Raw genomic sequence first — 114857 nt, 5'->3', positions numbered from 1 at the left:
CCAGGCTGTCTTGCGTCCCACTGTCAGTCCTTCTGCTGGGTGAACCGGCGGATCACGGCCACGAGGCCGAGCATGGTGGCGGCGCCCGCGGCGTACGGCGCGACCCAGGGGTGGTCGACCTCGTCGAGGCGCTCGGCCCGGGAGCGCACGGGCGGGGAGGGCGGCCCCTGCACGGGCGCGACCTCGGACTCGGGACGGGCGGCGCGGGCCGCCGGCGAGGTGTGCGCCCAGGCGGCGGCGTAGAGGACGACGCGGGAGAAGTAGTTGATCCAGACCAGGACGATCAGCGCGATCCCGAAGGCCTGGAAGGCCGGGTTGCCGGTGGTGGAGGAGATGAGCAGCCCGGACACCTGCTTGAGCACCTCGAAGGCGATGGCCCCGAGGAACGCACCCGACCACAGCGAGCGGCGCGGGGTGTACGGCGGCTCGGCGAGCAGCACGAACATCGCGAAGAAGAGCAGCATGTTGGCGCCGAATCCGAGCAGGACGCTCAGCAGCTTGACCAGCCACCCGAGCTCGGTGTCGAGCTCCAGCCAGCCGAGGAGCTGGTCGGCGAAGCCGCCGATCAGCCCGGCGGCCGCGACCGAGACCAGCAGGATCACGCCGATCAGCGCGAGGGTGACCAGGTCGCGGAGCTTGCCGAAGAGGAAGTTGGGCTGGTCCTTGGCGGGGACCTCGAAGACCACGATGAGCGCGTCGCGCATCGCGGCCAGCCAGCCGAGGCCGGAGTAGAGCAGGATGACCGCACCGATGATCCCGGCGGTCGCGGCGGCGGTCTCGATGTCGCTGATCTGGACCTGGTTGTCGCCGGTGCCGACCAGGCCGGGGATGACGGCGTTCAGGGCGTCGGAGAGGTCCCCGCGCGCCCCGGGGTAGATCTTGGCCACGATGCCGACCACGAAGAAGGCCAGCGCGAGGATCGGGAAGAAGGACAGGAACGCGAAGTAGGTGACCGCGCCCGCCTGCTGGCCGGCCTTGACCCCGCCGTAGTGCTCCTGCATCCGGACGACGTGGTCGACGAGCGGACGCCGCTCGCGGACCTCGGCGATCCGCTCCTTCAGCGACGGCACGTCAGCTCGCCGCCGGGGCCGCCTGGAGCGGGAAGTGCCGGGTGGGCTGCCACCCGGCGTCGGAGTCGTGGACGTAGAGGTCGAAGCCCGGGACGTCGAACTCGCACTCGAAGTCGGCGAGCTCCTCGAAGGCCCGGTCGAGCAGCGGGTCCTCGAGGTGGTGGGCGATCGTCACGTGCGGGTGGTAGGGGTACTGCAGGTCGACGTCGAGCGGGCCGCGGCGGCAGGCGCCGGCCAGCTGCTCGCACTGCGAGATCCCCTCGGCCAGGCTCACGAAGACCACCGGCGAGACGGGTCGGAAGGTGCCGGTGCCGCGCAGGTGCACGCAGAAGCCCTCGGCCTCGGCGGCGACCTCCTCCAGGTGCTTCTCGACCTCGGCGAGGTGCACGACGTCGACGTCGGTCGGCGGGACCAGCGTGATGTGCGTGGGGATCATGGTCGCAGTGGTATCCCCCACGGCAGTCCGGTAATCCTGGAGCTCGGTGGCCCAGGGTTCCGGGATCGCGACCGCCACGCCAATCGTCGGCATGCAGAGACCCTACTGTCCGGCCGCCGCGAAGCCGACCCGGTCGTACACGTCGCGCAGCGTCCCGGCCGCGACCGCACCCGCCTGCTCGGCGCCGCGGCGCAGCACCTCGGTTAGGTAGGTCCGGTCGTCGAGCAGCTCGAGGGTGCGCGCCCGGAAGGGGGTCACGAAGTCGACGACGACCTCCGCGAGGTCCTTCTTGAGGTCGCCGTAGCCGCGGCCGGCGTACTGCTCCTCGAGGTCGGGGATCTCCCGCCCGGTGAGCGCGGAGTAGATGGTGAGGAGGTTGCTCACCCCCGGCTTCTCCTCGGCGTCGAAGCGCACCTCGGACCCGGAGTCGGTCACGGCGGAGCGGATCTTCTTCGCCGAGACGTTCGGCTCGTCGAGCATCTCCACGATCCCGGACGGCGAGGACGCCGACTTGGACATCTTCGACGTCGGGTCCTGGAGGTCGGTGATCTTCGCGGTCGCCTTGAGGATGTAGGGCTCGGGCAGCCGGAAGGTCTTCTTGTAGCGGCTGTTGAACCGCTGGGCGAGGTCGCGGGTGAGCTCGAGGTGCTGGCGCTGGTCCTCGCCGACCGGCACGTACGCCGGGCGGTAGAGCAGGATGTCGGCGGCCTGGAGGATCGGGTAGGTGAAGAGGCCGACGCTGGCGGCGCCCTCACCGCCCTTGGCGGACTTGTCCTTGAACTGGGTCATCCGGCGCGCCTCGCCGAAGCCGGTGAGGCACTGGAGGACCCAGCCGAGCTGGGCGTGCTCGGGCACCTGGGACTGCACGAAGATCGCGGACCGGTCCGGGTCGATGCCCATCGCGAGCAGCTGCGCCGCGGCGCGCAGGGTGCGCTGGCGCAGTACCTTCGGGTCCTGCTCGACCGTGATCGCGTGCAGGTCGGCGATGAAGAAGAACGGCTGGTGCTCCTCCTGGAGGTCCACCCACTGCCGCAGCGCGCCGAGGTAGTTGCCGAAGTGGAAGGAGTCGGCAGTCGGCTGGATGCCGGAGAGCACGCGCGGCCGGGCTTCCCCCGTCGTGGTGGACATGGCCCTCATTCTTGCCGATCCTCGACGGGCCGGTCAGCCCGGGGTGAGGGTCAGGAGAGCTCCGTACGGCGCGCCGTGGCGGCCGACCAGAAGAGCACCACGATGCCGGCGACCGAGAGCGCCGCGCCGACCAGCGCGGGAGCGCGGTATCCGTAGCCCGCGGCGATGACGACGCCACCCAGCCAGGCACCGAGGGCGTTGGCGATGTTGAGCGAGGCGTGGTTCATCGCCGCGCCGAGCGTCTGGGCCTCGCCGGAGACGTTCATCAGGCGCAGCTGGAGGTTGACGACGAGCACCGAGCCGATCGCGGTGATGAGGAAGACCGCGGGCAGGAGCAGCCAGCCGTAGGGCGCGACCAGCCAGGTCAGCAGCATCACGAAGAAGGAGCCGATGCCCGACCAGATGAGGGAGCGGAAGACGTCCCAGTCGGCCAGCCGGCCGGCCAGCCAGGTGCCGGCGACCATGCCCAGGCCGAAGGCGGCGGTGAAGAGCGGCACCGTCGAGTCCGGCAGCCCGCCCACCTCGGTGACGGTCGGCGCGATGTAGGAGTAGACGGCGAACAGGCCGCCGAAGCCGACCGCGCCCGCCAGCAGCGTGAGCAGCGCCTGGCCGTTGCGGAAGAAGAGCATCTCCCGGCGGCCGGTCGCGTCGGGGTTGCCCGCCACCGACGGCACGAAGAGCAGCACGCCGACGACGGTGATCAGGGCCAGCCCGGCGGTGCTGAGGTAGGCGGCCCGCCAGCCGACGTTCTGGCCCAGCCACGTCGCCGCCGGGACGCCGATCACGTTGGCGACCGACAGGCCGAGCATCACGCTCGCGACCGCACGGCCACGGTGCTGGGGAGCCGCGAGGCCGGCGGCGACCAGGGACGCGACGCCGAAGTAGGCGCCGTGGGGCAGCCCGTCGGCGAACCGGGCCACCATGAGGAGCCCGTAGCTGCTCGCCACCGCGCTCAGCGCGTTGAAGACGGCGTACGTCGCCATCAGGCCGACGAGCAGTGCCCGCCGCGGCAGCCGGGCGCCGAAGATCGCGATCAGCGGAGCGCCGACGACGACGCCGAGCGCGTAGGCCGAGATGAAGTGGCCGGCCGTCGGGATCGAGACGCCGACGCCGTCGGCGATCTGCGGGAGCAGGCCCATGGTGACGAACTCGGTGGTGCCGATCGCGAAGCCGCCCACGGCCAGCGCGAGCACGGCGAGCGTGTAGTGGCTGGCGCGCGTCGTCTCGGCCGTCGTGGTCGAGGTGGGCGCGGTCGTCGTCACGGGTGAGGTCCTTCTCCGGTCGTCGGGGGGCGGTCACGGCTGACGGCGTACGCAGCACTGACAGTCTGCAACCACCGGCCGGACGGCACCTATTCCTTGACCGGTCCAGCAGCACCCGGTGCCAACTTCCTCAGGTGGGTCCCTCCGGGGCCGATCGGGCCGGGGAACGCTCCCCGACAGAAGACGCGAGGCTCACTCCCCCATGCGCACCCTCCTGCACCACCTGGCCATCGGCCGCCGGCTCGGCATCGCCTTCGGCGCCCTCGCCCTCCTGGTCGCGGTGGTGGCCGGCACCGGTCTCTACTCCGCCCAGCAGCAGATGAGCATCCGGGCCGACCAGACCCGTCTCGACCAGATGCGCGACGACGTCAAGGAGCTGCGCTACTACGACTCCGACATGAGCGGATGGCAGGGCTACATCTTCTCCGAGGCCACCCAGACCAACGGCGCCGCCGCCGTCCAGCCCGACGCCGACAACATGTCGGGACTGCTCGAGGACAAGGCAGCGGTGGAGAAGATCCTCGCGAACTTCGACGAGGGCGCCCTCACCTCGGACGAGAAGCGGGCCTTCAGCATCATCAAGACCCAGTGGTCCAACTACTTCGACGCCACCGACGAGTGGTCCCAGCAGCTCGGCAAGGCCACGAGCCCGGCCGAGATGCAGGCCGCCTTCACCTACATGAACTCCGGTCCGCTCGCCGGCACCTGGAACGATCTGCTCGACAGCTCCCAGCGGCTGGCCGACTCGGTGGAGCGGCGTACGACGGCGCTCGACGCGCACGCCGACGACGCCGCCAACCAGGCGAAGATCGCCATGCTCGCCGTGGGACTCGCGGCGCTCGCGATCGCGCTCCTGCTCGGCATCGTGATCACACGGTCGATCGTCCGGCCGCTGGGTCGCGTCGGTGGCGCCGTGAAGCGGGTCGCCGAGGGCGACCTCACCGCCTCCCCCGAGATCGAGCAGCGCGACGAGGTCGGCCGCCTGGCCGCCGACTTCGACGCCGCCATGGCCTCGCTGCGCCAGATCGTCTCCACGATGGCCGAGTCGGCGATCACCGTCGCCGCGACCGCCGAGGAGATCGAGGTCACCTCGGTCACCATCGCGACCTCGGCCAAGGAGGCCTCGGCCGAGGCGACCCTCGTCACCTCCTCCGCCGAGACGGTCTCCCAGAACGTGCAGACGGTGGCCGCCGGCTCCCAGGAGATGGGCGCGTCGATCCAGGAGATCGCCCGCGGTGCCCACGACGCCGCCGGCGTCGCCACCGAGGCCGTCCGGATCGCCGAGGAGACCGGCGAGACCGTCACCAAGCTCGGCACCTCCTCGGAGGAGATCGGCGCGGTCATCAAGACCATCACCTCGATCGCCGAGCAGACCAACCTGCTCGCCCTCAACGCGACCATCGAGGCCGCCCGTGCCGGCGAGGCCGGCAAGGGCTTCGCCGTCGTCGCCAACGAGGTCAAGGAGCTCGCCCAGGAGACCGCCCGCGCCACCGAGGACATCGCCCAGCGGGTCCAGGCCATCCAGGGCGACGCGAGCGGCGCGGTCGACGCGATCGCCCGGATCGGTGAGGTCGTCGCCCGGATCAGCGACTCGCAGCAGACCATCGCCGCCGCGGTCGAGGAGCAGACCCTCACCACCCAGGAGATGAACCGCAACGTCGGCGACGCCGCGACCGGGTCCGGGGAGATCGCCACCGGCATCGGCCGGGTCGCCTCGGCGACCCGCGCGACCACCGAGGGCGTCGACCACCTGCACGACGCCGCCGCCGAGCTCTCGCGGATGTCCAACCAGCTCCAGGACCTGGTCGGCACCTTCCGCTACCAGTGACCCGGCGCTGACTTCCGACCGGCCTGGGGGGCCGGACGGGACCGAGACGAGGATCTCGGCCGCCTCACGGGGGGCGACCGAGGTCCTCGTCGTCGTTGGTGGTGGTGCTCGCTGCCTAGCCGACCTTGGTGGCGTCGGACTGGACGACCGCGACCTGGCCGGTCGAGGGCACGCAGCCCTGTCCTTCGTACGGCGTGGGGTCGGTCAGCTGACCGCTCGCCTGGACCGTCTCGCCCTCACGGGCGACCAGGTGGTCGCCCCCGTCGTACAGGCTGACGCGACCGGACGCGTCGATCCGCGCGTAGTAGCCCGCGGGCCACACCGTCCAGACCTGCTGCCCGGCGACGTCGGCGAGGTAGACGCACTTCTGCGCGTCGAGCGAGAGCTGGCCGCGGATGGTCTGGCTGCCGCCGGTCTGGCCGGGCTTCCACGACGAGGTGGGCACCCGGGTGGTGGTCGCCTGCGTCTGGCTGCCCTCGGACACCCAGCTCACGACGCCGAACGCGGCGGCCGCGATCAGGACCGGCACCACGACCGCCAGGACCAAGCCCCGGCGACCGATGACCGGCTTCTGCTCCCAGTGGAGGTAGCTGCCCTCCTGGAGGTCCTCGTCAGGCAAGGGACGCCAGTGCCTCGTTGAGCGTCGCGGACGGGCGCATCACGGCGTCCGCCTTCGCGTCGTCGGGCCGGTAGTAGCCGCCGATGTCGGCCGGCGATCCCTGCACGGCGTTGAGCTCCTCGACGATCGTCTGCTCCTGGGCCGTCAGCGTGTCCGCGAGCGGCTTGAAGGCGGCGGCGAGGTCGGCGTCGTCGGTCTGCGCCGCGAGCTCCTGGGCCCAGTAGAGCGCCAGGTAGAAGTGCGAGCCGCGGTTGTCGATGCCGCCCACGCGACGGGTCGGCGACTTGTCCTCGTTGAGGAAGGTGCCGGTGGCGCGGTCGAGGGTGTCCGCGAGGACCCTGGCGCCCGGGAGACCCGCCTGCTCGGCGTAGAGCTCGAAGGACGGCACCAGCGCGAAGAACTCGCCCAGGCTGTCCCAGCGCAGGTAGTTCTCCTTCACCAGCTGCTGCACGTGCTTGGGGGCGGAGCCGCCGGCGCCGGTCTCGAAGAGGCCGCCGCCGTTCATCAGCGGGACCACCGAGAGCATCTTGGCCGAGGTGCCGAGCTCGAGGATCGGGAAGAGGTCGGTGTTGTAGTCGCGCAGCACGTTGCCGGTCACCGAGATGGTGTCCTCGCCCTTGCGGATCCGCTCGAGGGAGTACGTCGTCGCCTCGGCCGGCGCCATGATCTCGATGGTGAGGCCGTCGGTGTCGTGCTCGGGGAGGTACTCGTTGACCTTGGCGATCAGGTTGGCGTCGTGGGCACGGGTCTCGTCGAGCCAGAAGACGGCGGGGGTGCTCGAGGCGCGGGCCCGGGTCACGGCCAGCTTGACCCAGTCGCGGATCGGGGCGTCCTTGGTCTGGCAGGCGCGCCAGATGTCGCCCGGCTGGACGTCGTGCTCGATGAGCACCTCGCCGGCGGCGTTGACGACCTGAACGGTGCCCGCCGACGGGACCTCGAAGGTCTTGTCGTGCGAGCCGTACTCCTCGGCCGCCTGGGCCATCAGGCCGACGTTCGGCACCGAGCCCATGGTGGACGGGTCGAGCGCGCCGTGGGCGATGCAGTCGTCGATGACGGCCTGGTAGACGCCGGCGTAGGAGGAGTCCGGGATGACGGCGAGGGTGTCGGCCTCGTTGCCGTCGGGGCCCCACATGTGGCCGCCGATGCGGATCATCGCCGGCATCGAGGCGTCGATGATGACGTCGGAGGGGACGTGCAGGTTGGTGATGCCCTTGTCGGAGTCGACCATCGCCATGGCCGGGCCCTCGGCGAGACCGGCCTCGACGGCGGCCTTGATCGCGGCACCCTCGGGGAGCTTCTCCGCGGCGGACAGCAGGCCACCGAGACCGTCGTTGGGCGAGATGCCCGCGGCGGCGAGCTGCTCGCCGTACTGCTCGAAGAGCGTCGGGAAGAAGGCCTGCACGACGTGGCCGAAGATGATCGGGTCGGAGACCTTCATCATCGTGGCCTTGAGGTGGACCGAGAAGAGCACGTCGGAGGCCTTGGCCGCGGCGATCTGCTCGGTGAGGAAGCGGCGCAGCGCGGCGACGTCCATGAAGGTGCCGTCGACGACCTCGCCGGCCAGGACCTTGATGCCGTCCTTGAGCACGGTCTCGGTGCCGTCGGCGCCGAGGTGCTTGATGGTGAGGGTGTCGTCGGCGGGGATGACCACGGACTTCTCGTTGGAGAAGAAGTCGTCGTGGCCCATGGTCGCGACCGAGGTCTTCGAGTCGTTGCTCCACGCACCCATGCGGTGCGGGTGGGTCTTCGCGTAGTTCTTGACCGACAGCGGCGCGCGGCGGTCGGAGTTGCCCTCGCGGAGCACCGGGTTGACCGCGGAGCCCTTCACCTTGTCGTACTTCGCCCGCGTCGCCTTCTCCTCGTCGGACGAGGGGCTCTCCGGGTAGTCGGGGATCTCGTGGCCCTGCTCCTGCAGCTCCTTGATCGCGGCCTTGAGCTGCGGGACGGAGGCGGAGATGTTGGGCAGCTTGATGATGTTGGCCTCGGGCGTCTTCGCGAGCTCACCGAGCTCGGTCAGCGCGTCGTCGACGAGCCCGAACTGGGCGAGGATCCGGCCCGACAGCGAGATGTCGCGGGTCTCCATGTCGACGCCGGCCCTGGCGGCGTACGCGGAGACGATCGGGAGGAAGGAGTACGTCGCCAGCAGGGGCGCCTCGTCGGTGTGGGTGTAGATGATCTTGGCCATGTCCGGGCGACTCCTGGATCGGGAAGAGCGGGAAAGTTCCTTGACGTCAAGATACCTGACGCGCGGTCCGGCGCGGTCGGCGGTTCCACCCTCGCACCCGCCCGAGGTCCGGGCAACGGCGGTCCCCGGCTCAGGTGGCCTAGGCTGTCGGCCATGGCGGACTCCACCATCCAGCAGAAGCTGACCGCCGAGGTCATCGGGACGTTCGTCCTGGTGTTCTTCGGGTGCGGCTCGGTCATCTACGCCGGTCAGGCGAAGAACTTCCCCAGCACGGTGACGACCGTCGGTCTCACCTTCGGCCTCGCCGTGATGGTGATGGCCTACGCCTTCGGCCGGATCTCCGGCGCCCACTTCAACCCCGCCGTCTCCGTCGGCGCGGCCATGGGCGGCCGGATCTCGTGGCGCGAGGTCGGCCTCTACGTGGTCGCCCAGCTCGTCGGCGCGGTCCTCGGCGCACTCGCCCTCTTCATCCTGATGCAGGGCTGGGAGGGCTTCGACGCCACCAACGGGATGGGCCAGAACTCCTTCGGTGACGTCGGCAGCGGCTACGCCTGGTGGGCCGCCTTCCTGCTCGAGCTGGTGCTGACCGCGATGTTCGTGACCGTGATCCTCGCGGTCACCGACGAGCGCAACGAGCACCCCTCGCTGGCTCCGCTCGCCATCGGCTTCACCCTGGCCGCCATCCACTTCGTGGCGATCCCGGCGACCGGCACCTCGGTCAACCCGGCCCGCTCCATCGGTCCCGCGCTCTTCGCCGGCCCGGACGCGATCACCCAGCTGTGGCTCTTCATCCTGGCCCCGACCATCGGCGCCGCGATCGCCGGCCTCGCCTACCCGCTGCTCTTCGGCCGCGCCGGCGAGCCGGTCGCCGGCTCGGGCATCAGCTTCAGCCGCCCGCGCACCGCGGCGCACGTCCCGGGCTACGCCGCGCCCGACCAGTACCAGCAGCAGTGGAACCAGGACACCGCCGTCGCGGCCCCGGCCGCGTCAGCGGCCGCCCCGGTCGCGGAGCCGATCGTCCAGGACGGCTGGCAGTGGGACCCGGTCGGCCAGCAGTGGCACCCGGTCGGCCAGACGCCCGAGCAGTGGCGGGCCCAGCAGGCCGCCGAGGCGGCGGCCCAGCAGGGCGAGACCCCGGAGGACGGCGACGCCGGCACCCAGGTCAGGCCCCCGAGCTGATCGCCGTCCGCAGCCGGACCACGCGGTAGGCGCCGCTCGTGCTGCTCTCCTCGACCGGTCCGGTGCCGCGCTCGTAGGTGATCTCGGTCGACCCGGCGACGGGCTCGGGGTGCTGCACGTCGACGACGAGCCGGTCCTCGTCGAGGCTCATCACCGTGGCGTGGTCCTCGACGACGCCCTCGGCGTACGCCGTGCGGTAGCCGTCGCCCACGCGCGGCGTCGCGAGCATCGCGACGCCGGCCTCGGCGCCGTCGGCTCCGGCCCGCCAGACGCCCTCGCGGCCGAACCACCAGACGTTGCCGTCGGTGTCCTGGGCGTACCAGTCGGTGACGGTCCTCCCCTGCTCCGTCGAGACCCGGGCGGTGGTGGCGACGCCGTCGACCTCGGGACCGTCCGCGACGGTGACCGTCAGCCCGTGGCTGCCGGAGACGTCGGCGACGACGTAGGTCCAGGTGCGCCCCTGGGGCAGCGGGAACCACGGGTTGTCGACCCCGGCGACGAAGTCGCCGGGGTCCGGGCTCGGCGTCGGGATCACCAGCTCGTCGACGCCGGCGGGCGGGCTCGGGGCCGACGCCGTGCCGCAACCGGCCAGTGCACCGGGGAGGAAGGCGAGGAACGCGACGGCGGCGAGTGCGCGTCTCCTCATGGACCCCAGCATCGCAGGGCGCCTGAGCGCTGCTAGCGTCGGGAGCCGGAAACCCACCTTCCTCTTACGTGTGTCAAGGAGTCCCGTCGTGAGCTCTACCCCGTTGAAGGTCGCCGTCACCGGCGCCGCCGGCCAGATCGGCTACAGCCTGCTCTTCCGTCTCGCCAGCGGCTCGCTGCTCGGCGACCGGCCGATCGAGCTGCGGCTCCTCGAGATCACCCCGGCGCTCAAGGCGCTCGAGGGCGTCGTCATGGAGCTCGACGACTGCGCGTTCCCGAACCTCGCCGGCGTCGAGATCGGCGACGACGCGGAGACCATCTTCGACGGCGTCAACCTCGCCCTCCTGGTCGGCGCCCGTCCGCGCGGCCCGGGCATGGAGCGCGGCGACCTGCTCTCGGCCAACGGCGCGATCTTCACCGCCCAGGGCAAGGCCCTCAACAAGGTCGCCGCCGACGACGTCCGCGTCGGCGTGACCGGCAACCCGGCCAACACCAACGCGCTGATCGCGATGACCAACGCGCCCGACATCCCGCAGGAGCGCTTCTCCGCGCTGACCCGCCTCGACCACAACCGCGCGATCTCGCAGCTGGCCGCCAAGACCGGCGCCGCGGTCACCGACATCAAGAAGATGACGATCTGGGGCAACCACTCGGCCACCCAGTACCCCGACATCTTCCACGCCGAGGTCGGCGGCAAGAACGCCGCCGAGGTCGTCGGCGACCAGGCCTGGATCGCCGACACCTTCATCCCGACCGTCGCCAAGCGTGGCGCCGCGATCATCGACGCCCGTGGCTCGTCCTCGGCCGCGTCGGCCGCGTCGGCGACCGTCGACGCCGCCCGCGACTGGCTGCTCGGCTCCCCCGAGAACGACTGGGTCTCGATGGCGGTCGTCTCCGACGGCTCCTACGGCGTCCCGGAGGGCCTGATCTCGTCCTTCCCGGTCACCACGAAGGACGGCGACTGGTCCATCGTCCAGGGCCTGGAGATCGACGACTTCTCGCGCGGCAAGATCGACGCCTCGACCGCGGAGCTCGCCGACGAGCGCGACGCCGTCAAGGAGCTCGGCCTCATCTGAGCCGACCCGGCACCGACTGATCGCTGACCCGGCAGAAGGCTTCTGCCGGGTCAGCGTCGTCACATGGGTTGGTCGGGGATGGAGGCCGCGAGGAAGAGCAGTGCGGCCCCGGCCCCGGCCAGCAGGACGCAGTCCCACCAGCGCTTGCGTACGGCGAGCATGCCGGCGTCCTTGGCCGGCAGCACCGCGCGGAGCACGGAGGCCGCGATCAGCGCGCCGGCGTACCACCGGATCCCGAGCCGCCACGACCCGGTCGTGACGATGCCGATCCCGACCGCGACGACGGCGAGCACCGCGAGGTAGAAGGCGCCGCCGATGGTCGAGGGATAGCGACGCTGGCCGTCCTCCTCGACCAGGGGTTCGGCCGAGACCGGCTCCTCCTCGGGCTCCTCGCTCACGCCACCGACTGCTCGGCCGCGGCCACGATGTTGGAGAGCAGCATGGCCCGGGTCATCGGGCCGACGCCGCCGGGGTTGGGCGAGATCCAGCCGGCGACGTCCCAGACGTCGTCGGCCACGTCGCCGGCGATCTTGCCGTCGACCCGGGAGACGCCGACGTCGAGCACGGCGGCGCCGGGCTTGACCATGTCGCCGGTGATGATGCCGGGCACGCCCGCCGCCGCGACGATGACGTCGGCGGTGCGGGTGTGCGCGGCGAGGTCGCGGGTGCCCGTGTGGCAGAGCGTGACCGTGGAGTTCTCGCTGCGGCGGGTCAGCAGCAGGCCCATCGGCCGGCCGACGGTGATGCCGCGGCCGACCACGACGACCTCGGCGCCGTTGAGCTCGACGCCGTGCCGCCGGAGCAGCTCGATGCAGCCGATCGGCGTGCACGGCAGCGGGCCGGACTCGCCGAGGACCAGCTTGCCGAGGTTGGTCGGGTGCAGGCCGTCGACGTCCTTGTCCGGAGCGACCCGGGAGAGCAGCGCGAACTCGTCGAGCCCGGTCGGCTGCTGGACGATGAAGCCGGTGCACGCCGGGTCGTCGTTGAGGCGGTCGATCTCCGCCTCCACCTCGGCCTGGGTCGCGGTCGCCGGCAGGTCGACCCGGATCGACGCGATGCCGATCTCGGCGCAGTCCTTGTGCTTGGCGGAGACGTACCAGTGCGAGCCCGGGTCGTCGCCGACCAGGACGGTGCCGAGGCCCGGCACGACCCCCTGGGCGCGGAGCTTCGCCACCCGCTCGGTGAGGTCGGCCTTGATGGTCTTGAGCGTCGCGCTGCCGTCGAGCTTCTGTGCGGTCACGGGGTCATCCTGTCCTGCTCGTCGCCTCGGTCAGTGGAAGAAGTGCCGAGTGCCGGTGAAGTACATCGTGACCCCGGCCGCCTTGCAGGCCTCGATGGTGAGCTCGTCGCGCACGGAGCCGCCCGGCTGGACGATAGCGGCGACGCCGGCGTCGATCAGCACCTGCGGGCCGTCCTCGAAGGGGAAGAACGCGTCGGAGGCGGCCACGGCGCCGCGGGCACGCTCGGCACCCTCGACGAGCGTGTTGGCGCGCTCGACCGCGAGCTTGCAGGAGTCGACCCGGTTGACCTGGCCCATGCCGACGCCGACGGAGGCGCCGTCCTTGGCGAGCAGGATCGCGTTGGACTTCGCCGAGCGGCACGCCGTCCAGGCGAAGACCAGGTCGGCGAGCACCTCGGGCGAGGCGGCCTCGCCCGTCGCGAGGGTCCAGGTCGAGACGTCGTCGCCCTCGGCGTCGACGCCGTCCCGCTGCTGCATGAGCAGCCCGCCAGAGATCGGGCGGGTCTCGACGCCGCCGCGGGCGAGCGGCTCGCAGACGAGGATTCGGATGTTCTTCTTGCCCTGGAGCACCTCGACGGCGCCGTCCTCGTAGCCGGGCGCGACGATCACCTCGGTGAAGACCTCGGCCACCTGCCGGGCCATCTCGACGGTGACCGGCCGGTTGGCGGCGATCACGCCGCCGAACGCCGAGACCGGGTCGCAGGCGTGGGCCTTGCGGTGGGCGTCGGCCACGTCGCCGCCGACCGCGACGCCGCAGGGGTTGGCGTGCTTGATGATCGCCACCGCCGGCTCGTCGAAGTCGTACGCCGCCCGCCGGGCCGCGTCGGTGTCGACGTAGTTGTTGTAGGACATCTCCTTGCCGTGCAGCTGCTCGGCGCCCGCGAGCCCGGCCGGGCCGTAGCCGTGGCGGTAGAGCGCGGCCGACTGGTGCGGGTTCTCGCCGTAGCGCAGGGTCGCGGCCTTGTCCCAGGTCGCGCCGGCCCACGCCGGGTAGCCGGTGCCGTCGGAGGTGTCGGTGAGCACGTTGCCCATCCAGGACGCGACCGCGACGTCGTACGTCGCGGTGTGGACGAACGCCTCGGCGGCCAGCCGCTGCCGCTCGGCGATCGTGAAGCCGCCGGCGGCGACCGCGGCGAGCACGTCGGCGTAGCGGTCCGGGGAGGTGACGATCGCGACCGAGGGGTGGTTCTTGGCGGCCGCGCGGACCATCGACGGACCACCGATGTCGATCTGCTCGACGCACTCGTCGGGCGTCGCGCCGGACGCGACGGTCTGGACGAACGGGTAGAGGTTGGAGACCACGAGGTCGAACGGCTCGACGCCGAGGTCGGCGAGCTGCTGCACGTGGGAGTCGAGGCGTCGGTCGGCGAGGATGCCGGCGTGCACCCGCGGGTGCAGGGTCTTGACCCGCCCGTCGAGGCACTCGGGGAAGCCGGTGAGGTCCTCCACCTTGGTGACCGGCAGGCCGAGCCCCGCGATCAGGGCGGCGGAGCCGCCGGTGGAGACCAGCTCGACGCCGGCGTCGTGGAGGCCCTGGACGAGCTCCTCGAGGCCGGACTTGTCGTAGACGGAGACCAGCGCGCGCTTGATCGGGATGCGGTTGTCTGACACGGACTCTCCTGCTGAGGCTCTGGAAGGGGTGGCAGCACCCAGGCGGTCGATGCTCCCGGCGTCACTCCCTGGTGGTCGCCCACCTGCGCCAGTCGTGTGCCCTCACCCTATCCGGACGCGACGGCCGGCCACGACGAACCCCTCGCGGGCCATCCGGCCGACCGCGTCGACCAGCATCGCCCGCTCGGCGACCTTGATCCGCTCGTGCAGGGACTCCACGGTGTCGTCGTCCGCGACCGTCACCGCGCTCTGCGCGACGATCGGCCCGGTGTCCACGCCGCCGTCGACCACGAAGAGCGTGCAGCCGGTGACCTTGACGCCGTACTCCAGCGCGTCGGCCGGGCCGTGCATGCCCGGGAAGGACGGCGAGAGCGCGGGGTGGGTGTTGAGCATCCGACCGGCGAAGCGGTCGAGGAAGCTCGCGCCGACGAGCTTCATGAAGCCGGCCGAGACGACCAGGTCGGGGGTGTACGCCGCGCAGGCGTCGGTCAGCGCGGCGTCCCACGCCTCACGGCTGTCGAAGTCCTTCACCTTCAGCACGAAGGTCGGGATGCCGGCGCGCTCGGCGCGGGCGAGGCCCTCGATGCCGTCGCGGTCCGCGCCGACGGCGACCACGGTGGCGCCGTACGCCGGGTCGGCGGTCGCGTCGAGGAGTGCCTGGAGGTTGGTGCCGGACCCCGACACGAGGACGACGAGGCGAGCGGTCACCCGTCGGAGTCTAGGGGCGCCGGGTCGAGGGTGCGGCGCTGCCACCAGGTCATCGCGAGGCCGCCGATGACGCCGCCGATGCCGAAGGCGGTGACCGCGTGGACGAGCACGTCCATCGCCTCGGGGCCGATGTCGCGCATCCGGCCGGGGCCGACGGCGCCGGCCGACAGCGCGGCGAGGATCCCGAGCAGCACACCGGCGAGGACACCGCCGACGCAGCCGCGCAGCGCGCCCTCCTCCCAGCGCAGGGTCGGGACCCGTCGCTGGGCCCGGGCCGCGGCGACGGCGGCGACCAGCGGCGGCAGCACCATGAGGTAGGTCGTCCAGGCGGGGGTCGGACCGTTGTCGGGCAGCGCCGCGAGCAGCGGGAACATCGGGACCGGGCCGAGCGAGACCAGGCTGGGCGAGACGAGGGTGCCGGTGCCGACCGCGAAGCCGGGGCCGAGGAGGTACGACGCCGTGTAGACGACGGCGTTGGGGATCGTGGTCGCGGTGAGCCCGGTGTAGACGGTCGCCTCCCCCGCGCTGGTGTGGAGCCGGGACATCACGTTGGCGGCGGTGCCGATGTCGACGAGGAGCGCGACCGCGAAGACGGCCGTGGAGACCAGCAGCATCGTGGCCAGGATCCGCAGGCTGGCGCCGACGGCCGCACGCAGCCAGCCGCGGACGCCGGTCGCCCAGATCGCGGCGCGCCCGGAGCCGACGGCGATGCCGGTCAACCCGAAGGCGAGGCAGAGCAGGACCGACCAGCCGACGACCCGGCCGCCGGACGGGGCGGTCGCGGGGGTGCGGGCGAGCACGAGGGTGATGACCGCGACGGCGACGTACCCGACCGTGAAGGCGGCGCCGGCGATCGCGACCGTCCAGTCGCGCTCGCCGTCGGCGATCCGCTCGGCGTCGGGTCCGTGGCCGGAGATCGCGCTGCCGACCCGCTGCGCGACCCGCCACACCGACCACGCACAGAGCGCGCTCAGCCCCAGCGGCACGATCGTCACGGCGACCCCGTCGACCCGGACGCCGGAGCCGTGGGCCATCAGCCAGCCGAACGCGCCGACCCGGAGGCCGTCGCGCGGCGTGCCGTGGGCACCGGCGTCGGCGACGAACCAGCCGACGACCCCGAAGGCCAGGCAGACGACGAGGGTGCCGGCCGCGGCCGCCGCGCCGCCGATGAGGGACACCGGCACGAGCGGCGACCGGTGTCGTACGTCGGCGCCGATCCGGCCCGGAGCGGGGAGCAGCGAGGTCATGGTCCGGCCATCATCGCCCGCGCGAGGCCCCGGATCCGGGCGCACACGCCGTTTCGGCGCACCTGTCCGGCGCGGGCTACCGTGGACGCGCCATGACGGAGCCCGACGAGTTCGACCAGTTCTACCGGGACGTCCGCGCACGTGTGCTGCTGCTGACGTACGGCCTGACCGGCGACCTCCCGTCCTCGCGCGCCGCGGTGCGCGACGCCTTCGTCGTGGCCTGGCACCACTGGCGGAAGGTCTCCTGCGGTGACGACCCCGAGGCGTGGGTCCGCGAGCTCGCCTGCCGGCGGGCGCAGCGACGTCACACCGCGAAGCTCTGGCATCGGGAGAAGGGCCTCGAGCCCGAGACCAAGGCCACCCTCGACGCGCTCGCCAAGCTGAGCCTCCAGCAGCGCCGGGTGCTGCTGGTGACCGAGCTGTCCAGCGCGTCGCTCGCCGACATGGCCCGCGAGGTCGGGATCACCCGCACCGAGGCCGAGCGGGACCTCCAGACGGCGACCTCCCAGTTCTCGATCCACCGCGAGGTGCCGACCACCAGCGTCCGGGCGACGCTCGAGGCGATGGGCGCCCACATCGAGGCGGCCCGGCTGCCCCGCGCCACGATCATCCGGCGGGCCGGCTCGACGCGTCGCCGTACCCACACGGTCATCGGCGTCGCGGCCACGGCGGCCGCCCTGGTCGTCACCGGGACGCTCGTCACCGACGGCGACGGCGTCCGGCCGACGCTCGCCGGCGAACGCGTCGAGGCGGCGCCCTCGAACGACGACGCCGGCGGCAGCACCCAGAAGGCGCCGGTCGAGCTGCCCGAGACGACCCTCCTCGAGGCCACGGCGCTGTCCCCCGCCCTGCCGGGCAAGGACTGGGCCGTCGGCACGACCGGCGACAACACCACCGGCGACGGGCTCGCGATGACCTGCCAGGCGGACCGCTTCGCCGGCCACCGGCCCGAGGCCGCCCTGGTCCGCAGCTTCGACGCGCGTCCGCACGACGCCGGCTCCGCGACGTTCGTGCAGATGAGCGAGGCCGCGCGGTCCACCAAGGCCGCCGAGGGCGCCTTCGACACGGCGCTCGGCTGGTTCGCGGGCTGCGGCAGCGACCGGGCGCAGCTGCTGGGCACCTACCGCCTGCCCGGCGTCGGCGACGAGGCCACCGTGGTCGCGCTGCACACCTGGCAGCGCCCCGAGGCCACCGTGCTCGCCGCGGTGGGTCGCACCGGCCAGTACACGACGTCGGTGGTGAGTCGGACCCCCGGCGGCGACGGGCCGCGGCCGGCCGCGCTCGGGCGGCTCCTCGCCGACAGCATCGGCTCGCTCTGCGCGCTGCCCGAGGGCGGCGCCTGCGCGGACGGCCCCGTCAAGGCCGTGGCGACCCGGCCGGTCCCCGTCGCCGAAGTACCCGCCATGCTCGACGAGGTCGACCTGCCGCCGGTCGTCGGCGTCGTGAAGCCGTGGGTCGGCACCGAGCCGCGCAGGGCGCTCGACAACGTCGCGGCCACCGGCTGCGACGACACCGACTTCTCCGGCCCGGACTTCTCCACCAACCTGACCCGGACCTTCCTGGTGCCGGAGGCGAAGCTGGCCGACGAGTTCGGCCTCACGGAGACGGTCGGCGTGCTGCCGACGCGGAAGAAGGCCCAGGCCTTCGTCAACGGCGTCCGCGACCGGCTCGACCGCTGCTCCGACAAGAAGATCGGCACGGACGTGACCCGGCTGCGGACCCGCACCTCGGCCGGCGAGGACCTCACCGTGTGGCACGTGTCCACCGAGGTCAACACCAACCGCACCGTCGACTTCTACATGGGGATCCTGCGCACCGGGACCGCCGTCGCCCAGGTGGGCTTCGTCCCGGACGGCACGGCGACCCTCCCACAGGGGGCGTTCGAGGCCCTCGCCGAGCGCGCGCTCGCGCGGCTCCCGGAAATGCCCGACCCCGACGTGCAACCGTAGGCCCGGTCCCGGCGTATCCCCCTCGATCGGCGCTCCTGCCGGTCGGACGCCAGACGGGAAAGGTCGATGGAGGAAGCCGAGTTCGACGACTTCTACACCGCGTCGTTCCAGCGGATCACGGGCCAGGTCTACGCCATGATCGGCAACCGCGACGAGGCCCTGGAGTGCGTCCAGGAGGCGTTCGTGCGCGCCTGGGCCCACCGCCGCAAGCTCGACCGCGCCGAGCACCCCGAGGCGTGGGTGCGCACCACGGCGTACCGCCTCGCGGTGAGCCGGTGGCGCCGTACCGTCCGGGGCCGGAGGCCCGCCGACCGCGCGGTCGGCCCCGCGGTGGAGACGGCCGCGCCCAGCGAGGCCCACGTCGCCCTGGTCGCGGCGCTCAAGCAGCTGCCCGAGGCGCAGCGCCAGGCGCTGGTCCTCCACCACATCGCCGACCTGCCCGTGCACGACGTCGCCCGCGAGGTCGGCGTCCCCGAAGGCACCATCAAGGCCCGGCTCAGCCGTGGCCGCGCCGCGCTCGCCGCGCTGCTCACGGACGAGGAGGGACTCAGCCATGCGTGACCCGATCGACGAGCTCTCGAACTTCGACCCCGGACCGACCATGACCCCGCTCCCCGCCTCGGAGGTACGCCGCCGCGGCACCCGCCTGCGCCGCCGCAACACGGCCCTCACCGCCATCGCCGCGGCCGCCGCCGTCACCGTCGTCGCCGTCCCCGTCGCCGCGCTCGCCGGCCACGACTCGTCGTCGACGCCGCAGCCGGCTCCGCCGGTCCACTCGTGGGTGCAGCAGATCCCCGACGGATTCGACGTCACCGCCGTGCCGGCCGGCAGCCCGGTGCGGTTCGACGCGCGCGACGACTCCGTCGTCGACGACTTCACGCTCTGCGGCCGGCCCGCCTTCTCGACGCGGTCCGACGACCCGGTCGGACCCGCGACCGAGACCGCCGGCGCGACGGCCGGCGAGGCCGGCACCGACGGCTCGGACGGGCGCACCCTCGCCGTGTACGCCGACGACACGACCGCCGACCGGGCACTCGCCGCCCTTCGCGAAGGCGTCACGGCCTGCCCGCGCGACACCGGCTCGACGCCCTACCTCTGGGGCGCCGTCGAGGCCCCGGCCGTGGCCGACGGCTCGCTCGTGATCAGCCAGCAGGTCCGGCAGTCCGGGTACACCGGCGACCTCACGCTGACCGAGGTGGTCCGTGTCGGCAACGCGCTCCTGCTCGCGTCCACCCATACCGACGCCGGAGGCGATCAGGCAATCCAGGAGACGCTGCCGGCGCTGACCGCTCTGTCACAGCCGGTCGTCGACCAGATGTGCGTCTTCTCGGCCACCGGCTGCAGCACCGCGTCGAACGCGGTCGACCCGTCGCCGACCGGCGAGGTGACGACCGCGATCGCCGCCGACTTCCCGCTGCTCGACGGGCTGCCGACCACGGCGGCGACGAAGGACTTCGGTCGGTACGGCCCGAAGACCGACAAGGACCCGATGAGCTTCATGACCTGCGAGAACGACGTTGCCAACGGCTTCGGGGGCGCGGTGGAGCGGCTCGGTGGAGGGTGGACCGACCCCGCTGAGGCGCGGGTCCGACAGCTCTCGACGTTCGCCAGTGCCGCCGGGGCCTCGGCGTACCTCCGCCAGGTCGAGGAGGTCGGAACCTGCCAGCCTCAGGACACCGGCAGCGGCGTCACGGAGATCCACTCGGGCGCCGGCTCGGACCTGAGCCTCGGCGACGAGGCGTTCATCGAGGTCCGGTGGTACCGGCACAACGGCAACCCGGCCCCTGGCTTCCAGGTCACCGAGCTCGTGCGTGTGGGCAACGCGGTGCTCGCCCAGACGCGCACCGCTGACGGCTACGACGACAACGTCACCTCGGCCTACCTCGAGCAGATCATCACCGAGAGCGACCAGAGCCTCGCCGATGTCGTCGACTCGATGTGCGTCTACGCCGAGGGCGGGTGCTGACAGGCTCCGACGGGCGGCCCCGTCCGCTGGTTGAGGTGCGAGGCCCGCTAGGGCCGAGCCTCGAAAACCCGCAACTGTCCCTAACGTCCCTGTCCGCGTCATCCGGCGTGGGTGACGAAAGACAGTTACAGAGAAAGGGGTCACCGTCCGCTGTGGTCACCCGGGAGCGATTTCCAGCCGCTTCCCGGCTTCGACGTTGGCTCGGGTCGACCGCTGTGGCCCGGGCCCAAGAACCCAGAAAGAAGCTCGAATCGGACTAGAACACATGTTCGATTCGATGTAGAATCAGATATGGCCGCGACGCAGACTCCTACCGCACCGACCTCACCGTCGGTGCTGCTGGATGCCGCCGCGGAACAGACCCGGGTCGCTCTCATGGCTGAGGCCGAGCGGTTCTCCCTCGCACTGCGGTGGGCCCACGCCCACCCGGCGCCGGTCACCGACGCCGTCGTCGACGAGCTCGGCGACCTGGTCATGTACGCCGACCAGCCCGCCACCCTCGCGGGCGAAGGTGCGCCCGGGATGAGCGAGTTCGCGGTCGCGGAGTTCGCCACCGCCTGCGGCCTGTCCACCTACCAGGGCCGCGCCCTGATCGGCGCCGCCCTCGAAGCCCACCACCGCCTCCCGCGCCTCTGGTCGAAGGTGATGGCCGGGGACGTGGCGGTGTGGAAGGTCCGGCGGGTCACCGAACAGACCCACCGCCTCCCACCCGGCGCCGCCGCCGAGGTCGACACCGTGCTGGCGCCGGTGATCGGGACCTGCTCCTACGCCCAGATCGAGAAGACCGTCGCCGCAGCCGCCGCCCGCGTCGACGACGAACACACCGAGATGGAACGCCTCGACCGGTGGCAGCAACAACACCTCGAGGTCCGCCTCGACGCCGCCGCCCTCAACGGCGGCCTCGTGCCCGTCTCCGGGCTCCTGGACTACCCCGACGCCCTGGCGCTGGAAGCCCGGCTCAAGACCGGCGCCGCCCTCCTCGGCGACAAGCACCCCGAGCTGTCGCTCGACATCCGCCGCGCGATGGCCGCCGGCCGCCTCGGCGCCACCGGCGATGCCGTGTCACGTGAGGTCGTGGTCTACACCCACCACGAGCCCGACCAGACCCACGACATCCTCGACGTCGAAGGCACCCACGGCCGGCTCGGGCACACCACCATCGAACAGATCGCCCAGTGGTGCCAGCTCGCCGGCACCAAGGTCACCATCAAGCCCGTCCTCGAGCTCGACGCCGAACTCTCCGTCGACCGATACGAACCGTCCGCCCAGCAACGCGAGCAGGCGATCCTGACCTGCCCCACCTGCGTCTTCCCCGGCTGCTCGAAATCGGCCCGCGGCTGCGACCTCGACCACATCACCGCCTACGCACAGGGCGGCAAGACCACCTCCTGGAACCTCGCACCCCTGTGCAGGTACCACCACCGCCTCAAGACCTTCGGCCACTGGACCTACCGGAGACTCGGCCGCGCCCGGTTCGAATGGACCTCACCATCCGGCAAGCACTACCTCGCCGACCTCACCCACAAGCGACGACGAACCCGCTGACCCCACCCCACCGGCCCGAGCTGGTGGGGCAACTTCTGGTGGGCGCCCGCCGTCTCCCCCACGTGAGCGTGCCGTGGTGATCCTGGTCGGCCTGCTGGTCCTCAGCGGGTGCGACAGCCATGATGCGGCCGCCCGCTTCCAACCCGGCCGCCGGCCACCCACGAGCCCAGCCCGCCCGCGACCCACACGGCGAAGCCGGCCGGGGCACGGCCAGGCGCTCCGGAGCGTCGTGCGGCCGACGGACCTGACAAGGCACGCGGTGCGGGCGGCGTACCCGCTTCGAGCTCGGGGCCGGACGGCGTCGCCAGCCTGCTCCTGGTCGCCGACGACCAGCGCTGCGCCGGCTGAAATGACGCTGACCCGGCAGAGAGTTTCTGCCGGGTCAGCGGTGAGCTTCTGACGGATCAGAGGGTCTCGAGGATCTCTCGCATGAGAGCGGCGGTCTCGGACGGCGTCTTGCCGACCTTCACGCCGACGGCCTCGAGGGCCTCCTTCTTCGCCTGGGCGGTGCCCGAGGAGCCGGAGACGATGGCGCCGGCGTGGCCCATGGTCTTGCCCTCGGGGGCGGTGAAGCCCGCGACGTAGCCGACGACCGGCTTGGTCACGTTGTCCTTGATGTACGCCGCGGCCCGCTCCTCGGCGTCGCCGCCGATCTCGCCGATCATCACGATCGCCTTGGTGTCGGGGTCCGCCTCGAACGCCGCGAGGGCGTCGATGTGGGTGGTGCCGATGACCGGGTCGCCGCCGATGCCGATGGCGGTCGAGAAGCCGTAGTCACGCAGCTCGTACATCATCTGGTAGGTCAGCGTGCCGGACTTCGACACGAGGCCGATCGGGCCGGTCCCCGCGATGGTGTGCGGGGTGATGCCGGCCAGCGACTCGCCGGGGGTGATGATGCCCGGGCAGTTGGGGCCGATCATCCGGGTGCCGGCGTGGTTGGCCTCGGACTGCAGGTAGGACCAGACCTCGGCGGTGTCCTGCACCGGGACGCCCTCGGTGATGACCACGAGCAGGCCGATGCCGGCGTCGATGGCCTCGATGCAGGCGTCCTTGGTGAAGGCCGGCGGCACGAAGACGACCGACACGTCGGCACCGGTCTCCTTCATGGCCTCCTCGACGGTGCCGAAGACCGGCTGGGTGGTCCCGGCCAGCTCGACGGTGGTGCCGGCCTTGCGGGCGTTGACGCCGCCGACGATGTTGCTGCCGGACTCGATCATCAGGGTGGTGTGCTTGGAGCCCATGCCACCGGTGATGCCCTGGACGATGATCTTGCTGTCCTTGTTGAGGTAGATGCTCATCTGTCTTCTCCCCGGCCTCAGGCGTTCGCCAGCTCGGCGGCCTTGTCGGCCGCACCGTCCATGGTGTCCACCTGGGTGACGAGCGGGTGGTTCAGCTCGTCCAGGATCGCCCGGCCCTTCTCGACGTTGTTGCCGTCGAGGCGTACGACGAGCGGCTTGCTCGCCTCGTCGCCGAGGATCTCCAGGGCGCCCTTGATGCCGTTGGCGACCTCGTCGCAGGCGGTGATGCCGCCGAAGACGTTCACGAACACGCTCTTGACCTGCGGGTCGTTGAGGATGACGTCGAGGCCGTCGGCCATCACCTGGGCGTTGGCACCGCCGCCGATGTCGAGGAAGTTCGCCGGCTTGACGCCGCCGTGGGCCTCACCGGCGTACGCGACGACGTCGAGGGTCGACATGACCAGGCCCGCGCCGTTGCCGATGATGCCGACCTGGCCGTCGAGCTTGACGTAGTTGAGGCCCTTGTCCTTGGCCTTCGCCTCGAGCGGGTCGGCCTCCTCGCGGATCTCGAACTGCTCGTGGTCGGGGTGGCGGACCTCGGAGGCGTTGTCGTCCAGCGAGACCTTGCCGTCGAGCGCCTCGAGCTTGTCGCCGGCCAGCCGCGCGAGCGGGTTGACCTCGACGAGCGTGGCGTCCTCCTCGACGAAGGTCGCGTAGAGCGCCTGGATCATCACGACGGCCTGCTCGAAGACGGCCTCGGGGAACTTCGCCTCGGTGGCGATCTCGCGGGCCTTGGCCTCGTCGACGCCGGTGCCCGGGTCGACCGGGATCTGCTTGACAGCGTCCGGGTTGGTCTTGGCGACCTCCTCGATCTCGACGCCGCCCTCGACGGACGCGATGCAGAGGTACTGCCGGTTGGCCCGGTCGAGCAGGAAGGAGAAGTAGTACTCCTCCTCGGGCGGGGTCGCCGGCGTGACCAGCACGCGGTTGACCGTGAGGCCCTTGATCTCCATGCCCAGGATGTTGGACGCGTGCTCGAAGGCCTCGTCCGCCGTCTTGGCCAGCTTCACGCCGCCCGCCTTGCCGCGGCCGCCGGCCTTGACCTGCGCCTTGATGACGGTCACGCCGCCGATCTGCTCGGCAGCGGCCTTCGCGGCCTCCGCGGTCTCGACGACGACGCCCAGCGTCGTGGCCACACCGTGCTTGGCGAAGAGCTCCTTCGCCTGGTACTCCATCAGATCCACTGATCCACCAAGTCCTCTAGTAGGAGCGGGCGCGCCACAGCGCGCCTCGAGCTCAGGGGGTGTCCCAGGCACCATAGACCCGGCTCCTCCGCGGGCACGAGGCCGGGGCTACGTGACGTGGGGCACGGTCGCCGCCCGCCTGTCGCGACCCGATCCGCCCGGCACCACCCGGACGACCTACCCCGGACACGCCGATGGTCTAGACAGGATTGGGTATTGTTCGGTCGCCGTGAGCCTGACCACCCCGAAACGGGGGTGTCAGCAGGTCGGCAGGCGGGAATGTCGGGCCGCAGGGCTGCAGCGGAGCCCTCAAGACCACGACGGATCCTGCCGATGTTTTACATGGGCCGTGATCTGTCCGTTACAGTCGGGCCTCGCCGTCTGAACCCCCGAGCAGCGGAGAAGCAAACAGTCATGGGCAACCACCGAGCGGATCGTCGCGGCCCCAGCCGCCGACCCTCGGACCAGCCGACCCCCTCCGGCGGCAAGCGTCGCGCGGAGAAGCCGACCCGGTCCACCCGTCGCGAGAGCGTCGAGCCCACGCCGGCTCCGCTGTCGCTCGAGGACGAGTCGACCATCGTCATCCCGGTCACCAACGAGGCCCTCGAGCCGACCCCGACCGGGTCGTCCGCGACCTACCAGTCCTACCGCGTGGGCGGCGTCCGCAGCGCCCCCGCGCCGCGCACCGGCCTCTCGCAGCCGGGCGCCCGCCGCAGCGCCTCGCGCGCCCCGCTCTTCCGGGTGCTCCCCTCCGCTCCGATGGTGCTCGGCGTCGCCGCGCTCGCGGTCTCCGCGGGCGGCGCCCTGACCGTCGCCGGCGGCCTCGGGAGCAGCGACAGCCCGCGGATCAGCCAGGCCAGCGCCCTCAGCGGCGTCAGCAACGTCTCCCGCGTCAACCTGCTCGGACGCGAGGTCGTCAGCCGCGACTCGCGCCGCGACGCCCTCGACGACGCCGCCGACGCCCAGCTCCAGGACAAGGTCGAGGAGCAGAGCCGGCAGCGCGACGCGGCGATGGCCAAGCTCGCCCAGGAGACCCAGGCCTGGTCCGACAAGCTCGCGCTCAACCAGTGGATCCTCCCGGTCTCCGGCTACCACCTGACCGCCCGCTTCGGTGACTACAGCGGCCTGTGGTCCCACTTCCACACCGGCCTCGACTTCGCCGCCCCGAGCGGCACCCCGATCCACGCCATCGCCGACGGCGTGGTCACCTCCGTCGGGTACGACGGCTCCTACGGCAACAAGACCGTCATCACGCTCGATGACGGCACCGAGATCTGGTACTGCCACCAGACCTCGTACGTCGTCAGCGAGGGCGACACGATCTCCCAGGGCGAGCTGATCGGCTACGTCGGCTCGACCGGCAACGTCACCGGCCCCCACCTGCACCTCGAGGTCCGCCCCGGCGCGGGCGACCCGGTCGACCCGTACACCGCGCTCGTCGCGCACGGGGTCACGCCGTAGCGGCGAACCGCCTCACAGCTTCTCCACGGGCGCGTAGCGCAGCAGGAGGCGCTTGACGCCCTCCGAGCCGAAGTCGATCGACGCGACGGCCTTGTCGCCGGCGCCCTCGAGCGCGACCACCGTGCCGAGGCCGAACGAGTCGTGCAGCACCCGGTCGCCCGGGTCGAGGCTCGGGATCTCCCGCGACGGCTTGGAACGGGCGGCCGCGTCGGCCCGGACCGCGGCCGCGGAGAAGTTGCGCCGACCGGCGGCCGTCGGCTCGCCGTAGTGCTGCCCACCGGAGAGGTCGGGACGGCTCCAGCGGGTCTGCGCCGCTTCGGTGCGGCGCCAGTCGACCAGGTCGACCGGCAGCTCGTCGAGGAACCGGGAGCCGGGGTTGTGCGAGGGGGCGCCCCAGGCGGAGCGGACCACGGCACGGGAGATGAAGAGGCGCTCCCGGGCCCGGGTCACCCCGACGTACGCGAGTCGTCGCTCCTCCTCGAGCTCCGTCTGGTCGCCGAGCGCCCGGGAGTGCGGGAAGACGCCGTCCTCGAGACCGGTGAGGAAGACGACCGGGAACTCCAGACCCTTCGCGGTGTGCAGCGTCATCAGCGTGACGACCCCCTGATCCTCGGGGTCGTCATCGGGAATCTGGTCGGCGTCGGCCACCAGCGCCACCCGCTCGAGGAAGTCGCCGAGTCCGGGCGCGACGGTGCCGGCGTCGACGTCGGCCGGGTCGGCCGAGGGGCCGGCGACCGGGTCGTCGGCGAACTCGCGGGCCACGGCGACGAGCTCGGCGAGGTTCTCCAGCCGGGTCTCGTCCTGCGGGTCGTCGCTCTCCTCGAGCGCGGTGAGGTAGCCCGACCGGGCCAGGGTGGTCTCGAGGACGACGTCGGGCCGCTCTCCCCCGTCGACCATCGACTGGAGCTCCTCGACCAGGGCCACGAAGCCCTGGATCTGGGTCAGCGACCGGGTGGCCAGGCCGGGGGCGTCCTCGGCCCGCCGGAGCGCCTCCCAGAAGGTGATCCGATCGCGCTCGGCGAGCGCGTTGACGCACGCGACCGCCCGGTCGCCGATGCCGCGCTTGGGGGTGTTGAGGATCCGGCGCAGGGAGACCTGGTCGGCCGGGTTGACCAGCAGCCGGAGGTAGGCCAGCGCGTCGCGGATCTCCCGCCGCTCGTAGAAGCGGACGCCGCCGACGACCTTGTAAGGCATCCCGAGGCGGATGAAGACCTCCTCGAAGACCCGGGACTGGGCGTTGGTGCGGTAGAAGACGGCCACGTCGCCGGGCCGGAACCGGCCCTCGTCGGTGAGCTTGTCGATCTCCCCGGAGACGAAGCGGGCCTCGTCGTGCTCATCGTCGGCGACGTACCCGACGATCCGGTCGCCGTCGCCGGCGTCGGACCACAGCCGCTTCTCCTTGCGGCCCTTGTTGTGGCCGATCACCGAGTTGGCGGCGGTGAGGATGGTCTGCGTGGAGCGGTAATTCTGCTCCAGCAGGATCGACGTCGCGTTGGGGAAGTCCTGCTCGAAGTCGAGGATGTTGCGGATGTTGGCGCCGCGGAAGGCGTAGATCGACTGGTCGGCGTCGCCCACCACCATCAGCTCGGCCGGCTCCACCCGCTCGACCTCGGGGTCGACCATCGGGCCCCCGTCTGAGATGGCGTCGGCGCAGAGCTGGTGGATGAGGGCGTACTGCGCGTGGTTGGTGTCCTGGTACTCGTCGACCAGCACGTGCCGGAAGCGCCGGCGGTAGGTCTCGCGCACCTCCGGGAACTGCTGGAAGAGGTGGACCGTGAACATGATGAGGTCGTCGAAGTCGAGCGCGTTGGCCTCGCGCAGCCGCCGCTGGTAGGTGGTGTACGCCGCGGCGTACGTCTCCTCGAGGTGGTTGCGGGCGTCCTTGGTGGCGTCCTCGGGGTCGCGCAGCTCGTTCTTCTGGTTGGAGACCCAGTGGAGCAGCGCGCCGGGCTGGTAGCGGCGCGGGTCGAGGTCGAGGTCGTTGCAGACCAGCGTCATCAGGCGCTTCTGGTCGGCGGCGTCGTAGATGGAGAAGTTGGACTTGAAGCCCACGCCCCCGAAATCCAGGGTGGTGACCTCCTTGCGGAGGATCCGCACGCAGGCGGAGTGGAACGTCGAGACCCACATGATCCGGGCGCGCTTGCCCACGAGGTCCTCGACGCGCTCCTTCATCTCGGCCGCGGCCTTGTTGGTGAAGGTGATGGCCAGGATCGAGCCCGGGTGGGCGCGGCGCTCGGAGATCAGCCACGCGATCCGGCGCGTCAGCACCCGCGTCTTGCCGGAGCCGGCGCCGGCCACGACGAGCAGCGGGGCGCCCTCGTGCACGACGGCGGCCCGCTGGGGGTCGTTGAGGCCCGCGAGCAGCTCCTCGGCGCTCGGGCCGCGGCGCTGCGGCGGCTCGGCAGCGGTGATGGTCTCCAGACCGGGCAGCGGGATCGACGTACTCATCTCGCCGCCCAGCCTACGTCCGGGCACCCCCGGACGGCCGAGCGGTCAGACGGCCGCGATCAGCGAGAGACCGCCCGTGCCGTAGCCGGCGATCTCGAGCTCGACGTCCTCGCGGGCGGCCAGCTGCGCGGCGATCGTCAGCACGTGGGCCGGGACCGGGTCCGTCGGGGCGTAGGTGCCGACGAGCCGGAGGTGCTCGCCCAGCGCGTCGCCGAACGGCGCCGCCAGGACGTTGCAGATCTCCGAGGCGTTCTCGAAAAGGTTGTCCGGCATCAGCCGGTCCTCCTCGGCGGCGTCGGCCGCCCCCTTCGGCACCAGCGCGATCGCGGCGCCGGCCCGGGCGGCGAGCCCGAAGCTGAGCACCGCGACGGCGCGCAGGCGCTGACCGTCGTCGGCGTACGACGCGATGACCGGCTTGGGGATGCCGATGTCGACCGGCTTGCCCTCGGTGATCTCCACGTCGCGGCCGAGCAGGCCCTCGAAGAGGTCCTTGATGTTCTTGCGGTCCGGGATCATGACTGGCTCAGCTCAGCATCCCGGCCAGCTCGGCCTCGAAGTGCTCGGCGGTGAACGGCTTGGCGATCAGGAACATCGCGCCCGCCGACTTCGCGGCGGCGCGCATCTCCTCCGAGCCCTCGGAGGTGATGAACCCGAACGGGACGGCGTTGCCGTTGCCGCGCAGGGCGCGGAGCAGCTCGATGCCCGTCTTGTTCGGCATGTTCCAGTCCGAGAGCACCAGGTCGGGTGCCTCGGCGGCCACCTTGTCCAGCGCCTCGGCGCCGTCGACGGCCTCCAAGTAGTCGTGGTGCCCGAAACCGGCCTGGCGCAGGGTGCGGAGCACGATCTGGCGCATGACCTTGCTGTCGTCGGCGATCAGGATCTTCATGATCTTCCTTCTAGTCGCTGCTGGCAGTCCGGACCCGCTCAGGCGGCGTCCGGGACGATCTGGACGTAGACGGGTGCGTCGCCCCAGGAGACGACGAACGACTCGTCACGGGAGGGCACCTCGGTGACCTCCGAGACGCCGGGCAGGCCGAGCGCGGAGGTGCCCGGGAGGGCGCCCTTCACGCTGCCGCCGACGACGTTCAGCACCTCGCCCACGGCGTCGTGGACGTCGGGCTCGTCGAGCTCGTCCTCGGGACCGAGGCCGAGCATCGCGTTGGCGATCTGGTTGGCGACGCCGGCGTCACAGGTGAGCACGAGGCGCCCGTTCCACTCGCCGCGCAGCTCGATCTGGGCCTGGAGCCCGGTCTCGAACTCCGCCGGCCGCTCCGTGGGCCACGGGTCGGCGGTCGCGAAGAGCATGGAGCCCCACACCTGCTCGATGGCGGCGAGGACGAGCGCCTGGTCGGGCGCGCTTGCGATGGTCATGTCAGACCCCTGTCGAAGTCGGGAGGAGCCCGAGAAGGTCGAGCTTCTCGAGCATGGCCTCACCCGTGAACGGCTTGATGAGGTACTCGTGGGCGCCGGCCGCCAGGGCACGGACGATCTGGTCCGACTCGCTCTCGGTGGTCACCATCATCAGCGTGATGGCGCGCCACTCGGGATGCCTGCGGACCTCGGTGATGAACGTCAGGCCGTCCATCACCGGCATGTTCCAGTCCACGCAGGCCAGCTCCGGGACGTCGCCGGGACCGGCGAGGAGGTCGAGTGCCTCCTGGCCGTCGGCGGCCTCCAGGACCTCGAATCCCGCGTCACCGAGGATGCGGCCGACGATTCGGCGCATCGCTCGGGAGTCGTCGACTACCAAGGCACGCATGTGCGCTGTTCCTCTCTGATCCGATACACCGAAGATCTTCCGGCCGGGACTCGTTCCCAGGCGTCGTCGACGCCCATGGTCATCTCGGCCGCCCCCAGGAAGAGGTGACCGTCGGGTGCCATCACCTGGCGGACCCTGCGCAAGATGTCCTGCTTCGTCGGCAGGTCGAAGTAGATGAGCACGTTGCGCAGGAACACCACGTCGAACTTCCCCATCGGGGGGAAGGGACGGGTGAGGTTCAGCTGACGGAACTGCACACGGTCCTTGATCGACTGGTTGATCCGCCAGTTGAGGCCACTTCGCTCGAAATGCCGCACCAAGGTGGTGGCCGGCATGCCGCGGTTGACCTCGAGCTGCGAGTACTCGCCGCGACGGCCGCGCTCGAGCATCTCCTCGGAGAGGTCGGTCGCGATGACGTCGGTCTTCCACCCGGCGAGCTCCGGGGTGTCCAGCGCCGTCATCACGATGCTGTACGGCTCCTGCCCGCTCGAGCACGCGGCCGCCCACACGCGCAGCTCGCGGTTGGGGCGCGTCTTCGCCAGCAGGGGCAGCACCTCCTTGCGGAGGGTCGTGTACGGGTCGCTGTCGCGGAACCACGACGTCTCGTTGGTGGTGAGCGCCTCGACGACCTTCATGAGCGCCGCCTGCGAGCGCCGGGTCGAGAGGTCGGCGACGTACGCGTCGACGTCCGGATGACCGGCCTCGCGGGCGAGCGGCACGAGGCGCGACTCGACGAGGTACTCCTTGCCCGGCTCGAGCACGATGGCGCTCTCGGCGCGCACCAGCTCCCGGACGAAGGTGAATGCCTGTGGACTGATGGTCACGAACGACCCCCCCGGGACGCGACCAGCGGGATGCTGGCGAAACGGTTGGCGATCTCTGCTGCGATGTCGCGGAGCGGGAGCACCCGCTCGGCGAGGCCCGCACTGGCTACGGCGCCCGGCATGCCCCAGACGACCGAGGTCGCCTGGTCCTGGGCGATGACGCTGCCGCCGCGGTCGACGATCTCTCGCGAGCCCTTGGCCCCGTCGGAGCCCATGCCCGTGAGGACGACGCCGAGGACGGAGCCGTCGACGGTAGCTGCGGCGGTGCGGAAGAGCACGTCGACGGCGGGGCGGCAGTAGTTCTCCGGCGGACCCTGGGTCAGCCGGGCGACGAGGCCGGACGCGTCGGCGGCGACCTCGAGGTGGTGGTCGCCGGGGGCGATGCAGATCGTCCCGGGACGCAGGTGCTGGCCGTGCTCGGCCTCGGTGACCTCGACCTGGAGCTGGCGGTCGAGCCGGGCGGCGAGCTGGCGGGTGAAGAGCGGGGGCATGTGCTGGACGATGGCGACCGGCACCGGGAGCGGCGGGAGCGTGGCGAGCAGCGTGCTCAGCGCCTCGGGTCCACCGGTCGAGGAGCCGATCACCACGAGCCGGTAGCCACCGCGCGGCGGCGCGCTCGGGGTGCGCAGCACCGGCGGGGCCGGCTTGACCACCGGCCGGCCGGGCAGCCCGGAGCCGGCGCGCGGGACCAGCGACTTGATCCGCGGGATGAGCGCCTCGCGCACCTGCTCCATGGAGCGGGCGACACTGCCGACGTTCGCCGGCTTCGGCACGTAGTCGGAGGCACCGGCGGCCAGCGCGTCGAGGGTGGCGACGGCGCCACGCTCGGTGAGCGTGCTGAACATGATGACCGGCACGCGACTGCCGGACTCCCGCAACGCCCGGACGGTCTCGATGCCGTTGAGCTCGGGCATCTCGACGTCCATCGTCACGAGGTCGGGTCGCAGCAGCGCGATCTTCTGCAGACCGGCGCGGCCGTTGACCGCGGTGCCGACGACCTCGATGTCGGGATCCTCGGCGAGCAGGTCGGAGACCAGCTTGCGGATCACGACCGAGTCGTCGACGACCAGCACCCGGATCGGGGCCATCAGCGTCCACCTCTCGTCCCTCGCCTCTCTGGCGAGGTGCCCTACCCATCGGCCGTGGCCGAGAGGACTTGAGAGTCCGGGAGGTGAAGAGAAGGAGAGATCAGCAGCCGGTCTGGTCCGGCGCCCCGTGGACGGCGTTCCAGGGGCGCAGCAGCACGTCCGCGTCGCCGCTGCCGAGCAGGTCGCCGACCGTGCTCGCCTGGACGACGCCGGCCCAGGCGTTCCAGACGCCGTACGCCGCGTCCCGGGCGGTGAAGCCGCCCCGGTCGAAGGCGATAACGGCGGCGAGCTGCGCGTCGCAGGCCAGCCGGAGACGCTCCGACATCGACAGCGCCCAGGTGGCCTGGTGCATCGCGGGCGCCCACGCGGCGGTGTGGATGCGCAGCTCGTCGACGGCACGCCGCCACTGCTCGCGCACGTCGTGGTCGGCGCTCGCGAAGACCTGGAGCCGCTGGTCGACCTCGGGGATGCCGACGGTCGCACCGTCGAGGTCGCGGAGCGGCAGCCCGGCGCGGAGGTACGGCGCGGCCATCGCCCGGCGCAGGTCGCCGGGGAGCCGGTCCCGCAGGTAGGCGCTCGCGGCCGCGTCGGCGAGGACGTCGGCGGCGAGGGAGGCGATCGGGTCCTGGACGGCCAGCGTGTCGCCGTGCAGCCAGGTCCAGTCGAGGACGTCGCGCCGCAGCAGCCGGTCGAGCAGGTGCACGTCACCGAGGAGGCTGGTCTCGAGGCGGCGCAGCAGGGCCGTCTCGCCGGCGGCGGCCTCCTCGAGGGCGGCGCCCGCGAGGGGCAGCGCGGTGGTCATCGCAGGGGTCTCGGTGAGCGGGGCGCACGCGCGCCGCCACTCCTCGCGCAGCCCGGGGCCGGGATGGCACTCGGCGAGCTGCTCGAGCTCCTCGGGACCGGCCGCGAGGGCGACCCGCACCACGCCGGCGACCTGGCGTCCCCCGGGGAGACGCGCGAGGTCGAACCCGAGAGCTGGACCGCCGACCACGGAGTACGCCACGAGCGTGATCGTAGCCCCGTGGCCGGCGAACGGCTCAGTCCCTTGCAGAAGCCTTGAAGAACCCCACCGAATCGCGCAGCTCCGACGACATCCGGGCCAGCTCCTCGATCGCGGACCGCGACTGGCCGAGCGCCTGGGTCGTCGACCGCGCCGCGGCCGACACGCCGTCGATGTTCTGGGCGATCTCGCCCGAGCCGGTCGAGGCCTCAGCGACGTTGCGCGACATCTCGTTGGTCGTGGCGGTCTGCTCCTCCACGGCCGAGGCGATGGTCAGCTGGTAGTCGTTGATCGTCGTGATGATCGTGGCGATCTGCGCGATGGCCTCGACCGCGCCGCTGGTGTCGCTCTGGATGGCCTCGACCCGGCGGGCGATGTCCTCGGTGGCTCGCGCGGTCTCCCCCGCGAGCTCCTTGACCTCGTTGGCCACGACCGCGAAGCCCTTGCCGGCCTCGCCGGCCCGAGCGGCCTCGATGGTCGCGTTGAGGGCGAGCAGGTTGGTCTGCCCGGCGATCGAGGTGATCGTCTTGACCACGTTGCCGATCTCCTGGCTCGACGCGCCCAGCTTGGCGACCTGCTCGTTGGTGGTCTCGACGATCCCGACCGCCTGGGAGGCGACCCGGGCGGCGTCGTTGGCGGAGCTCGCGATCTCGCGGATCGAGGCACCCATCTCCTCCGCGCCGGCGGCGACGGTCGAGACGTTGCGGGACACCTCGTCGGCGGCGCCGGACACGACGCCGGCCTGGGCCGAGGTCTCCTCGGCGCCGGCGGCGATCTGCTGCGACGAGGCCGACAGCTGCACCGAGGCGGCGGCCACCGAGTCCGCGGACGCGGCGACGGAGAGGATCAGGTCGTTCAGCCGCGTCGTCGCGGCGTCGAGGGCAGCGCCCATGACGCCGACGTCGTCGGCGGAGTCGAGGTCCGCGCGTACCGTGAGGTCACCCTCGGCCAGCGCCTCGGCGACCTCCCGGACCCGGGCGACCCGGCGGGCGGTGGCCGCGGCGACGAGCCAGCCGAGCAGCAGGGCCAGGCTGATGCCGACGGCCAGCAGGATGATCGCGGTCAACAGGTTGGTCCGGTGCGCGCCGCGCACGTCGGCGACGGCCTGCTTGGCGGAGGCCCCCTCGACCGCCGTGAGCGAGTCGAGCTGGTCGGTCAGCTGGTCGATGATCGGGGTGCCGGTGGTGGTGTTCTTCACCCACCACCAGGCGGTCTCGCCCTTCAGCGCGAGCGGCATCAGGATGTCGTGCTGCAGGTCCGCGTAGGAGTCGACCGCTGCCGTGAGGTCCTGGGTCGCCTGCGCCTGTCGCGACCCCAGCGCGGCGTACGCGGCCGCGGCCTTGTCGAAGGCGGCCCGGTCGGCGTCGAACTGCTCGCCCGCCTGCTTCTTGTCGTTCTCCTGCAGCGCCAGGATCGCGTTGCGCGCGTCCAGGCGCATGTCCGCGACCGACCGCTCCATGTTCGCGACGTAGGAGACACCCTGGACGTTCTGGTCGTACAGACCCTCGGCGCGGTCGACCGAGGTGCTCATGGCATGGATGCCGAGCACCCCGACCGCGACCGCGACGGCCGCGGTGACCACGACGGACGCCAGGATCTTCGGGCGCACGTTGGTGTCGCGGAACCAGCGGATCAGGACGTGGCCGGAGGCCTTGGTGCCGACGAACGCGTCATCGGTGGTGCCGGTGGTGCCGGTGGTCGGGGTGGAGTCGTGGGCAGGAGCAGACTCAGACACAGGATGCCTTTCCGAGAGCGAGGGAGGAGCAGGTGACCGCGGTCAGCGGTCGGAGTGGAACCGCGAGATCTCGGTGCGGAGCGAGGCCGCCATCCGAGCCAGCTCACCGATGGCGGTGAGGGTCTGGTTGACGGCCTGGGTGGTGCCGTCCGCCGCGGTCGCGACGCCCGAGATGTTCTGCGCGATCTCGCCCGAGCCCGTCGAGGCCTCGGCGACGTTGCGCGACATCTCGTTGGTGGTCGCGGTCTGCTCCTCCACCGCCGAGGCGATGGTCAGCTGGTAGTCGTTGATCGTCGTGATGATCGTCGCGATCTCGCCGATCGCGTCGACCGCTCCGGTGGTGTCGTTCTGGATGGCCTCGACCCGGCGGGCGATGTCCTCGGTCGCGCGGGCGGTCTCCTGGGCCAGCTCTTTGACCTCGTTGGCCACGACCGCGAAGCCCTTGCCGGCCTCGCCGGCCCGAGCGGCCTCGATGGTCGCGTTCAGCGCGAGCAGGTTGGTCTGCTCGGCGATCGAGGTGATCACCTTGACCACGTTGCCGATCTCCTGGCTGGAGGCGCCCAGCTTGGCCACCGACTCGTTCGTGGTCTCGACGATGCCCACGGCCTGCGAGGCGACGCGGGCGGCGTCGTTGGCAGAGCTCGCGATCTCGCGGATCGACGCGCCCATCTGCTCGGCGCCGGCCGCCACGGTGTGCACGTTGCGGGAGACCTCGTCGGCGGCGCCGGACACGACACCGGCCTGGACCGAGGTCTCCTCGGCACCCGCCGCGATCTGCTGCGAGGACGCCGAGAGCTCCTCCGAGGCGGCGGCCACGGCGTCAGCGGACTCCTGGACCGAGGTGACGATGTCGGAGACCGACTCGATCGACTGGTTGAGCGCACGCTCGAGGTCTCCGAGCTCAGCGGTGGAGACCTCCTCGGCGCGCTGCGACAGGTCGCCCTCCGCGAAGCCGCTGAGCACCGCGACGCTGCGGCGCAGCGGGCGGACGATCGAGCGACCGATGAGGGTCGACAGGGTGACCATCAGCACCAGGCCCAGCAGGCCGGCGACGATCGTCGTCCAGAGCACGCGGTTCTTGGTGCTCTCCTGGTCGACGGAGTAGGCGTTGGTGGCGGCGAGGACGCTCTGGTACGCCGAGGCGACGGTCTCGTTGAGCTGCTCGGAGAGCTGCTGGATGCCGCTGACGTTGGCACGAGCGCTGTCCTGGTTGGCGACCGCGCCCTGGATGAAGGTCGAGAGCGACTTGACGTAGGTCGTGAAGGCGGCCTGGAACTGCTGCGAGTCCTCCTGGGAGACGTTCATCTTCGTGCTGGTGAAGTCGATGCTCTCCAGACCCTTCATCGTGCTCTCCAGCACGGCGGCGTCCTTCTCGAACTTCGTCGCCGCGACCGACGCGTCGGGCAGGCTGACGGACAGGTAGGCGTCCGAGGACAGCTGCTGCGCGGCGACCCCGACCGACTGGATCATCCCCGCGGCGGTGCCGAGCTGGTTCTGCTGGTCGGACGAGCTCTTCAGCGTCGTGATGCCGTTGATCGCGACCGCGCCCAGGACGATCATCGTGAGCGCGCTGATCGCCGAGATGAGCTGGAGCCGGCGGGAGACGGACAGGTTCAGATGGGGCTTCTTCATCATCAGCCTTCGGATCGGCCTCCCGGCGGGGAGGTTCGAGTCAGGGGGTCAGCGGGTCAGGCCGCGGCGGCGCGCTCGACGTCGAGGGCGAGCAGCAGGCCCTCGTCGAGCTTGTAGGCGCCGCGGACCAGCTCGCGGGACGGGCCGGTCAACGTGTCCGGCGGGAGCTCGAACTGCTCCTCGTCGACGTCGACGACGGCCCCGATCGAGTCGACCAGCAGCGCGGTCGGCTCGTCGGCGACCCGGACGACCACCAGCATCGGCTCCTGCTCGACGTCGCGGTCGGCCAGGCCCAGCTGGGCCCGCAGCTCGATCGCGCTGAGCACCTGGCCGCGCAGGTTGATCAGGCCCGAGACGCTCTCCGGCGCGAGCGGGATGCGGGTGCGGGGCTGACCCCGCAGCACCTCCTGCACGGCGGTGACGTCGACGCCGTACAGGCGCCCCTCGAGGGTGAAGGTGACCAGGCGGGTGCTCACATCGTCTCCTGGAGCTCAGCACCGACGGCGAACTCCGCCGCGGCGTAGAAGGTCGGGTCGGCCGAGAGGATCGCGGCCCGGACGTCGAGGACCTCGACGATCCGGTCGCGGAGGAGGGTCGAGCCGAGCACGCCGTGGTCGGAGACCTCCTCGTTGACGTAGGTGTTCTCGTCGACGATGTCGACGATCTCGTCCACCACGATCGCGGCGCTGCGGTCACCGACGGTGTAGACGACCACGACCAGGTCGTCGTCGTGCCGGTCGCTGATCGCGCCGAGGAAGTGGTTGAGGCGGACGACCGGGAGGATCGCGCCGCGGTACTGCACGACCTCGCGGTTGCCGATCCGCTCGACCACCGAGCCGGGGAGGTTCTCCAGGCGGGTGACCGACGAGAGCGGCAGCGCGACCCGACGGCCGCTGCCGATGCCGGCGACGAGCATCCGCAGGTGCTCGGTGGCGGCGTGCTGCGACTCGATGTCGTCCATGCTCGCCTCGAGGGAGTCGGTGTTGAGCACCCGGCGGGCGAGGGCCTGGACGTCCAGGATCAGGGCGACGCGGCCGTCGCCGAGGATGGTCGCGCCGGAGTAGGTGCCCAGCGCCTTGAGCTGGGAGGCCAGCGGCTTGACGACGATCTCCTCGGTGCTGAGCACGCGGTCGATCACCAGGCCGAAGCGCTTGCCCTCGGCCTGGAGGACGGCGATCAGCACGTGGCCGTCGGAGCGGTCGGACTCGACGCCGAGGACGTCGGTCAGGCGCACCAGCGGGAGCAGGGCACCGCGCAGGCGGTAGACGGACGCGCCGTTCACGTCCTCGACGGCGTTCTCGGCGCGGTCGGCGTCGAGGGCGACGAGCTCCAGCAGGCTGACCTGCGGAATCGCGTAGCGGTCGCCGGCGCACTCGACGGTGAGGGCGGGGACGATCGCGAGCGTGAGCGGGATGCGCAGCCGGCAGGTGGTGCCGCGGCCGTGCACGGACTCGACGTCGATGGTGCCGCCGATGCTCTCGATGTTGGTGCGCACGACGTCCATGCCCACGCCCCGGCCCGACACGTTGGTGACGGCGGCGGCGGTGGAGAAGCCCGGCACGAAGATCAGCTGGAGCAGGTCGGTCGGCGACAGCTCGGCGAGCTGGGCCTGGGTCCGGAGCCCGCGCTCGAGCGCCTTCGCGGCGATCTTCTGCGGGTCGATGCCGGCACCGTCGTCACTGACCTCGACGACGACCTGGCCGCCCTCGTGGTAGGCGCGCAGGGTGAGGACGCCCTCGGCCGGCTTGCCCGCCGCCACCCGGTCCTCGGGCGACTCGAGGCCGTGGTCGACGGCGTTGCGGACCAGGTGCGTCAGCGGGTCCTTGACGGCCTCGAGCAGGGTCCGGTCGAGCTCGGTCTCCTTGCCGTGCATCGCGAGCGAGACGCGCTTGCCGCAGGTGGCACCGAGGTCGCGGACGACGCGGGGCAGCTTGGACCAGATGTTGTCGATCGGCTGCATGCGGGTCTTCATGACCCCCTCCTGCAGCTCGGACGCGATCAGGTTGAGGCGCTGGGAGGAGCGCAGCAGCTCGACGTCGTCCTGGTCGCCCGCCTGGCGGACGATCTGGTTGCGGGTGAGCACCAGCTCACCGACGAGGCGCATGAGGGTGTCGAGCAGGTCGACGTCCACCCGGACCGACGAGTCGGCGACGGTACGACGGACGCCCTGCTCCTCGTGCTCGGCAGCGGCCTCGGCGACCCGAGCGGCGGGCGCGGCCGGTGCAGCGGGGGCGGCGACGGGCACGACCGGCGCGGGGGTCTCGGCCACGGGGACAGCCGGCGCGACGATCTCCGCGACCGCCTCGGCGACGACCTCGGCCACCGGCTCGACGACGGGCTCGACCGCGGTCTCCTCGACCGGCCTGCCCTCAAGGATGTCGGTGATCCGGCCGACGACGAGGCTCACGTCGACGTCGCCCTCGGCGCCCTTCTGCTCGATGGTCGCGAGCAGGTCGCGGACGGTGTCCACCATCGCGAGCAGGACGTCGGTGGTCTGCGGGTTCATCTGGAACTTGCCGTCCCGCAGCCGCGCGAGGAGGTTCTCGCCGACGTGGGTCACGGACTCCAGGCGACTGAACGCCAGGAAGCCACTCGTGCCCTTGATCGTGTGGATCGTGCGGAAGATGCTGGCCAGCAGCTCTCGCGAGTCGGGCTCGCGCTCCAGAGCGACCAGGTCGCGGTCGAGCTGATCCAGGTTCTCGTGGCTCTCCACCAGGAACTCCTGGACGATCTCGTCGATCTCATCCACGGGGGTTGCCCTCTCGTCGGTCTGCGTGTTCGACGAGGCATATCGGCGATCCCCGGGACGACCTGAGCGACTATCGCCCCGGTCTTGCGGAGTTGTCTGGTCAGGTGTGGGCGGATGCCCAGAAGACCGCGACGCACACGTTGGCCACCGTGAGCGCCAGGAGCAGGGCCCACAGGCCGGTCGAGATGCGCTCCTTGCGCAGGTTGGCCATCACCAGCGCGAGCACCACCAGGCCGATCAGGCCCTTCACCGCGATCTTCGCGTGGTCGACCGAGCCGTCCCCGGACTCGATCACCCCGACCAGGAGCAGGCCGGCCAGGAACGCCGTACCGGCGCCGTCGCGCATGAGGCCGTTGACGACCTTCTCCGGGTTCCGCACCTGGACCAGCAGCCCACCGAACAGGGCCGCGAAGCCGAGCAGGTGGAGGACGAGCAGGACGTGGCGCAGGAACTCCATGCGTCGAAGTCTAGGAGGGGTCCGTCGGCGCCGAGCCCAGGCGTCCGGTCAGCTGCGCGATGAACTCGTCGGCCATCGCCAGCTGGGTCTCGAGGCGGCTCCGGCGCTCGGCCGCGTCCGCCAGGGTCGCCCTCAGTCGCGTCGACGCGGCCCCGACCGCTGCGGCACCTGCGGCCTCGTCCGCCAGCACCTCGATGTCCCGCATCGCCTCGGCCATCTGCTCGAGGCTGAACCCGAGCGGCTTCATCCGGCGGATGGCGAGGATCTTCTCGACGTCCTCCTCGGTGTAGAGCCGGAACCCGCCGTCCGTGCGGCCGGACGGGCGGAGGAGACCGACCTCGTCCCAGTGCCGCAGCGACCGCAGCGAGAGCTCGGTGCGCGCGGCGACCTCGCCGATGTGCATGGTCCCGCCGTCCGTCTCACCCACGATGCCAACTCTACCCTTACGTAAGGGTAGAGTTGAGCCACGTGACCTCCGATCCCATCACCGTGCGCGCCGCCCTCCGCTCACCCCGGCTCCTGCGGACCGAGGTCCTCGCCGGTCTCGTCGTCGCGCTGGCCCTGATCCCCGAGGCCATCTCCTTCTCGATCATCGCCGGGGTCGACCCCCGGGTCGGCCTGTTCGCGTCGTTCACGATGGCGGTCGCGATCTCCTTCCTCGGCGGTCGGCCCGCGATGATCTCGGCGGCGACCGGGGCGGTGGCCCTGGTCATCGCCCCGGTGATGCGCGACCACGGGTACGACTACCTCATCGCGACGGTGCTGCTCGGCGGGCTGATCCAGGTGGCGCTGGCGCTCGCCGGCGTCGCCCGGCTGATGCGCTTCATCCCCCGCTCGGTGATGGTCGGCTTCGTCAACGCGCTCGCCATCCTCATCTTCGAGGCGCAGATCGACCACCTCGTCGACGTCCCCTGGGCGGTCTACCCGATGGTCGCGGTCGGCATCGCCGTCATCGTCGGCTTCCCGCGGGTCAACTCCGTGGTCCCCGCTCCCCTGGTGGCGATCGTGGCGCTCACGGCGTTCACCCTCCTCGCCGCCGTCGACGTCCCGGACGTCGGCGACGAGGGCCGGCTGCCCGACAGCCTGCCGTCGTGGTTCGTCCCGGACGTGCCGTGGAACCTCGACACCCTGCAGACCATCGCGCCGTACGCGCTGGCGATGGCGCTCGTCGGCATCCTCGAGTCGCTCCTCACCGCGAAGCTGGTCGACGACATCACCGACACCCACTCGGACAAGACCCGGGAGGCGCTCGGACAGGGCGCCGCCAACGTGATCACCGGCTTCTTCGGCGGCATGGGTGGCTGCGCGATGATCGGCCAGACGATGATCAACGTGAAGGCCTCCGGCGCCCGGACCCGGATCTCGACCTTCCTCGCCGGCTCCCTGCTCCTGGTCCTCGTCGTGGGCTTCGGCGATGCCGTCTCCCGGATCCCGATGGCGGCCCTGGTCGCGGTGATGGTGATGGTCTCCGTCGGCACCTTCGACTGGCACTCGATCCGGCCGTCCACCCTCCGCCGGATGCCGCGCTCGGAGACGGCCGTGATGATGGCGACCGTCGCCGTCACCGTCGCCACCCACAACCTCGCGATCGGCGTCGTCGTCGGCGTCCTGGTCGCGATGACGCTCTTCGCACGCCGCGTCGCGCACCTGACCGAGACCCGCCGCGAGCTCCTCGACGACGGACAGGTGGTCGTCTACCGCGTCACCGGCGAGCTGTTCTTCGCCTCGAGCAACGACCTGTACACCCAGTTCCAGTACGCCGATGACCCCGACCGGGTCGTCATCGACCTCTCGGCCTCCCACGTCTGGGACGCCTCGACCGTCGCCTCCCTCGACGCGATCACCACGAAGTACCAGCGCAAGGGCAAGCAGGTCACGATCGTCGGGCTCAACCCCAGCAGCGCCGAGCGGCACGAGCGGCTCAGCGGACAGCTCACGTCGCACTGACGCGATCGATCAGCCGACTCCGAGGCCGTACCAGCGGTACTGCCGCGGCCAGAAGGTGACCATGGCCGACGCCGTTGGGAGCTCGTCGACGGTCTCCCCGGTCGCGCTGGCTCGTCCGAGGTAGTCGCGAAGCGGATTCAGGTAGAGGCACCCCAGCCCGGCGTCGCGTGCGGGAGTGAGCAGCGTGAACGTGAAGGCGCGGCGCGCCTGGTGATCCGCCCAGTGGTCGCGGACCTGGTCGAGGTCGGCCGCCTCGTCGAGATCGACGGGCCAGCGCCCGTCGCTGTGCACGCGGATCACGTCGGGGCTCGCTGAATAGGCGGCGAAGTCCAGGGCTGCGGTCTCCTCGTTGAGCGGGACCGCGACGAACCGGGGGTGGCGGAGCTCCCCCGGAACTGCACCCTCTGCGAGCAGCACGCCGGTAGCCAACCAGATCTCCGGAACTCACGTCCGCCGATGGAAAGACACCGTGCCGACTGGATGTCGGCGCATCTCGTACGCCTGGTCGTGGGCCTTCCTGTGGTGCCAGTGGCACAGCCCGAGGGAGCTGGCCAGGTCGGTACAGCCACCGTTGGACCACTCGGTGAGGTGGTGGGCGTGCAGGCCGGTGGCGCGGTCGCAGCCTTCGGTGGCGCACCGCCCGTGCTGCCGGAGGGCGATCGCGATCCGCTGCGCCTTGGAGTGGAGGCGTTGCTCGCGGCCCAGGTCGAGGATCTCGGACTTGCCGTTGAGGACGACCGGGGAGGATCCCGGCCTCGCAGGCCAGCTGCCGCGCGAGGGTGGGGCTGAGGCGGTCGCCGGTGTCGAGGATGGTGCCGGCCTGCTCCAGGCGGCCCATCAACGACTCCTCGGAGATCGTCACGAGCAGGGTGGCGGTGAGGCCGCCGGTCTTGGGGAGCTTGTTCTCGGGGAACCGCATGACCAGCTCGCTGAACGCCCGGCCCATCTGCTCGGGACCTGCACCGGAGCCCTTGACCGCGTTCTGGTGCTTGCTCGCCATCGTGGCCAGCACGATCTTTGTGAACGCGGCGCCTTCAAGGGTCGGCATGACGCCTTGGTACTGGGTCTTGCCGTGCCCGTCGTCCCAGATCCGCAGGTACGTCGCCCGGGCCGCGGCCTGCTCCTGACGTTCGAGGATCTCGGCCTCGCGGGCATCCGCGCCCTCAGGGTCGATGACCTCCCAGAGCCGCCGCCCGAGCCGGTTGAGCGCCTTCGCGTCGTGCTCGGCGGCGAGGTCGAGCAGGTGCCGCTCCGCGGTGTCGCGGTGCTCGTCGGGGATGGTGTCGACCCACCGGAGCATGACCCGGGCCTGGTCGGCGCTGATCACCGCGGTCGCGAGCGCCAGACGGGTGAGCGCGTTTGTGTGCAGGTCCTTACCGAGCTTCACCATGGTGTGTGCGGCCGAACGGGTCATCTGGGTCTGGTTGGCAAGCCAGACCGCGGTCGAGGATGCTCCGCGGTCCTGGCCGACCTGCTGGTCGTCGGCGTGCCGGGCGACGCGGGCCTTGAGCTCGCACACCTGGGCCTCGAGGCGGGTCAGCTCGACGAGCGCGTCGGCTGCTTCGGTGTCGGTCATCGACCAGACCGGAGCGTCCGCGACGGACGTCGCCGTGTCGCGCATCTGCGCGACCGCGGCGTTCACGCGGTGACTCGGGATGGACGGTGTTGCCATGCCTCAACTCAAGCACTGGCCACCGACAGCGAGATGCTCAGATCCGTTGTTTTGAGCGGGATGTGGACAACTTTCGACGACTCCTTTCGACCAGTTTCGAAGTCGTCCCGGGTGCTGGTTTCGAGGCTCGTCGCTGGCGCTCCTCGCACCTCAACCACCGTGTCGAGACCACCGGAAACCCGGGGAGCGGCGGTGAGTCGAAGCGCGCCGTACTCGCTTTGCTGCCTGTCCGCGAGTAGTCCGCGCCTCCCGCAGGCCGAAGCTCAGCTTCCGGGGTTTCGAGGCTCGCGCGCTAGCGCGCACTCGCACCTCAACCAACGGAAGGGCTCAACCAACGAACGCTCAGAGCAGGCGGCGGTCGGAGGCCCAGCGGGTGAGCTCGTGGCGGGAGGAGAGCTGGAGCTTGCGCAGGACGCTCGACATGTGGGTCTCGACGGTCTTGATGGAGATGAAGAGCTCCTTCGCGACCTCCTTGTAGGCGTAGCCGCGGGCGATCAGGCGCATCACCTCGCGCTCGCGCTCGGTGAGCCGGTCGAGGTCCTCGTCGACGGCGGCCACGTCGATCGCTCCGGAGAAGGCGTCGAGGACGAAGCCCGCGAGCCGGGGCGAGAAGACGGCGTCGCCCTCGGAGACCCGGCCGATCGCCTGCACGAGCTCGGGGCCGGTGATCGTCTTGGTGACGTAGCCCCGGGCACCGCCGCGGATCGTGCCGATCACGTCCTCGGCGGCGTCGGAGACCGAGAGCGCGAGGTAGCGGGTGTCGGGCGACGCACCGGAGGCCGTCGTACGCCGCATCACCTCGACGCCACCGCCGCCGGGCAGGTGGACGTCGAGCAGCACGACGTCGGGGTGGTGCGCGGTGATCGCGGCGATCGCCTCGTCGACGTCCGCGGCCTCGGCGAGCACCTCGACGAGCCCCTGGCCGGCGCCCTCGAGCTCGGCGCGGACACCGCGCCGGAACATCGCGTGGTCGTCGACGATGACGACGCGGACGGGTCCTCGGGCCTCAGCCATGGGTGTTCTCCTCCTGTCGGGCCGAGCGGGGCAGGTGCAGTCGCACCTCGGTGCCCTCGCCCGGGGTCGAGCGGACCTCGGCGGTCCCGCCGTGGCGGGTCATCCGGTCCAGGATGCTGTGGCGGACGCCGTAGCGGTCGTCGGCGACCGTGTCGAGGTCGAAGCCGCGGCCGCGGTCGCGCACGAAGACGTCGACGGCGCCGTCGGTGACCTCGGCGTAGACGTCGACCTTGCCGGTGCCGGCGTGCTTGGCGGCGTTGGTCGCGGCCTCCCCCGTCGCGTGCACGATCGGCCGGAGCGCCTCGTCGAGGTCGCAGTCGCCGACGGTGACCACGTCGACCGAGACGGCGTACTCGTCCTCGACCCGCGCGGCCGCGCCGCGCAGGGCGCTCGCGACGGTGCTCTCGCCCGTGGACTCGCCGGCGTAGAGCCAGGACCGCAGGTCGCGCTCCTGGGCGCGGGCGAGCCGGGCGACCGTGGCCGGGTCCTCGGCGTTGCGCTGGATCAGCGCGAGCGTCTGGAGCACCGAGTCGTGCAGGTGCGCGGCCACGTCGGCGCGCTCCTGGGTGCGCACCCGCTCGGCGCGCTCCTCGCTGAGGTCCGCGGCCAACCGGTAGACCCACGGTCCGACGATGATCGCGATGCCGACGAAGACCAGCAGCGCCCCCGCGAACGCGTCGCGGGCGATCGACAGCGAGCCGTGGCGGCCGGCGTAGATCGCGACGGCGAGGACGATCAGCCCCACGCCCGCGCCGACCCGGGCGTACGACGCCCATCCGCCGTCGCCGAAGACCACCCGGACCGGGTCGATCCGGCCCGAGCTGTTGAGCCACCGCTCCCGCTGCGCCTCGTCGGCCTGCCGCCAGAGCAGCGCGACGCCGATGACCGCGAGGAGCAGCGGCCAGAAGACCGCGCCGGTGCCGAGCAGCGCGTCGAGCAGCAGGATGCCGCCGACGCCGAGGGCGGCCAGCGCGATCGCCGGTCCGACGTCCCCGAGCCGGCGGATCCGGCCCGGACGGCGGCCGCCGCGGGTGGCGCTCTCGATGCCCGGCGGGGCGGTCTCGAAGTGGCGGTCCGAGGGCAGCAGCAGCCAGTAGGCGGCGTACAGGACCACGCCGAGCCCGCTCAGGAAGGCGGCGACGACGAAGCCGGCCCGCACCCAGAGCACCGGCACGCCGAGGTGCCGGGCCAGTCCGGAGGCGACACCGCCGAGGATCGGCTCCTGCGTGTCCCGGCTCGCCCGGCGAACGATCGCGGTGCCGTCTGTGCTGCTCATCTCGGGGTCAATCGTCACACAGGGGACACCCCCGGACCATGAGGGCGAACCCCGGCCCGACCCTGACCACCTCGGCCCCGGCCCGGACCCGTCCCAGGGCCCAGGATCAGGGGCGTCCCCGATGGTCGGGAGCGCCTCGGGGACGCAGGCTTGAGCCATGACCACGACACCACCCGAAGCACCACCGCCGCCCCAGGACCCGAACGCGGAGGCGCCGCACACCGGCGGCCCGCGCGTCGGCCGGGACCAGGTGCGCGACCTCGGCCGGCTCCGCCGCTCGATCGGCGACCGCAAGGTCGCCGGCGTCGCGGGAGGGCTGGCCCGGCACCTCGACGTCGACCCGCTCGTGCTGCGGATCGCGTTCGTGGTGCTGGTCTTCTTCGGTGGCGCCGGCATCATCCTGTACGCCGCCTGCTGGCTGCTCGTGCCCGAGGAGAACTCGGGCCGCGCGGCCCTCAACCTCGACGACCGCTCCCGGACGTTCGCCCTCCTCATCGCCGGAGCGGTGGCCACGCTGGCGCTCCTCGGCGACAGCTGGGGCGCCTTCTGGTTCCCGTGGCCGCTGGCGGTCGTCGCGCTGATCGCGCTCTGGCTCCTCACCCGCAACGGTTCCTCGTCGAGGTCGTCGCAGGGCAGCACTCCCCCGCCGCCGGCGGCGGCTCCCTACGGACCGCAGCCCGCGCCGCCGACGTACCCGGCCGCGCCGTACGCGCCTTCGCCGCGGGCCACGGCCTACACCGGACCGCCGGCCTACGTCCCGCCGCCGACCTACGTCCCGCCCCCGCGGTACGTCGCGCCGAAGCCGGAGAACCCCCGCAAGCGCGGCCCGGTCCTCTTCTGGTTCACGGTCGCGCTGATCGCGCTGGCCGAAGGGATCCTCGGGATCGTCGACCTCGCGGGCGGCTCGGTCGCCGACCCGGCCTACCCGGCCCTGGCCGTGGCGATCTGCGGCGTGATGCTCCTGGTCGGCGCGTTCTACGGCCGCGCCGGCGGCATCATCGCGATCGGCCTGCTCGCCAGCGTCGGGCTCGCCGGCGCCACCGCCGCCCAGGAGATCGACACCGACTCCTACACGGCCACGCCGCGGACGGCGGCGGAGGTGCAGTCGGTCTACCAGCTCGACGTCGGCGAGCAGCGCGTCGACCTGACCCGGGTCGCCGACCTCGACGCGCTCGACGGCCGGACCATCACGATCGACGGCGATGTCGGCTCGATCGACCTCACCCTGCCCCACGGCCTCCGCGCCACGCTCGACGCCACCGTCGACGGTCCCGGCGAGATCAAGCTCTTCGGCAGCGACGACAGCGACTGGGGCGTCGACGACCGGATGACCGTCGGCAACTCGGGCGATCCCCACGTCACGATCTACCTCAACCTCCACGTCGGCTCGATCGAGGTGACCAACTGATGAGCACCACCACCAACACCACCACCGGACGCCACCCCGTCAACGTCGGTCACCTGGTCATGGGCATCGCGTTCCTCGGCATCGTCGGCGGCTGGGCGCTGATCCAGACGGACGCCGTCACCGGCTCGGACATCCGCTGGCTGCTGCCGGTGCCGTGGGTGCTCGCCGGCGTCGCCGGGCTGACCGCGATCGCGATCTCCGGCAGCCGGCGCTGGTCGAACCGCCAGGTCGGCTGGGTGCCCCCGGCCGAGCCCGACACGACCGCCGACACCGACGCCACCACCAACGACACCACCACCATCGACGACACCGAGGAGCTCCGATGAGCGACCTGACCCGCAAGCGCCTGACCCGCCCCTTCGACGACCGGATGATCGCGGGCGTGTGCTCGGGGATCGCCGACTACCTCGGCATCGACCCGACCCTGGTCCGGGTCGCGGCCGTCGTGGGCGCCGTCTTCAGCCTCGGCGCCGTCGTGCTCGCCTACGTCGCCGCCTGGATCCTCATGCCGGAGCTGTGAAGCCGGCGGGCCTCGAGCGTCGTGTCGGGCTGGTCGGTGAAGAAGCCGTCCACCCCGGCGTCGAGGAAGGCCTGGGTCTCCTCGATGGAGTCGCCGATGTCGGCCGGGTTCTCGCCGCGGCGGTAGCCGGTCGGCAGGAAGGCGTTCTCGTCGCGCATGGTCCACACGTGCACCTGGAGGCCGGCGGCGTGCGCCTCGGGCACGAGCGTCGTGGCGTCGCCGATGGTGCCGCTGCCCGGGTGCCGCGGGAGGACGAGGTCCTTCTCGACCCCGACGGCATCGGCCCACTCCGCCACGCGGCGCAGGCCGGTCGTGGTCACCAGGTCGCTCCGCTCACCACGGGGCCCGGTGGCCGCGACCAGCTGCACCAGCGGCAGCTCGGTGCGTGACCGGAGCCACCGGAGCGTGTCGGGCTCGAAGCACTGGAGGAAGGCGGCTGCGTCCCGCCCGGCGTACCCGTGCCGGGTGAGCGCGTCGAGGGCGGGCTGCTCCAGGGCGAGGCCGAGGCCGGCGAAGTACGACGGGTGCTTGAGCTCGGGGTAGACCCCGATCCGCCGGCCGAGCCGCGCCGACTCGGCGTCGACCAGCTCGAGGATCTCCTCGAACGTCGGCACCGTGTAGCGACCGTCGTACCGGGTGTTGCGGGGCCGCAGCTCGGGGAGCCGCTCGATCGCCCGCAGGGTGCGCAGCTCGGCGAGCGTGAAGTCCTCGACGAACCAGCCGGTCACCTCGCGGCCGTCGATCTCCTTGGTCGTCATCCGGTCGGCGAAGTCGCCGCGTCGCGCCACGTTGGTGGTGCGGCCGATCTCGGCCTCGTGGCGGGCGACCAGGACGCCGTCGCGCGTGGGGACCAGGTCGGGCTCGACGAAGTCGGCGCCGAGCGCGATCGCGAGGCGGTACGACGCGAGCGTGTGCTCGGGGCGGTAGCCGGAGGCGCCCCGGTGGGCGATGACGATCGGCCGCTCGGTCATGGGTCCAGGAGAGTCGGGCGGGGTGTCCGATCGGCAGGGTCGACGTGAACGGGCGGTGAAGGGGCCAAGATGAGCCCATGACCTCCGCACTGGACGCGATCGCGTCCCAGCCCGCGCTCGAGCGACCCGACCTGCTCGCCCCGCCGGTGCTGGCCGCGCTCGAGGCCTGGCCGCACGCGGACCGGCTGCGGGTCTTCGAGATCGACCCGGCGATCGCCGACACCACCGCGCTCAACGAGGCCTACGGGCTCCCCGCCGAGACCGGCGCCAACTGCGTGGTCGTCGGGGGCGCCCGCGGCGGCGACGAGCGGGTCGCGGCCTGCCTGGTCCGGGCCGACACCCGCGCCGACGTCAACAAGGTGGTGCGCCGCGAGCTCGACGTGCGCAAGGCCTCCTTCCTGCCCATGGAGCGGGCGGTCGAGGAGTCCGGCATGGAGTACGGCGGCATCACCCCGGTCGGCCTGCCCGCGGGGTGGCGCCTGCTGGTCGACTCGCGGGTCCTCGAGGTCGACCTGACCGTGATCGGCTCCGGCGTACGCCGCTCCAAGCTGCTGCTCCCCGGCGCCCTGGCCGGCGAGCTCCCCGGCGCCGAGGTCATCGAGGGACTGGCGCAATGACCCGCCCGCGGAGGCGAGCAGTCGTCGCGGTGGTGCTCCTCGCGGGATCGCTCGCGGCCTGCTCCAGCAGCAGCGACGAGGGCACCAGGACCGCACCGGAGCCGTCGCCGACCAGCTCGATCCGGACCCTCACCCCGATCGCGCTCCCGCCGCCCCCGCCGCCGACCGGCAAGCTCATCGCGGACATGCGCCAGTCCTCGCGCGACGCCGCGGCGGGGCGGATGGAGGTCTGGATCGACAACGACACCGCCGGCCAGATCCGGCCGACGAAGCTGACCTACCGCGACCCCCGCTACCGCACCCCCCTGCCCGGCACCCGGCTGCGGCCGGTGCCCTCGCAGTCCGAGCGCGGCTTCCAGATCCAGCTGCCCGCGCGCCCGGCCTGCGACCACCCGGACGGTCGCGGCACCGTCGAGGTCCGCTACCGTACCGAGGACGGCGACCTGCACACGCGCACGGTGCGAGTCGCCGACGAGACCGACGTCGCGGGCCGCTACACCCGCGCCCGCTGCACGGAGCTGGCGGTCGCCGGGGTCGCCGCCCTGTCGTGGTCGGACCACGTGGGCTTCTCCGGCAAGGCCGGCGACCCCGGCACCCTGACCCTCGTGGTCCGTCCGTCCGGCGGGAGTGGCACGCTCACCCTCGACTCGATCTCCGGTACGCCGATCCTCACCCCCGTCGGCAGCGACGTGTGGCGACCGGACGCGACCATCCACGGCACCGACGGTCCGACCCGGATCGACCTCCCGGTCAAGCCCAACCGCTGCGACGACCACGCCTTCCTGGAGTCGGGCGGCGCGACGGCGTTCAAGATCGGTCTGCACATCGACGGGAAGCCCGGTCAGATCACGCTGCGGATGAGCATCCCCGGCGCGGCCCACGCCATCGACTTCGCCAAGGACTCCTGCGGCAACCTCGGCACCGTCTCCGGCGGCGGCTGAGCGGGCGATCCCGTGACCACGGTCACCGCGAAAACGATTCGCTAGCGAAGGGTCCCGTTCCCTAGCGTTGCCGGGTGCGCCGCCTGCCCCTCGACCACCCCGGGACCGCCGACCACCGCAGCCCCGGACGGTTCCTGTGGTGGATGGCCGGCCAGCAGTGGCGCACCCTGGCCGGTGGCATGGCCTTCGGCATCGTCTGGATGTGCGCGCAGGCCGTGATGCCCGCCGTCATCGGCCGGGCGATCGACCAGGGCGTCGCCGCCAAGGACACCGACCGGCTCCTCGAGTGGGCGGGGGTCCTCCTCGCGATCGGCCTCGTCCAGGCGGGCGCCGGGATCATGCGGCACCGCTTCGCGGTCACCAACTGGCTGACCGCGGCGTACCGCATCGTGCAGCTGGTGACCCGCCAGTCCGTCCGCCTCGGCGGCACCCTCCCGCGCAAGGTGTCGACCGGCGAGGTGGTCGCGATCGGCACCAACGACCTCTCCCACATCGGGCAGGTCATGGACGTCTCGGCGCGCTTCTCGGGCGCGGTCGTCTCCTTCGTCGTGGTCGCGGTGATCCTGCTGCAGACCTCGGTGACGCTCGGGCTCGTCGTCCTGCTCGGCGTGCCGCTGATGATGCTGTTGCTGACCCCCATCCTCGGCCCCCTGCAGCGCAGCAGCGCCCACCAGCGCCACCTCATGGGCCGGCTCTCCAACACCGCCAGCGACATCGTCGGCGGGCTGCGGGTGCTCCGTGGGATCGGCGGCGAACAGGTCTTCGCCGACCGCTACCGCCGCGAGTCGCAGAGCGCCCGGTACGCCGGCGTGCAGGTCGCCCGGCTCCAGTCGGTGCTCGACGCGCTCCAGGTCTTCCTGCCCGGCTTCTTCGTCGTCGTGGTCGTCTGGATCGGCGCCCGCTCGGCGGTCTCCGGCAGCATCACGGCCGGCGAGCTGGTCGCCTTCTACGGCTACTCCGCGTTCCTGATGATCCCGCTGCGGACGGCCACCGAGTACGCCAACAAGGTGATCCGCGGCCGCGTCGCGGCGGCCCGCATCTGCCGGGTCCTCGAGCTCGACCCCGAGGTCGGCGTACCGGCCGAGGTCGCCGGGTCCCCCGCCACCGGCGTCGACCTGGTCGACGCGCGCAGCGGCCTGACCGTCCGGGCCGGCGTGCTCACCGCGATCGTCAGCGACCAGCCCGACGACTCCGCGCTGCTCGCCGACCGGCTCGGGATGACCGCCTCACCGGTCGACGACGAGGTCACGCTCGGCGGCGTCCCGCTGACCGCCCTGGACCCGGTCGAGGTGCGCGAGCGGATCGTCGTCTCCGACACCGGTGCGCTCTTCTTCTCCGGGCGGCTCGGCGACGGGCTCGACCTCAGCGGCCACGGCGACGTCGACCGGGCCCTCGACACGGCCTCCGCGGCCGACATCCTCGACGCGCTCACCGAGGGCCTCGACACGATCGTCGCCGAGCGCGGCCGCAGCTTCTCCGGCGGCCAGCGGCAGCGCCTCGTGCTCGCGCGTGCGCTGGCCCTCGACCCCGAGGTGCTCGTGCTGGTCGAGCCGACCTCGGCCGTCGACGCCCACACCGAGTCGCGGATCGCGGCGCGGCTGCGGCACCACCGGGCCGGCCGGACCACCGTCGTCACCTCGACGAGCCCGCTGATGCTCGACACCGCCGACGTCGTCGCCTTCCTCGAGGGCGGCCGCGTCGTCGCGACCGGCACGCACGCCGAGCTGCTCGCCTCGTCCGCCGCCTACCGCCGCGTGGTGACCCGCGAGACCGACCTCGAGGCGGTGGGCGCATGAGCAGCCAGGTCTCGGGACACCTGCCCGTCGCCGACGACCGCGCCGTACGCCGCTACGTCGCGCAGCTCGCGCGCCGCCACCCGCGGATGCTGTACGGCGCCCTTTCCCTGCACGTCGGCGCGGCGCTGGCCGCGCTGGCCGCCCCGCGGCTCCTCGGCGACCTCGTCGAGGCGGTCCAGAACGGCACCACCACCGGCCACGTCGACCGGATCGTCGGCGTCCTGGCCGCCTTCCTGGTCGTGCAGACCGTGCTCACCCGCTATGCCCGCTACCTCAGCCAGGTGCTCGGCGAGCAGGTGCTGGCCGAGCTGCGCGAGGACTTCGTCGACAGCACGCTCGCGCTGCCTGTCGGAGTGGTCGAGGAGGCCGGGTCGGGCGACCTACTGACCCGCACCAGCCGCGACGTCGACCAGCTCGGCTGGTCGATCCGGATGGCGCTGCCCGAGTGGACGATCGCGGTGGTCACCGCGGTGGTGACCTTCGTGGCGGCGATCAGCGTCGGCTGGTGGGTCGCGCTCCCCTGCCTGCTCGGTGTCCCGCCGCTGGTGATCGGGCTGCGGTGGTACCTCCGGCGCGCCAAGGACGGCTACCTGCGCGAGTCCGCGACGTACTCCCGCATCAACGCAACGCTCACCGAGACCGTCGAGGGAGCGCGCACGGTCGAGGCGCTCGGGCTCGGCCGTCGGCGGATCGCGGCCGCCGACGAGGACATCGAGGCGTCGTACTGGGCGGAGCGCTACACGCTCTACCTGCGCACGGTCTTCTTCCCGAACATGGAGATCGCCTACCTGGTGCCGACGGTCGCGACGCTGCTCTTCGGCGGCTACCTCTACACCCAGGGCGAGGTGTCGCTCGGGGCCGTCACCGCCGCGACCCTCTACGTCCAGATGCTCATCGACCCGGTCGACCGGATCGTCTCGATCCTCGACGAGCTGCAGCTGGGCGCGGCCTCGCTGGCCCGGCTGCTCGGCGTCGCCCAGGTGCCCGACGACCGCGAGGTCAGCGGCCGCGAGCCCGCGGGCGAGCAGCTGGAGGCCGACGACGTGCGGTTCTCGTACGTCGAGGGGCGCGACGTCCTACACGGCGTCTCGCTCGACGTCGGCGTGGGCGAGCGGATCGCGATGGTCGGGCCGTCCGGTGCCGGCAAGTCGACCCTCGGCCGGCTGCTCGCCGGCATCCACCCGCCGCGCACCGGCGCGGTGACCGTCGGCGGCGTCGGCCTGGTCGAGCTGCCCCTCGACGACCTGCGCGGCCACGTCGCGCTGGTGACCCAGGAGCACCACGTCTTCGTCGGCACCATGCGCGAGAACCTCGTCCTCGCGCGCCCGGGTGCCTCCGACGACGACGTGCGGTCGGCGCTCGACGCCGTCGACGCCCTCGACTGGGTCGACGCGCTGCCCGAGGGGCTCGACACCGAGGTCGGCTCCGGCGGCCGCGCCGTCACCGCCGCCCAGGCGCAGCAGATCGCCCTGGCCCGCCTGGTCCTCGCCGACCCGCACACCCTCGTGCTCGACGAGGCCACCTCCCTCATCGACCCGCGCGCGGCCCGCCACCTGGAGCGGTCCCTGGCCGCCGTACTGGAGGGGCGCACCGTCATCGCGATCGCCCACCGCCTCTTCTCCGCCCACGACGCCGACCGGGTCGCCGTGGTCGAGGACGGCCGGATCTCCGAGCTCGGCTCCCACGACGAGCTGGTCGCCACCGGCGGCTCCTACGCCGCACTCTGGGAGTCCTGGCACGGTCGCGGCTGAGCGGTGAGGCGCCGCGGCGGGTTTCCCCGGGCGGCCGGGGAAAACTGCCGACACGCCGCGGCATCGTCGGTGTGTCGGCGGGTTTCCCCGGGCAGCCGGGGAAACCCGCCCACCCACCCTCGACACCACAACCGTGACAGTTATGCTGTCACAATGAAGCTCTCGACCCCCCTCATGTACGACGGCAACCCACGCCAGGCGGCCGACCAGGTCGCCGCGCTGGAGAAGGCGGGGCTCGACCTCGTCTGGGTGGCGGAGGCCTACGGGTTCGACTCCCCCACGCTGATGGGCTACCTCGCCGCCAAGACCGAGACCATCCAGATCGCCGCGGGCATCCTCAACGTCTTCTCGCGTACGCCGAGCGCGCTGCTCCAGACCGCGGCCGGCCTCGACAACGTGTCCGGCGGCCGCGCCGTGCTCGGGCTGGGCGCGTCCGGCCCGCAGGTGATCGAGGGCTTCCACGGCATGCCGTACGAGCGGCCGCTGGGTCGCACTCGCGAGGTCATCGAGATCGTCCGGATGGGCCTGCGCCGCGAGCGCCTCGTCCACGAGGGCAAGAACTTCACCCTGCCGCTGCCCGCCGACCAGGGGCTCGGCCTCGGCAAGCCGCTGAAGATCCTCACCCAGGTCGAGCGCGAGTCCATCCCGATCTGGGTCGCCGCCCTCGGCGACGCCAACGTCGCGATGACCGCCGAGCTCGCCGACGGCTGGCTGCCGCACCTCTTCTACCCCGAGAAGGCCCAGTCGGTGTGGGGCGAAGCCCTCGCCAAGGGCAACGCCAAGCGCTCGGCCGACCTCGGCCCGCTGGAGATCTCCGCCGGCGGCATGGTCGCGATCGGCGAGGGCGAGGACACCAAGGCGCTGCTCGACTTCATGCGCCCGATGTACGCGCTGTACGTCGGCGGCATGGGCGCCCGTGGCAAGAACTTCTACAACGACCTCGCCTGCCACTACGGCTACGAGAAGGAGGCCAAGGAGATCCAGGACCTCTACCTCGACGGCAAGAAGAAGGAGGCCGAGGCCCTGGTCCCGCTCGAGTGGCTCGAGGCCGGCAACCTGGTCGGCCCGGAGTCCTACGTCAAGGAGCGCCTGGCCGCCTTCGCCGAGTCCGGCGTCACCGTCCTGTCCGTCGTCCCCGCGACCGCCGACCCGGCCGCGACCATCTCCCAGATCAAGGAGTGGGTGTCCTGATGACCGAGCGTCCGTCCATCTACGAGCAGGAGCACGAGGACTTCCGCGCCAGCGTGCGCGCGTTCTGCGAGAAGGAGATCGTCCCCTTCCACGACCAGTGGGAGCAGGACGGGCAGGTCGACCGCGAGGTCTGGCGCAAGGCCGGCGAGGCCGGCCTCCTCTGCTTCGACGTCGACGAGGAGTACGGCGGCGCCGGGGTCAACGACTTCCGCTACCACACGATCGTGGCCGAGGAGATGGCCCGGGTCGGCGCCAGCGGACCGGGCTTCCCGGTGCACAGCGACATCATCGTCCCCTACATCTCCTCGCTCGGGACGCCGGAGCAGAAGCAGCGCTGGCTGCCCGGCCTGGTCAGCGGCGAGCTGATCTCGGCGATCGCGATGACCGAGCCGGGTGCCGGCAGCGACCTGCAGGGCATCCGCACCTCGGCGGTCGACAAGGGCGACCACTACGTCCTCAACGGCTCCAAGACCTTCATCAGCAACGGCATCCTGTCCGACCTGGTGATCGTGGTCTGCCGCACCGACCCCGAGGCCGGCCACAAGGGCATCAGCCTGCTCGTCGTCGAGCGCGGCATGCAGGGCTTCGAGCGCGGCCGCAACCTCGACAAGGTCGGCATGAAGGCCCAGGACACGGCCGAGCTGTTCTTCGACAACGTCGAGGTGCCCAAGGCGAACCTCCTCGGCGAGGAGGGCTCCGGCTTCATCTCGCTGATGATGAACCTCCCCCAGGAGCGCATCTCCATCGCCGCGATGGCAGTCGCCGCGGTCGAGCACGTCCTCGACCTCTCGCTGTCCTACGCCAAGGAGCGCACGGCCTTCGGCAAGCCGATCGGGTCCTTCCAGAACACCCGGTTCGTGCTGGCCGAGATGGCGACACACGCCCACATCGCGCGGGTCTTCATCAACGACTGCATCCTCAAGCTCAACGCCGGCGAGGTCGACACCACGCTCGCGTCGATGGCGAAGTGGTGGACCACCGAGCTGCAGAAGCAGGTCGTCGACGCCGGCGTCCAGCTGCACGGCGGCTACGGCTACATGCTGGAGTACCCCATCGCGAAGGCGTACGTCGACAGCCGGATCCAGACGATCTACGGCGGCACCACCGAGATCCAGAAGGAGATCATCGGACGCTCGCTCGGGGTCTAGGTGGGACGGCTAGGGTGTGACCCACGCCACGCGAGCCCACCCCGAGGAGCAGCGATGTCCGACGTACTCACCGAACGCGCCCGCGTCCAGCAGCTCGTCGAGGGGCGCACCCTCGTCGACGCGCTGGCCGAGACCGCAGCCGCGCACGCCGACCAGCCGGCCTACTCCGACCGGCACCACGCTGCGGAGGGCGAGAGCTGGCGCACGCTGACGTGGGGCGAGACCCGCGACCGCGCCCTCGACGTCGCGGCCGGGCTGATGGAGGCCGGCGTCGCGGCCGGCGACACGGTCGCGATCATGGCGACCAACCGGGTCGAGCACTTCCTCGCCGACATGGGCGCCGTGCACGCCGCGGCGACGCCGATGTCGATCTACAACACGCTCTCGGCCGAGCAGGTCGCGTACGTCGCGCACCACGCCCGCCCGAGGGTGGTCGTGCTCGAGACCGCCGACCACCGGGCGCGCTGGGAGAAGGCGCTCGCCGAGGTCGACAGCATCGCGCGGGTCGTCACCCTCGACCAGGACTGGGACGACCTGGTGGCCGCCGGTGCGGCCTACCGGGCCGAGCACCCGGGCGCCGTCGAGGACCGGGCCGCGGAGGTGACCCCGGCGACGGCGGCGACGATCCTCTACACGTCGGGCACCACCGGCAACCCGAAGGGCGTGGTGCTCACCCACCACAACGTGCTCTACGAGGCGATCTCCACCCAGGAGAAGGCCGGCATGCTCGACCCGCAGCGGTCGGTGAGCTACCTCCCGCTCGCCCACATCGCCGAGCGGGTCCTGGGGCTCTACGGCCCGCAGATCACCGGCAGCCACATGTACGCCATCGGCGACCCGGCCGAGCTGCTCGCGACGCTCGGCGAGGTGCACCCGACGGCCTTCTTCGGGGTGCCGCGGGTGTGGGAGAAGATCAAGACCGGCATCTCCGCCAAGCTCGCCGCCGACCCGGACCCCGCCAACCGCGAGATGGTCCAGCGGTCCATGGCCGCCGGCCTGGCCTGGGTGCAGGCGCAGGAGGTCGGCGGCACGATGACCCCCGAGGTCGAGGAGGCCTACCGCCAGGCCGACGAGCAGATCCTCGGCTTCCTCAAGCTGCTGCTCGGCCTCGACCAGGTCACTTGGGCCGGCTCCGCCGCGGCACCGATGCCGCTCGACGTCGCGCAGTTCATGGCCGGCCTCGGCCTCAAGGTGTACGACGTCTACGGCATGACCGAGACCTGCGGCGCGGTGACCGCCAACGGCCCGGACGCCTTCAAGCTCGGCACGGTCGGCCAGGCCAACCCGGGCATGGAGATCCGCCTCGGCGAGGACGGCGAGATCCTGGTGCGGGGCCCGGTCAACACGCCCGGCTACCACCTCCAGGAGGAGGCGACCCGTGCGCTGGTCGACGAGGACGGCTGGCTGCACACCGGTGACATCGGCGTTCTCGACGACGACGGCTTCTTCTCGGTCGTGGACCGCAAGAAGGAGCTGATCATCACCTCGGCCGGCAAGAACGTCGCGCCCTCCAACATCGAGAACTACCTCAAGGAGTCGCCGCTCATCGGGCACGCGATGGCGATCGGCGACAACCGCCCGTACGTCGTCGCGATCCTCACCCTCGACGGCGAGATCGCACCGCTCATGGCCCAGCAGATGGGCGTCGAGTTCAGCGACCTCGCCGACCTCGCCCAGAAGCCGGAGATCGTCGCGGCCGTGCGGCAGGCCGTCGACGCCGCCAACGAGCGTCTCTCCCGTCCCGAGCAGGTCAAGTCCTTCGAGCTGCTCGGCGTCGAGTGGACCGCCGAGTCCGAGGAGCTGACGCCGACGCTGAAGCTGAAGCGGCGCGTCGTCAACACCAAGTACTCCGACGTGGTGGACCGCCTCTACGGCTGACCGATAAGGATCGGTAGGGACCGGCCCGCCCGCCGTCAAGGAACCGTCAAGACGGTGCGGGCCGGGTCGCCCGCGGGCGTACCACTGGGGCGTGACTGATCTCCTCTACCTCCTGCTGACGCTCGCCGCGTTCGCCGGACTGGCGCTGCTCGCCGGCGCGCTGGACCGGGGTGACGGATGAGCGACGTCGCCCCGGCCCTCGGCCAGATCGCGGTCCTCGTGGCCGCGCTGGCCGTCGCGGTCCCCTTCCTCGGGCGCTACCTCGCCCACGTCTACACGTCCGAGAAGCACCTCGCGGTCGAGCGCGCGTCGTACCGGCTGCTGCGCGTCGACCCGGACGCCGACCAGCACTGGAAGACCTACACCATGTCGGTGCTGGGCCTCTCGCTCGTCGGCATCCTCGGGCTCTACGCGTTCGGGCGGCTGCAGGAGCACCTGCCGCTGAGCCTCGGCTTCGGCGCGCTCCCGGCCGACGGCGCCTGGAACACCGCCGTCTCCTTCGTGACCAACACCAACTGGCAGTGGTACTCCGGCGAGGCGGCCCTCGGCCACCTGATGCAGATGTCCGGCCTCACCGTCCAGAACTTCGTGTCCGCCGCCGTCGGCATGGCCGTCGCGGCGGCGTTCGCACGGGCCCTCGCCCGCAACCTCGCCGGCGGTCGGGTCGGCAACTTCTGGGCCGACCTGGTCCGCGGCGTGGTCCGCGTGCTGCTGCCGATCTCGGTCGTCGCCGCGGTGCTCTTCGTGGCGTTCGGCATGGTGCAGAACCTCCTCGAGCCGCAGGCCGTGCACACGCTGACCGGCGGCTCCCAGGCGATCACCGGTGGCCCGGTCGCGAGCCAGGAGGCGATCAAGGAGCTCGGCACGAACGGCGGCGGCTTCTACAACGCCAACGCCGCCCACCCCTTCGAGAACCCGACGCCGTTCACCGACGTCCTCGAGATCTTCCTGCTCCTGGTCATCCCGTTCGCGATGGCCTGGGCCTTCGGCATCATCGTCGGGGACCGCCGCCAGGGTGGCGCGATCCTCGCGGTGATGGCGCTCCTGTGGGGCGTCTCGGTCGCCCTCCTCACCTGGGCGGAGATGGCCGGACCCGGTCTCGCCCCGTCGGCCGCGGGCGGCGCCATGGAGGGCAAGGAGGTCCGCTTCGGCGAGGCCGCCTCGGCGCTGTTCGCCGCCTCGACCACCGGCACGTCGACCGGCTCGGTCAACGCCATGCACGACTCGCTGACCGCCCCCGGTGGCGGCGTGGCGATGTTCAACATGATGCTCGGCGAGGTCGCGCCCGGCGGGGTCGGCTCCGGCCTCTACGGCATGCTCATGCTCGCCATCGTCACCGTCTTCCTGTGCGGCCTCATGGTCGGCCGCACGCCGGAGTACCTCGGCAAGAAGATCGGCCAGCGCGAGATCGTGCTCGTCGCGCTCTACGTGCTCGCCACTCCCGTGCTGGTGCTGACCGGCATCGCGATCGCGATCACCGCCCACGACGGGCTCGCCGGCCTGCAGGAGAGCGGGCCGCACGGCCTCTCCGAGGCGCTGTACGCCGTCACGTCGGCGGCCAACAACAACGGCTCGGCCTTCGGCGGACTCACCTCCGGCACCCCCTTCTGGAACACGCTGCTCGGGGTCCTGATGCTGCTCGGCCGCTTCCTGCCGATGGTGCTCGTGCTCGCCCTGGCCGGACGGTTCGCCACCCAGCGCCACTCGCCGCGCGGCGCCGGCACCCTCCCCACGCACACGCCACTCTTCGTGGCGCTCCTCTCGGGCGTCGCCCTGGTCGTGGTCGGCCTGACCTACGTGCCCGTGCTCGCCCTCGGCCCGATCGTGGAGTCCCTCTCGTGACCACCCTCAACCTCCAGCTCACCATCCGGGAGGCGCTCCCGGGCGCCGTCCGCAAGCTCGACCCGCGCGAGCTCCTCGCCACCCCCGTCATGCTCGTCGTCGAGGTCGGCGCGGTCGCCACGACGGTCCTCTCGGCCCTCGACCCCTCCGTGATGGGCTGGTCCGTCACCGTCTGGCTGTGGCTGACGGTCCTCTTCGGCACCCTCGCCGAGTCCGTCGCCGAGGGTCGCGGCAAGGCGCAGGCCGCGAGCCTGCGCGCGCTCCAGCAGGAGACGACCGCCCGCCGGCTGCGCGCCGACGGGTCGGAGGAGGCAGTGCCGAGCACCGCGCTGCGCACCGGCGACCTCGTGGTCGTCGAGGCCGGTCAGCGGATCCCCGGCGACGGCGACGTCGTCGAGGGGGTCGCGTCGGTCGACGAGTCCGCGGTGACCGGCGAGTCAGCCCCGGTCATCCGCGAGTCGGGTGGCGACCGCTCGGCCGTCACCGGTGGCACCGTCGTGCTCTCCGACCGGATCGTGGTGCGGATCAGCTCCGACCCCGGCCAGTCCTTCGTGGACCGGATGATCGCGCTGGTGGAGGGCTCGGAGCGCCAGCGCACACCCAACGAGATCGCCCTCAACGTGCTGCTCTCCTCGCTCACCGCGATCTTCGTCGTGGTGGTCGGGTCGCTCTACTTCGTCGCCGACTACAGCGAGGCGCACCAGTCCGTGCTGGTGCTCACCGCCCTCCTGGTCTGCCTGATCCCCACCACGATCGGGGCGCTCCTCTCCGCGATCGGCATCGCGGGCATGGACCGGCTGGTCCGTCGCAACGTGCTCGCGATGTCCGGCCGTGCGGTCGAGGCGGCGGGCGACGTCGACGTCCTGCTCCTCGACAAGACCGGCACCATCACGCACGGCAACCGGCAGGCCTCCGAGCTGCTGCCACTCCCCGGTGTCCCGTACGACGAGCTGGCCGAGGCCTCCCTGCTGTCCTCGCTCGCCGACGAGACCCCCGAGGGTCGCTCGATCGTCACGCTGGTCGGAGGTTCCGAGGCACGGACGCCGCCGGGGTCAGCTCTCGTGGAGTTCAGCGCGATGACCCGGATGAGCGGCATCGACCTGGACGGGCGCGAGATCCGCAAGGGCGCGGCGTCCGCCGTGACCGCGTGGGCCAAGCGCACGGACCCCGAGCTCGACGGACTCGTCCAGCAGGTGAGCTCGAGCGGCGGTACGCCGCTGGTCGTCGCCGACAGTGGACGGCTGCTCGGGGTCATCCACCTCAAGGACGTCGTGAAGGACGGCATCCGCGAGCGCTTCGACGAGATGCGCGCGATGGGCATCCGCACCGTGATGATCACCGGCGACAACGCCGTCACCGCCGCGGCGATCGCGCAGGAGGCCGGCGTCGACGACTTCCTCGCCGAGGCCACGCCCGAGGACAAGCTCGCCCTGATCCGCCAGGAGCAGGAGGGCGGCCGGATGGTCGCGATGTGCGGCGACGGCACCAACGACGCTCCGGCGCTGGCCCAGGCCGACGTCGGCGTCGCGATGAACACGGGGACGACTGCGGCCAAGGAGGCCGGCAACATGGTCGACCTCGACTCCGACCCGACGAAGCTCATCGACGTCGTCGAGATCGGCAAGCAGCTGCTCATCACCCGCGGAGCGCTCACGACCTTCTCGGTCGCCAACGACGTCGCGAAGTACTTCGCGATCCTGCCGGCGATGTTCGTCGTCGCGTTCCCGGAGCTCGACGTGCTCAACGTCATGCACCTGTCGAGCCCGCAGTCCGCGATCGTCTCCGCGGTGGTCTTCAACGCGCTGATCATCGTCGCGCTGATCCCGCTCTCCCTGCGCGGCGTGCGCTACCGACCGTCGTCGGCGACCGCGCTGCTGCGCCGCAACCTGCTGGTCTACGGCCTCGGCGGGCTCATCGCGCCCTTCGTCGGGATCAAGCTGCTCGACCTCGTCATCTCGCTCATCCCCGGTCTCTGAGGACAGGACATGAAGGACATCTACACGCTCTTCCGGCACAGCCTCGCCGGGCTGCGCATGCTGGTCGCCATGACGGTGCTGCTCGGCGTCGCCTACCCGTTGGCCGTCACCGGCATCGCCCAGGTCGCCTTCCCCTGGCAGGCCAACGGCTCACTGGTCACCGCGACGGGCGAGCACACCGAGGACGCCGACGAGGCGGTCGGCTCGGCCCGGCTCGGCCAGGTCGTCGACGACGACGCGCTCTTCCAGAACCGCCCGTCGGCCGCGGGCGACGGCTACGACCCCCTCAACAGCTATGGGACCAACCTCGGGCCGAACGACCCCGACCTGGTCGCCTCGATCATCGAGCTCGAGGCGCAGGTCGCGGAGCGCGAGGGGGTCGACCCCGCCGACGTACCGCCGGACGCGGTCACCTCCTCGGCCTCCGGACTGGACCCGGACATCTCGGTCGCGTACGCCGACCTCCAGGCGCCGCGGGTGGCCGAGGCCAACGGCCTCACCGAGGACCAGGTGCGCGACCTCGTCGACGAGCACACGACGGGTCGCACGTGGGGAGTGCTGGGCGAGCCGCACGTCAACGTCCTGGAGCTGAACATCGCGGTGCGGCAACTGGCAGGATCGTGAGTGTGTCGGAGCAGGGGCAGGCGTCGCGCCGGGGACGGCTGACGGTCTACCTGGGCGCGGCACCCGGCGTCGGCAAGACCTACGCGATGCTCAGCGAGGCGCGCCGCCGCTGCGAGCGCGGCACCGACGTGGTCATCGGGTACGTCGAGACCCACGGCCGGGAGCACACCGCCGGGATGCTCGAGGGCCTGGAGGTCCTGCCGCGCAAGGAGGTCTCCTACCGCGGCACCACCTTCACCGAGATGGACACCGAGGCCGTGATCGCCCGCGCGCCGGCCGTGGTCTGCGTCGACGAGCTCGCGCACACCAACGTGCCCGGCAGCGCGCGGGAGAAGCGCGCCGAGGACGTCGAGCTGATCCGCCGGGCGGGCATCGACGTCATCACCACCGTCAACATCCAGCACCTGGAGTCGCTCAACGACGAGGTGGAGCGGATCACCGGTGTCCGGCAGCGCGAGACCGTGCCCGACGACGTCGTCCGCACCGCCGACCAGATCCAGCTCGTGGACATGTCCCCCGACGCCCTGCGCCGACGGATGGCCCACGGCAACATCTACCGCGCCGACCAGATCGATGCGTCGCTCACGTCGTACTTCCGGGTCGGCAACCTCACCGCCCTGCGCGAGCTCGCCCTGCTCTGGCTGGCCGACCGCGTCGACGACGCGCTCGGCGACTACCGGCGCGCGCACCGGATCGAGCACCCGTGGCCGGCCAAGGAGCGCATCGTCGTCGCGGTCACGGGCGGCGCCGAGAGCGAGACGCTGCTGCGCCGTGGGGCGCGGCTCGCGCAGCGCGCCGCCGGGTCGGACCTCATCGCCCTGCACGTGATCGCGGCCGACGGGATCGCCAACCCGGACGAGGCCCGGATCGAGCGGGCCCAGCAGCTCGTCGCCTCTCTCGGCGGGACCTTCCACTCGGTCGTCGGCGAGGACGTCCCACAGGCGGTCGTCGACTACGCCACCGGCGCCAACGCCACGATGATCATCGTCGGCGTCTCGCGGCACGGCCGGCTGCGCCGCCTCTTCACGGGGACGACGGGCGAACGGATCGCCTCGCTCGCCGGCACCATCGACGTCCACCTCGTCACCCACGAGCAGGGCGCGGGGGCCGGCCGGCCCCGGTGGTACGCCTCGCCGCTCAGCCCGCGCCGTCAGGTCGCGGGAGTCGTGCTCTCGGTGGTGCTGCCGCTGCTGCTGACGCTCGTGCTGCGGCAGTTCAGCGACCCCGACCAGCTCCCGCTCGACGTGCTGCTCTTCCTGGCCGTGACCGTGCTCGTCGCCCTCGTCGGCGGCATGCTGCCCGCGCTGATCGCGGCGGTCGGCGGCTTCCTGCTGATGAACTGGTTCTTCACCCCGCCGGTCCGGCGACTGACCATCTCCGAGCCGACCAACGTGGTCGCGCTGCTGGTCTTCGTCGCCGTCGCCATCGGGGTCGCACGAGTGGTCGACCGCGCCTCGCGCCGTGCCTCCGACGCGGTCCGGGCCCGCACCGAGGCCGCCACCCTGGGGTCCCTGTCGCGCTCGGTGCTCACCGGCCAGGACACCGCCGACGCGATCGTGGCCCGCCTCCGGGAGACCTTCGGGCAGCGCGCCGCCTCGCTGCTCTCCCGCTCCCCCACCGGCTGGACGGTGGTCGCCGCGACCGGACCCGACGCGGCCTGCGCCCCCGACGAGGGCGACACCCGCGTCGCCGTCGACGACGACCACGTGATCGTGCTCTGCGGCGCTCCGCTGCGGGCGACCGACCAGCGGGTGCTGGAGGCGTTCGCGGTCCAGACCAGCCTCGTGCTGGAGTACCGCCGGCTGCGCGAGCGCGACGAGCGCGCGGCCGCCCTGGAGCGCGCGGAGGCCACCAGCACCGCGATCCTGCGGGCCGTCTCGCACGACCTGCGCACGCCGCTGGCGACCATGCGCACCTCGGTCGACGGCCTCGTGTCGGGGTCGCTGCCTCCGGCGGACCAGGCCGAGCTCGTCGCCGCCGTCGAGTCGTCCGCCGACCAGCTCGAGCGGCTGATCGACAACCTCCTCGACCTCTCCCGCCTCGAGTCGGGCCTGGTCCACCCGGTGCCGCGAGACCTCAGCCTCGAGGAGGTGCTGCCGCTCGCCGTCGCCGGTCATCCGGCCGGCTCCGTGTCGCTGGAGGTGGAGGAGACCGTGCCGCTCGTGCGCACCGACCCCGGGCTCCTCGAGCGGATCGTCGCGAACCTGATCGGCAACGCCGTCCGGGTCTCCGCCGGCGCCCCGGTGCGGGTGCTCGCCCACGTCCTGCCCGCGACGGTCGAGGTGCTCGTGGTCGACCGCGGGCCCGGCGTACCGCCCGACCAGCGGGAGCGGATGTTCGAGCCGTTCCAGCGGCTCGGCGACGCCAGCCCGGGCGGCCTGGGGCTCGGCCTCGCCGTCGCGCGGGGTCTCGCCGAGGCGATCGGCGGCTCGCTGACCGCGGAGGACACACCCGGTGGCGGCCTGACGATGATCCTGGCGGTGCCGCGCGCATGAGCAAGGTCCTGGTGGTCGACGACGAGCCCGCGCTGGCACGCGCACTGGCGATCAACCTGCGCGCCCACGGCTGGGAGGTCGTCACCGCCGCCGACGGGCGCTCGGCCCTCGACGCCGCCGCGACCGAGCGCCCCGACGTCGTCGTCCTCGACCTGGGCCTGCCCGACCTGGACGGCACCGAGGTCATCGCCGGCCTGCGCGGGTGGAGCAGCGTGCCGATCGTGGTGCTGTCCGCGCGGCAGCACGGCGAGGACAAGGTCGACGCGCTCGACCTCGGCGCCGACGACTACGTCACCAAGCCGTTCGCGATGAACGAGCTGATGGCCCGGCTGCGCGCCGCCGTCCGGCGTGGCCAGGTCGCCGCGCCCGAGGAGGCCGTCGTGACGGTCGGCTCGCTCGAGATCGACCTGGCCCGCAAGCGGGTCGCGCGGGAGGGCGTCGACGTCCGGCTCACCCCGACCGAGTGGGCCTTCCTCGAGCTCCTCGCCCGCAACCTCGGCCGGCTGGTCACCCGCGAGCAGATCCTGCGCGAGGTCTGGGGGCCGGCGTACGAGCACGAGACGCACTACCTCCGGGTGTACGCCGCCCAGCTGCGCCGCAAGCTCGAGGACGACCCGGCGCACCCGCGACACCTCATCACCTCGGCAGGTCTGGGCTACACCCTCGAGGCGGGCTAGTACTGTCACCGCGTGTCACGGTCGCGGTGGGGTGGAGTCGTCGCCCTGGCCGTCGTGGCCGGGCTCGTCTGGCTGCCCTTCGCGGGCCGGACGCTGAGCCCCGACGAGGGCGGCCTGCTGATCCTGGGCGGCCAGTGGTCGGACGGCCGGTCGCTCTACGGCGACTACTTCGTCGACCGACCGCCGCTGCTGATCGGGATCTTCTCCTTCGTCGACGCGCTCGGTGGATCGGTCTGGGCCCTGCGGCTGCTGGCGATCGCGGTCGTCGTGGTGTCGGTGCTGCTGGCCGGGCTCGTCGGCCGCGCGGGAGGCGTGCCGCCGCTGCTGCCGGCGCTGACCGCCGCCGTGCTCGTCGCCACGCCGCTCTTCGGCAGCACCGTCGTCAACGGCGAGCTCCTCGGCCTGCCCTTCCTGCTCGGCGGCGGCGCCGCGGTCGTCGCGGCCTCCGCCCGCGTCGAGACCGAGCTCGCCTGGGCGATGCTCGCCGGCGTGCTCGGCGCCGCGGGCGCACTGGTCAAGCAGAGCCTGCTGGACGTCTTCGTGCTGGCGGTGGTGCTGCTGGTCGCGCGCCGCCGGTTCACCGCCCTGGGCGTGCTCGTGGTCGCGGCCGTGGCGACCGTCGCGGTCGGGGTCGGCGCGGCCGACCTGCGCGGCACCGCTCCCGCCGACCTCTGGGACGGCGTCGTCGTCTTCCGCCGCGAGGCCGCGTCGGTGATCGCGTCCTCGGCCACCGGCTCGACGCCGACCCGGTTGGGCGGACTGCTGCTGGCGCTGCTCGCCACGGGCGTCCCGCTCCTCGCGTTCGCGCTGGCCCGCCGGGCGGTCGGCGCGACGCTGTGGTGGCCCGCGGTCGCGGTGCTCGCCTGGGAGCTCTTCGTCGTCCTCGGCGGCGGCAGCTACTGGCTGCACTACCTCATGGGCCTCGTCCCCGGTCTGGTGCTCCTCACCGTCGCCGGTCTGCAGCGCGGGTCGTCGCCCGACCGGCTGCTCACGACGTCGTACGCCATCGCGGCTGCGTCCACGCTGGTCGCGCTCGTCGTGGTGCTGGTGCACCCGGTCGGGCGCGCGGAGCAGCCCGCGATCGACTGGCTGCAGGCGCACCGCGAGCCGGGCGACACGGCGGTGGTGGCGTTCGGGGCCGCCAACATCCTCCGGGCGACGGACCTGTCGAGCCCGTACGCCGACCTGTGGAGCCTCCCGGTGCGCGTGCACGACCCCGACCTCACCGACCTGACCGCCCTGCTCGAGAGCGACGACCGGCCGACGTGGGTCGTCGTCGCCGGCACGTCGCTCGGCACGTGGGGCGTCGACGCCACCACCGCCGACGCCGTCCTCGCCGACCACTACGCGCTGGCCACGACGGCCGGGGAGTGGACGATCTACCGGGAGGACGACGCGTGAGCCGACGTACGGCGGTGTCGGCGTACGCCCTGCTCCTGCTGGCCTGGTCGTGGTACGTCGGCATCCCCAACGACCCCGCCGGCGTCGTCGTGTGGATCTGGCTCGGCACGCTCGCGTGGCAGGTCGAGGACGTCGACCGCGACCCCTGGCGCTTCTGGCGGGACTGGTGGAAGCCGCTGCTGCTCCTGGTCGTCTACTGGCTGGTGCGCGGGCTCGCCGACGAGATCGGCATCCCCCCGCACTACACCTTCCCGATCCGGGTGGACGAGTGGCTGTCGTCGCCCTTCACCGACGACGTGCCGACGGTCGCGCTGCAGCACGCGTGGTGCGGGACGCCGTGCACCAACGACCTCTCCCCGCGCTGGTGGGACACCCTGCTCACCACCGTCTACGCGTCGCACTTCCTGGTCGCGCTGACCCTGGCCGGGGTGCTGTGGGTGCGCAACCGGGACGAGTGGGTGCGCTGGCTGCGGCGCTACATCACCCTGCTGATGTCCGGTCTCGCGATCTACATCGTCTTCCCGATGGCCCCGCCGTGGATGGCCGCCCGCGACGGCTACCTGCCCGAGGTGCACCGGACCACCAGCCGCGGGTGGTCGGAGATCGCCTTCGCCGGCTCCGACCTGCACCGGCAGACGCTGATCATGTGGGGCATGGGCAACAAGGTCGCCGCCATGCCCTCCCTGCACTGCGGGATCGCCTGCCTGGTCGCCCTCTACGGCATCTCGCGCTTGCGCACCCCCGCCCGCTGGCTGCTGCTCCTCTACCCCCTGGCGATGGCGACCGCGCTGACCTACTTCGCCGAGCACTACGTCATCGACGCGATCTGCGGCTGCCTGCTCGCGCTGCTGGTGATGGTCCTCGTCGGCCGGTGGGAGCGCCGCCGCGCGGCCTGAGCCGGTGACGCAGGATTCACCGGTGCACCGGTGAATGCTGCACTTCTCGGCCGATGCAACGCCTGAGAAGTGACGGGCTCGCCTGAGGAGTGGTGCGGATGTGACTCGGCCGGGCCGGGGGAATCCGCCCGCAGGCCTACGCCCCGACGTACTCGTCCCGCAGCTTCCCCTTGACCATCTTCCCGGTCGGGGTGCGGGGCAGCTCGTCGCGGAAGTGGAACTCCCGCGGCACCTTGAAGTGCGCGATCCGGTCACGGGCGTACGCCGTGAGCTCGGCGACGAGCTCGGCCCCGGCCGCGACGCCCGGGGCGGGCTGGACGAAGGCCACGACCCGCTCGCCCATCTCGTCGTCGGGCACCCCGATGACGGCGATGTCGGTGACGGCGGGGTGCAGGGAGAAGAGATCCTCGACCTCCTGCGGGTAGATGTTCACGCCGCCCGAGATGATCATGAACGCCTTGCGGTCGGTGAGGTAGAGGTAGCCGTCCTCGTCGACGTAGCCGAGGTCCCCGACGGTCGTCCAGCTCTCGTGCTCGGGGTGCTGCGTGGACGCCGTCCGCTCGGGGTCGTTGTGGTAGCTGAAGGTCCGCTGCTCGCGCTCGAAGTAGACCGTCCCGACCTCGCCCGGCCCGAGCACCGCGCCGTCGTCCGAGCAGATCCGGATGATCCCCATCAGCGCGGTGCCGACCGACCCGGGGTGCGCCAGCCACGACGTCGAGTCGATGAAGGTCGCGCCGTTGGCCTCGGTCGAGGCGTAGTACTCGTGCACGATCGGGCCGAACCACTCGATCATCCGCCGCTTCACGTCGACCGGGCAGGGCGCGGCGGCGTGGACGACGCACCGCAGCGAGCTCACGTCGTACGACGCGCGCACGTCCTCCGGCAGCTTCAGCAGCCGCACGAACATGGTCGGCACCATCTGCGTGTGCGTCACGGCGTACCGCTCGATCGCGCGGAGCGCGTCCTCGGCGTCGAACCGCTCCATCATCACCAGCGTGCCGCCGAGCGCGTGGACGACGCCGCCGAAGCGGAGCGGCGCGGCGTGGTAGACCGGGGCCGGCGAGAGGTAGACGGTGTCCTCGCCGAAGCCGTAGAGCCCGCCGAAGACGGTCGGGTAGACGTAGCCGGGCTCGTCGACGGCGATCGCGGGCAGCGGCGGCTTGATGCCCTTCGGACGCCCCGTGGTGCCGGAGGAGTAGAGCAGGTCGTCGCCGTGCGGCTGCTCGGCCAGCGGCTCCGCCGAGGCCGCGGCGAGCGCCGACTCGTAGCCGCCCTCGACGGTCAGCACCAGGTCGACGTCCACGTCGAGCTCGGCCGCCAGGTCGCTCTTCGTCGGGGCCACCACGAGCGCCTTCGCGCCGCAGTCGCGGACGATGTAGGACACCTCCTCGGCGCTGAGGTGGTGGTTGACCGCCGTCACGTAGAGGCCCGACCGCAGCGCCGCCCAGTAGACCTCGTACGCCTCGGGCCGGTTGTCCGACAGCAGGGCGACGACGTCGCCGACGACGAGTCCCGCGTCCCGGAGCACGTGCGCCAGCCGGAGGCTGCGCTCGTCGAGCTCGGCGTAGGTCAGCGTGCGGCCGGAGCCGGCCATCACCAGCGCCGGCTTGTCGGGGGTACGAGCGGCCCAGGTGCCGGGATACATGTCCCGAAACTAGCCCTCATGCAACGTGCGGGAAATAGGGACGGACGACGTCGGATGAGTTCTGCCGGTGCCGCCGGTCGGAGTCACCCCGGGCTAGGGGAAAACCCCGATGCCACTGTCCCCGCCGACTGGAAGAGTGATCGTCATGCACCGACAGATCGCCGGCAAGCTCACCGGCCGCTTCTCCAAGTGGTTCGTCCTCGTCGGCGTCCTCGCGCTCGTCGTGATCATGGGCTCGTTCGCCGGCAAGCTGACCGACGTCCAGGAGAACGACGCCGACTCGTGGCTGCCCTCCAGCGCCGAGTCGACCCGGGCGATGGATGCGCTCAACACCTTCCAGGACCAGTACGACGTCGGCACCACCGTCGTCTACTATCGCGAGTCCGGGCTGACCGACGACGACCTCGCCGCGATCGAGTCGCAGGCCGCCGAGCTCGGGGACCTCGACGGGGTGTCCGACGTGATCACGCCGCAGGGCGCCGAGGCGGCCGGGTCGCCGGTGCCGTTCGTGTCCGACGACGGCAAGGTCGCCAAGCTCGAGTTCACCGTCAACTTCGGCGACGCGCTCTGGGAGGAGATGCCGAGCCTGGCCGACGAGGTCCGCGACATCACGGCGATCGACGGGGTCGACGTCTACCTCGCGGGCGCCGGCGGGTCGACCGCCGACCAGTCCTCGGTCTTCTCCGGCTTCGACGGCAAGCTGCTCCTGATCACCCTCGGCGTGGTCATCCTGATCCTGCTGGCGAGCTACCGCAGCCCCATCCTGTGGCTGCTGCCGATCCTCAGCGCCGTGGCCAGCCTCGGCATCACCATGGGCCTGCTCTACCTGCTCGCGAAGTACACGCCGCTCACCATCAACGGCCAGACCCAGTTCATCCTCACCGTGCTGGTCATCGGCGCCGGCACCGACTACGCGCTGCTGCTGATCGCCCGCTACCGCGAGGAGCTGCGCCGCCACGAGGACCGCCACGAGGCGATGGCGTTCGCGCTGCACCGGGCCGCGCCGGCGATCCTCGCCTCGGCGACGACGGTCGTGGTCGGTCTGCTCTGCCTGATGTTCGCCGAGCTCAACTCCACCGCCGGACTCGGTCCGGCCAACGCCATCGGCGTCGCGATCACCTGCCTGGTGATGGTCACCTTCCTGCCCGCGTTGCTGGTGATCTGCGGCCGCTGGGTCTTCTGGCCCTTCGTGCCGCGCTACGGCAGCAGCGAGCCGACCACCTCCGGCTTCTGGGCGCGGGTCGGCAACCGGATCGACGGCCGCCCGCGCGCGGTCTGGATCGGCACCGCCCTCGCGCTCGCCCTGGTCAGCCTGGGCTCGTTGCTGCTCGACACCTCGGGCATCCCCAGCGACGAGCAGTACACCAACGAGGCCGACTCGGTGGTCGGCCAGCAGCTGCTCGTCGACCACGGCCTGATCGACGCCAGCACCCCGATCCAGATCATCGCCAAGGCCGACCGGGCCGACGACGTCATCGCGTCCCTGGAGGGCGTCGACGGGGTCCAGGTCCTGCCGCAGCCGATCGTCCAGGGCGACACCGCCCTCGTGATCGCCAACCTGCAGTCCGACCCGATCTCCGACGACGCGATCGCGGCGGTCGAGGACGTCCGTGACGCGGTCCATGCGGTGCCCGGTGCCGACGCGCTGGTCACCGGCTACAGCGCGGTCACGCTCGACGTCGAGAAGGCCTCCGAGCGTGACAACAAGGTGATCATCCCGATCGTCCTGGCCGCGGTGTTCCTGATCCTGATCGGACTGCTGCGCGCGATCGCGTCGCCGCTGCTGCTGATCGGCACCGTGATCCTGTCCTTCGCCGCCGCGATGGGCATCTCCGGCATCGTCTTCGACCTGCTCTACGACCGACCGCACACCGATCCGGGCTTCCCACTCTTCGCGTTCGTGTTCCTGGTCGCCCTCGGCATCGACTACAACATCTTCCTGATGACCCGGGTCCGGGAGGAGACCGCGACCCAGGGCACCCGCCGCGGCTCCCTGATCGCCCTGTCCTCGACCGGCGGCGTGATCACCTCGGCGGGCATCGTGCTGGCCGCGACGTTCGCCGCCCTGGCCACCATGCCGCTCACCTTCACCCTCCAGATCGGCACCACCATCGCGCTCGGCGTCCTGCTCGACACGATGATCGTCAGGTCGGTGCTGGTCACCGCCCTCAACCTCGACATCCGGGGCCGGATCTGGTGGCCGAGCGCGCTCGACCGCAAGCCCCCGGTCGTCCCGCCGTCCGAGCCCTCAGCGGAGGAGGAACCCGTCCCGGCTAGCCTGAACGGGTGAGCGATCACCCGACCCCGCAGCAGGTACGACGGGCGCTGGCACGCGCCGAGCGAGGCGCCGCGCTCGACGTCGCGGAGGCCGCGGTGCTGCTGGCCGCGACCGGCGAGGACCTCGACCGGCTGACCGCCGCCGCCGCCAAGGTCCGCGACGCGGGACTGGTCGCGGCGGGCCGGCCGGCCACGGTCACCTACTCGCCGAAGGTCTTCATCCCGGTCACCCGGCTCTGCCGCGACCGGTGCCACTACTGCACCTTCGTCGAGACCCCCGGTCACGCCGCCCGCGAGGGACGCGCGCCGTACCTCTCCCCCGACGAGATCCTCCAGATCGCCGCGGACGGGGCGGCCCTCGGCTGCCTGGAGGCGCTCTTCACGCTCGGCGACCGGCCGGAGGACCGCTGGCCCGAGGCGCGGGAGTGGCTCGACGAGCAGGGCTACGACTCGACGCTCGCCTACGTGCGCGCGACGGCGGTCCGGGTCCTGGAGGAGACCGGGCTGCTGCCGCACCTCAACCCCGGCGTCATGTCGTGGGAGGAGATGAACCGGCTCAAGCCGGTCTCGCCCTCGATGGGGATGATGCTGGAGACGACCTCGCGGCGGCTCTTCGAGACCAAGGGCGAGGCCCACTTCGGCTCCCCCGACAAGGACCCGGCGGTCCGGCTGCGGGTGCTCGAGGACGCCGGCCGCCTCTCGATCCCCTTCACCACGGGTCTGCTGGTCGGCATCGGCGAGACGCTCGAGGAGCGCGCCGAGACGATCTTCGCGCTGCGCGCCACGATGAAGGCGTACGGCGCGGTCCAGGAGGTCATCGTCCAGAACTTCCGGGCCAAGCCCGACACGGCGATGCGGCACACCGACGACCTCGGCCTCGACGACTACCGCGCCGCGATCGCGGTCACCCGGATCGTGCTCGGCCCGAAGGCCCGCGTGCAGGCGCCGCCCAACCTCGTCGACCTGGCCGAGTGCCGCGCGCTGCTCGAGGCCGGTGTCGACGACTGGGGCGGCGTCTCGCCGCTGACCCCCGACCACGTCAACCCCGAGCGCCCCTGGCCGTCGCTGGAGCGGCTGCGGGACCTCACCGCCCAGTGCGGCTTCGAGCTGAGGCCGCGCCTGACGGTGCACCCCGAGTACGTCCGGGGCGGCGAGCCGTGGCTCGACCCGCGCGTCTCCGCGCACGTCGCGGCGCTGGCCACCGACGACGGCCTCGCGCGCCCCGGCGTACGACCGGTCGGCCTGCCGTGGCAGGAGCCCGACGGCGGGTTCGCCAGCGTGGGACGCACCGACCTCTTCGAGGCGGTCGACCGCGAAGGACCCGGCGGGGGCCGCACCGACGACCGACGCTCCGACTTCGCCAACGTCTACGGCGACTGGGACTCCATCAAGGCGGCCGCGTCCACCACCGGCACCCCGGCCGTCCTCCACGCGGAGGGCTCCGAGGCGCTGCGCGCGGCCGAGGCCGATCCGGGCAACCTCTCCGACGAGCACGCGCTGACCCTGATGACCGCCGAGGGCGACCTCCTCCGCGAGGTCTGCCGACTGGCCGACGACCTGCGCAAGGAGGCCGTCGGCGACGAGGTCACCTACGTCGTCAACCGGAACATCAACTTCACCAACGTCTGCTACGTCGGCTGCCGCTTCTGCGCGTTCGCCCAGCGACGCACCGACGCCGACGCCTACTCACTCTCGCTCGACGAGGTCGCCGACCGGGCCCAGGAGGCCTGGGAGCTCGGGGCGACCGAGGTCTGCATGCAGGGCGGGATCGACCCTGAGCTGCCGGCCTCGGCGTACTTCGACCTGGTGAGCGTCGTGAAGCAGCGGGTGCCCGAGATGCACGTGCACGCCTTCAGCCCGATGGAGGTCGTCAACGGCACCGCTCGCACGGGCCTGTCCATCGAGGACTTCCTGATCAAGGCCCGCGAGGCCGGGCTCGGCTCCCTGCCCGGCACCGCCGCGGAGATCCTCGACGACGAGGTCCGGTGGGTGCTGACCAAGGGCAAGCTGCCGACCCGCACCTGGGTCGAGATCGTCTCCACCGCGCACCGGGTCGGCATCCCGACGACGAGCACGATGATGTACGGCCACGTCGACCACCCGAAGCACTGGGTCGGCCACCTCCGCGTGCTGTCGCGGATCCAGGACGAGACCCACGGCTTCACCGAGTTCGTGCCGCTGCCGTTCGTGCACACCAGCGCCCCGATCTACCTCGCCGGCGTGGCCCGGCCGGGCCCGACCCTGCGCGACAACCTCGCGGTGCACGCGATGGCGCGGATCATGCTGCACGGCCGCATCCCCAACATCCAGACCTCCTGGGTGAAGCTCGGGGTCGAGGGCACCCGCGCGATGCTCCAGGCGGGCGCGAACGACCTCGGCGGCACGCTCATGGAGGAGACCATCTCGCGGATGGCCGGCTCCGAGCACGGCTCGGCCAAGACCGTCGAGGAGCTCGTCGAGATCGGCGCGGGCATCGGGCGACCCGTGAGCGAGCGCCGGACGACGTACGACCGTTAACATCGGGTACGACCGACACGGGGAGCGGCCACAGCGGCCGACTGGGGCAAGGGCGGCGATGGCGGGATTCCCGAAGGCGGGTGACCAGTACGGCGGTCGCTATCGCATCGTCGCCGAGATCGGCCACGGTGGGATGGGCGTCGTCTACGAGGCGCTCGACACGGTCCTCAACCGCTCGGTCGCGCTCAAGATCGTGCTGCCGTCGCTCGCCGACCGCGACGAGTACCACCAGCGCTTCGCGCAGGAGGCCGCGGCGCTGGCGAAGATCCACTCGCGGCACATCGTCGGCATCTACGACTACGGCGAGCACGAGGACACGGTCTACTTCGCCACCCAGTTCTTCCCCGACGGCGACCTGCAGTCCTGGATCGCCGAGCACGGTCCCCTGGACCGCCGGGCCGCCCTGTCCCTGGTCGCGCAGGTCAGCGAGGCACTGGCCGACGCGCACGCGGCGGGCGTCGTGCACCGCGACGTCAAGCCCGGCAACGTGCTGCTGTGGAGCCGCCCCGAGGGGCTGGTGCCCTACCTCGCCGACTTCGGCATCGCGGTCGAGGGAGCGCCCGAGAAGCGCAGCGGGCTGACCCGCACCGGCACGCTCATCGGCAGCCCGGCCTACATGGCGCCCGAGCGGCACTTCGGGCACCCGGCCGACGAGCGCGGCGACGTCTACTCGGCCGGCTGCCTGCTCTGGGCGGTGCTGACCGGCGATGCGCCGTACGCCGGCACCGACTTCCAGATGATGAACTCCCACATCAACGCCCCGGTGGTCACCCTCGGCACCGACCACCCGGTCGACCTGCGGATCGACGACGTGCTCGCCCTGGCCCTGGAGAAGGACCCGGCCCGCCGGATCCAGAGCGCCGCCGAGATGCGCGCCCAGCTGCTCGACATCGTCCGCGAGATCGACAGCGCGGCGCTGCCGGTCCCGCTGCCGCCGACGGCGCTGCCGCCGACCGGTGGCGCCCCGGATCCGAACGTGGACTCCGGCCGGACCGCGGTCCGACCCGCCCTGGTCCCGACGCCGCCGGCGCCGCCGGCCGAGCCCGCTGCCGGGGGAAGCTCCTCGGGTCCGCCGCCGGTGCCCGTCGCCGCCCGCGAGCGCCAGCAGCGCCGGTGGCTGCTGCCGGTCCTGCTCAGCGCCGCCCTGGTCCTGGTCGTCGCCATCGTCACCGCGGTCCTGATCAACCGCAACGGCGACGAGGTCGACCCGGTCGCCGACCCGACGACCTCGACCTCCACCAGCGAGTCCGCGACACCACCGGCGACACCCAAGGCGCCACGGGTGACCGCCCAGTCCGCCTACCGCGCCGTCGCGTTCACCGTCACGCCGCCGCCCGGGGACGACGTCAAGCTGCAGGTGTTTCGCGACGGCGCGTGGGCCCCGCTCAAGCGGGAGTCCTTCAGGGTGACGACGACTCAGGGCGGAGATCGCGCGTGCTTGCGGGCACGCGCAGTCCGCAGCTCCGGCGGGCAGACGGCCTCCTCACCTGGAGAGAAGCAGTGCGGCAAGGCCGAGGCGCGGACGATCGCCCTCACTGCCAACAAGGCTCTCCCGTGCAGCTACTCCTCCGGCGGCTACACCTACCCGTGCTGGTGGTACGAGCTCGAGCTCGCCGGCTTCGCGCCGAACAGCAGCCAGGACGTCGTTCTCCAGCAGCAAGGACAGCCCGCCTGCCAGACCGACAGCGCCTGCCAGACGGTCCCCGTCAGCAAGACCGGTCGCGTGACTCGGTCGCGGTTCTTCGCCGTGGCTGCGACGTCAGGTCCGTGGACGGTGACCGTCGACGGGCAGAAGCTCACCCTCGAGACGCTCGCGGGGCCCTACTCCCCCTGACGGACCCCCGCCTTCCGGCAGGCCCGGGCGAGCGCCTTCGTGCAGATCTGGTCGGCGGTCCAGTAGCCGTCGGCGACCACCGTGTCCGCGACGTCCTCCGCGGCGACCGGCACCGGGTCGAGGAGGACCGTCGGGGTGCCGGCCACCTCGGTCGTGCTGCCGAGGTCGGTGCCGGCGAGCAGCGCAGCGGTGAGCTGCGCGGTCCGCCGGCTCCCCGGACCGAGCGGGCGGTAGACCGTCATCAGCTGGGTGCCCGCGACGACGCGGCGTACGGCGTCGAGCTCCGCGTCGGCACCGGTGACCGGCGGCATCGTCGCCGGGGTCGCCCCGGCGGCCCCGAGGGCGTCGATGACCTCCCCGGCGATCCGGTCGTCGGCAGCGTAGACGCCGCCGAGCACGTCGGGCGGGTAGTAGGTGAGCAGCGTGGCGAGCCAGGTCTGCAGGAGCCGCGGCCTGGTGCCGAGGTCGTCGTACTCCCCCACGATGCCGGCGCGGCTGTCGTCGAGGACGGCGTGCGCCGCGGCCTTCACGGTCACGGCGGTGGGGTCGGCCGGGGAGCCGTTGACCACGAGCAGCTGTGGGGTGCGCGTGTCGGCCGCGCGCAGCAGCGCGCGGGCCTGGTCGGTGCCGACGGCCTCGTCGTCGAAGGCCACCCGGACGTCCGCGCCCTCCACGCTGGCGCCGATCACGATCACCTTGGTGCCGTAGTCGCGCAGCTGGTCGACGAAGGTGACCACGGTGAGCGGGTTGACCGGGTCGAGGACCACGACGTCGACGTCGGTGCCGACCAGGGTCGACAGCTGCCCGGTCTGGGTCTGGTACTGCCCCTTCGCGTCCTGGTGGGTGACCGTGCACCCGGGACAGTCCTGTGCGAGCTCGGCGTCGAAGGTCTCCTTGTCGAAGCCCCGCTCGCGGTCGACGTCGCCGTCGCGCTGGAGGACCACCACGGAGCCGGTGGGCCCGGAGGGTGCAGGAGCGGTGCTCGCGGGCGGGGCGGAGGGCGTCGGGGCCGGCGCCGAGCCGGGCTGGCCGGAGCAGCCCGCCAGCAGCGCGACGGCGAGTACGCCGGCAACGAGCGCGGCGCAGCGGCGGGTCGGGAGCACGGCGACAGGTTAGAGGAGCCCCCTCACCTCACGCGCGATCTCCAGGTCCTCGCGCGCCTGCACGACCAGCGTCCGCACGGCCGATCCCTCGGCCGAGATCTCGACGTCGGGCTCGTCGTCGGACCGCTCGTTCCGGCGGGCGTCGACGGTCACCCCCAGGTGGCCGAGCGCGGAGGCGACCGCCGCCCGGACCTCGGGCGCGTGCTCCCCCACGCCGCCGGTGAAGACCAGGACGTCGAGGCCGCCCGCGGATGCGGTCATGGCGCCGACCTCCCGCACCAGGCGGTGCACGTAGACGTCGAGGGCCAGCCGGGCGTCGGCGTCGCCGGCGGCGATCGCCGCCTGGACCTCGCGCAGGTCGCCGGAGGTGCCCGAGAGGCCCTTGAGGCCCGCCTCGCGGTCCAGGCCGCGCTCCAGCTCGTCCGGGTCCAGCCCCTCGCGGGTGAGCAGGTGCAGCAGCAGCCCCGGGTCGACCGAGCCGGAGCGGGTCTGCATGACCAGCCCCTCCATCGGCGTCATCCCCATGGTGGTGTCGACCGACCGGCCACCCCGGACCGCGCAGAGCGAGGCGCCGCCGCCGAGGTGGCAGGTGACGATCCTCAGCTCCTCGGCCGGCCGACCGACCAGCTCGGCCGCCCGGCGGGCGGCGTACGCGTGCGAGAGCCCGTGGAAGCCGTAGCGGCGCAGACCCCAGCGCCGGTTCCACTCCCGCGGCAGGGCGTACGTCGCCGCCGCGTCCGGGATCGTCGTGTGGAAGGTGGTGTCGAAGCAGGCGACGACCGGCACGCCCGGGTGCGCGGCGAGCAGGTCCCGCGCCGCCTCGAGCGCGGGTGGGTTGTGCAGCGGCGCCAGCGCCGAGACGTCCTCGAGCTCGTCGAGGACCGCGGGGTCGAGCCGCGCCGGCGAGGTGCGGCTGCCACCGTGGACGAAGCGGACCCCGATCCCGTCGTACGGCCCGCCGTCGTCCTCCTGCGCCACAGCGTCGGCGACCAGGGAGACCTTGAGGCTGCTCGAGCCCGGGTTGACGACGAGGACCCGCACTAGGCTCCCGCCCACTCCCAGTCCTGGATCTCCGGCAGGTCCTCGCCGTGGGTCCGGATGTACTGCGTGTGCCGGATCAGCGCGTCCTTGAACCGCTCGCGGGCGGCGCCGGAGGTCGCGTGCAGCCGCGGCACGCGGTCGATCACGTCCATCGCCAGGTGGAAGCGGTCGACCTGGTTGAGGACCGTCATGTCGAACGGCGTGGTCGTGGTGCCCTCCTCCTTGTAGCCCCGCACGTGGATGTTCTCGTGGTTGGTGCGGCGGTAGGTCAGCCGGTGGATGAGCCACGGGTAGCCGTGGTAGGCGAAGATCACCGGCCGGTCGCGGGTGAAGAGGGCGTCGAAGTCGGCGTCGGAGAGGCCGTGCGAGTGCTCGGACTCCGGCTGGAGCCGCATCAGGTCGACGACGTTGACGACGCGGACGCGCAGGTCCGGCAGCTCCTCGCGCAGGAGCTGGACCGCCGCCAGCGTCTCCATCGTCGGGACGTCTCCCGCGCAGGCCAGCACCACGTCGGGTTCGGCGTCGCCCTCGTTGGACGCCCAGTCCCAGATGCCGACGCCCTTGGTGCAGTGGACGATCGCGTCGTCCATCGAGAGGTACTGCCGGGCCGGCTGCTTCCCGGCGACGATGACGTTGACGTAGTGCCTGCTGCGCAGGCAGTGGTCACCCACCGAGAGCAGCGTGTTGGCGTCCGGCGGCAGGTAGACGCGGACCACCGTCGCCTTCTTGTTCACCACGTGGTCGATGAAGCCGGGGTCCTGGTGCGAGAAGCCGTTGTGGTCCTGGCGCCACACGTGGGAGGTGAGCAGGTAGTTGAGGGACGCGACCGGGCGCCGCCACCCGATCTTGCGGGTCGACTCCAGCCACTTCGCGTGCTGGTTGAACATCGAGTCGACCAGGTGGATGAAGGCCTCGTAGCAGGAGAAGAAGCCGTGCCGGCCGGTGAGCAGGTAGCCCTCGAACCAGCCCTGGCAGGTGTGCTCGGAGAGGATCTCCATGATCCGGCCGTCGGGCGCGAGGTGGTCGTCGTACTCCAGGATCTCGGCGTTCCACGTGCGGTCGGTGACCTCCATGACGTCCCCGAGCCGGTTGGAGCTGTTCTCGTCGGGGGCGAACATCCGGAAGGTCGAGAGGTTCTGCGCCATCACGTCGCGCAGGAAGCCGCCCAGCACCCGGGTCGCCTCGGCCGAACCGGTGCCCGGCCGCTCGACGGTGACCGCGTAGTCGCGGAAGTCGGGCATCCGCAGGTCCCGCAGCAGCACGCCGCCGTTGGTGTGCGGCGAGGCGCTCATCCGCAGCTCGCCCTCCGGGTGCAGGGCGGCGATGTCCGCCGCGGGCGCGCCGACCTCGTCGAAGAGCTCGTCGGGGGCGTAGCTGCGCAGCCACTCCTCGAGCACCTTGCGGTGCCCCTTGTCGGTGCGGGCGTTGGCGAACGGCACCTGGTGCGAGCGCCAGTAGCCCTCGACCCTGAGGCCGTCGACCTCCTTCGGGCCGGTCCAGCCCTTCGGTGACCGCAGCACGATCATCGGCCACGGCCGGCGCGGCACCGGGCCGGAGCCCGAGCGCGCCTCGCCCTGGATGTCGGCGATCTCGTCGAGCGCGGCCGAGAGCGCACCCGCGAAGTCGGCGTGCATCTGGGCCGGGTCCGAGCCGGCGACGACGTACGGCGCGTGCCCGTAGCCGCGCATGAGCGCGGTCAGCTCGTCCTCGGGGATCCGGGCCAGCACCGTGGGGTTGGCGATCTTGTAGCCGTTGAGGTGCAGCACGGGCAGCACGGCCCCGTCGCGCCGCGGGTCCATGAACTTGGTGCTGTGCCAGCTGGTCGCCAGCGGCCCGGTCTCGGCCTCCCCGTCACCCACGACGGCGGCGACCACGAGGTCGGGGTTGTCGAAGGCGGCGCCGTACGCGTGCGAGAGGGCGTAGCCGAGCTCCCCACCCTCGTGGATCGACCCCGGCGTCTCCGGTGCGGCGTGGCTGGGGATGCCGCCCGGGAAGGAGAACTGGGTGAAGAGCTGCTGGAGGCCGCGCTCATCGAGCCCGACGTTCGGGTAGATCTCGGAGTAGGTGCCCTCGAGGTAGGACGACGCCACGACGCCCGGGCCGCCGTGGCCGGGACCGGTCACGAAGATCATCGACTGCCGGCGACGCATGATCTCGCGGTTGAGGTGGGCGTAGACGAAGTTGAGCCCCGGGGTGGTGCCCCAGTGGCCGAGCAGGCGGGGCTTGACGTGCTCGGCGCGCAGCGGCTCGCGGAGCAACGGGTTGTCCATCAGGTAGATCTGACCGACCGAGAGGTAGTTGGCCGCGCGCCACCAGCGGTCCAGGGTCTGGAAGTCCGGGTCCATGACTCCACGGTTGCCCGTGCCCCCACCGGGTGCAATCGGCCGTTTCGGGTGAGAGTTCGGGTCCGTGGACCCTGGCAGTAGCGTGAGCGCCATGACTCAAGGTGACGGCGAGCAGGAGATCTACGGCGACTACAGCGTCGACGACGAGGACCAGCCGGGCAACATCGACGACCTCGGCGACGACGACGTCGAGGACCCGCTCGACCGCGGCTACTCCCCGCCCGAGAAGTACTCCGCCGGCCAGGGCTACGGCAACACCGCCTGGGAGGAGGAGCACCGCGAGACCATCGACCAGCGCGTCGGCCAGGAGATCCCCGACGACGACCCCTACGACGTCGAGGACGACGACTTCCTCGACGACGGCGAGGTCGGCAACGCGCGGGCCGGGCGCCTCGTCGACCTCGACGAGGGCCTCGGCGAGGACGAGGAGAAGGACCTGGTCGGCGACGACGTCGGGATCGACGACGGGTCCGCCTCGGCGGAGGAGGCTGCGATCCACATCGTCGAGGACTTCGGGGACGAGTGATCCGCCCCCGAAGGGGGTACGACTTCCCTCGCAATCGAGAGGGAGGTTCTTTCACATGGCATTCCTGCTGTGGATCATCGCCGTCATCCTCGTGGTGGCCGGCATCGTCCAGCTCTTCAAGGGCGCCTGGCTCTGGGGCATCGTGCTGATCGTCGTCGGCTTCGCCGTCGGCCCGGGCGGCTACAGCATCTTCAAGTAGCGCCCGGCGGTACGGCCGACGGCGGGGACATCGACCTCCGCGACCGGACCGCCCTCGTCACCTGATCGACCCGGGGCATCGGCCCGGCCAGCGCCCTCGGGCCGGCCGAGGCCGGTGCGCCGGGTCGGCCCGATCCGCCGAGCGGATCCCACCGCGATTGCGAGAACACGTTCTAGTTTCTCGCTAGGGTGGGCGGGTGCGCTTCTCGATCAGCACCGCCTTCCAGCCCGTCGAGCACCTCGCCGTGCTCGCCCGCACCGCCGACGAGCTCGGCTACCACTCGATGGCGGTCTCCGACCACGTCGTCGACATCGAGGAGCTGGAGACGCCGTACCCCTACACGGCCGACGGCGCCCGCCGCTGGGACTCCAGCGCCGCCTGGCCGGACCCGTGGGTGCTGATCGGCGGGCTCTCCGCCGTGACCACCCGACTGCGCTTCCTGACCTCGGTCTACGTGCCCGCGATCCGCAGCCCCTTCCAGGTCGCCAAGAGCGTCGGTACGGCGGCCGTGCTGTCCGGCAACCGGGTCAGCCTGGGCGTCGGCATCGGCTGGTGCCGGGAGGAGTTCGAGCTCCTCGGCCAGGACTTCACGAGCCGAGCACGGCGTACCGACGAGGCGCTGGCCCTGATGGCCGAGCTCTGGAAGCCCGGGTGGACCGAGTTCGAGGGCGAGTTCTACACCGCGCCCCGCCTGGTCATGGAGCCGACGCCGAGCGAGCCGATCCCGATCGTGGTCGGCGGCCTGTCCGACGCCGCCTTCCGCCGCGCCGCCCGCCACGACGGCTGGGTCGGCGACCTCTACACGATCGAGGAGGCCACGGCCCTCGCCGCGCGCCTCGCCGCGGCCCGCGCGGAGGTCGGCGCTGAGGGCGACTTCTCGGTCATCACCGCACTCAGCGACGCCTTCCTGCCCGAGCACTTCGCCCGGGCCGAGGAGGGCGGTGTCACCGACTGCTGGACCATGCCGTGGGCGTACTACCACGGCCTCGAGGTGACGCTGGAGCAGAAGGTCGACGGGATGGAGCGCTTCGCCGCCGACATCATCCGGCCGCTGAACGGATAGGCCCGGACAGAGGCGTCAGAAATAGCAAGAACCGCTGGCGTCTCGGGTCACCAGCGGTTCTTGATCACAAGAATAGCCAGTGAACGCAAGGAACCATCACGCTTCCCCGGGTCTTGAGGAAACCTTGCGGAACGGACCCGATCACTCCCACTCGATGGTGCCCGGGGGCTTCGACGTGATGTCCACCGCGACCCGGTTGACCTCGGCCACCTCGTTGGTGATCCGGGTGGAGATCCGCTCGAGCACGTCGTACGGGAGCCGGGCCCAGTCGGCGGTCATCGCGTCCTCGGAGGTGACCGGACGGAGGACGACCGGGTGGCCGTAGGTGCGGCCGTCGCCCTGGACGCCGACGGAGCGGACGTCGGCGAGGAGCACGACGGGGAACTGCCAGATGTCGCGGTCGAGGCCGGCGTGGGTCAGCTCCTCGCGGGCGATGGCGTCCGCCTCGCGGAGGATGTCGAGCCGCTCGCGGGTGACCTCGCCGATGATCCGGATGCCGAGGCCGGGGCCGGGGAAGGGGTGCCGCCAGACGATCTCGGCCGGCAGGCCCAGCTGCTCGCCGACCAGGCGGACCTCGTCCTTGAAGAGCGTGCGCAGCGGCTCGACCAGCTCGAACTGGAGGTCGTCGGGGAGCCCGCCGACGTTGTGGTGGGACTTGATGTTGGAGGTGCCGGCTCCCCCGCCGGACTCGACGACGTCGGGGTAGAGAGTGCCCTGGACGAGGAAGGCGACCTTCTCGCCCTCCTCGGCGATCGAGTCGCCCAGGATCTCCGCCTCCGCGGCCTCGAAGGTGCGGATGAACTCGCGGCCGATGATCTTGCGCTTCTCCTCGGGGTCCGAGACCCCGGCGAGCGCGTCGAGGAACTGCTTCTCGGCGTCCACGACCCGCAGGTCGGCGCCGGTGGAGGCGACGAAGTCGCGCTCGATCTGCTCGGTCTCGCCCTTGCGCATCAGCCCGTGGTCGACGTACACGCAGGTCAGCCGGTCGCCGATGGCCCGCTGCACGATCGCGGCCGCGACGGCGGAGTCGACGCCGCCGGACAGGCCGCAGATCGCCTGGCCGCGCTCGCCGATCTGCTCGCGGATCTTCTCCACCTGCTCCTCGACGATGTTGACCATCGTCCAGGTCTGCCGGCAGTGGGCGATCTGGACGAGGAAGTGCTCGAGGACCTTCTGCCCGTGCTCGGTGTGCAGCACCTCGGGGTGCCACTGGACGCCGGCGAGGCCGCGGTCGACGTCCTCGAAGGCCGCCACCGGGGTCTGCGCGGTCGCGGCGAGCACGTCGAAGCCGGCGGGTGCCTGGGTGACCGAGTCGCCGTGCGACATCCAGACGGTGTGCTCGGCGGGGATGTCGGCCAGCAGCGTGCCGGGCGCGCTCACGCTCACCCGGGTGCGGCCGTACTCGCGCGCTCCGGTCGCGGAGACCTCGCCGCCGAGGCCGCGGGCCATGAGCTGGAAGCCGTAGCACATGCCGAAGACCGGGGTACCGGCCGTGAAGACGCTCGGGTCGATGCCCGGCGCACCCTCGGCGTACACCGACGACGGCCCGCCGGAGAGGATGATCGCCTTCGGTCCGCGGGCCAGCATCTCGGCCACGGGCATCGTGTGCGGCACGATCTCGGAGTAGACCCGCGCCTCGCGGACGCGGCGGGCGATCAGCTGGGCGTACTGCGCCCCGAAGTCGACCACCAGGACCAGATCGTGCTCACCCGCCGTCATGGGGTGAGCCTATCGGCCCGGATGTCCACCGCCCGATCCGCGTCGTACCTGACCACATGGTCGTGAAATCGGTCGATCCGCAGCCATTTCGTCAGGTGCGACAGGCGTGCGCGGGTCCGGACACGCATCAGGGCCCGGCCGGGGAGGGAGGGATGGCCGGGCCCTGACCGTCCACGCAACTGCTGGACAGCGCCTGGACATGGGACCCGGTGGTGGGAGGGAGCGTGTACCGGGTCCGCTGGCTCAACGAAGCCCTCACAGGCGGGTCACGGCGGATTCGCAGTCTTTTTCAGACTTTCTCGGTCCGCCTCGGCGGGCGCCCCCGGACCGCTCAGCTGACCCCGACGATCGGCAGCCGGAGCGCCCCCGGCGCGTCGTCCGGGACGACCGGGTGGAGCGGCCGGACCGGCTCGATCCGGGCGTACGCCGCACCCAGGTCGGGGCGGGCGTCCACCTCGCCCTTGTTGGGCCAGAAGGCCATCGCCCGCTCGGCCTGGGCGGTGATCGTCAAGGACGGATTGACGCCCAGGTTGGCGGTCACCGCGGACCCGTCGGCCACGTGCAGGCCGGGGTGGCCGTAGACCCGCTGGAAGGGATCGACCACGCCGGTCTCCGCGGAGTCGCCGATCGCGCAGCCGCCGATGAAGTGCGCGGTCAGCGGCATGTTGAAGGCGTCGCCGACGGCGCTGCCCGGGAAGCCGCCCATGATCTCGGCCATGGTGCGGATCGCCTCGTTGCCCTTGGGGATCCAGGTCGGGTTCGGCTGGCCGTGGCCCTGCCGCGAGGTCAGGTAGCGGCGGCGGGTGAAGGGGATCCGCTTGGTGTACGTCGTGATCGAGTTGTCGAGGCTCTGCATCACCAGCGCGATCACGGTCCGCTCGGACCAGTGCTTCATGTCGTAGAGGTCGAGCACGTCGCGCCGCTGGGCCCACATCTCGCGCAGCCAGGTCCGCCAGCGCGGCTCGTCGCCGTCGCCGTCGGTCAGCACCGACTGGAGCATCGACATCAGGTTGCTGCCCGGGCCGTAGCGCACCGGCTCGATGTGCGTGCTCTCGTCGGGGTGGAAGCTGGAGGTGATCGCGATGCCCTGGCTGTAGTCGACGCTGGTGTCGGGCGCGATCACGCCGCCGATCGACTCGGAGTTGGTGCGCGCGAGGTAGCCGACCCGCTCCGAGAGCCGCGGCAGGTGGCCCTCGTCCTTCATCTGGTGCAGCAGCCGCTGGGTGCCGAGGGCGGACGCGGCGAAGACGACCTGCTCGGCGGTGAGCACGCGCTTCGACGTACGGCGCGCGATCTTGGCCTTGGTGTAGCGCACGTGGACGTCGTAGCCGCCACCGTCGCGGGGCGCGACCCGGGTGACCGTGGTCAGCGGCAGCACCTTCGCTCCGGCCGACTCGGCGAGGTGGAGGTAGTTCTTGACCAGGGTGTTCTTGGCGTTGTGGCGGCAGCCGGTCATGCACGACCCGCAGCCGATGCAGGTCTTGCGCTCCGGGCCCGCGCCCCCGAAGAACGGGTCGTCGACGGTCTGGCCCATGCCCGCGCCCGGCCCGCCGAAGAAGACGCCGACCGGCGTCGGGTGGAAGGTCTCGGCCACGCCCATCTCGGTCGCGACCTTCTCCATCACCTCGTCGGAGGGGGTGCGCAGCGGGTTCTCGACCACGCCGAGCATCCGCTTCGCCTGGTCGTAGTAGGGCGCGAGCTCGTCCTGCCAGTCGGTGATGTGGCTCCACTGCGGGTCGTCGAAGAAGGCCGGCAGCGGCTCGTAGAGCGTGTTGGCGTAGACCAGCGACCCGCCCCCGACGCCCGCGCCCGAGACGATCAGGCAGTCCTTGAGGGCGTCGATCCGCTGGATGCCGTAGCAGCCGACCTCGGGGCGGAAGAGGTACTTCGCGACGTCGAACGACGTCTCCGGCAGGTCGTCGTCCTCAAAGCGGGCGCCCGCCTCGAGCACGCCGACCCGGTAGCCCTTCTCGGTCAGCCGGAGCGCGGTGACGGAGCCGCCGAAGCCGGACCCGATGACCAGGACGTCGAAGTCGAGACCAGCGTCGAGATCGGTCACGCTCGGCCCAGCTTCTTCATCAGGCGCAGGTTGGCGTTCATCACCTTGGCGTACATCTCGTCGCTCATGCCGAACTGCGGGCCGAAGCGGATCAGCCGCTGGGTCGCGACCGACTGCGTCTCGGTGTAGCGCAGCACGCCCTCGGCGCCCTGGCGCCGGCCCATGCCGGACTCGCGCATGCCGCCCATCGGGGCGTCGATGCTGGCGAAGGTGGCGGCGAACGCCTCGTTGATGTTGACCGTGCCGCACTTGACGTGGCGGGCGAGGAACCGCGCGCGGGCGCCGTCCTCGCTGTAGATCGACGCATTGAGGCCGTACTGCCCGTCGTTGGCGCGCGCGATCGCGTCGGCCTCGTCGTGGAAGCGGTAGATCGAGACGACCGGTCCGAAGGTCTCCTTGCCGAAGCAGGTCATGTCCGGACTGACGCCCTCGAGGATCGTCGGCTCGAAGAAGTAGGGGCCGAGGTCCGGCCGAGCGTTGCCGCCCGTGAGCACCCGGGCGCCCTTGGCGACCGCGTCCTCGACGTGGGCGGTAACCGCCTCGAGCTGGCGCTGCGAGATCAGCGGGCCCATGTCGTTGCCCCAGTCGAGCGTCGCGCCGAGCGTGAGCGCCTGGGTGCGAGCGACGAAGCGCTCCACGAAGCGGTCGTAGACCTGGTCGGCCACGAAGATCCGCTCCATCGACACGCAGAGCTGGCCGGAGTTGGAGAACGACGCGCGGACGGCGCCCTCGGCGGCCTTCTCGACGTCGGCGTCGCGGAGCACCAGGAGGGGGTTCTTGCCGCCCAGCTCGAGCGAGCAGCCGATCAGCCGGTCCGCGCAGGCCTTGGCGACCGAGCGGCCGGTGGCGGTCGAGCCGGTGAAGCAGACGTAGTCGGCGGACTCGATGATCGCGCCGCCGATCTCGGCGCCCGGCCCGGCGACGGTCTGCCACAGGTCGGCCGGCAACCCGACCTGGTCGAGCAGCTCGGCGCCGATCAGGGCGGAGAGCATGGTCTGGGCGTCCGGCTTGATCACCACGGCGTTGCCGGCGAGCAGCGCCGCCATGCCGTCGATGAGCGCGAGGTTGAAGGGGTAGTTCCAGGGCGAGATGATCCCGACCACGCCCTTGGGCACGCGGTTGACCTCGACCCGGGTGAGGCCCGGGACGACGCCGAGCTTGCGTTCGGTGCCGAGGTGCTTCTCCGCCGTACGCCCGTAGTAGCGGGCGGTGAGCGCGACGTGGAGCGGCTCGTCGAAGGCGTGCTTGCGGGCCTTGCCCGACTCGAGCTGGATCAGGTCGATGATCTCGTCCTGGCGGTCGAGCACGAGGTCGTGCAGGCGCAGCAGCAGCGCGGCACGCTCGGAGATCGGGGTGCGCGCCCACGCGACCTGGGCGCGACGTGCGCGGGAGAAGGCCTCGGCCACGTCGGCCGGGGTGCTCTGCGGGATGTGCGCGAGCGGGGCGTCGTCGAGGGGCGAGCGCACCTCGGCGGTGGTCCCGCTGGTGGCCAGCAGCCGCCGGGTCAGGCGGGCGACCTCGTCGGGCTCGAGGGCGTACGACGCGCGCGGGTCGTGCTCGGGGTCGCGCGGCCCCTCGGTGAGGGGACCACCGGCCGGCGTGGGGTTCTGGGCGCTCATGAGACCGAGAGTATGTGACCCGCGTCTCGTGGACTACCCCGGAGTAGCCAGGTGTGGCGATTTACACAACGCGAGTGGATGTCAAGCGGCTGGTCGGGGCGGTCCCGCTGGTTCCCCAAGGGATGACGGTGAACCCGCACTCCCCTCGGTGAGCTCCGCGGGGGAAGCGTCGGTTCACCAAGGGATCACGGTCAACCGACGGCACCTGCTGGTTCCCCTCGATCCCTTGGTGAACCAGGAGTCCACCTCCGCGAGCTCCCACCCGCCTACGCGGTGTCCCACCGGAACAGCCGGGCGGCCACGAGCGTGACCACGAGCGCGAACGCCGCGAGGATCGCCATCGGCACCAGCGCCGCCGTCCACGGCTCGCCGCGGACCATCACGTCGAGCATCCCGTCGTTGAGGTGCTTGAGCGGCAGCAGCTCGGAGAAGGTCTGGAGCCACTGCGGGGCGTCGTCGAGGGCGAAGAACGAGCCGGACAGGAAGGCCATCGGGAGCACCAGGAAGTTGGCCGCGTTGACCGCGCCCTCCTGGGTCTTGGTGATCGCGCCGGCGAGCAGCCCGATGGCCATGAAGCAGAGCGTGCCGACCACGAGCAGCGGGATCGCCATCCACCACGCGCCGGTGAGGGTGAGCCCGAAGAAGATCCCGCCGACCCCGATGAAGATGGCCATCTGCACGAGCGCGATCGACACGGTCACCGACACCCGCGCCCCGACCACGGACCGCGTGGAGACCGGGGCCAGCTGGAGCCGGCGCAGCAGCTTGCTCTGCCGCCAGCCCTGCAGGGTCGCGGCGGCCCCGAAGGCCGCGCTCATCGCGACCGCCCAGCCGAGCAGGCCGGGTGTGTAGTACTGGATCGTCGAGAGCGAGTCGTCCTCGACCGACTCGACCCGGAGGTCGTACGTCGGCTGCTGCCCGGTCAGCGCGATGTTGGTGCCGTCGACCAGCGCCCGGAGCGTCCCGGCCACGATGCCGGCCTTCGCCGGGTCGGTCTGCGAGTAGTGCGCCACCAGGGTGTCGCCCTGCTGCTCGACCGCGACGTCCGCGTCGCCCTTGCGGACCTGGTCGAGCGCGTCGTCCAGGTCGTCGGAGCGGACGACGTGGAAGGTGTCGTCGAAGTCGTCCCGGGCGTCGGCGGGCAGGTCGTCGACCAGCGACGCGTCGCCGACCACGATCATGTCGACCTTGCCCACGGACTGGTCGGAGAAGAGGCCGCCGAAGAGGACCAGGAACATCAGCGGGAAGACGACGGCGAAGAAGACCGACGTACGGTCGCGCACGAAGCCGCGCAGGATCGCCCGGGAGAGGGCCCAGAAGGGCTTCATGCGCGGTACTCCCGGCCGGTGAGGTCGAGGAAGACGTCCTCGAGGGTGCCGGTCTGCACGCGGACGCCATCGAGGCGGCCGGCCTCCGCGAGCCGGGCGAGCTCGGCGGCCGGCTCCCGGGTGGTGATGACCTCGTCGTCGGCGAGGGTGATCCGGGTGGGCGCGTCCAGCCGCCGGATCAGGGCGGCGGGGGTGGCGTGCACGAGGATCCGGCCGTGGTCCATGACCGCCACCCGGTCCGCGAGGATCTCCGCCTCGTCCATGTAGTGGGTGGTGAGCACGACCGTCCGGCCGGACTCGTTGATGTCGGTGAGCAGGTCCCAGAGGTTGCGACGGGCCTGCGGATCCAGCGCCGCCGTCGGCTCGTCGAGGAAGACCAGCTCGGGATCGTGCACCAGCGCGCAGGCGATCGAGAGCCGCTGCGCCTGGCCGCCGGAGAGGTCCTCCACGCGGGCGTCGGCCTTCTCCACGAGCCCGACCCGCTCGAGCCACTCGTCGGCGCGACCCGCCGCGACGCCGTACAGGGCGGCGAAGGTGTGGATCTGCTCGCGCGCGGTCAGCCGCTCGAAGAAGGACGACGCCTGCAGCTGGACGCCGATCCGCGGCAGCAGTCGCGGGTTGCGCGGCCAGGCGGGCAGCCCGAGCACGGTCGCGGTGCCGGAGTCCGGTCGGCGCAGCCCCTCGATGGTCTCCAGCAGCGTGGTCTTGCCGGCGCCGTTGGGGCCGAGGATCCCGACGAACTCGCCCTCCTCGACCGTGAGGGTCACGCCGTCGACGGCGCGCAGGTCGCCGTAGGTCATGGTGAGGTCGGTGACCTCGATCGCCGCCGTCACGCGACCGGGGCCGTCAGGGGCCAGGGCCGGGTCCGCTCGAGCTGCGCGGAGAGCGAGAGCAGCGTCGTCTCGTCGTCGGTGCGGCCGACCAGCTGCACGGCGAGCGGCAGCCCGTCGTCGGCGAGGCCGCACGGCACGGAGGCGGCCGGGTTGCCGGCGACGTTCCAGATCGCGGCGTACGCGATCGACGGCATCGCCCGCAGCGACGCACGCAGGGTGCCCACCCCGTCGAGCCGGCCGACCGGCGGCGGCCGGTGCGCGATCGCCGGGGTGAGCAGCACGTCGACGTCCTGGAAGACGCGGTTGGCGCGCTCGGAGATCCGGTCGGTGCGGGCCAGCGCCCACTCGAGGATCTCGGGCTTGACCCAGGAGCCGAGCCGGTAGGTCTGGCGGGTCCGCCGCTCGAGGCGGTCGAAGTGCTCGACCTGGTTGGCCTCGGCGCGGATGCCGGAGAAGAACTGCGGCACGAAGGCCGGCGTCGGGTCCGGGTAGTGCGGGTCGACCTCGCGCACGTCGTGCCCGAGCGAGGTCAGCACCCGGGCGGTGTCCTCGACGGCCTGCACGTGCGCCGGGTCGGGCCGGACGCCGAGCGCCACGGCCTTCGTCGACCAGCCGATCCGGAGTCGCCCGGGGTCGCGGCCGACGGCGTCGACGAACGACGCGTCGCCACCGGCCCGGTAGGCGTCCGAGGGCATGCTGCCGCGGATCGCGTCGTAGACGAGGGCCGAGTCGAGCACGCTGCGGGTCAGCGGCCCGGCGGTGCCGAGCGCCCACCACAGGTGCGGGTACGGCGCGGTCGTCACGCGGCCGCGCTGCGGCTTGAGGCCGAAGAGACCGCAGCTGGCGCTGGGGATCCGGATGGAGCCGCCGCCGTCGCCGCCGATCCCGGCCGGGACCATGCCCGCGGAGACGGCGACCGCCGTACCGCCGCTGGAGCCGCCGGGTGTGCGGGTGCGATCCCACGGGTTGCGGGTCACGCCGCGCGAGGCCGACTCGGTGAAGGGGAACGCGCCGAACTCCGGCATCGTCGTCTTCCCGATGATCACCGCGCCCGCGGCCCGCAGCCGCCGGACCACCTCGCCGTCCGCGCGGGCCGGCGTGGAGTTGCCGTCGCCACCGAACGTCGTGACCGTGCCCGCGACGTCGAGCTCCTCCTTGATCGCGATCGGTACGCCGTGCAACGGGCCGGGCGGCTCGCCGCTCGCGAGGGCGGCGTCGCGCAGCTCGGCCTCGGCGATCGCCTCGTCGACCAGCACGCGGGAGAACGCGTTGAGCGCCGGGTCCCGGGCCTCGATGCGGGCCAGGGCGGCCCCGACCACCGCCCGCGCCGACATGACTCCCCCGGTGACCAGCTCGACGGTGTCCGCGACTCCAGCCCGGGCGAGGTCGGTCATGCCGCCGAGACTAGCGAGTCACATGTCGACGCCGATGAACATCGGGTCACCGCCGGTCATCCGCAGGGTGCCGAGCTCGACGCAGGTCCCGGACGGCACCTCGCAGTCGTAGAACGTGTCCCCCGGCGCCCCGCGCTGGCTGCCGGCCATCAGGATCGAGCCGTCCGTGTCGACCGCGAAGAACGTGCCCTGGTGGTCGAGCACGATCGGGTCGCCACCGTCGGTGGGCTCGAGACGGTTCGACCAGTACAGAACGTGTGCGCCGTCGAAGGTGAGCTGCGCGTCGATGGCACCCTCGACCAGGCGGTACGCCGGTGCCGCCGGCCCGCTGGGCCGCTGACCGTCGTAGAGCACCACCCCGCCGCGGACGTCGGCCACCGAGGTCCTCGGACCCGCGAGGTCCGACTCGGTGTCGGTCGCGGGGTCCCAGACCGTCGTCCCCTCGCCGGTGCGCAGGAAGACGACGCCGTCGTCGAGCGCGTCGATGACCGTGTCGCCGGGCACCGGGTGGGTCGCCACGACCGTGCCCCGCGCCAGGTCGCGCACCACGACGGTGGGCTGCCCGTCGACGGTCGCGCCGTAGGCCACCCACGGGTTCACCGAGTCGGCCTTCGACGTCGGCAGGAAGTCGCCGCGCTCGGCGCCGGGCTGCAGCGGGACGGAGTCCCCCGACTCCTCCAGGAGCATCGGGACGCCGTCCGCGTAGAACACGATCCCGAACGGAGTCGCGGCCGCGTCGGTGTCGAGCGCCTCGAGGTCGGCGGCCGGAACGGTGCGGTCGCCGAGGTGCACGACGCGCCCGGGGTCGGCGTACGCCCGCAGCCCGTCGCCGAAGTCCAGCCGGCCGATCGGGTCGATCCGGCGCTCGGACCGGTCGTCGGCTCCGCCCGGGCGGAGCGCGTAGCCGGCGACGGCCACCAGGACGACGGCGCCGACCACCAGCGGGGCGCGTCGCCGCCGCCGGATCCGGCGGCCCTGCTGCTCGACCCGGTCGAGGTCGGCGGGCGGAACAGGCACGTCGTCGAGACGGTCGTGCAGGAGCTCGGCGAGTCCGGTCATGACAGGTCTCCGATCGTGACGCCGGCGTGCCGGCGGAGGGCGGCGAGGGCGTCGGACGCCTGGGACTTCACGGTGCCGCGGGAGCAGCCGAGGACCTCGGCGATCTGCTCCTCGGAGAGGTCCTCGTAGTAGCGGAGCACCACGACCGCCCGCTGGCGCACCGGCAGGGCGAGCACCGCGCGCCACAGCTCGTCGCGGTCGGCGACGGCCGCCGTCGCGTCGGGCATGCCCCGGTCGGGCGGCGACTCGCTGGCCCGCTCGCGGCGCCAGGGTCGGCGGGCGGCGCTGATCACCTCGTTGACGACGATCCGCCGCACGTAGGCCTCGGGGTGCTCGGCCGCTCGGACGCGGCGCCACGACGCGTACGCCCGGGCGAACGCGGTCTGCAAGGCGTCCTCCGCGGCCGCCGCATCCCCCGCCACGGCGTACGCCGTCCGGTAGAGCCGCGGCCACGTCGAGCGGTAGAACTCCGCGAAGTCGTCCGTCTGCATGTCCTCCAGACGCAGCCGGGGGCCGCCGAGGTTGGGTCAGCTGTTGGCCAGGAGTCCCCGCACCACGCGCAGCCCGACCGAGAGCCGGGCCAGGTCGGCCTGGTCGTCGGAGCAGATCTCCTCGAGCGTCCCGGCCGCGCGCGGCACGAGCACGTCGTCGGCGTCCTCCCAGGCGGCGATCCGCGCGGCCGCGGACTCGTCGGGCGAGGTCGTGGCGAGCACCAGCGCGGTGAGCTGCGCGTGCACGGCGTGCAGGTCGTCGCGCAGCGCGGCGCGGGCCATCGTCTGCCAGCGGTCGGCCCGCGGGAGGGCGAGGATCCGCTGCACCAGCCCGGGCAGGCCGAGCCGCTCGCCGAGGGCGAAGTGGACCCGGGCGACGACCGCGGGGTCGAGCTCCTCGCGGGTGGCGATCTCGATGATCCCGAGCAGCATGTAGGCCGGCGGCAGCACGGCCACCCGCGAGGCCAGGTCGTCCGGGACGCCACTCTGCTCGAGCGACTCGCGCCGGGCGGCGTACGCCGCGAGCTCGCGGCCGCTCATCAGCTCCGGCAGCTCGGCCATGGTGCGCTGCACGGCGTCGGCGAAGAGCTCGACGGTGCCGCCCGTGTCGAGCGGCGGCCGGCGGTTGTTGACCAGCCAGCGGGTCGCGCGCTCGACGAGCGTGCGCATCTCCAGGCGCATCCGGGTCTGGACCGCTGCGTCGAGCCGGTTGTCGTACGACGCGAGCTCCTTGCGCAGCGGCAGCGAGCCGAAGATCTCGCGGGCCACGAAGTTGGCGCGGGTGAGCTCGGCGGCGCTGGTGCCGGTCTCGCCCGAGAGCCGCGGCCAGAAGGTCAGGCCCGCGCCGTTGACCAGGTCGTTGACCACCTGGGTCACGATGATCTCCCGGCGCAGCGGGTGCTGCTCGACCTGCGCGCCGAAGCCCTCCTGCACCGGTCCGGGGAAGTAGGCCCGCAGGTCCAGGTCGAGGTAGGGGTCCTCCGGCAGGTCGGACTCCAGCAGCTCGTCGGCCAGCACGATCTTGGTCCACGACAGCAGCACGGCCAGCTCGGGAGCGCTCAGGCCCTCCCGGGCCTCGAGCCGGCGGCGTACCTCCGTGCGCGACGGGAGCCCCTCGAGCTCGCGGTCGAGGACGCCGTCGCGCTCGAGCCGGCGGATCCAGTCCTCGTAGACGTGCAGGAGTGACGCCGAGTGGTCGAGGGAGTTGGCCAGCGCGAGGTTCTGCTCGTAGTTGTCGCGCAGCACCAGACCGGCGATCTCGTCGGTCATCTCGGCGAGCAGGTGGTTGCGCTGCTTCTCGGTGAGGTCGCCGTCCTTGACCACGCGGTCGAGCAGGATCTTGAGGTTGACCTCGTGGTCGGAGGTGTCGACGCCGGCGGAGTTGTCGATGAAGTCGGTGTTGATCCGGCCGCCCGCACCACCGACGCCCTCGCGGGCGTACTCGATCCGGCCGAGCTGGGTCAGGCCGAGGTTGCCGCCCTCCCCCACGCACCGGGCGCGCAGGTCCTTGCCGTCGACCCGGATGCCGTCGTTGGCCTTGTCGCCCGCGTGGGCGTGGGTCTCGGTCGACGCCTTGACGTAGGTGCCGATGCCGCCGTTCCAGAGCAGGTCGACCGGCGCCTTCAGGATCGCGTTCATCAGCTCGGCGGGCGTCATGCTCTGGACCCCCGCGTCGATGCCGAGCACCCCACGCACCGCGTCGTTGAGCGGGATCTTCTTCAGGGCCCGCGAGTAGACGCCACCGCCCTCGGAGATGAGGGACGTGTCGTAGTCCTGCCAGCTCGACCGCGGCAGCGCGAACATCCGCTTGCGCTCGGCGTACGACGCGGCCGGGTCGGGCGTCGGGTCGAGGAAGATGTCGCGGTGGTCGAAGGCGGCCACCAGCCGGGTGTGCTCGGAGCAGAGCATGCCGTTGCCGAAGACGTCGCCGGACATGTCGCCGATGCCGACGCACGTGAAGTCCTCGGTCTGGCAGTCGATGCCTCGCTCGCGGAAGTGGCGCTGCACCGAGACCCAGGCACCGCGGGCGGTGATGCCCATCGCCTTGTGGTCGTAGCCGACCGAGCCCCCGCTGGCGAAGGCGTCGCCGAGCCAGAAGCCGTAGTCCTGCGAGACGCCGTTGGCGATGTCGGAGAAGGTCGCGGTGCCCTTGTCGGCGGCGACGACCAGGTAGGTGTCGTCGCCGTCGTGGCGCACCACGTCGCGCGGCGGCACGGTGGCGCCGTCGACGAGGTTGTCGGTGATGTCGAGCAGCCCGGAGATGAAGGTCGTGTAGCAGGCGATGCCCTCGGCCAGCCACGCCTCGCGGTCCACCGACGGGTCGGGCAGCTGCTTGCAGAAGAAGGCGCCCTTCGCGCCGACCGGCACGATCACGGTGTTCTTGACCATCTGCGCCTTGACCAGGCCGAGCACCTCGGTGCGGAAGTCGTCGCGGCGGTCGGACCAGCGCAGGCCGCCGCGCGCGACGGCACCGAAGCGCAGGTGGGAACCCTCGACGCGCGGCGAGTAGACGAAGATCTCGAAGCGCGGCCGCGGGGCCGGCAGGTCCGGGATCGCCGACGGCTCCAGCTTGAGCGAGATGTAGGGCCGCAGGCCGCCGTCCCGATCGGGCTGGAAGTAGTTGGTGCGCAGCGTCGCCCGCACGTGGGTCAGGTAGGAGCGCAGGATGCGGTCGTGGTCGAGGCTCGCCACGTCGTCGAGCGCCCGGGTGATCCGCTCGACGACCGTCTCCTCCGCGCTGCCGTCCTCGCCCCGCACGCGGGTCGGGTCGAAGCGGGTCTCGAAGAGCCGCACCAGCTGGCGGGTGATGTCGACGTTGCTGAGCAGCGCCTCCTCGATGTAGTCGAGGGCGAAGGGCGAGTTCCCCTGGCGCATGTACTTCGCGTACGCCCGGAGCAGGGTCGCCTGCCGCCACGAGAGCCCGGCGGCGAGCACCAGGCCGTTGAAGCCGTCGATCTCGTTGTAGCCGTCCCAGATCGCCCGGATCGCGTCCTGGAAGAGGTCGCGCGCCCCGTCCGGCAGCGCGACCGGGTAGCGCAGGCCGAACTCGTAGAGGTACGTCGTGCGCTCGAGCCCGGCCAGCTCGTAGGGTCGCTCGTCGACGACCTCGACACCCATCGAGGACAGCATCGGCAGCACGTGCGAGAGCGACAGCGGCGGGCCGACGCGGTAGACCTTGAGCCGCACCTCGCCGCGCCCGGCGTCGAGGTCCTCGTAGAGGGCGAGGTCGATGCCGGAGCCGTCCGGCCCGGTGGTGATCCCCTCGACGCGGCCGAGGTCGGAGGCCGCGCGCCGCGGGGAGAAGTCCTCCTTGTAGGCCTCGGGGAAGGACTCGAGGTAGCGCCGCGCGAGGGCGGCGCCCGCCTGCTCGCCGTACTCCGCGAAGACCGCGCTCACGAAGTCGTCGCGCCACGAGCGCGACGCCTCGGTGAGCCGGCGCTCGAGGTCGGCGGCATCGACGTCGTGGATGGTCGCGCCCTTGGGCGGGTGCACGACGAAGTGCACGCGCGCGGTCGTCGACTCGGTGAGGCGCACCGTGAACTCGACCGAGTCGCCGCCGAGGGAGTCCTTGAGGATCTCGGAGAAGCGCTCGCGGACGTTGGTGTTGTAGCGGTCGCGCGGCAGGTAGACGAGCACGGAGACGTAGCGCCCGTAGGTGTCGCGGCGGATGAAGAGCCGCAGCTGCCGGCGCTCCCGCGCGTGCATCGCGGCCTCCGCCATCGGCGCCAGCTCGTCGACGGTCGTGTGGAAGAGCTCGTCGCGCGGGTAGGTCTCGAGGGTGTCCATCAGCGCCTTGCCGTCGTGGCTCTGCGGCGCGAAGCCGATGCGCTTGAGGACAGCGGTCGCGCGGTCGCGCAGCATCGGGATCCGGGTCAGCGACTCGGTGTAGGCGGCGCTCGAGTAGAGCCCGAGGAAGCGCCGCTCGCCGACGACCTCGCCGTTCTCGAACTTCTTGATGCCGACGTAGTCGAGGTACGCCGGGCGGTGGACCGTCGAGCGTGAGTTGGCCTTGGTGAGCACCATGAGCGTCTTCTCGCGGGCCCGGCTGGCCGCGGCCGGCGGGAGCTTGCCCGACGTCGTGCCCATGTCCTGGTCGGCGCGCAGGATGCCCAGCCCGGTGCCGGGGACGCCGCGGAGGTACTCGCCGCCGTCGCGGTCCTCGAGGCTGTACTCGCGATAGCCCAGGAAGGTGAAGTGGTCCTCGGCCAGCCACTGGAGGAGGTCGCGCGACTGGTGCACCTCGTCGATCGGCACGCCGGCCGGCGGGTCGGTGCTCAGCTCGTGGACGATGTCGGCGACCTGGGCGTGCATCTTGGGCCAGTCCTCGACGGCCTCGCGGACGTCGCGGAGCACCCGCTGCACGGCGTCCTCGATCGCGGTGACGTCGGTGCCCTCGGGCAGCCGGTCGATCTCGACGTGCATCCACGACTCGCGCAGCACCTCGGCGTGCTCGTCCTCGCCGTCGGCGACCGGCCGCACCTCCTGGAGGGTGCCGGTGATGTCGCGGACCACGTCGAAGAGGGGGTGGATCACGACGTGCACGTCGTGCAGCAGCCGGGAGAGCTCCATCGTGAGCGAGTCGACGAGGAAGGGCATGTCGTCGACGACGACCTCGACGACGGTGTGGCCGTCGGCCGACCAGCCCTGGTCGGTCAGGCCGGGGGTGCTGACCCGGACCCGCGCGGTGCCCTGCGGACGCTGGCCGGCGAGCCGGTAGTGCGAGGCGAAGGCGCCGTACACGTCGACGTCGGAGCGGTCGGCGACGTCCTCGGCGGCCACGTGCCGGTAGTAGGCACGGACCAGGGCGTCGACGTGGTCGCGGGGTGGGCCACCGCTACCCCTGCCGCTGCGGGCCACCTCCACGGCAGCCGAGAGGAGTGCGGACAGGTCGGGCTCGTGCGTCGTCGTTGACACGTCTCCGACAGTAGGACCCGGTGCCGGTTACTCACCAGTCGGGGTGCCCGGCGAGTCCGGTCGCCGGTCAGAGCTCGCTGCGGAGGTCCCAGAGCAGCGGGTAGTACTGCAGCGGCAGCCGCGAGCGGAGGTACGTCGAGCCGCTCGACCCACCGGTGCCGGACTTGCTGCCGATCATCCGCTCGACCATCACCACGTGCCGCGCGCGCCAGCTCGCGGCGAGCTCGTCGTGCTGGAGCAGCGCCTCGGCGAGCGCCCACACCGCGGCGTGCTGGTCGCGGTCGTGGGCGACGGTCCGCATCGAGGCCGAGACCTCCTCGTCGCTTCCCGCGGGCAGGCCGACCGACCGCAGCACCGCGAGGAAGGCGTCCCACAGCGTCGGCTCCTCGAGCCGCTCGGCCAGCCGCTCCTCCTCGGCCTCCGTGAGGCCGCGGAAGCGGCGTACGTACGACGGGTCCTTCGCGCCGGAGAGGAACTCGAGCTCGCGGAACTGCACCGACTGGAAGCCGCTGGCCGGCGCGAGCCGCTGGCGGAACTCCAGGAAGTCCTGCGGGGTCATCGTCTCGAGCACGTCGACCTGCTGCACCAGCACCCGCTCGATCACGTGCACCCGCGCGAGGAGGTGCTGCGCCCACCACAGCCGCCCGCCCTCGGCGCCGGCGAGCATCGCGTCGCGGGCCGCGGTCACCTCGTGCAGCAGCTGCTTGAACCACAGCTCGTAGACCTGGTGGATGGTGATGAAGAGCAGCTCGTCGTGCGCGGGCGGGTCGGACTCGAGGTGCTGGGAGTCCAGCAGGTCCGGCAGCCGCAGGTACGAGCCGTAGGTGAGCTGCGCCCCCTGCTCGCCGAAGGACACGAAGCTCTCGGTGGTCTGGCCGTCATCGCCGCTCATGCGCCTGAGGGTACGGCTGCGTCCCGGGCTCGTCGTACCTGACGTAGGGGTCGCCGATCCGACGATTTCACGACCCGTTCGTCAGGTACGACGGGAGGGCGCCGCCCCGGCAGATCTCGATCCCGGCATGATGACCGCCATGAGGTTCCGACACGAGGTGACCTACGACGCCGCACCGGCCGACGTCTTCGCGATGCTCGCCGACCCGGCCTTCCGGGAGGCGGCCTGCGCCGCGCAGGACGTGATCTCCGCAGAGGTCGAGGTCGAGCGCACCGGCGAGGGCTTCACGCTCACCATCGACCAGCTGCAGCGCACCGACGACCTCCCGTCCTTCGCGCGCACCTTCGCCGGCGACTCGACCCGGGCGATCCAGCGCGAGGTGTGGACCGACCCGACCGGCGGCACCCTCGAGATCGACGCGCCCGGCAAGCCCTCGCAGGTGCGCGGGACGATCACGTTGGTCGACGGCGGCGGCACGACCACCGAGGTCGTCGAGCTCGACCTGAGGATCAAGGTGCCGCTGATCGGCGGCAAGCTGGAGAAGCTGCTGGCCGAGAAGATCACGGCCGGCATGGAGGCCGAGCACACCGTCGGCGTGACCTACCTGGAGGGACAGCGATGAGCACGGACTTCTGCCACACGATGACGTACGACGCCGCGCTGGCCGACGTCGGCGCGATGCTGGACGACCAGGCCTACCGCGAGGAGGTCATCGCGGCGCAGGGCGGGACGAAGAACGCCGTGACCTTCGAGCAGGACGGCGACACGGTCGTGGTCGTGCTCGACCAGGTGCAGCCGGCCAAGGGCCTGCCGAGCTTCGCGACGAAGTTCGTGGGCGACCAGATCAACATCGTCCAGCGCGAGGAGTGGACCGCCGCCGACCACGCCGAGCTCCACGTCACCATCCCCGGCAAGCCGGGCCAGATGGTCGGCAGCATCGAGCTCACCGAGGACGGCGGCACCACGACCGAGACGGTCGCGTGCGTCATCACCGTCGGTATCCCGCTGGTCGGCGGGAAGATCGAGAAGCTGATCGCCGACATGCTCCGCAAGGCGCTGGTCGCCGAGGAGAAGGTCGCGCGCGGCTACCTCTCCGCCTGAGCCTGCGCCTCTGCCTGAGCCTCTGTCTGAGCCTCTGCCTGGGCCTGGGCGCCCGCCTGCGCGGCCTCCTCGCGGGCGTCCTGCCGGCGCCGGAGCACGATCACGCCGCCGAGCACGACGAACGGGCCGAAGGCCAGGACCAGCGTCAGGGCCTGCTCGTAGGGGTGCAGCGCACCCATGTGGAGTGCGATCAGGTCGGGGTCCATGGCCTCAGCCCAGGTAGGGGTAGCGGTAGTCGGTCGGCGGGACGAACGTCTCCTTGATCGACCGCGGGCTGGTCCACCTGAGCAGGTTGACCGCGGCACCGGCCTTGTCGTTGGTGCCGGAGGCCCGGCCACCCCCGAACGGCTGCTGCCCGACGACCGCGCCGGTGGGCTTGTCGTTGATGTAGAAGTTGCCGGCGGCGAAGCGCAGCTCGTTCTGGGCCCACGCGATCGCGCGGCGGTCCTGGGCGATGATCGAGCCGGTCAGGGCGTACGGCGCGATCGACTCCATGCCGCGGACGACCTGCTCGAAGCGGGCGTCGTCGTAGACGTGGACGGCGAGGATCGGGCCGAAGTACTCGGTCGTGAACATCGCGTCGGTCGGGTCCTTGGACTCCACGACCGTCGGGTGCACGAAGTAGCCCACCGAGTCGTCGGTCTTGCCGCCGACGATGACGTCGAGCTTGGCCTGGCGCTTGGCGCGGGCGATCGCGGCCTTGTGCTTGGCGAAGGCCCGGTCGTCGATGACCGCGCCCATGAAGTTGGAGAAGTCGGTCGGGTCGCCGATGGTGATCGACTCGATCTCGGCGAGGAAGGAGTCCTTCATCTTCGCCCAGACCGACTTCGGCACGTACGCGCGGGAGGCGGCCGAGCACTTCTGGCCCTGGAACTCGAAGGCGCCGCGGATCATCGCGGTGCGCAGCACGTCGGGGTCGGCCGACGGGTGGGCGACGATGAAGTCCTTGCCGCCGGTCTCGCCGACGATCCGCGGGTAGGAGCGGTAGTGGGCGATGTTGGCGCCGACCTCGCTCCACAGGTGCTGGAAGGTCGGGGTCGAGCCGGTGAAGTGGATGCCGGCGAGGTCGGGCGAGGCCAGCGTGACCTTCGAGACCTCGATGCCGTCGCCGGGGAGCATGTTGATCACGCCCGGCGGCAGACCGGCCTCCTCGAGCAGCTCCATCGTCAGGGACGCGGCGAGCTGCTGGGTCGGCGAGGGCTTCCAGATGACGGTGTTGCCCATCAGCGCGGGGGCGGTCGGCAGGTTGCCGGCGATCGCGGTGAAGTTGAAGGGCGTGATCGCGTAGACGAAGCCCTCGAGCGGGCGGTGGTCGGTGCGGTTCCAGACGCCGGGGCTGTTGGCGATCGGCTGGTCGGCGAGGATCTCGCGGGCGTACTGGACGTTGAAGCGCCAGAAGTCGATGAGCTCGCAGGCGGCGTCGATCTCGGCCTGGAACGGCGTCTTCGACTGGCCCAGCACGGTGGCGGCGTTGAGGCGCTGGCGCCACGGGCCGGCGAGCAGGTCCGCGGCCTTGAGGATGATCGCGGCGCGGTCGTCGAAGGAGAGAGCACGCCACTCGGGCGCGGCGTCACCGGCAGCCTTGACCGCGGCGCGCGCGTCGGCCTGCGTGGACTGCTTGAAGGTGCCGAGCACGTGCTGGTGGTCGTGCGGCTGGACGACCTTGGTCTCCGCGCCGCCGCCGGCCTTCCAGCGGCCGTTGACGTAGCCGCGCAGCGTCTTCTGCCGCTTCTCGAGCACGGCGATCTCGGCGAGGAGGCTCTCGCGCTCGGGGGTGCCGGGTGCGTAGCTGAGGTTGGGCTCGTTCACCGGGGCGGGAGGAGAGGTCACGGCGTCCATGCCTGCGATGCTCTCACTCCCCTCCGGAGACCCCCAACACGGCGTCGATCTCCTGCACGCCGTACCACCCGAGGTCGTCGTCCGGGTCGGCGTCGACCGGGCGGTCCGCCTCGTCGGCGTGCAGCGCGGCCCACCGCTTGCGGGGTACGGCGTCGCCGGGCTGCGGCTCGCGGTCGAGCTCGGCCACCAGGACGACGCGACGGCCGGGCCCGTCGAGCAGCGCCGCGGACGCGTCGGCGGCGGTCATCAGCGCGGCGTACTCCTGCTCCTCGGAGTCGTCGACGGCGACGACGAGGTCGTCGGTCGCGACGACCGTCCCCTCGTCACGCGCGGCGGCCAGACCGGCGAGCGTCAGCGGCAGGTAGACCCGGCTCATGCGTCGTCCGGGGTCTTGCGCTTGCGCCGGCCGCGCGGCGCTCGGGTGCGGCCGCCGGTCGCGGAGTCGAGGAGCTCGTCGAGCGCCTCGCGCAGGCACGGGCCGAGCAGGTCGGCGTCGGGCAGCATGTCGCGGTCGGCGGTCAGGCCGTAGTAGACGCCGCCGTCGTACGACGTGACGCCGATCGTCAACGGGTGGCCCTCCAGCAGCGGCGGGACGGGGTAGGTCGCGACCATGCGCGCGCCCGCGGCGTAGAGCGGCGCCTGCGGGCCCGGCACGTTGGTGACGCAGAGCTGGTAGGCGCGGCGCTCGGCGGCGGCGATCCGCGAGCCCAGGGCGTGGAAGGTCGTCGGCGCGAAGCCCGCCATCGCCGCGAGTCGGCTGGCCGAGACGCCCCGGCCGGTCTCCTGGTGGGCGAGGAACGAGTAGGAGACCTGGTGCAGCCGGACCACCGGGCTGGCCTCCCAGATCGGGAGGTCGACGTAGTGGGCGGCGATCTGCGAGCCGAGGGCGGTCGCCTCCAGCTCGGCGTCGATGACCGACACCGGCGCGAGCACGCGGATCTGGCGGATCCCGCGCATCGACTCGCCACGGCTCATCAGCCACGCCCGCAGGCCGCCGGTGACGGTCGCCAGCACCACGTCGTTGACCGTGACGCCGTGCGCCTCCCGGATCTTGCGGTGGTCGGCGAGGTCGGTGCGGACCGTGACCACACGGCGCTGCTGGGAGAGCGGCCCGATGATCGGCGACTCGCCGCGCGGCCGGCGGTTGGCGAGGGCGTCGACCACGCGGCCGGTCGTGCGGGCGGTGCCGGCGACGCCGCGCAGGACCGTGCCGGCGGTGCTGCGAGCGGTGTCGGCCACGGTGCCGGGGTCGGTCACCGAGTCGCGGACCGCGCCCCCCATGAGGGCGAACGGCGACGGCCGCCGTCGCGGTCGCCAGTCGTCAGGCCCCAGCTGGCCGCGCTCCGGGGAGGTATCGAGCAGGACCTGGCCGATGTCGACGGTCTCGATGCCGTCGACGAGCACCTGGTGGGACTTGGAGAGCAGCGCGACCTGGCCGTCGGCCAGACCCTCGACGAAGTAGATCTCCCACAGCGGCCGGTTGCGGTCGAGCGGGCGCGACACGATCCGGGCGACCAGTTCGCGGAGCTGGTCGAGCGACCCGGGGCGCGGGAGCGCGGAGCGGCGTACGTGGTAGCCGAGGTCGAAGCTGTCGTCGTCGACCCAGACCGGGTTGGCCATCCGGCCGGGAACGGTCTGGATGCGCTGGCGGTAGCGGGGCACGAACGCGAGCCGGTCGGCCACGAGCTCGACCAGCCGGGCGTAGTCGAAGCCGGACGTGCCCGGGTCGAAGATCTCGACCGTCGCGTTGTGCATCGGCGAGGAGGTGGACTCCTCCGCCAGCAGGGCCACGTCACGCGGTCGCAGGCGCTCGTTCAACTGCTGCCCTTTCGTCGCATGCCTCTGGCTGGCCAGCCCCGGCGTACCGGGAGTTTGTCTGGCATGGGATTCTGACAGACGTCACTCGACGAGAAGGATGCACGATGCGCCGTACCCTCGCAGCCGTGGCCGCAGTCCTCGCCACGCTCACCCTCGTCAGCGCCTGCGGCGACGAGGACAAGCCCAGCTCCGGATCCAGCGACCCCAAGGTCATCGAGGTGACCTTCGACGGCGAGGACGTCACGCCCAACGGCGAGCGGGTCGAGGTGTCCACCGGGCAGCCCATCGAGCTCAAGATCGACGCGGACGTCGCCGGTGAGATCCACGTCCACTCCTCGCCGGAGCAGGAGCTGGAGTACCCCGCCGGACAGTCCACGCAGACGATCCAGGGCATCGACCAGCCCGGCACCGTCGACGTCGAGTCGCACCACCTGGACAAGGTGATCGTCCAGCTCGAGGTCAGCTGACCCGTGTCCGACGGGATCAACCTCGCCCACGGGATCGGCGGGGCCAAGGACCTGCCCATCTCGCCCGAGCTGGCGATCGCAGGTGCGACGGCCGCGCTGGTCGTCTCCTTCACCGTCCTCGCCGTCGCGTGGCGCAACCCGCGCTACGACGCCTCGACCAGCGGCCGCCCCGCCCCCTCGTGGCTGGCCGACATCGTCGACAGCACCTGGTGGCGGGTGCTGTGGCGGACCTTCGGGATGGTCCTCTTCCTCTACGTCGGCGCCGCCGCGATCCTCGGCAAGGACCTGGTCATCAACCCGGTCTTCGGCGTCTTCTACGTGTGGTGGTGGGTCGGCCTGGTGCCGCTCTCCCTCCTCCTCGGTCCGGTCTGGAAAGCGATCAGCCCGGTCCGCACGATCAACCTCGCCTTCGCGAAGGTCGCGGGCAGCGACCCGGAGCGCGGCGTCCTCACCTACCCCGAGCGGCTCGGCCACTGGCCGGCCGCGGTCGGACTCTTCGCCTTCGTCTGGCTCGAGCTGGTCTACCCCTACTCCACCGAGCTCGGCCCGGTGCGGCTGTGGTGCGCGGCGTACGTCGCGGTGATGCTGGTCGGCGGGGCGCTCTTCGGCAACGTCTTCTACGAGCGGTGCGACCCGTTCGAGGTCTACTCCACGCTCGCCTCGCGGATGTCGGCCTGGGGCCGGCGCGACGGGGTGCTGCTGATCCGCAGCCCGCTCGCCAACCTGGACGCGACGCCGGTCCGGCCGGGCCTGGTGGGCGTGGTCGCGGTGCTCTTCGGCAGCACCGCGTTCGACTCGTTCAAGGACTCGACCCACTGGGTGCAGTTCGTGCAGGGCAGCACCACCTCGGCGTACCTGCTCAACAACCTGGGCCTGCTCGCGTTCTGCGTCGGCGTCGGCCTCGTCTTCGCGGCGGGCACCATGCTGACCGGGCTCGGCGACGACCTCCAGCGCACCTCGCTGCCCAACCAGTTCGCCCACTCGGTGGTGCCGATCGTGATCGGCTACGTGGTCGCGCACTACCTGAGCTACCTCGTCGAGGTCGGACAGATCACGCTGGTCCAGCTCAGCGACCCCTTCAGCCGGGGGGACAACTTCCTCGGCACGGCCAACCTCACCCCGAGCTACTGGCTGAGCTACCACCCGACGCTGCTGGCCAACATCAAGGTGCTCGCGGTCGTCGCCGGCCACGTGCTCGGCGTGATCGCCGCCCACGACCGGGCGATCCGGATCCTGCCGAAGCGGCACCAGCTGACCGGTCAGCTGCCGCTGCTGGCCGCGATGATCGCCTTCACCGTCGGCGGCCTCTACCTGCTGTTCGCCGCCTGACCTCGTCGGCCCGGGGTCAGGCGGCCGCCTGGCCGCCGGCGCGGTGGCCGGCGAACCACGGCTCGCTCGCGGCCTGCGAGAGGTCCTCGTCGAGCAGGTCGCCGAGGACGAGCGCGGCGGCGCGGAGCATGGTCGCGCGGAAGACGTGACCGTGGCGGACGGCCTCGCTGGACACCGCGAGCACGCGGCTGACCATCCGCAGCGAGACCAGCCGGCCGGTGACGTTGGCGGCGGAGAAGAGCTCGCTGGCGAGCAGGTCCCAGTGGCTGAGGCGGCGGCCCATCCAGGCCGCGGTGACGGCGCTGCTGCGCTGGGCGTTGCCCATGAAGTGGCTCAGCGCGTGCAGGACGTCGAGCACCTCGACGTACGCCGGACCGAACCCGAGCTCCTCCTCGGGCCCGACCAGGGACCGCAGCGGCAGGAGCGTCTGCTCGTGGATGTCCGGGTGGACCCACTTCTCCAGGTGCATGACGGTGGCGACGTCGAGCAGCGCGTCGACGCCGTGGCGGTGGACGCGCTCGAGCTCGGGCATCCGGTCGACGTAGAAGCGGAGCAGCTCCTTGCGGACCCGGATCTGCGCGACCAGGACGTCGCTCGGCGCCCCGGCCGGGAGCACCGTCGGGCTCACCGGTCCGCGGATCGCCCCCAGCATGCCGAGCTCGACGCGCGACAGTCGCGGCAGGACGGCGGGCACGACGGACCCCAGCAGCGGCGACACGGAGTAGCTCCGCCGCCCTTGGGGATAGAGCAGGCGCGTCTCCATGTCGGAGGCGTCCGGCTCGAAGTCATCGAGATGCCACACGAGGTGAATTCGGCATCCGGAGCGCTGCCCTGAGGGATCTGCGGCGACCTTCCTGACAGAACCCTCACAGGTTTCTTCACGTCTTCCTCACACCCGGCCCTCCCCAGGGCTACACGGGCAGGGGCAGGAGCGCGTCGACGAGACGGGCCACGGCGCGGGTCAGCGGCGACTCGCCACCCTCGAGGAGGGTGCGTCCGGCGACCAGCGCCCGGTCGACCGCCGGCTGGTCGTCGGGCAGGAAGTGGACGGCCGAGGCGTGGGAGAAGCCCGAGAGCATCCCGACGATGTCGCGCTCGGTCCACCCCAGGGTGGGACGCATCCGGTTGACGACGACCTGGACCGGGTCCGGCCTGCGCTCGCGCAGCTCGACGAGCCCGCGGGCGAGCCGGGACAGCCCGACCGGGTCGGCGGAGCCGACCACCAGCACCTCGTCGGCGGTGTCGAGCGCGGCCAGGGTCAGGTGGTTGCGGCTCGGTCGGCCGCCCAGCTCGGCGGCCGGCCCCTCCTCGAGGCTGAAGCCGGTGTCGACGACGACCTCGGCCTGCTCGCCCGCGACCTCCAGCAGCTCCTCGAGCGCCCCGTGGCGCACCTCGACCCACCGGTCGCCGCGCGGCAGGCCGGTGACGACGCTCAGGTGTCCGTCGATCCCGCGCTGGACCGATCCGAAGCGGGCGGCGAGCTGCCCGCCCGTGGCCAGCCGGGCGGCCGAGAGCAGCCCGGAGACCTCGTCGAGGATGCCCAACTGCTGGGCGAGCGCGCCGCCGTAGGGGTCGGCGTCGACCAGGACGGTACGGCGACGCCGGCGGGCAAGCTCGGAGGCGACCGCGGTCGCGACGGTGGAGCGCCCCGGAGCGCCACCCGGCCCCCAGACGGCGACCACCCGGCCGGGCGTCGACGCGGCCGGCGGGACGGCGCCGTCCGGTGGTCGCGACGGCGGCGGGGTGCGGGGCTGGGTCGGACGCGGCTCGGCCGCGCAGACGGCGTCGGGCAGGGTGCCGAGGAGGTCCTCGGTCACCACGATCGGGATGCCGACGCGGCCGGCCCGGAGCCGGCCGCCGTCGAGGGTCGCGGCGGCCGGGGTGATCGCCACGGCGCGCACGCCGTGCACGCGGAGGTGGTCGACCGCGGCCCGGTCGAGGCCGGGTGCGTCGAGGCCGACGACGGCGACGTCGGCCTGGCCGGCGCTGGCGGCGGCGAGCAGGTCGTCGACGTCCACGCACCGGCGCAGCACCACGATCCGCGGGTGGTCGCCGAGCAGCCGGAGCGCCTCGGGCTCCCAGGCGGCACCCGACGCGACGATCAGGACCACGACGCGGTCGGCCATGACGATCCGCTCAGCTCCGTCGTACGACGGTCAGGGTCGGCTGGTCGCTGGCCCCGACGGCGGCGAGGAAGTCGGCGGCGGCCTCCTGGGGGACGGCGAGCACCAGCTGCAGCTGGCCGCCGACCGATCCGAAGCCCGACTCGGGGCTGCTCGCCGACACGACGGTGACCTCCTCCAGCACCGGGCCGGCGTCGCCCTTGCCGCCGAGGAGGTAGACGTCGACGACGGAGCCCGCCCGGACGCTCGGCGGGACCTGGGCCGGGTCGACCCCGACCGGCAGCTCGACGACGTCGCTCGGGGCGTCGGCCGCGCCGACCGCGGCCCGCGGCAGCAGCTCGCCGGCCCCGACGGCACGGACCAGGCGCAGCGTGGCGGGCAGCTCGTCGTCGGCGGCGTAGTAGGCGGAGAGGTCGTCGCCGTCGGCGAAGCGCACCCGGTGGACGACGAGGTCGGCGTCGGTGAGCTCGGCACCGGCGCCGGCGTCGGCGGCGACCGCCCAGACCGCGACGGTGTCGTCGGCCGACGCGAGCAGCCGCGAGCCGGCGACGACGGAGAGCGCGACGATCAGCAGGCCGATCCAGAGCCGGGGGTCGCGCCACCCCGGGGTGGTCGCGCGCGTGGCCGCCGGGACCGACGTATCGGCCCCGCTCGTCCGCGTGTCGACCCCGAGCGCCACGCCGACATGATCACCCTCCGGCCGCGCCCCGAAACCCGGCTCTCCACAGGCCCCCGCGGGCCGCCGTCCGGCCGCGGTCGCGAGGTGCGACGATGGGCCCATGGCCGCGACGCCCCGCTTCCTCACCCTGGCCGACGTGGCCGAGGTGCTCAACACCTCCAGCGCCCAGGTCTACGCACTGGTCCGGCGCGGCGAGCTGCCCGCGATCAAGATCGGCGGCCGCGGCCAGTGGCGGGTCGAGTCGACCCAGCTCGAGGACTTCATCCAGCGGATGTACGCCGAGACCAAGACCTTCGTCGACGAGCACCCGTTCGTCGACGCCGAGGACGGCTGAGCGGTCTAACCGACCTCGCCGCCGAGCGTGACGGTCACGCTCTTCTGGTCGCCGTCGCGGTCGACGGTGAAGGTGACGGTGTCGCCGGGCTGGTGGGCGCGGATGGCGACGATGAGGGAGATGCCGTCGGTGACCCGCTGGCCGTCGACCTCGACGATCACGTCGCCCTTCTCCAGGCCACCCTTCTCGGCAGGGGTGCCCGGGTTGACCTCGTCGACCTCGGCGCCGTTCTGGCCGCCGGTGCGGACCTGGGCGCCGATGACGGGGTACTGCGCCTTGCCGGTGCGCAGGATCTGGTCGGCGGTGACCCGCACCTGCTCGATCGGGATCGCGAAGCCGACGCCGATGTTGCCGGACTCGCCGCCGGCGCTGCCGCCGGTCGTGGCGATGGCGGAGTTGACCCCGACGACCTGCCCCTGGAGGTCGACGAGCGGGCCGCCGGAGTTGCCGGGGTTGATCGCCGCGTCGGTCTGCACGGCGTTGATGTAGGAGGAGTCGTCGCCGGAGTCGCCGCCGGTGGTGACCGGGCGGTGCAGGGCGCTGACGATGCCCGCGGTCACCGTCGAGCTGAGGCCGAGGGGCGACCCGAACGCCACGACGCTCTCCCCCACGACCAGCCGCTGCGAGGAGCCCAGGGACGCCGGGGTCAGGTGCTTGGCCTCGGGCGCGAAGAGCACCGCGATGTCGTAGACCGAGCTGCGGCCGACGACGGTGGCGTCGTAGCGGTCGCCGTCCTCGTCGACGATCTCGATCGGACCGTCGTCGGAGGCCGCGTCGGCGACGACGTGGTTGTTGGTGATGATGTGGCCCTGCCGGTCCAGGACGAAGCCCGAGCCGGTGGCGCCGCCGCGCTGGCCGTCGTACTCGGCCGAGATCTGCACCGTGCTCGGCAGCAGCTTGCGGGCGACCGCGGCGACCGAGCCGTTCTCGGCCGGCAGCGGCGCCTCGGTGACGGTGTCGACGTCGTCGAGACCGCCGGCGACGGTGCCGGTCTGCTCGTCGATCCGGTCGACGACGACGGCGCCGAGCGCGCCGCCGAGGACGCCGAGCACCAGCGCGAGCACGCAGACGACCGGCCACAGCCAGCCGGGCACCCGGCCGCGTGGCGGCCGCGGAGGCGCGGGCGGCATCGGCGGCGCGAAGCCGGGCTGGGGGGGCCGCCAGGCGTACGGCGGGGCCTGCACGGTCGGCGGGACCCAGGTGGGTGCCGGTGCGGGTGCCGGCGGGTAGGCGGACGGCGGACCGGGCGGGGGCGGCGTCAGCGGCCGCGTCGGCTCGGCGGGCTGGCCGTCGTCGTGCGTCACGCCCCTATCTTGACCGGTCGACGCCCACACCATGCCTGGTGGGGGTCGGGGCCGCCGTCTGGGAGACGGTCGGCTGGGTGATCGAGGTGACCGGAGCGCGCCGGTCGATGGTGGGCGCGTCGGCGGGCGCGGCCCCGAGGGCGAGGACGCCCATCACCGCGGCACCGACCGCCCCGCCGCCCACGGCGAGGCCGACGCTGCGCCGGCGTGGCGTGGTGTGGCTGATGGCGAGGTAGCTCTCCCCCGGCGTGAGCGCGGAGCCGCCCGAGCAGGCGCCCATCAGGGAGCCCTTGAGGCCCGCGGGCGCCGCGGGCGGCGGACCCTGGAAGGCGAGGCCGGCGAGCCGGGTCTTGACCCAGCCCTCACGCTCGACGAGGTCGCGGCAGGCGTGGCAGGTGTGCACGTGCGCCCAGGCGCGCTCGGACTCCTCGGCGGACATCTGCCCGTCGAGGAGCGCGCTGACCCGGTTGCCGAGGTGCCCGATCACGAGCCCGTCCCCTGGGCCGAGGTGTGGCCCGAGAGCTGTGCGTCGGAGGGTCCGGCGTAGCGGGCCCGCCCGGCGGCCGGCGCGCGGTGGGCGAGGGCGCTGCGCAGCATGCCGCGGCCGCGGTGGATCCGCGAGCGCACGGTGCCGAGCTTGGCGCCGAGGATCTCGGCGATCTCCTCGTAGCTGAGGCCCTCGACGTCGCAGAGCACCACCGCGGCGCGGAAGTCGGGCGGCAGCGTCGCGAGGGCCCGCTCGACGTCGTCGTCGAAGGTCCGGTCGGCGTACGCCGCGTCCGGGCTCGGCGCGCTGCTGGTGAGGCGCTCCGCGCGCTCGTCGGAGAGCGCGTCGAAGCGGATCCGCTGCTTGCGGCGGGCCTGGTCGAGGAAGAGGTTGGTGGTGATCCGGTGCAGCCAGCCCTCGAAGGTGCCGGGCGTGTAGGTGTTCAGCGAGCGGAAGACGCGGACGAAGACCTCCTGGGTGAGGTCCTCGGCGTCGTGCCGGTCGCCGGTCAGCCGGTAGGCCAGGCGGTAGACACGGTCGGAGTGCTGCTCGACGATCTGCTCCCAGGTCGGGAGGGCCTCGGTCGTGGTGTCCACCGTTGTCTCCTGGCTCGTGCGCGTCTGCGGGTTCAGGGCTGGTGCCTCCTGACCGTAGGGACGTCGCCTGAAAGGAACCTGGGAGGGATCCTGTGAGGACCTGGTGGCTTTTCTGCTCACGTCGGGATGAACGAGTGTGCATCCACCAGTGTTCCCGATGATCAGGCTAGGTTGAACCCCGTGAAGCCTGGGAGCTGGAGCTACGCCGAGGAGTTCGTCACCGAGGACGAGGTGCTCGTCGAGGCCCGCGCCCGCGCCACCGAGGTCGGGGTCACCCCGATCGGGTCCGGCGGCGGCGCCGCCCTGCGGTTCCTGGCCTCCGTGCTCGAGGCCCGCGCCGTCGTCGAGATCGGCACCGGCACCGGCGTCTCGGGCCTCTGGCTGCTGCGCGGCATGCGTGCCGACGGGGTCCTGACCACGGTCGACATCGAGACCGAGCACCAGCGCCTCGCCCGGCAGTCCTTCACCGAGGCCGGCATCGCCAACCAGCGCGTCCGCACCATCTCCGGCGCCGCGCTCGACGTGCTCCCCCGCCTGACCGACGGCCACTACGACCTCGTCTTCGCCGACGGCGACAAGGCGGAGTACTCCGCCTACCTCAAGGAGGCGCTGCGCCTGCTGCGTCCCGGTGGCGTGGTCGCCTTCGACAACGCGCTCTGGCACGACCGGGTCGCCGACCCGGCGCAGCGCGACGAGGAGACGGTCGCGATCCGCGACCTCGGCCGCGAGATCGCCGAGCGCGACGACCTCGTCCCGGTGCTGCTCCCCGTCGGCGACGGCCTGCTCCTCGCCAAGAAGGTCTGGTCGCCCGACTCCGAGTGAGCCGGGTCAGCCCCCGACGCCCGCGAGGGGCTCGGGCGAGCCGAGCCACTCGAGCAGCGCGCGAGCGCCGAACCCGGTCGGGCCCTTGCTCCACTCGAAGCGGTCCTCGGGCGAGTCGCCCACGGACGCGACGTCAAGGTGCGCCCACGGCAGGTCACCGACGAAGTGCTGGAGGAAGAGGGCCGCGGTGATCGCCCCCGGGCCGCCCGCGCCGTTGTCGGCGTCGGCGACCTTCGAGGCGAGCTTGGGCTCGTAGGCCTCGGCCAGCGGGAAGCGCCACAGTGGCTCGCCCGCCCGATCACCGGCGTCACGCAGGGTCGCGGCGAGCGCGTCGTCGTTGGCGAAGAAGCCACCGACCTCGGTGCCGAGCGCGACCTTCATCGCGCCGGTGAGCGTGGCGACGTCGACCAGCACGGTCGGCTTGAGGTCGCTGACGGCGTACGCGAGCGCGTCGGCCATCACGAGCCGGCCCTCGGCGTCGGTGTTGGTCACCTCGGTGGTGCGCCCGCCGCGGTGACGGATCACGTCACCGGGGCGCATCGAGGCGGCGCCGACGGAGTTCTCGGCGGCGGGCACGAGCCCGACGACCCGCACCGGGCAGTCCACGGCCGCCAGGGCGGCCATGGTCGCGATGACGACCGCGCCGCCGGTCATGTCGCGCTTCATGGTCGACATCGCCTCGGCCGGCTTGATGGAGAGCCCACCGGTGTCGAAGGTGATGCCCTTGCCGACCAGCACGACCGTCGGCGTACGTCGGTTGGCCTTGCGCGGGGCGTAGTCGAGGCGGATCAGCCGCGGCGGCGAGGCCGAGCCCTGGCCGACCCCGAGCACGCCCCCGAAGCCCTCGGCGGCCAGCTTGCGCTCGTCCCAGACGGCCACGTCGAGGCCGGCCTCGGCCGCGACCTGCTCGGCCTGTCCGGCCAGCCAGGCGGGGTTCTTGAGGTTGGAGGGCACGGTCGCCAGGGTGCGTGCGCGCCACCCGGCGCCGCCGATCGCGATCGCGCGAGCCAGCGACCCGGCGTGGTCGTCGGGCACGTCGGCGAGCACGACGCGACGGACCGGCGGGTGCTCCGGCGCCGCCGAGCGCCAGTGGAAGGCGAACGAGCCGAGCATCGCGCCCACGACGAACGGCTCCAGGCCGTCGTCCGGGGCGATCGCGGGGATCGTCGTGGCGACCGCGTCGCGGTCGCGCGTCGCCCGGGCCAGCGCGGCACCGGCCCGGCGCAGGTCGGCCGGACGCTGGTCGCCGACGCCCACCAGGAGCACGCAGCGCAGGTCGGCGTGGTCCGGGCCGCCGAGCGGCACGGGCACGGCCGTCACCTCGCCGGCGCGACCGGTGGCCCCCGCGCTCTCGAGGACCGCGAGCAGGTCGAGGTCGAGCGTCTCGCCCAGCTCGGCGGCACCGGGACCGAGGAGCGGCCCGTCCTCGCCGTCGACCGCAGGGTCGGCGGGGAGGACCGGCAGCGCCACGACCTCGACGCCCACGACGGCGTGCGGCAGGGCCGCACTCAGCGCGAACTCCGGCGGTGAGACCTGGCTCGGGAGGACCGGGTCGGTGGTGGGCACGTTCAGCCGGTGGTCGGCCGGCCTCAGCCGACGACGTCCTTGAGGGCGTCGCCCAGCGCGCCGGCCTCCTCGGCGTTCAGCTCCACGACGAGGCGGCCACCGCCTTCGAGCGGCACGCGCATGACGATGCCGCGACCTTCCTTGGTGACCTCCAGCGGACCGTCGCCCGTCCGCGGCTTCATCGCCGCCATGCGCGCACCTTCCTTCGCCTGTGAGTGGGCGGTCGGACCTCCGAGCGAGCCCGCCGCACCGTTCGCGACGACCATTATCCCCTATGGTCGGGTGACCGGGCGCACAGGCCGGAATCGGACACTCCGGGCCGGGGTCGGCGACGGCTGGCAGACTCGGGTCATGCAGGCCCGCTCCGCGTTGTTCGACGTGTACGGCGACCACCTGCGCTCGCGCGGGAGCGAGGCGCCGGTCGCCGCGGTCGTCCGCCTGCTCGACCCGGTCGGGATCGCCGCTCCGGCCGTCCGCACCGCCATCTCCCGGATGGTCACCCAGGGCTGGCTGGAGCCCGTCCAGCTCGCCGGCGGCCGCGGCTACCGCACCACCGACCGCGCCAACCGCCGCCTCGACGAGACCGGCGACCGGGTCTACCAGCGACACCGCCCGGCCTGGGACGGCACCTGGCACCTCGCCTTCATCGAGCCGCCGGCCGACCGGTCCGCGCGGACCCGGCTGCGCGCGGACCTGACCTTCGTCGGCTACGCCGAGCTCACCGACAACGTCTGGGTCAGTCCCTTCCCGCGCGCCGAGCTGGGCTCGATGCTCGAGCGGGCCGGCGCGACCGCGCGCACCGCCCGTGCGGACCGGTTCGACCCCGAGCCGATCGGCGCCTGGGACCTCGACCAGCTGCGGACGTCGTACGAAGCCTGGCTCGGGGAGGCCGACGGGCTGGTCGGCCGCCACCTCGGCGCCCACGACGACGGTGACGAGGCGGCCTTCGCGGCCCGCTTCCACCTGGTCCACGAGTGGCGCAAGTTCCTCTTCGCCGACCCGGGGCTGCCCGACCCGCTGCTGCCGCGCGACTGGCCGGGGCACGAGGCCGCGGACCTCTTCGCCGACCGGGCGCGGGCGCTCAAGCCGGGCACCGACCGGTTCGTCGCCCGGTGCCTCGCCGACTGAGCCACCTGTCAGACTGCGGGGCATGAGCGAGCCCTCCGTCCTGCTCGACGTCACCGACGGCGTCGGCACCATCACCCTCAACCGTCCGGCGGCGTACAACAGCCTCGACATCGCCACCAAGGAGCTCCTGCGCGACACCCTCGCGCAGGTCGCCGAGGACGACGCGGTGCGGTGCGTGGTGCTGACCGGCACCGGCAAGGCGTTCTGCACCGGGCAGGACCTGAAGGAGCACGTCGAGCTGCTCCACAACGGCGGCAGCGAGGCGCTCTTCACCACCGTCGACCAGCACTACAACCCGATCGTCACGACGCTCGCCGGGATGGCCAAGCCGGTCATCGCCGCGGTCAACGGGGTCGCGGCCGGCGCCGGCGCCAGCCTCGCCTTCGCCTGCGACCTGCGGATCGTGGCCGACTCGGCCGGCTTCAACCTGGCCTTCGCCAACGTCGCACTCTCCTGCGACACCGGCGCCAGCTACACCCTCCAGCGGCTGGTCGGCCGGGCCAAGGCCATGGAGCTCCTCTACTTCCCCAGCACGATCGGCGCCGAGGACGCGCTGGCGCTCGGCCTCGCCACCCGGGTGGTGCCGGCCGACGAGCTGGCCGCGGAGGTCGGCGCGCTCGCCGCGCGCCTCGCCGCCGGCCCGACCGTCGCGCTCGGCGCGATGCGCCAGTCGGTCGCGTACGCCGCCGGCCACTCCTTCGAGGAGGCGCTCGAGCTCGAGAGCGCGATGATGCAGAAGACCGGCTCGACCGCCGACCACCAGGCGGCCGTCGCGGCGTTCGTGGCCAAGGAGAAGCCGGTCTTCAACGGCCGCTGAACGGACGCCTGCTCGCGGTGCGGGTGACGGCTGCTGGCAGCCGCTCCCCGCACGGCTCTCAGCCCTTCCCGCGGGTCGCACCCCAGATCGAGAGCACCTGACGCGGGGCGATGACGGCCATCCGGCGCCGGCCGGGGTGGGCGGGGTACTCCGCCGTCAGCGCGGAGCCGCGGAAGTGGTGGTTGAACCAGCCGGTCATGGTGCCGTGGCAGACGCCGC

100 protein-coding genes and 1 riboswitch (2 of these 101 only partly in view) are annotated in these 114857 nt (G+C 72.1%); of the genes, 40 read left to right on the top strand and 60 right to left on the bottom strand.

Annotation, left to right across the window (positions count from 1 at the left end; all coding sequences use genetic code 11):
• The 5 genes in view from K8U61_RS18665 to K8U61_RS18645 are tightly spaced (at most 41 nt apart) and all read right to left on the bottom strand, a layout consistent with a single transcriptional unit that may run on beyond the window.
• Positions 1–21, bottom strand: partial view of an SCO4848 family membrane protein gene (locus K8U61_RS18665; protein ID WP_224124563.1) — the beginning only. Its footprint begins 198 nt before the window's first position; 21 of the gene's 219 nt are visible here — the first part of the coding sequence; it begins with the start codon at positions 19–21; its stop codon lies off the left edge, out of view.
• A 2-nt stretch (positions 22–23) separates the two neighbouring features.
• Entirely contained in the window at positions 24–1070 is a 1047-nt protein-coding gene (locus tag K8U61_RS18660) for a YihY/virulence factor BrkB family protein (RefSeq protein ID WP_224124562.1), read from the bottom strand.
• A 1-nt stretch (position 1071) separates the two neighbouring features.
• Positions 1072–1599: a 2'-5' RNA ligase family protein gene (locus tag K8U61_RS18655; protein WP_224124561.1), complete on the bottom strand. Its 528-nt coding sequence runs from the start codon at positions 1597–1599 to the stop codon at positions 1072–1074.
• Positions 1600–1608: 9 nt separating this feature from the next.
• Positions 1609–2643 (bottom strand): tryptophan--tRNA ligase, encoded by a 1035-nt coding sequence (trpS, locus tag K8U61_RS18650; RefSeq protein WP_372454295.1) that lies wholly within the window; start codon positions 2641–2643, stop codon positions 1609–1611.
• A 41-nt stretch (positions 2644–2684) separates the two neighbouring features.
• Positions 2685–3896, bottom strand: coding sequence for an MFS transporter (locus tag K8U61_RS18645; protein ID WP_224124559.1), 1212 nt, complete (start codon positions 3894–3896; stop codon positions 2685–2687).
• A 202-nt stretch (positions 3897–4098) separates the two neighbouring features.
• Here K8U61_RS18645 and K8U61_RS18640 point away from each other — a divergent pair, with 202 nt between their 5' ends.
• A complete protein-coding gene (locus K8U61_RS18640) occupies positions 4099–5724 on the top strand; it encodes a methyl-accepting chemotaxis protein (protein WP_224124558.1) in 1626 nt (541 codons plus the stop codon).
• A gap of 115 nt (positions 5725–5839) precedes the next feature.
• Here K8U61_RS18640 and K8U61_RS18635 read toward each other — a convergent pair whose 3' ends face one another.
• Positions 5840–6343, bottom strand: a complete 504-nt coding sequence (locus K8U61_RS18635; RefSeq protein WP_224124557.1) for a hypothetical protein — start codon at positions 6341–6343, stop codon at positions 5840–5842.
• Positions 6336–8528, bottom strand: a complete 2193-nt coding sequence (locus K8U61_RS18630; protein WP_224124556.1) for an NADP-dependent isocitrate dehydrogenase — start codon at positions 8526–8528, stop codon at positions 6336–6338. Before K8U61_RS18630 ends, K8U61_RS18635 begins: the two co-directional genes overlap by 8 nt.
• 153 nt (positions 8529–8681) lie before the next feature.
• Between K8U61_RS18630 and K8U61_RS18625 the strand changes: the two genes are divergently transcribed.
• On the top strand, positions 8682–9707 hold the full coding sequence (locus K8U61_RS18625; protein ID WP_224124555.1) for an MIP/aquaporin family protein: 1026 nt from the start codon (positions 8682–8684) through the stop codon (positions 9705–9707).
• Here the strand turns inward: K8U61_RS18625 and K8U61_RS18620 are convergent.
• On the bottom strand, positions 9691–10353 hold the full coding sequence (locus tag K8U61_RS18620) for a hypothetical protein (RefSeq protein ID WP_224124554.1): 663 nt from the start codon (positions 10351–10353) through the stop codon (positions 9691–9693). The genes K8U61_RS18625 and K8U61_RS18620 overlap by 17 nt on opposite strands.
• 88 nt (positions 10354–10441) lie before the next feature.
• Between K8U61_RS18620 and K8U61_RS18615 the strand changes: the two genes are divergently transcribed.
• Positions 10442–11428: a malate dehydrogenase gene (locus tag K8U61_RS18615; RefSeq protein WP_224124553.1), complete on the top strand. Its 987-nt coding sequence runs from the start codon at positions 10442–10444 to the stop codon at positions 11426–11428.
• A 59-nt stretch (positions 11429–11487) separates the two neighbouring features.
• On the opposite strand, the gene K8U61_RS18610 is transcribed toward K8U61_RS18615, so the two are convergent.
• The 5 genes from K8U61_RS18610 to K8U61_RS18590 all read right to left on the bottom strand — a co-directional run bounded on the left by K8U61_RS18610 (position 11488) and on the right by K8U61_RS18590 (position 16234).
• Positions 11488–11826, bottom strand: coding sequence for a DUF3017 domain-containing protein (locus K8U61_RS18610; protein ID WP_224124552.1), 339 nt, complete (start codon positions 11824–11826; stop codon positions 11488–11490).
• A complete protein-coding gene (locus tag K8U61_RS18605; RefSeq protein WP_224124551.1) occupies positions 11823–12668 on the bottom strand; it encodes a bifunctional methylenetetrahydrofolate dehydrogenase/methenyltetrahydrofolate cyclohydrolase in 846 nt (281 codons plus the stop codon). The genes K8U61_RS18610 and K8U61_RS18605 overlap by 4 nt, the downstream gene beginning before the upstream one ends.
• A gap of 30 nt (positions 12669–12698) precedes the next feature.
• Complete coding sequence (gene purH / locus K8U61_RS18600; RefSeq protein ID WP_224124550.1) at positions 12699–14279, bottom strand: bifunctional phosphoribosylaminoimidazolecarboxamide formyltransferase/IMP cyclohydrolase; 1581 nt, start codon at positions 14277–14279, stop codon at positions 12699–12701.
• Positions 14280–14308: 29 nt separating this feature from the next.
• Positions 14309–14384: riboswitch (ZMP/ZTP riboswitch) on the bottom strand.
• Positions 14382–14987, bottom strand: coding sequence for a phosphoribosylglycinamide formyltransferase (gene purN / locus K8U61_RS18595; RefSeq protein ID WP_224124549.1), 606 nt, complete (start codon positions 14985–14987; stop codon positions 14382–14384). Its footprint overlaps the riboswitch before it by 3 nt.
• A complete protein-coding gene (locus K8U61_RS18590) occupies positions 14984–16234 on the bottom strand; it encodes a cell division protein PerM (RefSeq protein ID WP_224124548.1) in 1251 nt (416 codons plus the stop codon). Before K8U61_RS18590 ends, purN begins: the two co-directional genes overlap by 4 nt.
• A gap of 92 nt (positions 16235–16326) precedes the next feature.
• Here K8U61_RS18590 and K8U61_RS18585 point away from each other — a divergent pair, with 92 nt between their 5' ends.
• The 4 genes from K8U61_RS18585 (at position 16327) to K8U61_RS18570 (ending at position 21694) form a co-directional block, all read left to right on the top strand.
• Entirely contained in the window at positions 16327–18183 is a 1857-nt protein-coding gene (locus K8U61_RS18585) for a SigE family RNA polymerase sigma factor (RefSeq protein WP_224124547.1), read from the top strand.
• A 66-nt stretch (positions 18184–18249) separates the two neighbouring features.
• The gene (locus K8U61_RS18580; RefSeq protein ID WP_224124546.1) at positions 18250–18744 is read left to right on the top strand and encodes an RNA polymerase sigma factor; all 495 of its coding nucleotides are present in this window, start codon (positions 18250–18252) and stop codon (positions 18742–18744) included.
• Positions 18737–20149, top strand: coding sequence for a hypothetical protein (locus K8U61_RS18575; RefSeq protein ID WP_224124545.1), 1413 nt, complete (start codon positions 18737–18739; stop codon positions 20147–20149). The genes K8U61_RS18580 and K8U61_RS18575 overlap by 8 nt, the downstream gene beginning before the upstream one ends.
• Before the next feature lie 291 nt (positions 20150–20440).
• Positions 20441–21694, top strand: a complete 1254-nt coding sequence (locus K8U61_RS18570) for an HNH endonuclease signature motif containing protein (RefSeq protein WP_224124544.1) — start codon at positions 20441–20443, stop codon at positions 21692–21694.
• A 404-nt stretch (positions 21695–22098) separates the two neighbouring features.
• On the opposite strand, the gene sucD is transcribed toward K8U61_RS18570, so the two are convergent.
• Both sucD and sucC read right to left on the bottom strand, forming a co-directional pair.
• The gene (gene sucD / locus K8U61_RS18565; RefSeq protein ID WP_224124543.1) at positions 22099–22992 is read right to left on the bottom strand and encodes a succinate--CoA ligase subunit alpha; all 894 of its coding nucleotides are present in this window, start codon (positions 22990–22992) and stop codon (positions 22099–22101) included.
• A gap of 17 nt (positions 22993–23009) precedes the next feature.
• Positions 23010–24176, bottom strand: a complete 1167-nt coding sequence (gene sucC, locus K8U61_RS18560; protein ID WP_224124542.1) for an ADP-forming succinate--CoA ligase subunit beta — start codon at positions 24174–24176, stop codon at positions 23010–23012.
• A gap of 414 nt (positions 24177–24590) precedes the next feature.
• On the opposite strand from sucC, the gene K8U61_RS18555 reads away from it, so the two are divergent.
• Positions 24591–25637, top strand: coding sequence for a M23 family metallopeptidase (locus K8U61_RS18555; RefSeq protein WP_224124541.1), 1047 nt, complete (start codon positions 24591–24593; stop codon positions 25635–25637).
• Positions 25638–25649: 12 nt separating this feature from the next.
• On the opposite strand, the gene pcrA is transcribed toward K8U61_RS18555, so the two are convergent.
• The 14 genes from pcrA to K8U61_RS18485 all read right to left on the bottom strand — a co-directional run bounded on the left by pcrA (position 25650) and on the right by K8U61_RS18485 (position 39756).
• The gene (gene pcrA, locus K8U61_RS18550) at positions 25650–28085 is read right to left on the bottom strand and encodes a DNA helicase PcrA (protein ID WP_224124540.1); all 2436 of its coding nucleotides are present in this window, start codon (positions 28083–28085) and stop codon (positions 25650–25652) included.
• A 45-nt stretch (positions 28086–28130) separates the two neighbouring features.
• Positions 28131–28601 carry a hypothetical protein gene (locus tag K8U61_RS18545; RefSeq protein ID WP_224124539.1) on the bottom strand — a complete coding sequence of 157 codons (471 nt, stop codon included), beginning with the start codon at positions 28599–28601 and terminating at the stop codon, positions 28131–28133.
• 7 nt (positions 28602–28608) lie between these two features.
• Positions 28609–28971 (bottom strand): response regulator, encoded by a 363-nt coding sequence (locus K8U61_RS18540; protein ID WP_224124538.1) that lies wholly within the window; start codon positions 28969–28971, stop codon positions 28609–28611.
• A gap of 38 nt (positions 28972–29009) precedes the next feature.
• On the bottom strand, positions 29010–29456 hold the full coding sequence (locus tag K8U61_RS18535; RefSeq protein WP_224124537.1) for a chemotaxis protein CheX: 447 nt from the start codon (positions 29454–29456) through the stop codon (positions 29010–29012).
• A 1-nt stretch (position 29457) separates the two neighbouring features.
• Entirely contained in the window at positions 29458–29844 is a 387-nt protein-coding gene (locus K8U61_RS18530) for a response regulator (protein ID WP_224124536.1), read from the bottom strand.
• Complete coding sequence (locus K8U61_RS18525; protein WP_224124535.1) at positions 29829–30668, bottom strand: CheR family methyltransferase; 840 nt, start codon at positions 30666–30668, stop codon at positions 29829–29831. The genes K8U61_RS18530 and K8U61_RS18525 overlap by 16 nt, the downstream gene beginning before the upstream one ends.
• Entirely contained in the window at positions 30665–31756 is a 1092-nt protein-coding gene (locus K8U61_RS18520; protein ID WP_224124534.1) for a protein-glutamate methylesterase/protein-glutamine glutaminase, read from the bottom strand. The genes K8U61_RS18525 and K8U61_RS18520 overlap by 4 nt, the downstream gene beginning before the upstream one ends.
• A 100-nt stretch (positions 31757–31856) precedes the next feature.
• Positions 31857–32759 carry a hypothetical protein gene (locus K8U61_RS18515; protein WP_224124533.1) on the bottom strand — a complete coding sequence of 301 codons (903 nt, stop codon included), beginning with the start codon at positions 32757–32759 and terminating at the stop codon, positions 31857–31859.
• A 34-nt stretch (positions 32760–32793) separates the two neighbouring features.
• A complete protein-coding gene (locus K8U61_RS18510; protein WP_224124532.1) occupies positions 32794–34491 on the bottom strand; it encodes a methyl-accepting chemotaxis protein in 1698 nt (565 codons plus the stop codon).
• Positions 34492–34533: 42 nt separating this feature from the next.
• Positions 34534–36123: a methyl-accepting chemotaxis protein gene (locus K8U61_RS18505; protein WP_224124531.1), complete on the bottom strand. Its 1590-nt coding sequence runs from the start codon at positions 36121–36123 to the stop codon at positions 34534–34536.
• Between the two features lie 56 nt (positions 36124–36179).
• Positions 36180–36599, bottom strand: coding sequence for a chemotaxis protein CheW (locus K8U61_RS18500; protein ID WP_224124530.1), 420 nt, complete (start codon positions 36597–36599; stop codon positions 36180–36182).
• Positions 36596–38872: a chemotaxis protein CheW gene (locus tag K8U61_RS18495; protein ID WP_224124529.1), complete on the bottom strand. Its 2277-nt coding sequence runs from the start codon at positions 38870–38872 to the stop codon at positions 36596–36598. Before K8U61_RS18495 ends, K8U61_RS18500 begins: the two co-directional genes overlap by 4 nt.
• Before the next feature lie 100 nt (positions 38873–38972).
• Positions 38973–39329, bottom strand: coding sequence for a hypothetical protein (locus tag K8U61_RS18490; RefSeq protein WP_224124528.1), 357 nt, complete (start codon positions 39327–39329; stop codon positions 38973–38975).
• A 10-nt stretch (positions 39330–39339) separates the two neighbouring features.
• On the bottom strand, positions 39340–39756 hold the full coding sequence (locus K8U61_RS18485) for a MerR family transcriptional regulator (RefSeq protein WP_224124527.1): 417 nt from the start codon (positions 39754–39756) through the stop codon (positions 39340–39342).
• A 41-nt stretch (positions 39757–39797) separates the two neighbouring features.
• Here K8U61_RS18485 and K8U61_RS18480 point away from each other — a divergent pair, with 41 nt between their 5' ends.
• Positions 39798–41276, top strand: a complete 1479-nt coding sequence (locus tag K8U61_RS18480) for a SulP family inorganic anion transporter (RefSeq protein ID WP_224124526.1) — start codon at positions 39798–39800, stop codon at positions 41274–41276.
• Positions 41277–41285: 9 nt separating this feature from the next.
• Here K8U61_RS18480 and K8U61_RS18475 read toward each other — a convergent pair whose 3' ends face one another.
• The 3 genes from K8U61_RS18475 to K8U61_RS18460 all read right to left on the bottom strand — a co-directional run bounded on the left by K8U61_RS18475 (position 41286) and on the right by K8U61_RS18460 (position 45238).
• Complete coding sequence (locus K8U61_RS18475; protein ID WP_224124594.1) at positions 41286–41693, bottom strand: hypothetical protein; 408 nt, start codon at positions 41691–41693, stop codon at positions 41286–41288.
• Positions 41694–43290: 1597 nt separating this feature from the next.
• Positions 43291–43962: a response regulator gene (locus K8U61_RS18465; protein ID WP_224124525.1), complete on the bottom strand. Its 672-nt coding sequence runs from the start codon at positions 43960–43962 to the stop codon at positions 43291–43293.
• Entirely contained in the window at positions 43955–45238 is a 1284-nt protein-coding gene (locus tag K8U61_RS18460) for a PspC domain-containing protein (RefSeq protein WP_224124524.1), read from the bottom strand. Before K8U61_RS18460 ends, K8U61_RS18465 begins: the two co-directional genes overlap by 8 nt.
• 157 nt (positions 45239–45395) lie before the next feature.
• Here K8U61_RS18460 and K8U61_RS18455 point away from each other — a divergent pair, with 157 nt between their 5' ends.
• The 3 genes from K8U61_RS18455 to K8U61_RS18445 are packed head-to-tail and all read left to right on the top strand — an operon-like array spanning position 45396 to position 47166.
• Positions 45396–46646, top strand: a complete 1251-nt coding sequence (locus K8U61_RS18455) for a PspC domain-containing protein (RefSeq protein WP_224124523.1) — start codon at positions 45396–45398, stop codon at positions 46644–46646.
• Entirely contained in the window at positions 46646–46972 is a 327-nt protein-coding gene (locus K8U61_RS18450; RefSeq protein WP_224124522.1) for a hypothetical protein, read from the top strand. Before K8U61_RS18455 ends, K8U61_RS18450 begins: the two co-directional genes overlap by 1 nt.
• Complete coding sequence (locus K8U61_RS18445) at positions 46969–47166, top strand: PspC domain-containing protein (RefSeq protein ID WP_224124521.1); 198 nt, start codon at positions 46969–46971, stop codon at positions 47164–47166. Before K8U61_RS18450 ends, K8U61_RS18445 begins: the two co-directional genes overlap by 4 nt.
• On the opposite strand, the gene K8U61_RS18440 is transcribed toward K8U61_RS18445, so the two are convergent.
• Positions 47130–48137, bottom strand: coding sequence for a glycerophosphodiester phosphodiesterase (locus K8U61_RS18440; protein WP_224124520.1), 1008 nt, complete (start codon positions 48135–48137; stop codon positions 47130–47132). The two genes, K8U61_RS18445 and K8U61_RS18440, sit on opposite strands and share 37 nt — an antisense overlap.
• Before the next feature lie 77 nt (positions 48138–48214).
• On the opposite strand from K8U61_RS18440, the gene K8U61_RS18435 reads away from it, so the two are divergent.
• The 14 genes from K8U61_RS18435 to K8U61_RS18370 all read left to right on the top strand — a co-directional run bounded on the left by K8U61_RS18435 (position 48215) and on the right by K8U61_RS18370 (position 67370).
• Positions 48215–48754, top strand: coding sequence for a YbaK/EbsC family protein (locus tag K8U61_RS18435; protein WP_224124519.1), 540 nt, complete (start codon positions 48215–48217; stop codon positions 48752–48754).
• Entirely contained in the window at positions 48751–49695 is a 945-nt protein-coding gene (locus K8U61_RS18430) for a hypothetical protein (protein ID WP_224124518.1), read from the top strand. The genes K8U61_RS18435 and K8U61_RS18430 overlap by 4 nt, the downstream gene beginning before the upstream one ends.
• A 74-nt stretch (positions 49696–49769) precedes the next feature.
• Positions 49770–51491, top strand: a complete 1722-nt coding sequence (locus K8U61_RS18425) for an ABC transporter ATP-binding protein (RefSeq protein WP_224124517.1) — start codon at positions 49770–49772, stop codon at positions 51489–51491.
• Positions 51488–53242 (top strand): ABC transporter ATP-binding protein, encoded by a 1755-nt coding sequence (locus K8U61_RS18420; RefSeq protein WP_224124516.1) that lies wholly within the window; start codon positions 51488–51490, stop codon positions 53240–53242. Before K8U61_RS18425 ends, K8U61_RS18420 begins: the two co-directional genes overlap by 4 nt.
• A gap of 153 nt (positions 53243–53395) precedes the next feature.
• A complete protein-coding gene (locus tag K8U61_RS18415) occupies positions 53396–54433 on the top strand; it encodes an LLM class F420-dependent oxidoreductase (protein ID WP_224124515.1) in 1038 nt (345 codons plus the stop codon).
• Entirely contained in the window at positions 54433–55581 is a 1149-nt protein-coding gene (locus K8U61_RS18410; RefSeq protein WP_224124514.1) for an acyl-CoA dehydrogenase family protein, read from the top strand. Before K8U61_RS18415 ends, K8U61_RS18410 begins: the two co-directional genes overlap by 1 nt.
• A gap of 54 nt (positions 55582–55635) precedes the next feature.
• Positions 55636–57459 carry an AMP-dependent synthetase/ligase gene (locus tag K8U61_RS18405; RefSeq protein WP_224124513.1) on the top strand — a complete coding sequence of 608 codons (1824 nt, stop codon included), beginning with the start codon at positions 55636–55638 and terminating at the stop codon, positions 57457–57459.
• A 177-nt stretch (positions 57460–57636) separates the two neighbouring features.
• Complete coding sequence (gene kdpA, locus K8U61_RS18400) at positions 57637–59301, top strand: potassium-transporting ATPase subunit KdpA (protein WP_224124512.1); 1665 nt, start codon at positions 57637–57639, stop codon at positions 59299–59301.
• Complete coding sequence (kdpB, locus tag K8U61_RS18395) at positions 59298–61277, top strand: potassium-transporting ATPase subunit KdpB (protein WP_224124511.1); 1980 nt, start codon at positions 59298–59300, stop codon at positions 61275–61277. The genes kdpA and kdpB overlap by 4 nt, the downstream gene beginning before the upstream one ends.
• Before the next feature lie 9 nt (positions 61278–61286).
• Positions 61287–61901 carry a potassium-transporting ATPase subunit KdpC gene (gene kdpC, locus K8U61_RS18390; protein ID WP_224124510.1) on the top strand — a complete coding sequence of 205 codons (615 nt, stop codon included), beginning with the start codon at positions 61287–61289 and terminating at the stop codon, positions 61899–61901.
• Positions 61902–61903: 2 nt separating this feature from the next.
• Positions 61904–64396, top strand: coding sequence for a DUF4118 domain-containing protein (locus K8U61_RS18385; protein WP_224124509.1), 2493 nt, complete (start codon positions 61904–61906; stop codon positions 64394–64396).
• Positions 64393–65073, top strand: a complete 681-nt coding sequence (locus tag K8U61_RS18380; protein ID WP_224124508.1) for a response regulator — start codon at positions 64393–64395, stop codon at positions 65071–65073. The genes K8U61_RS18385 and K8U61_RS18380 overlap by 4 nt, the downstream gene beginning before the upstream one ends.
• A gap of 12 nt (positions 65074–65085) precedes the next feature.
• Positions 65086–66474 (top strand): hypothetical protein, encoded by a 1389-nt coding sequence (locus K8U61_RS18375; protein WP_224124507.1) that lies wholly within the window; start codon positions 65086–65088, stop codon positions 66472–66474.
• Positions 66471–67370: a phosphatase PAP2 family protein gene (locus K8U61_RS18370; RefSeq protein ID WP_224124506.1), complete on the top strand. Its 900-nt coding sequence runs from the start codon at positions 66471–66473 to the stop codon at positions 67368–67370. Before K8U61_RS18375 ends, K8U61_RS18370 begins: the two co-directional genes overlap by 4 nt.
• A 136-nt stretch (positions 67371–67506) precedes the next feature.
• Here K8U61_RS18370 and K8U61_RS18365 read toward each other — a convergent pair whose 3' ends face one another.
• A complete protein-coding gene (locus K8U61_RS18365; protein ID WP_224124505.1) occupies positions 67507–69015 on the bottom strand; it encodes an acyl-CoA synthetase in 1509 nt (502 codons plus the stop codon).
• Positions 69016–69160: 145 nt separating this feature from the next.
• On the opposite strand from K8U61_RS18365, the gene K8U61_RS18360 reads away from it, so the two are divergent.
• Genes K8U61_RS18360 through K8U61_RS18350 form a run of 3 tightly spaced genes read left to right on the top strand, consistent with a single transcriptional unit; the run spans position 69161 to position 75643 of the window.
• Positions 69161–71305, top strand: a complete 2145-nt coding sequence (locus K8U61_RS18360; protein WP_224124504.1) for an MMPL family transporter — start codon at positions 69161–69163, stop codon at positions 71303–71305.
• Positions 71302–73809, top strand: coding sequence for a bifunctional FO biosynthesis protein CofGH (locus tag K8U61_RS18355; protein ID WP_224124503.1), 2508 nt, complete (start codon positions 71302–71304; stop codon positions 73807–73809). Before K8U61_RS18360 ends, K8U61_RS18355 begins: the two co-directional genes overlap by 4 nt.
• Positions 73810–73867: 58 nt before the next feature.
• The gene (locus tag K8U61_RS18350; RefSeq protein ID WP_224124502.1) at positions 73868–75643 is read left to right on the top strand and encodes a serine/threonine-protein kinase; all 1776 of its coding nucleotides are present in this window, start codon (positions 73868–73870) and stop codon (positions 75641–75643) included.
• On the opposite strand, the gene K8U61_RS18345 is transcribed toward K8U61_RS18350, so the two are convergent.
• Genes K8U61_RS18345 through K8U61_RS18335 form a run of 3 tightly spaced genes read right to left on the bottom strand, consistent with a single transcriptional unit; the run spans position 75631 to position 80132 of the window.
• A complete protein-coding gene (locus K8U61_RS18345) occupies positions 75631–76746 on the bottom strand; it encodes a substrate-binding domain-containing protein (RefSeq protein ID WP_224124501.1) in 1116 nt (371 codons plus the stop codon). The genes K8U61_RS18350 and K8U61_RS18345 overlap by 13 nt on opposite strands.
• Positions 76747–76755: 9 nt before the next feature.
• Entirely contained in the window at positions 76756–77787 is a 1032-nt protein-coding gene (locus K8U61_RS18340) for an acetate/propionate family kinase (RefSeq protein WP_224124500.1), read from the bottom strand.
• Positions 77787–80132, bottom strand: coding sequence for a phosphoketolase family protein (locus tag K8U61_RS18335; protein WP_224124499.1), 2346 nt, complete (start codon positions 80130–80132; stop codon positions 77787–77789). Before K8U61_RS18335 ends, K8U61_RS18340 begins: the two co-directional genes overlap by 1 nt.
• A gap of 91 nt (positions 80133–80223) precedes the next feature.
• Between K8U61_RS18335 and K8U61_RS18330 the strand changes: the two genes are divergently transcribed.
• The 3 genes from K8U61_RS18330 to K8U61_RS18320 all read left to right on the top strand — a co-directional run bounded on the left by K8U61_RS18330 (position 80224) and on the right by K8U61_RS18320 (position 81920).
• Complete coding sequence (locus K8U61_RS18330; RefSeq protein ID WP_224124498.1) at positions 80224–80658, top strand: DUF5709 domain-containing protein; 435 nt, start codon at positions 80224–80226, stop codon at positions 80656–80658.
• Positions 80659–80713: 55 nt separating this feature from the next.
• Positions 80714–80857, top strand: coding sequence for a GPGG-motif small membrane protein (locus K8U61_RS18325; RefSeq protein WP_224124497.1), 144 nt, complete (start codon positions 80714–80716; stop codon positions 80855–80857).
• Between the two features lie 196 nt (positions 80858–81053).
• Positions 81054–81920 carry a TIGR03619 family F420-dependent LLM class oxidoreductase gene (locus K8U61_RS18320; RefSeq protein ID WP_224124496.1) on the top strand — a complete coding sequence of 289 codons (867 nt, stop codon included), beginning with the start codon at positions 81054–81056 and terminating at the stop codon, positions 81918–81920.
• A gap of 141 nt (positions 81921–82061) precedes the next feature.
• On the opposite strand, the gene guaA is transcribed toward K8U61_RS18320, so the two are convergent.
• From guaA to K8U61_RS18270, 10 genes are all read right to left on the bottom strand, one after another.
• Positions 82062–83639, bottom strand: coding sequence for a glutamine-hydrolyzing GMP synthase (gene guaA, locus K8U61_RS18315; RefSeq protein WP_224124495.1), 1578 nt, complete (start codon positions 83637–83639; stop codon positions 82062–82064).
• Positions 83640–83970: 331 nt separating this feature from the next.
• Positions 83971–85698: a GMC oxidoreductase gene (locus K8U61_RS18310; RefSeq protein ID WP_224124494.1), complete on the bottom strand. Its 1728-nt coding sequence runs from the start codon at positions 85696–85698 to the stop codon at positions 83971–83973.
• Positions 85695–87317, bottom strand: coding sequence for a succinic semialdehyde dehydrogenase (locus tag K8U61_RS18305; RefSeq protein WP_224124493.1), 1623 nt, complete (start codon positions 87315–87317; stop codon positions 85695–85697). The genes K8U61_RS18310 and K8U61_RS18305 overlap by 4 nt, the downstream gene beginning before the upstream one ends.
• Before the next feature lie 266 nt (positions 87318–87583).
• Positions 87584–88645, bottom strand: a complete 1062-nt coding sequence (locus tag K8U61_RS18300; protein ID WP_224124492.1) for an ABC transporter permease — start codon at positions 88643–88645, stop codon at positions 87584–87586.
• Entirely contained in the window at positions 88642–89478 is an 837-nt protein-coding gene (locus K8U61_RS18295; protein ID WP_224124491.1) for an ABC transporter ATP-binding protein, read from the bottom strand. The genes K8U61_RS18300 and K8U61_RS18295 overlap by 4 nt, the downstream gene beginning before the upstream one ends.
• Positions 89475–90872, bottom strand: coding sequence for an amidase (locus K8U61_RS18290; protein WP_224124490.1), 1398 nt, complete (start codon positions 90870–90872; stop codon positions 89475–89477). The genes K8U61_RS18295 and K8U61_RS18290 overlap by 4 nt, the downstream gene beginning before the upstream one ends.
• Positions 90873–90890: 18 nt before the next feature.
• On the bottom strand, positions 90891–91931 hold the full coding sequence (locus tag K8U61_RS18285) for a hypothetical protein (RefSeq protein WP_224124489.1): 1041 nt from the start codon (positions 91929–91931) through the stop codon (positions 90891–90893).
• Positions 91928–92422 (bottom strand): SigE family RNA polymerase sigma factor, encoded by a 495-nt coding sequence (locus K8U61_RS18280; protein WP_224124488.1) that lies wholly within the window; start codon positions 92420–92422, stop codon positions 91928–91930. Before K8U61_RS18280 ends, K8U61_RS18285 begins: the two co-directional genes overlap by 4 nt.
• Positions 92423–92458: 36 nt before the next feature.
• Positions 92459–97336 carry an NAD-glutamate dehydrogenase gene (locus tag K8U61_RS18275; RefSeq protein WP_224124487.1) on the bottom strand — a complete coding sequence of 1626 codons (4878 nt, stop codon included), beginning with the start codon at positions 97334–97336 and terminating at the stop codon, positions 92459–92461.
• A gap of 67 nt (positions 97337–97403) precedes the next feature.
• Complete coding sequence (locus K8U61_RS18270; protein ID WP_224124486.1) at positions 97404–98228, bottom strand: tryptophan 2,3-dioxygenase family protein; 825 nt, start codon at positions 98226–98228, stop codon at positions 97404–97406.
• 139 nt (positions 98229–98367) lie between these two features.
• Here K8U61_RS18270 and K8U61_RS18265 point away from each other — a divergent pair, with 139 nt between their 5' ends.
• Complete coding sequence (locus tag K8U61_RS18265; protein WP_224124485.1) at positions 98368–98850, top strand: DUF2505 domain-containing protein; 483 nt, start codon at positions 98368–98370, stop codon at positions 98848–98850.
• Positions 98847–99329 (top strand): DUF2505 domain-containing protein, encoded by a 483-nt coding sequence (locus K8U61_RS18260; RefSeq protein ID WP_224124484.1) that lies wholly within the window; start codon positions 98847–98849, stop codon positions 99327–99329. Before K8U61_RS18265 ends, K8U61_RS18260 begins: the two co-directional genes overlap by 4 nt.
• On the opposite strand, the gene K8U61_RS18255 is transcribed toward K8U61_RS18260, so the two are convergent.
• From K8U61_RS18255 to K8U61_RS18240, 4 genes are read right to left on the bottom strand one after another with little or no spacing between them, the layout of a single operon-like run.
• Positions 99314–99535, bottom strand: coding sequence for a hypothetical protein (locus tag K8U61_RS18255; RefSeq protein WP_224124483.1), 222 nt, complete (start codon positions 99533–99535; stop codon positions 99314–99316). The two genes, K8U61_RS18260 and K8U61_RS18255, sit on opposite strands and share 16 nt — an antisense overlap.
• Positions 99536–99539: 4 nt before the next feature.
• Positions 99540–101168: an L-glutamate gamma-semialdehyde dehydrogenase gene (gene pruA, locus K8U61_RS18250; RefSeq protein WP_224124482.1), complete on the bottom strand. Its 1629-nt coding sequence runs from the start codon at positions 101166–101168 to the stop codon at positions 99540–99542.
• Positions 101169–101181: 13 nt separating this feature from the next.
• The gene (locus K8U61_RS18245; protein WP_224124481.1) at positions 101182–101544 is read right to left on the bottom strand and encodes a DUF6912 family protein; all 363 of its coding nucleotides are present in this window, start codon (positions 101542–101544) and stop codon (positions 101182–101184) included.
• The gene (locus K8U61_RS18240) at positions 101541–102986 is read right to left on the bottom strand and encodes a WS/DGAT/MGAT family O-acyltransferase (RefSeq protein ID WP_224124480.1); all 1446 of its coding nucleotides are present in this window, start codon (positions 102984–102986) and stop codon (positions 101541–101543) included. Before K8U61_RS18240 ends, K8U61_RS18245 begins: the two co-directional genes overlap by 4 nt.
• A gap of 125 nt (positions 102987–103111) precedes the next feature.
• On the opposite strand from K8U61_RS18240, the gene K8U61_RS18235 reads away from it, so the two are divergent.
• Complete coding sequence (locus tag K8U61_RS18235) at positions 103112–103453, top strand: hypothetical protein (protein ID WP_224124479.1); 342 nt, start codon at positions 103112–103114, stop codon at positions 103451–103453.
• Positions 103454–103456: 3 nt separating this feature from the next.
• On the top strand, positions 103457–104782 hold the full coding sequence (locus K8U61_RS18230; protein ID WP_224124478.1) for a hypothetical protein: 1326 nt from the start codon (positions 103457–103459) through the stop codon (positions 104780–104782).
• A 16-nt stretch (positions 104783–104798) separates the two neighbouring features.
• Here the strand turns inward: K8U61_RS18230 and K8U61_RS18225 are convergent, their stop codons facing one another.
• The 3 genes from K8U61_RS18225 to K8U61_RS18215 all read right to left on the bottom strand — a co-directional run bounded on the left by K8U61_RS18225 (position 104799) and on the right by K8U61_RS18215 (position 107584).
• Positions 104799–105584: a hypothetical protein gene (locus K8U61_RS18225; protein ID WP_224124477.1), complete on the bottom strand. Its 786-nt coding sequence runs from the start codon at positions 105582–105584 to the stop codon at positions 104799–104801.
• Between the two features lie 109 nt (positions 105585–105693).
• Positions 105694–106908: a CpaE/TadZ family protein gene (locus tag K8U61_RS18220; RefSeq protein ID WP_224124476.1), complete on the bottom strand. Its 1215-nt coding sequence runs from the start codon at positions 106906–106908 to the stop codon at positions 105694–105696.
• 10 nt (positions 106909–106918) lie between these two features.
• A complete protein-coding gene (locus K8U61_RS18215) occupies positions 106919–107584 on the bottom strand; it encodes a hypothetical protein (protein WP_224124475.1) in 666 nt (221 codons plus the stop codon).
• 100 nt (positions 107585–107684) lie between these two features.
• On the opposite strand from K8U61_RS18215, the gene K8U61_RS18210 reads away from it, so the two are divergent.
• Positions 107685–107918 carry a helix-turn-helix domain-containing protein gene (locus K8U61_RS18210; protein ID WP_224124474.1) on the top strand — a complete coding sequence of 78 codons (234 nt, stop codon included), beginning with the start codon at positions 107685–107687 and terminating at the stop codon, positions 107916–107918.
• A gap of 5 nt (positions 107919–107923) precedes the next feature.
• Here K8U61_RS18210 and K8U61_RS18205 read toward each other — a convergent pair whose 3' ends face one another.
• The 3 genes from K8U61_RS18205 to sigE are packed head-to-tail and all read right to left on the bottom strand — an operon-like array spanning position 107924 to position 110341.
• Positions 107924–109222 (bottom strand): S1C family serine protease, encoded by a 1299-nt coding sequence (locus K8U61_RS18205; protein WP_224124473.1) that lies wholly within the window; start codon positions 109220–109222, stop codon positions 107924–107926.
• 4 nt (positions 109223–109226) lie between these two features.
• A complete protein-coding gene (locus K8U61_RS18200; RefSeq protein WP_224124472.1) occupies positions 109227–109709 on the bottom strand; it encodes an anti-sigma factor in 483 nt (160 codons plus the stop codon).
• Positions 109706–110341 (bottom strand): RNA polymerase sigma factor SigE, encoded by a 636-nt coding sequence (sigE, locus tag K8U61_RS18195; protein WP_224124590.1) that lies wholly within the window; start codon positions 110339–110341, stop codon positions 109706–109708. The genes K8U61_RS18200 and sigE overlap by 4 nt, the downstream gene beginning before the upstream one ends.
• A gap of 144 nt (positions 110342–110485) precedes the next feature.
• Here sigE and K8U61_RS18190 point away from each other — a divergent pair, with 144 nt between their 5' ends.
• Positions 110486–111127: an O-methyltransferase gene (locus tag K8U61_RS18190; RefSeq protein WP_224124471.1), complete on the top strand. Its 642-nt coding sequence runs from the start codon at positions 110486–110488 to the stop codon at positions 111125–111127.
• Positions 111128–111133: 6 nt separating this feature from the next.
• Here K8U61_RS18190 and K8U61_RS18185 read toward each other — a convergent pair whose 3' ends face one another.
• Positions 111134–112693, bottom strand: coding sequence for a leucyl aminopeptidase family protein (locus K8U61_RS18185; RefSeq protein WP_224124470.1), 1560 nt, complete (start codon positions 112691–112693; stop codon positions 111134–111136).
• 23 nt (positions 112694–112716) lie between these two features.
• Positions 112717–112884 (bottom strand): DUF3117 domain-containing protein, encoded by a 168-nt coding sequence (locus K8U61_RS18180; protein ID WP_082574674.1) that lies wholly within the window; start codon positions 112882–112884, stop codon positions 112717–112719.
• A gap of 160 nt (positions 112885–113044) precedes the next feature.
• On the opposite strand from K8U61_RS18180, the gene K8U61_RS18175 reads away from it, so the two are divergent.
• Together K8U61_RS18175 and K8U61_RS18170 are read left to right on the top strand one after the other, a co-directional pair.
• On the top strand, positions 113045–113821 hold the full coding sequence (locus tag K8U61_RS18175; protein ID WP_224124469.1) for a PaaX family transcriptional regulator: 777 nt from the start codon (positions 113045–113047) through the stop codon (positions 113819–113821).
• A 22-nt stretch (positions 113822–113843) separates the two neighbouring features.
• Positions 113844–114638, top strand: a complete 795-nt coding sequence (locus tag K8U61_RS18170; protein ID WP_224124468.1) for an enoyl-CoA hydratase/isomerase family protein — start codon at positions 113844–113846, stop codon at positions 114636–114638.
• Positions 114639–114696: 58 nt separating this feature from the next.
• On the opposite strand, the gene K8U61_RS18165 is transcribed toward K8U61_RS18170, so the two are convergent.
• Positions 114697–114857 carry the 3' portion of a M14 family zinc carboxypeptidase gene (locus K8U61_RS18165; RefSeq protein ID WP_224124467.1) on the bottom strand. Its footprint extends 598 nt past the window's final position, so the window shows 161 of its 759 coding nt (coding positions 599–759); the start codon falls outside the window, past its right edge; the stop codon is at positions 114697–114699.

Source organism: Nocardioides mangrovi (assembly GCF_020073815.1).
Lineage (GTDB): Bacteria > Actinomycetota > Actinomycetes > Propionibacteriales > Nocardioidaceae > Nocardioides > Nocardioides mangrovi.
The sequence above is the reverse complement of the archived record's forward strand: the minus strand, read 5'-3'. Positions and strand labels throughout refer to the sequence as shown.

Coding starts and splice junctions, on each gene's coding strand:
- K8U61_RS18655 (WP_224124561.1), bottom strand. CDS start 1,599: ATGCCGACGATTGGCGTGGCGGTCGCGATCCCGGAACCCTGGGCCACC.
- trpS (WP_372454295.1), bottom strand. CDS start 2,643: ATGAGGGCCATGTCCACCACGACGGGGGAAGCCCGGCCGCGCGTGCTC.
- K8U61_RS18640 (WP_224124558.1), top strand. CDS start 4,099: ATGCGCACCCTCCTGCACCACCTGGCCATCGGCCGCCGGCTCGGCATC.
- K8U61_RS18630 (WP_224124556.1), bottom strand. CDS start 8,528: ATGGCCAAGATCATCTACACCCACACCGACGAGGCGCCCCTGCTGGCG.
- K8U61_RS18625 (WP_224124555.1), top strand. CDS start 8,682: ATGGCGGACTCCACCATCCAGCAGAAGCTGACCGCCGAGGTCATCGGG.
- K8U61_RS18620 (WP_224124554.1), bottom strand. CDS start 10,353: ATGAGGAGACGCGCACTCGCCGCCGTCGCGTTCCTCGCCTTCCTCCCC.
- K8U61_RS18590 (WP_224124548.1), bottom strand. CDS start 16,234: ATGACCTCGCTGCTCCCCGCTCCGGGCCGGATCGGCGCCGACGTACGA.
- K8U61_RS18585 (WP_224124547.1), top strand. CDS start 16,327: ATGACGGAGCCCGACGAGTTCGACCAGTTCTACCGGGACGTCCGCGCA.
- K8U61_RS18580 (WP_224124546.1), top strand. CDS start 18,250: ATGGAGGAAGCCGAGTTCGACGACTTCTACACCGCGTCGTTCCAGCGG.
- K8U61_RS18575 (WP_224124545.1), top strand. CDS start 18,737: ATGCGTGACCCGATCGACGAGCTCTCGAACTTCGACCCCGGACCGACC.
- K8U61_RS18570 (WP_224124544.1), top strand. CDS start 20,441: ATGGCCGCGACGCAGACTCCTACCGCACCGACCTCACCGTCGGTGCTG.
- sucD (WP_224124543.1), bottom strand. CDS start 22,992: ATGAGCATCTACCTCAACAAGGACAGCAAGATCATCGTCCAGGGCATC.
- K8U61_RS18555 (WP_224124541.1), top strand. CDS start 24,591: ATGGGCAACCACCGAGCGGATCGTCGCGGCCCCAGCCGCCGACCCTCG.
- pcrA (WP_224124540.1), bottom strand. CDS start 28,085: ATGAGTACGTCGATCCCGCTGCCCGGTCTGGAGACCATCACCGCTGCC.
- K8U61_RS18545 (WP_224124539.1), bottom strand. CDS start 28,601: ATGATCCCGGACCGCAAGAACATCAAGGACCTCTTCGAGGGCCTGCTC.
- K8U61_RS18540 (WP_224124538.1), bottom strand. CDS start 28,971: ATGAAGATCCTGATCGCCGACGACAGCAAGGTCATGCGCCAGATCGTG.
- K8U61_RS18535 (WP_224124537.1), bottom strand. CDS start 29,456: ATGACCATCGCAAGCGCGCCCGACCAGGCGCTCGTCCTCGCCGCCATC.
- K8U61_RS18530 (WP_224124536.1), bottom strand. CDS start 29,844: ATGCGTGCCTTGGTAGTCGACGACTCCCGAGCGATGCGCCGAATCGTC.
- K8U61_RS18520 (WP_224124534.1), bottom strand. CDS start 31,756: ATGGCCCCGATCCGGGTGCTGGTCGTCGACGACTCGGTCGTGATCCGC.
- K8U61_RS18505 (WP_224124531.1), bottom strand. CDS start 36,123: ATGAAGAAGCCCCATCTGAACCTGTCCGTCTCCCGCCGGCTCCAGCTC.
- K8U61_RS18490 (WP_224124528.1), bottom strand. CDS start 39,329: ATGGAGTTCCTGCGCCACGTCCTGCTCGTCCTCCACCTGCTCGGCTTC.
- K8U61_RS18465 (WP_224124525.1), bottom strand. CDS start 43,962: ATGGCTGAGGCCCGAGGACCCGTCCGCGTCGTCATCGTCGACGACCAC.
- K8U61_RS18460 (WP_224124524.1), bottom strand. CDS start 45,238: ATGAGCAGCACAGACGGCACCGCGATCGTTCGCCGGGCGAGCCGGGAC.
- K8U61_RS18455 (WP_224124523.1), top strand. CDS start 45,396: ATGACCACGACACCACCCGAAGCACCACCGCCGCCCCAGGACCCGAAC.
- K8U61_RS18450 (WP_224124522.1), top strand. CDS start 46,646: ATGAGCACCACCACCAACACCACCACCGGACGCCACCCCGTCAACGTC.
- K8U61_RS18445 (WP_224124521.1), top strand. CDS start 46,969: ATGAGCGACCTGACCCGCAAGCGCCTGACCCGCCCCTTCGACGACCGG.
- K8U61_RS18440 (WP_224124520.1), bottom strand. CDS start 48,137: ATGACCGAGCGGCCGATCGTCATCGCCCACCGGGGCGCCTCCGGCTAC.
- K8U61_RS18435 (WP_224124519.1), top strand. CDS start 48,215: ATGACCTCCGCACTGGACGCGATCGCGTCCCAGCCCGCGCTCGAGCGA.
- K8U61_RS18430 (WP_224124518.1), top strand. CDS start 48,751: ATGACCCGCCCGCGGAGGCGAGCAGTCGTCGCGGTGGTGCTCCTCGCG.
- K8U61_RS18420 (WP_224124516.1), top strand. CDS start 51,488: ATGAGCAGCCAGGTCTCGGGACACCTGCCCGTCGCCGACGACCGCGCC.
- K8U61_RS18415 (WP_224124515.1), top strand. CDS start 53,396: ATGAAGCTCTCGACCCCCCTCATGTACGACGGCAACCCACGCCAGGCG.
- K8U61_RS18410 (WP_224124514.1), top strand. CDS start 54,433: ATGACCGAGCGTCCGTCCATCTACGAGCAGGAGCACGAGGACTTCCGC.
- K8U61_RS18405 (WP_224124513.1), top strand. CDS start 55,636: ATGTCCGACGTACTCACCGAACGCGCCCGCGTCCAGCAGCTCGTCGAG.
- kdpA (WP_224124512.1), top strand. CDS start 57,637: ATGAGCGACGTCGCCCCGGCCCTCGGCCAGATCGCGGTCCTCGTGGCC.
- kdpC (WP_224124510.1), top strand. CDS start 61,287: ATGAAGGACATCTACACGCTCTTCCGGCACAGCCTCGCCGGGCTGCGC.
- K8U61_RS18380 (WP_224124508.1), top strand. CDS start 64,393: ATGAGCAAGGTCCTGGTGGTCGACGACGAGCCCGCGCTGGCACGCGCA.
- K8U61_RS18365 (WP_224124505.1), bottom strand. CDS start 69,015: ATGTATCCCGGCACCTGGGCCGCTCGTACCCCCGACAAGCCGGCGCTG.
- K8U61_RS18360 (WP_224124504.1), top strand. CDS start 69,161: ATGCACCGACAGATCGCCGGCAAGCTCACCGGCCGCTTCTCCAAGTGG.
- K8U61_RS18350 (WP_224124502.1), top strand. CDS start 73,868: ATGGCGGGATTCCCGAAGGCGGGTGACCAGTACGGCGGTCGCTATCGC.
- K8U61_RS18335 (WP_224124499.1), bottom strand. CDS start 80,132: ATGGACCCGGACTTCCAGACCCTGGACCGCTGGTGGCGCGCGGCCAAC.
- K8U61_RS18330 (WP_224124498.1), top strand. CDS start 80,224: ATGACTCAAGGTGACGGCGAGCAGGAGATCTACGGCGACTACAGCGTC.
- K8U61_RS18325 (WP_224124497.1), top strand. CDS start 80,714: ATGGCATTCCTGCTGTGGATCATCGCCGTCATCCTCGTGGTGGCCGGC.
- guaA (WP_224124495.1), bottom strand. CDS start 83,639: ATGACGGCGGGTGAGCACGATCTGGTCCTGGTGGTCGACTTCGGGGCG.
- K8U61_RS18305 (WP_224124493.1), bottom strand. CDS start 87,317: ATGAGCGCCCAGAACCCCACGCCGGCCGGTGGTCCCCTCACCGAGGGG.
- K8U61_RS18300 (WP_224124492.1), bottom strand. CDS start 88,645: ATGAAGCCCTTCTGGGCCCTCTCCCGGGCGATCCTGCGCGGCTTCGTG.
- K8U61_RS18290 (WP_224124490.1), bottom strand. CDS start 90,872: ATGACCGACCTCGCCCGGGCTGGAGTCGCGGACACCGTCGAGCTGGTC.
- K8U61_RS18285 (WP_224124489.1), bottom strand. CDS start 91,931: ATGACCGGACTCGCCGAGCTCCTGCACGACCGTCTCGACGACGTGCCT.
- K8U61_RS18280 (WP_224124488.1), bottom strand. CDS start 92,422: ATGCAGACGGACGACTTCGCGGAGTTCTACCGCTCGACGTGGCCGCGG.
- K8U61_RS18270 (WP_224124486.1), bottom strand. CDS start 98,228: ATGAGCGGCGATGACGGCCAGACCACCGAGAGCTTCGTGTCCTTCGGC.
- K8U61_RS18265 (WP_224124485.1), top strand. CDS start 98,368: ATGAGGTTCCGACACGAGGTGACCTACGACGCCGCACCGGCCGACGTC.
- K8U61_RS18260 (WP_224124484.1), top strand. CDS start 98,847: ATGAGCACGGACTTCTGCCACACGATGACGTACGACGCCGCGCTGGCC.
- K8U61_RS18255 (WP_224124483.1), bottom strand. CDS start 99,535: ATGGACCCCGACCTGATCGCACTCCACATGGGTGCGCTGCACCCCTAC.
- pruA (WP_224124482.1), bottom strand. CDS start 101,168: ATGGACGCCGTGACCTCTCCTCCCGCCCCGGTGAACGAGCCCAACCTC.
- K8U61_RS18245 (WP_224124481.1), bottom strand. CDS start 101,544: ATGAGCCGGGTCTACCTGCCGCTGACGCTCGCCGGTCTGGCCGCCGCG.
- K8U61_RS18220 (WP_224124476.1), bottom strand. CDS start 106,908: ATGGCCGACCGCGTCGTGGTCCTGATCGTCGCGTCGGGTGCCGCCTGG.
- K8U61_RS18210 (WP_224124474.1), top strand. CDS start 107,685: ATGGCCGCGACGCCCCGCTTCCTCACCCTGGCCGACGTGGCCGAGGTG.
- K8U61_RS18180 (WP_082574674.1), bottom strand. CDS start 112,884: ATGGCGGCGATGAAGCCGCGGACGGGCGACGGTCCGCTGGAGGTCACC.
- K8U61_RS18175 (WP_224124469.1), top strand. CDS start 113,045: ATGCAGGCCCGCTCCGCGTTGTTCGACGTGTACGGCGACCACCTGCGC.
- K8U61_RS18170 (WP_224124468.1), top strand. CDS start 113,844: ATGAGCGAGCCCTCCGTCCTGCTCGACGTCACCGACGGCGTCGGCACC.